Source organism: Streptomyces pseudovenezuelae (genome assembly GCF_029892565.1).
GTDB lineage: Bacteria > Actinomycetota > Actinomycetes > Streptomycetales > Streptomycetaceae > Streptomyces > Streptomyces pseudovenezuelae_A.
Genome location: NZ_JARXVH010000020.1, coordinates 57,672 through 169,753 on the forward strand (window position 1 = coordinate 57,672; position 112,082 = coordinate 169,753).

109 protein-coding genes and 9 pseudogenes (2 of these 118 cut by a window edge) are annotated in these 112,082 nt (G+C 69.5%); 68 read left to right on the forward strand and 50 right to left on the reverse strand.

Going from position 1 to position 112,082, the window contains the following annotated elements; genetic code table 11:
* The 5 genes from M2283_RS41615 to M2283_RS41635 all read right to left on the reverse strand — a co-directional run.
* Positions 1-6, reverse strand: partial view of a CBS domain-containing protein gene (locus M2283_RS41615; RefSeq protein ID WP_280881773.1) — the start only. It extends 711 nt beyond the left edge of the window; the window shows 6 of its 717 coding nt (coding positions 1-6); its start codon is at positions 4-6; its stop codon lies beyond the left edge, outside the window.
* A 12-nt stretch (positions 7-18) separates the two neighbouring features.
* Positions 19-2,712 (reverse strand): bifunctional GNAT family N-acetyltransferase/acetate--CoA ligase family protein, encoded by a 2,694-nt coding sequence (locus M2283_RS41620; protein ID WP_280881774.1) that lies wholly within the window; start codon positions 2,710-2,712, stop codon positions 19-21.
* 423 nt (positions 2,713-3,135) lie between these two features.
* Positions 3,136-3,477 carry a hypothetical protein gene (locus tag M2283_RS52045; RefSeq protein ID WP_432423202.1) on the reverse strand — a complete coding sequence of 114 codons (342 nt, stop codon included), beginning with the start codon at positions 3,475-3,477 and terminating at the stop codon, positions 3,136-3,138.
* Between the two features lie 99 nt (positions 3,478-3,576).
* On the reverse strand, positions 3,577-4,278 hold the full coding sequence (locus M2283_RS41630; RefSeq protein WP_280881775.1) for a response regulator transcription factor: 702 nt from the start codon (positions 4,276-4,278) through the stop codon (positions 3,577-3,579).
* A gap of 647 nt (positions 4,279-4,925) precedes the next feature.
* Positions 4,926-5,390 (reverse strand): Crp/Fnr family transcriptional regulator, encoded by a 465-nt coding sequence (locus tag M2283_RS41635; RefSeq protein WP_280881776.1) that lies wholly within the window; start codon positions 5,388-5,390, stop codon positions 4,926-4,928.
* A gap of 450 nt (positions 5,391-5,840) precedes the next feature.
* On the opposite strand from M2283_RS41635, the gene M2283_RS41640 reads away from it, so the two are divergent.
* The 8 genes from M2283_RS41640 (at position 5,841) to gap (ending at position 14,868) form a co-directional block, all read left to right on the forward strand.
* Positions 5,841-6,764, forward strand: a complete 924-nt coding sequence (locus tag M2283_RS41640) for a carbamate kinase (protein WP_280881777.1) — start codon at positions 5,841-5,843, stop codon at positions 6,762-6,764.
* A gap of 150 nt (positions 6,765-6,914) precedes the next feature.
* Positions 6,915-9,173 carry a formate C-acetyltransferase gene (gene pflB / locus M2283_RS41645; RefSeq protein ID WP_280881778.1) on the forward strand — a complete coding sequence of 753 codons (2,259 nt, stop codon included), beginning with the start codon at positions 6,915-6,917 and terminating at the stop codon, positions 9,171-9,173.
* Positions 9,170-9,916 carry a pyruvate formate-lyase-activating protein gene (gene pflA / locus M2283_RS41650; protein WP_280881780.1) on the forward strand — a complete coding sequence of 249 codons (747 nt, stop codon included), beginning with the start codon at positions 9,170-9,172 and terminating at the stop codon, positions 9,914-9,916. The genes pflB and pflA overlap by 4 nt, the downstream gene beginning before the upstream one ends.
* A 218-nt stretch (positions 9,917-10,134) precedes the next feature.
* Positions 10,135-10,764: a hypothetical protein gene (locus M2283_RS41655; RefSeq protein ID WP_280881781.1), complete on the forward strand. Its 630-nt coding sequence runs from the start codon at positions 10,135-10,137 to the stop codon at positions 10,762-10,764.
* A gap of 153 nt (positions 10,765-10,917) precedes the next feature.
* Positions 10,918-11,823: a universal stress protein gene (locus M2283_RS41660; protein ID WP_280881783.1), complete on the forward strand. Its 906-nt coding sequence runs from the start codon at positions 10,918-10,920 to the stop codon at positions 11,821-11,823.
* A 23-nt stretch (positions 11,824-11,846) separates the two neighbouring features.
* The gene (locus M2283_RS41665; protein WP_280881784.1) at positions 11,847-12,869 is read left to right on the forward strand and encodes a zinc-dependent alcohol dehydrogenase; all 1,023 of its coding nucleotides are present in this window, start codon (positions 11,847-11,849) and stop codon (positions 12,867-12,869) included.
* Positions 12,870-12,874: 5 nt separating this feature from the next.
* Positions 12,875-13,747 carry a universal stress protein gene (locus M2283_RS41670; RefSeq protein ID WP_280881785.1) on the forward strand — a complete coding sequence of 291 codons (873 nt, stop codon included), beginning with the start codon at positions 12,875-12,877 and terminating at the stop codon, positions 13,745-13,747.
* Positions 13,748-13,854: 107 nt separating this feature from the next.
* Positions 13,855-14,868: a type I glyceraldehyde-3-phosphate dehydrogenase gene (gene gap, locus M2283_RS41675; RefSeq protein WP_280881786.1), complete on the forward strand. Its 1,014-nt coding sequence runs from the start codon at positions 13,855-13,857 to the stop codon at positions 14,866-14,868.
* Positions 14,869-15,132: 264 nt separating this feature from the next.
* Here gap and M2283_RS41680 read toward each other — a convergent pair whose 3' ends face one another.
* Complete coding sequence (locus M2283_RS41680) at positions 15,133-15,468, reverse strand: STAS domain-containing protein (protein WP_280881787.1); 336 nt, start codon at positions 15,466-15,468, stop codon at positions 15,133-15,135.
* Between the two features lie 260 nt (positions 15,469-15,728).
* On the opposite strand from M2283_RS41680, the gene M2283_RS41685 reads away from it, so the two are divergent.
* Both M2283_RS41685 and M2283_RS41690 read left to right on the forward strand, forming a co-directional pair.
* On the forward strand, positions 15,729-16,409 hold the full coding sequence (locus M2283_RS41685) for a helix-turn-helix domain-containing protein (protein WP_280881788.1): 681 nt from the start codon (positions 15,729-15,731) through the stop codon (positions 16,407-16,409).
* Between the two features lie 277 nt (positions 16,410-16,686).
* Positions 16,687-17,451 (forward strand): universal stress protein, encoded by a 765-nt coding sequence (locus M2283_RS41690; protein ID WP_280881789.1) that lies wholly within the window; start codon positions 16,687-16,689, stop codon positions 17,449-17,451.
* A gap of 4 nt (positions 17,452-17,455) precedes the next feature.
* On the opposite strand, the pseudogene M2283_RS41695 reads toward M2283_RS41690, so the two are convergent.
* From M2283_RS41695 to M2283_RS41720, 6 genes and pseudogenes are all read right to left on the reverse strand, one after another.
* Positions 17,456-17,709: pseudogene (locus M2283_RS41695) on the reverse strand (pyridoxamine 5'-phosphate oxidase family protein); the annotation flags it as partial.
* Positions 17,710-18,155: 446 nt separating this feature from the next.
* A complete protein-coding gene (locus M2283_RS41700; protein ID WP_280881790.1) occupies positions 18,156-19,217 on the reverse strand; it encodes an ABC transporter permease in 1,062 nt (353 codons plus the stop codon).
* Positions 19,210-20,718, reverse strand: a complete 1,509-nt coding sequence (locus M2283_RS41705; RefSeq protein ID WP_280881791.1) for a sugar ABC transporter ATP-binding protein — start codon at positions 20,716-20,718, stop codon at positions 19,210-19,212. Before M2283_RS41705 ends, M2283_RS41700 begins: the two co-directional genes overlap by 8 nt.
* 20 nt (positions 20,719-20,738) lie before the next feature.
* Complete coding sequence (locus M2283_RS41710) at positions 20,739-21,803, reverse strand: sugar ABC transporter substrate-binding protein (RefSeq protein ID WP_280881792.1); 1,065 nt, start codon at positions 21,801-21,803, stop codon at positions 20,739-20,741.
* A gap of 101 nt (positions 21,804-21,904) precedes the next feature.
* Positions 21,905-22,663, reverse strand: coding sequence for an SDR family NAD(P)-dependent oxidoreductase (locus M2283_RS41715; protein WP_280881793.1), 759 nt, complete (start codon positions 22,661-22,663; stop codon positions 21,905-21,907).
* Positions 22,660-23,967 (reverse strand): enolase C-terminal domain-like protein, encoded by a 1,308-nt coding sequence (locus tag M2283_RS41720; protein WP_280881794.1) that lies wholly within the window; start codon positions 23,965-23,967, stop codon positions 22,660-22,662. Before M2283_RS41720 ends, M2283_RS41715 begins: the two co-directional genes overlap by 4 nt.
* A gap of 304 nt (positions 23,968-24,271) precedes the next feature.
* On the opposite strand from M2283_RS41720, the gene M2283_RS41725 reads away from it, so the two are divergent.
* From M2283_RS41725 to larE, 7 genes are all read left to right on the forward strand, one after another.
* Complete coding sequence (locus M2283_RS41725; protein WP_280881795.1) at positions 24,272-24,985, forward strand: FadR/GntR family transcriptional regulator; 714 nt, start codon at positions 24,272-24,274, stop codon at positions 24,983-24,985.
* Between the two features lie 103 nt (positions 24,986-25,088).
* A complete protein-coding gene (locus tag M2283_RS41730; protein ID WP_280881796.1) occupies positions 25,089-25,940 on the forward strand; it encodes a fumarylacetoacetate hydrolase family protein in 852 nt (283 codons plus the stop codon).
* A 56-nt stretch (positions 25,941-25,996) separates the two neighbouring features.
* Entirely contained in the window at positions 25,997-26,926 is a 930-nt protein-coding gene (locus M2283_RS41735) for an aldo/keto reductase (RefSeq protein ID WP_280881797.1), read from the forward strand.
* A gap of 211 nt (positions 26,927-27,137) precedes the next feature.
* The gene (gene larA / locus M2283_RS41740) at positions 27,138-28,418 is read left to right on the forward strand and encodes a nickel-dependent lactate racemase (RefSeq protein WP_280881798.1); all 1,281 of its coding nucleotides are present in this window, start codon (positions 27,138-27,140) and stop codon (positions 28,416-28,418) included.
* Positions 28,419-28,423: 5 nt separating this feature from the next.
* The gene (gene larB / locus M2283_RS41745; RefSeq protein WP_280881799.1) at positions 28,424-29,104 is read left to right on the forward strand and encodes a nickel pincer cofactor biosynthesis protein LarB; all 681 of its coding nucleotides are present in this window, start codon (positions 28,424-28,426) and stop codon (positions 29,102-29,104) included.
* Positions 29,101-30,282, forward strand: coding sequence for a nickel pincer cofactor biosynthesis protein LarC (gene larC / locus M2283_RS41750; protein WP_280881800.1), 1,182 nt, complete (start codon positions 29,101-29,103; stop codon positions 30,280-30,282). The genes larB and larC overlap by 4 nt, the downstream gene beginning before the upstream one ends.
* Complete coding sequence (gene larE, locus M2283_RS41755; protein WP_280881801.1) at positions 30,272-31,096, forward strand: ATP-dependent sacrificial sulfur transferase LarE; 825 nt, start codon at positions 30,272-30,274, stop codon at positions 31,094-31,096. The genes larC and larE overlap by 11 nt, the downstream gene beginning before the upstream one ends.
* Before the next feature lie 143 nt (positions 31,097-31,239).
* On the opposite strand, the gene M2283_RS51755 is transcribed toward larE, so the two are convergent.
* From M2283_RS51755 to M2283_RS41775, 5 genes are all read right to left on the reverse strand, one after another.
* A complete protein-coding gene (locus M2283_RS51755; RefSeq protein WP_348538960.1) occupies positions 31,240-31,470 on the reverse strand; it encodes a glycoside hydrolase family 95-like protein in 231 nt (76 codons plus the stop codon).
* A 363-nt stretch (positions 31,471-31,833) separates the two neighbouring features.
* On the reverse strand, positions 31,834-32,613 hold the full coding sequence (locus tag M2283_RS41760) for an ATP-binding cassette domain-containing protein (RefSeq protein WP_280881802.1): 780 nt from the start codon (positions 32,611-32,613) through the stop codon (positions 31,834-31,836).
* Positions 32,610-33,659 (reverse strand): ABC transporter permease, encoded by a 1,050-nt coding sequence (locus M2283_RS41765; protein WP_280881803.1) that lies wholly within the window; start codon positions 33,657-33,659, stop codon positions 32,610-32,612. The genes M2283_RS41760 and M2283_RS41765 overlap by 4 nt, the downstream gene beginning before the upstream one ends.
* On the reverse strand, positions 33,656-34,795 hold the full coding sequence (locus M2283_RS41770) for a sugar ABC transporter substrate-binding protein (protein WP_280881804.1): 1,140 nt from the start codon (positions 34,793-34,795) through the stop codon (positions 33,656-33,658). Before M2283_RS41770 ends, M2283_RS41765 begins: the two co-directional genes overlap by 4 nt.
* 186 nt (positions 34,796-34,981) lie before the next feature.
* Entirely contained in the window at positions 34,982-35,878 is an 897-nt protein-coding gene (locus tag M2283_RS41775) for a U32 family peptidase (RefSeq protein WP_280881805.1), read from the reverse strand.
* 561 nt (positions 35,879-36,439) lie between these two features.
* Here M2283_RS41775 and M2283_RS41780 point away from each other — a divergent pair.
* Complete coding sequence (locus tag M2283_RS41780) at positions 36,440-37,357, forward strand: hypothetical protein (protein WP_280881806.1); 918 nt, start codon at positions 36,440-36,442, stop codon at positions 37,355-37,357.
* 466 nt (positions 37,358-37,823) lie between these two features.
* Here M2283_RS41780 and M2283_RS41785 read toward each other — a convergent pair whose 3' ends face one another.
* Complete coding sequence (locus M2283_RS41785; protein WP_280881807.1) at positions 37,824-40,007, reverse strand: MMPL family transporter; 2,184 nt, start codon at positions 40,005-40,007, stop codon at positions 37,824-37,826.
* Between the two features lie 424 nt (positions 40,008-40,431).
* Between M2283_RS41785 and M2283_RS41790 the strand changes: the two genes are divergently transcribed.
* Positions 40,432-41,607, forward strand: a complete 1,176-nt coding sequence (locus M2283_RS41790) for a sensor histidine kinase (RefSeq protein ID WP_280881808.1) — start codon at positions 40,432-40,434, stop codon at positions 41,605-41,607.
* On the forward strand, positions 41,582-42,259 hold the full coding sequence (locus tag M2283_RS41795; protein WP_280881809.1) for a response regulator transcription factor: 678 nt from the start codon (positions 41,582-41,584) through the stop codon (positions 42,257-42,259). Before M2283_RS41790 ends, M2283_RS41795 begins: the two co-directional genes overlap by 26 nt.
* 94 nt (positions 42,260-42,353) lie before the next feature.
* Here M2283_RS41795 and M2283_RS41800 read toward each other — a convergent pair whose 3' ends face one another.
* Entirely contained in the window at positions 42,354-42,548 is a 195-nt protein-coding gene (locus M2283_RS41800; RefSeq protein ID WP_348538959.1) for a zinc ribbon domain-containing protein, read from the reverse strand.
* Positions 42,499-42,942 carry a hypothetical protein gene (locus tag M2283_RS41805; protein ID WP_280881811.1) on the reverse strand — a complete coding sequence of 148 codons (444 nt, stop codon included), beginning with the start codon at positions 42,940-42,942 and terminating at the stop codon, positions 42,499-42,501. Before M2283_RS41805 ends, M2283_RS41800 begins: the two co-directional genes overlap by 50 nt.
* A 44-nt stretch (positions 42,943-42,986) precedes the next feature.
* On the opposite strand from M2283_RS41805, the pseudogene M2283_RS41810 reads away from it, so the two are divergent.
* Positions 42,987-43,315: pseudogene (locus M2283_RS41810) on the forward strand (transposase); the annotation flags it as partial.
* An 18-nt stretch (positions 43,316-43,333) separates the two neighbouring features.
* Here the strand turns inward: M2283_RS41810 and M2283_RS41815 are convergent.
* Complete coding sequence (locus M2283_RS41815) at positions 43,334-44,191, reverse strand: alpha/beta fold hydrolase (RefSeq protein ID WP_280881812.1); 858 nt, start codon at positions 44,189-44,191, stop codon at positions 43,334-43,336.
* 100 nt (positions 44,192-44,291) lie between these two features.
* Between M2283_RS41815 and M2283_RS41820 the strand changes: the two genes are divergently transcribed.
* Complete coding sequence (locus M2283_RS41820) at positions 44,292-44,702, forward strand: winged helix-turn-helix transcriptional regulator (RefSeq protein WP_280881813.1); 411 nt, start codon at positions 44,292-44,294, stop codon at positions 44,700-44,702.
* A gap of 216 nt (positions 44,703-44,918) precedes the next feature.
* On the opposite strand, the gene M2283_RS41825 is transcribed toward M2283_RS41820, so the two are convergent.
* Positions 44,919-45,563 (reverse strand): TetR/AcrR family transcriptional regulator, encoded by a 645-nt coding sequence (locus tag M2283_RS41825; protein ID WP_280881815.1) that lies wholly within the window; start codon positions 45,561-45,563, stop codon positions 44,919-44,921.
* A gap of 84 nt (positions 45,564-45,647) precedes the next feature.
* Here M2283_RS41825 and M2283_RS41830 point away from each other — a divergent pair, with 84 nt between their 5' ends.
* Entirely contained in the window at positions 45,648-46,586 is a 939-nt protein-coding gene (locus M2283_RS41830) for an alpha/beta fold hydrolase (RefSeq protein ID WP_280881816.1), read from the forward strand.
* Between the two features lie 355 nt (positions 46,587-46,941).
* Here M2283_RS41830 and M2283_RS41835 read toward each other — a convergent pair whose 3' ends face one another.
* Positions 46,942-47,670 (reverse strand): TetR/AcrR family transcriptional regulator, encoded by a 729-nt coding sequence (locus M2283_RS41835; RefSeq protein ID WP_280881817.1) that lies wholly within the window; start codon positions 47,668-47,670, stop codon positions 46,942-46,944.
* 89 nt (positions 47,671-47,759) lie between these two features.
* On the opposite strand from M2283_RS41835, the gene M2283_RS41840 reads away from it, so the two are divergent.
* The 4 genes and pseudogenes from M2283_RS41840 to M2283_RS41860 form a co-directional block, all read left to right on the forward strand.
* The gene (locus tag M2283_RS41840; protein WP_280881819.1) at positions 47,760-48,620 is read left to right on the forward strand and encodes an SDR family oxidoreductase; all 861 of its coding nucleotides are present in this window, start codon (positions 47,760-47,762) and stop codon (positions 48,618-48,620) included.
* Positions 48,621-48,898: 278 nt separating this feature from the next.
* The gene (locus tag M2283_RS41850) at positions 48,899-49,096 is read left to right on the forward strand and encodes a hypothetical protein (protein WP_280881820.1); all 198 of its coding nucleotides are present in this window, start codon (positions 48,899-48,901) and stop codon (positions 49,094-49,096) included.
* Between the two features lie 300 nt (positions 49,097-49,396).
* Complete coding sequence (locus tag M2283_RS41855) at positions 49,397-49,969, forward strand: dihydrofolate reductase family protein (RefSeq protein ID WP_280881821.1); 573 nt, start codon at positions 49,397-49,399, stop codon at positions 49,967-49,969.
* Positions 49,965-50,192, forward strand: a pseudogene (locus M2283_RS41860) (transposase family protein); the annotation flags it as partial. The gene M2283_RS41855 and the pseudogene M2283_RS41860, both read left to right, overlap by 5 nt.
* Positions 50,193-50,371: 179 nt before the next feature.
* On the opposite strand, the gene M2283_RS41865 reads toward M2283_RS41860, so the two are convergent.
* From M2283_RS41865 to M2283_RS41880, 4 genes are all read right to left on the reverse strand, one after another.
* Positions 50,372-51,244, reverse strand: a complete 873-nt coding sequence (locus M2283_RS41865) for a helix-turn-helix domain-containing protein (protein ID WP_280881823.1) — start codon at positions 51,242-51,244, stop codon at positions 50,372-50,374.
* Positions 51,245-52,701: 1,457 nt separating this feature from the next.
* The gene (locus tag M2283_RS41870) at positions 52,702-53,175 is read right to left on the reverse strand and encodes a hypothetical protein (RefSeq protein ID WP_280881824.1); all 474 of its coding nucleotides are present in this window, start codon (positions 53,173-53,175) and stop codon (positions 52,702-52,704) included.
* Positions 53,176-53,572: 397 nt separating this feature from the next.
* Positions 53,573-54,142, reverse strand: a complete 570-nt coding sequence (locus M2283_RS41875) for a hypothetical protein (RefSeq protein WP_432423203.1) — start codon at positions 54,140-54,142, stop codon at positions 53,573-53,575.
* Between the two features lie 117 nt (positions 54,143-54,259).
* The gene (locus M2283_RS41880; RefSeq protein ID WP_280881825.1) at positions 54,260-55,162 is read right to left on the reverse strand and encodes an alpha/beta fold hydrolase; all 903 of its coding nucleotides are present in this window, start codon (positions 55,160-55,162) and stop codon (positions 54,260-54,262) included.
* Between the two features lie 176 nt (positions 55,163-55,338).
* Between M2283_RS41880 and M2283_RS41885 the strand changes: the two genes are divergently transcribed.
* The 4 genes from M2283_RS41885 (at position 55,339) to M2283_RS41900 (ending at position 58,637) form a co-directional block, all read left to right on the forward strand.
* Positions 55,339-56,535 carry a sensor histidine kinase gene (locus M2283_RS41885; protein ID WP_280881826.1) on the forward strand — a complete coding sequence of 399 codons (1,197 nt, stop codon included), beginning with the start codon at positions 55,339-55,341 and terminating at the stop codon, positions 56,533-56,535.
* The gene (locus tag M2283_RS41890) at positions 56,532-57,191 is read left to right on the forward strand and encodes a response regulator transcription factor (RefSeq protein ID WP_280881827.1); all 660 of its coding nucleotides are present in this window, start codon (positions 56,532-56,534) and stop codon (positions 57,189-57,191) included. Before M2283_RS41885 ends, M2283_RS41890 begins: the two co-directional genes overlap by 4 nt.
* Before the next feature lie 163 nt (positions 57,192-57,354).
* On the forward strand, positions 57,355-58,305 hold the full coding sequence (locus tag M2283_RS41895) for an IS5 family transposase (RefSeq protein ID WP_280881828.1): 951 nt from the start codon (positions 57,355-57,357) through the stop codon (positions 58,303-58,305).
* On the forward strand, positions 58,302-58,637 hold the full coding sequence (locus M2283_RS41900; protein WP_280881829.1) for a hypothetical protein: 336 nt from the start codon (positions 58,302-58,304) through the stop codon (positions 58,635-58,637). The genes M2283_RS41895 and M2283_RS41900 overlap by 4 nt, the downstream gene beginning before the upstream one ends.
* Positions 58,638-58,746: 109 nt before the next feature.
* Here the strand turns inward: M2283_RS41900 and M2283_RS41905 are convergent, their stop codons facing one another.
* Positions 58,747-59,376, reverse strand: coding sequence for an NAD(P)-dependent oxidoreductase (locus tag M2283_RS41905; protein ID WP_280881830.1), 630 nt, complete (start codon positions 59,374-59,376; stop codon positions 58,747-58,749).
* A 203-nt stretch (positions 59,377-59,579) separates the two neighbouring features.
* On the opposite strand from M2283_RS41905, the gene M2283_RS41910 reads away from it, so the two are divergent.
* Positions 59,580-60,515, forward strand: a complete 936-nt coding sequence (locus tag M2283_RS41910) for a helix-turn-helix domain-containing protein (RefSeq protein ID WP_280881831.1) — start codon at positions 59,580-59,582, stop codon at positions 60,513-60,515.
* A 217-nt stretch (positions 60,516-60,732) separates the two neighbouring features.
* Here the strand turns inward: M2283_RS41910 and M2283_RS41915 are convergent, their stop codons facing one another.
* The 4 genes and pseudogenes from M2283_RS41915 to M2283_RS41930 form a co-directional block, all read right to left on the reverse strand.
* Positions 60,733-62,100: an alkaline phosphatase PhoX gene (locus M2283_RS41915; RefSeq protein WP_280881832.1), complete on the reverse strand. Its 1,368-nt coding sequence runs from the start codon at positions 62,098-62,100 to the stop codon at positions 60,733-60,735.
* A 92-nt stretch (positions 62,101-62,192) separates the two neighbouring features.
* Positions 62,193-62,459 (reverse strand): annotated as a pseudogene (locus M2283_RS41920) (slipin family protein); the annotation flags it as partial.
* Positions 62,460-62,681: 222 nt separating this feature from the next.
* Positions 62,682-63,123: pseudogene (locus M2283_RS41925) on the reverse strand (NUDIX domain-containing protein).
* A 219-nt stretch (positions 63,124-63,342) separates the two neighbouring features.
* Positions 63,343-64,491 carry an MFS transporter gene (locus M2283_RS41930; protein ID WP_280881833.1) on the reverse strand — a complete coding sequence of 383 codons (1,149 nt, stop codon included), beginning with the start codon at positions 64,489-64,491 and terminating at the stop codon, positions 63,343-63,345.
* Positions 64,492-64,680: 189 nt separating this feature from the next.
* On the opposite strand from M2283_RS41930, the gene M2283_RS41935 reads away from it, so the two are divergent.
* From M2283_RS41935 to M2283_RS41945, 3 genes are read left to right on the forward strand one after another with little or no spacing between them, the layout of a single operon-like run.
* Entirely contained in the window at positions 64,681-65,595 is a 915-nt protein-coding gene (locus M2283_RS41935; RefSeq protein ID WP_280881834.1) for a helix-turn-helix domain-containing protein, read from the forward strand.
* Positions 65,596-65,633: 38 nt separating this feature from the next.
* Positions 65,634-65,906 (forward strand): hypothetical protein, encoded by a 273-nt coding sequence (locus tag M2283_RS41940; protein WP_280881835.1) that lies wholly within the window; start codon positions 65,634-65,636, stop codon positions 65,904-65,906.
* Between the two features lie 33 nt (positions 65,907-65,939).
* Complete coding sequence (locus M2283_RS41945; protein ID WP_280881836.1) at positions 65,940-66,347, forward strand: TetR/AcrR family transcriptional regulator; 408 nt, start codon at positions 65,940-65,942, stop codon at positions 66,345-66,347.
* A gap of 346 nt (positions 66,348-66,693) precedes the next feature.
* Here the strand turns inward: M2283_RS41945 and M2283_RS41950 are convergent, their stop codons facing one another.
* Positions 66,694-67,563, reverse strand: coding sequence for a helix-turn-helix domain-containing protein (locus M2283_RS41950; protein ID WP_280881837.1), 870 nt, complete (start codon positions 67,561-67,563; stop codon positions 66,694-66,696).
* A gap of 184 nt (positions 67,564-67,747) precedes the next feature.
* Here M2283_RS41950 and M2283_RS41955 point away from each other — a divergent pair, with 184 nt between their 5' ends.
* The 11 genes from M2283_RS41955 (at position 67,748) to M2283_RS42005 (ending at position 78,821) form a co-directional block, all read left to right on the forward strand.
* Positions 67,748-68,764 (forward strand): zinc-dependent alcohol dehydrogenase family protein, encoded by a 1,017-nt coding sequence (locus tag M2283_RS41955; protein ID WP_280881838.1) that lies wholly within the window; start codon positions 67,748-67,750, stop codon positions 68,762-68,764.
* 84 nt (positions 68,765-68,848) lie between these two features.
* On the forward strand, positions 68,849-69,514 hold the full coding sequence (locus tag M2283_RS41960; RefSeq protein WP_280881839.1) for an SDR family oxidoreductase: 666 nt from the start codon (positions 68,849-68,851) through the stop codon (positions 69,512-69,514).
* A gap of 17 nt (positions 69,515-69,531) precedes the next feature.
* The gene (locus tag M2283_RS41965; protein ID WP_280881840.1) at positions 69,532-70,074 is read left to right on the forward strand and encodes a cyclophilin-like fold protein; all 543 of its coding nucleotides are present in this window, start codon (positions 69,532-69,534) and stop codon (positions 70,072-70,074) included.
* A gap of 182 nt (positions 70,075-70,256) precedes the next feature.
* Complete coding sequence (locus tag M2283_RS41970; protein WP_280881841.1) at positions 70,257-71,513, forward strand: MFS transporter; 1,257 nt, start codon at positions 70,257-70,259, stop codon at positions 71,511-71,513.
* 69 nt (positions 71,514-71,582) lie between these two features.
* Positions 71,583-71,951, forward strand: coding sequence for an SDR family NAD(P)-dependent oxidoreductase (locus M2283_RS41975; protein WP_280881842.1), 369 nt, complete (start codon positions 71,583-71,585; stop codon positions 71,949-71,951).
* Positions 71,952-72,049: 98 nt separating this feature from the next.
* Positions 72,050-72,817 (forward strand): glucose 1-dehydrogenase, encoded by a 768-nt coding sequence (locus M2283_RS41980; protein WP_280881843.1) that lies wholly within the window; start codon positions 72,050-72,052, stop codon positions 72,815-72,817.
* 36 nt (positions 72,818-72,853) lie between these two features.
* The gene (locus M2283_RS41985) at positions 72,854-73,267 is read left to right on the forward strand and encodes a (R)-mandelonitrile lyase (RefSeq protein WP_280881844.1); all 414 of its coding nucleotides are present in this window, start codon (positions 72,854-72,856) and stop codon (positions 73,265-73,267) included.
* A 398-nt stretch (positions 73,268-73,665) separates the two neighbouring features.
* Positions 73,666-74,316 (forward strand): (2Fe-2S)-binding protein, encoded by a 651-nt coding sequence (locus M2283_RS41990; protein ID WP_280881845.1) that lies wholly within the window; start codon positions 73,666-73,668, stop codon positions 74,314-74,316.
* Between the two features lie 13 nt (positions 74,317-74,329).
* Positions 74,330-75,310: an FAD binding domain-containing protein gene (locus tag M2283_RS41995; protein WP_280881846.1), complete on the forward strand. Its 981-nt coding sequence runs from the start codon at positions 74,330-74,332 to the stop codon at positions 75,308-75,310.
* Positions 75,307-77,502 carry a xanthine dehydrogenase family protein molybdopterin-binding subunit gene (locus M2283_RS42000; RefSeq protein ID WP_280881847.1) on the forward strand — a complete coding sequence of 732 codons (2,196 nt, stop codon included), beginning with the start codon at positions 75,307-75,309 and terminating at the stop codon, positions 77,500-77,502. The genes M2283_RS41995 and M2283_RS42000 overlap by 4 nt, the downstream gene beginning before the upstream one ends.
* 188 nt (positions 77,503-77,690) lie before the next feature.
* Positions 77,691-78,821: an XdhC family protein gene (locus M2283_RS42005; RefSeq protein ID WP_280881848.1), complete on the forward strand. Its 1,131-nt coding sequence runs from the start codon at positions 77,691-77,693 to the stop codon at positions 78,819-78,821.
* Between the two features lie 110 nt (positions 78,822-78,931).
* Here M2283_RS42005 and M2283_RS42010 read toward each other — a convergent pair whose 3' ends face one another.
* Positions 78,932-79,414, reverse strand: a complete 483-nt coding sequence (locus M2283_RS42010) for an SDR family NAD(P)-dependent oxidoreductase (RefSeq protein WP_280881849.1) — start codon at positions 79,412-79,414, stop codon at positions 78,932-78,934.
* A gap of 26 nt (positions 79,415-79,440) precedes the next feature.
* On the reverse strand, positions 79,441-79,671 hold the full coding sequence (locus M2283_RS42015) for an SDR family NAD(P)-dependent oxidoreductase (RefSeq protein WP_280881850.1): 231 nt from the start codon (positions 79,669-79,671) through the stop codon (positions 79,441-79,443).
* A 157-nt stretch (positions 79,672-79,828) separates the two neighbouring features.
* On the opposite strand from M2283_RS42015, the gene M2283_RS52050 reads away from it, so the two are divergent.
* Positions 79,829-80,068, forward strand: a complete 240-nt coding sequence (locus M2283_RS52050) for a hypothetical protein (protein WP_432423204.1) — start codon at positions 79,829-79,831, stop codon at positions 80,066-80,068.
* Positions 80,069-80,223: 155 nt separating this feature from the next.
* Here the strand turns inward: M2283_RS52050 and M2283_RS42025 are convergent, their stop codons facing one another.
* On the reverse strand, positions 80,224-80,934 hold the full coding sequence (locus M2283_RS42025) for an SDR family oxidoreductase (protein WP_280881851.1): 711 nt from the start codon (positions 80,932-80,934) through the stop codon (positions 80,224-80,226).
* Between the two features lie 117 nt (positions 80,935-81,051).
* On the opposite strand from M2283_RS42025, the gene M2283_RS42030 reads away from it, so the two are divergent.
* Entirely contained in the window at positions 81,052-81,420 is a 369-nt protein-coding gene (locus M2283_RS42030) for a MerR family transcriptional regulator (protein ID WP_280881852.1), read from the forward strand.
* A gap of 209 nt (positions 81,421-81,629) precedes the next feature.
* On the opposite strand, the gene M2283_RS42035 is transcribed toward M2283_RS42030, so the two are convergent.
* Entirely contained in the window at positions 81,630-82,916 is a 1,287-nt protein-coding gene (locus M2283_RS42035; protein WP_280881853.1) for an MFS transporter, read from the reverse strand.
* Between the two features lie 167 nt (positions 82,917-83,083).
* Between M2283_RS42035 and M2283_RS42040 the strand changes: the two genes are divergently transcribed.
* The gene (locus tag M2283_RS42040; protein WP_280881854.1) at positions 83,084-83,461 is read left to right on the forward strand and encodes a transposase family protein; all 378 of its coding nucleotides are present in this window, start codon (positions 83,084-83,086) and stop codon (positions 83,459-83,461) included.
* Between the two features lie 111 nt (positions 83,462-83,572).
* On the opposite strand, the gene M2283_RS42045 is transcribed toward M2283_RS42040, so the two are convergent.
* From M2283_RS42045 to M2283_RS42055, 3 genes and pseudogenes are all read right to left on the reverse strand, one after another.
* A complete protein-coding gene (locus M2283_RS42045) occupies positions 83,573-84,106 on the reverse strand; it encodes a DinB family protein (protein ID WP_280881855.1) in 534 nt (177 codons plus the stop codon).
* Between the two features lie 389 nt (positions 84,107-84,495).
* Positions 84,496-85,283: pseudogene (gene istB / locus M2283_RS42050) on the reverse strand (IS21-like element helper ATPase IstB).
* A complete protein-coding gene (locus tag M2283_RS42055; RefSeq protein WP_280881856.1) occupies positions 85,280-85,624 on the reverse strand; it encodes a hypothetical protein in 345 nt (114 codons plus the stop codon). Before M2283_RS42055 ends, istB begins: the two are co-directional and overlap by 4 nt.
* A gap of 135 nt (positions 85,625-85,759) precedes the next feature.
* Between M2283_RS42055 and M2283_RS42060 the strand changes: the two genes are divergently transcribed.
* The 3 genes and pseudogenes from M2283_RS42060 to M2283_RS42075 all read left to right on the forward strand — a co-directional run bounded on the left by M2283_RS42060 (position 85,760) and on the right by M2283_RS42075 (position 89,056).
* On the forward strand, positions 85,760-85,984 hold the full coding sequence (locus M2283_RS42060) for a hypothetical protein (protein WP_280881857.1): 225 nt from the start codon (positions 85,760-85,762) through the stop codon (positions 85,982-85,984).
* Between the two features lie 434 nt (positions 85,985-86,418).
* Positions 86,419-87,822: pseudogene (locus M2283_RS42070) on the forward strand (alpha/beta fold hydrolase); the annotation flags it as partial.
* A 298-nt stretch (positions 87,823-88,120) separates the two neighbouring features.
* Positions 88,121-89,056: an alpha/beta fold hydrolase gene (locus M2283_RS42075; protein WP_280881858.1), complete on the forward strand. Its 936-nt coding sequence runs from the start codon at positions 88,121-88,123 to the stop codon at positions 89,054-89,056.
* Positions 89,057-89,261: 205 nt separating this feature from the next.
* Here M2283_RS42075 and M2283_RS42080 read toward each other — a convergent pair whose 3' ends face one another.
* Positions 89,262-89,732: a hypothetical protein gene (locus M2283_RS42080; protein ID WP_280881859.1), complete on the reverse strand. Its 471-nt coding sequence runs from the start codon at positions 89,730-89,732 to the stop codon at positions 89,262-89,264.
* Positions 89,733-89,741: 9 nt separating this feature from the next.
* Between M2283_RS42080 and M2283_RS42085 the strand changes: the two genes are divergently transcribed.
* The 8 genes from M2283_RS42085 (at position 89,742) to M2283_RS42120 (ending at position 96,584) form a co-directional block, all read left to right on the forward strand.
* Positions 89,742-90,122: a hypothetical protein gene (locus tag M2283_RS42085; protein WP_280881860.1), complete on the forward strand. Its 381-nt coding sequence runs from the start codon at positions 89,742-89,744 to the stop codon at positions 90,120-90,122.
* Between the two features lie 43 nt (positions 90,123-90,165).
* A complete protein-coding gene (locus M2283_RS42090; RefSeq protein WP_280881861.1) occupies positions 90,166-90,402 on the forward strand; it encodes a hypothetical protein in 237 nt (78 codons plus the stop codon).
* 143 nt (positions 90,403-90,545) lie between these two features.
* Positions 90,546-91,037 (forward strand): hypothetical protein, encoded by a 492-nt coding sequence (locus M2283_RS42095; protein WP_280881862.1) that lies wholly within the window; start codon positions 90,546-90,548, stop codon positions 91,035-91,037.
* A gap of 1,107 nt (positions 91,038-92,144) precedes the next feature.
* Positions 92,145-93,467 (forward strand): CopD family protein, encoded by a 1,323-nt coding sequence (locus tag M2283_RS42100; RefSeq protein WP_280881863.1) that lies wholly within the window; start codon positions 92,145-92,147, stop codon positions 93,465-93,467.
* A gap of 48 nt (positions 93,468-93,515) precedes the next feature.
* The gene (locus M2283_RS42105) at positions 93,516-94,523 is read left to right on the forward strand and encodes a cupredoxin domain-containing protein (protein ID WP_280881864.1); all 1,008 of its coding nucleotides are present in this window, start codon (positions 93,516-93,518) and stop codon (positions 94,521-94,523) included.
* 109 nt (positions 94,524-94,632) lie between these two features.
* Positions 94,633-95,157: a hypothetical protein gene (locus tag M2283_RS42110; protein WP_280881865.1), complete on the forward strand. Its 525-nt coding sequence runs from the start codon at positions 94,633-94,635 to the stop codon at positions 95,155-95,157.
* Positions 95,145-95,882, forward strand: a complete 738-nt coding sequence (locus M2283_RS42115) for a cupredoxin domain-containing protein (RefSeq protein WP_280881866.1) — start codon at positions 95,145-95,147, stop codon at positions 95,880-95,882. The genes M2283_RS42110 and M2283_RS42115 overlap by 13 nt, the downstream gene beginning before the upstream one ends.
* A gap of 87 nt (positions 95,883-95,969) precedes the next feature.
* A complete protein-coding gene (locus tag M2283_RS42120; protein WP_280881867.1) occupies positions 95,970-96,584 on the forward strand; it encodes a sigma-70 family RNA polymerase sigma factor in 615 nt (204 codons plus the stop codon).
* A 196-nt stretch (positions 96,585-96,780) separates the two neighbouring features.
* Here the strand turns inward: M2283_RS42120 and M2283_RS42125 are convergent, their stop codons facing one another.
* A complete protein-coding gene (locus M2283_RS42125) occupies positions 96,781-97,389 on the reverse strand; it encodes a YdeI/OmpD-associated family protein (RefSeq protein ID WP_280881868.1) in 609 nt (202 codons plus the stop codon).
* A gap of 77 nt (positions 97,390-97,466) precedes the next feature.
* On the opposite strand from M2283_RS42125, the gene M2283_RS51760 reads away from it, so the two are divergent.
* Together M2283_RS51760 and M2283_RS42135 are read left to right on the forward strand one after the other, a co-directional pair.
* Positions 97,467-98,006 carry a YciI family protein gene (locus tag M2283_RS51760; RefSeq protein ID WP_348538961.1) on the forward strand — a complete coding sequence of 180 codons (540 nt, stop codon included), beginning with the start codon at positions 97,467-97,469 and terminating at the stop codon, positions 98,004-98,006.
* A gap of 296 nt (positions 98,007-98,302) precedes the next feature.
* Positions 98,303-98,668 carry a transposase gene (locus M2283_RS42135; RefSeq protein WP_280881870.1) on the forward strand — a complete coding sequence of 122 codons (366 nt, stop codon included), beginning with the start codon at positions 98,303-98,305 and terminating at the stop codon, positions 98,666-98,668.
* Between the two features lie 128 nt (positions 98,669-98,796).
* Here M2283_RS42135 and M2283_RS42140 read toward each other — a convergent pair whose 3' ends face one another.
* Both M2283_RS42140 and M2283_RS42145 read right to left on the reverse strand, forming a co-directional pair.
* Positions 98,797-99,615 (reverse strand): alpha/beta fold hydrolase, encoded by an 819-nt coding sequence (locus tag M2283_RS42140; RefSeq protein ID WP_280881871.1) that lies wholly within the window; start codon positions 99,613-99,615, stop codon positions 98,797-98,799.
* 53 nt (positions 99,616-99,668) lie between these two features.
* Positions 99,669-100,598, reverse strand: coding sequence for an NADP-dependent oxidoreductase (locus tag M2283_RS42145; protein WP_280881872.1), 930 nt, complete (start codon positions 100,596-100,598; stop codon positions 99,669-99,671).
* 390 nt (positions 100,599-100,988) lie between these two features.
* On the opposite strand from M2283_RS42145, the pseudogene M2283_RS52055 reads away from it, so the two are divergent.
* From M2283_RS52055 to M2283_RS42165, 3 genes and pseudogenes are all read left to right on the forward strand, one after another.
* Positions 100,989-102,016: pseudogene (locus M2283_RS52055) on the forward strand (IS630 family transposase).
* A gap of 116 nt (positions 102,017-102,132) precedes the next feature.
* Entirely contained in the window at positions 102,133-104,739 is a 2,607-nt protein-coding gene (locus tag M2283_RS42160; protein ID WP_280881873.1) for a LuxR C-terminal-related transcriptional regulator, read from the forward strand.
* 555 nt (positions 104,740-105,294) lie between these two features.
* Complete coding sequence (locus M2283_RS42165; RefSeq protein ID WP_280881874.1) at positions 105,295-106,143, forward strand: hypothetical protein; 849 nt, start codon at positions 105,295-105,297, stop codon at positions 106,141-106,143.
* A 9-nt stretch (positions 106,144-106,152) separates the two neighbouring features.
* Here the strand turns inward: M2283_RS42165 and M2283_RS42170 are convergent.
* The 4 genes from M2283_RS42170 to M2283_RS42185 form a co-directional block, all read right to left on the reverse strand.
* Positions 106,153-106,952, reverse strand: a protein-coding gene (locus M2283_RS42170; RefSeq protein WP_280881893.1) for an IS5 family transposase whose coding sequence is annotated in 2 segments (ribosomal slippage) — positions 106,153-106,614 and positions 106,617-106,952 — 798 coding nt in all. Because the reading frame shifts where the segments join, the coding sequence is not laid out codon by codon here.
* A 138-nt stretch (positions 106,953-107,090) separates the two neighbouring features.
* Entirely contained in the window at positions 107,091-107,480 is a 390-nt protein-coding gene (locus tag M2283_RS42175; protein ID WP_280881875.1) for a VOC family protein, read from the reverse strand.
* A gap of 269 nt (positions 107,481-107,749) precedes the next feature.
* Positions 107,750-107,980 (reverse strand): hypothetical protein, encoded by a 231-nt coding sequence (locus M2283_RS42180; RefSeq protein WP_280881876.1) that lies wholly within the window; start codon positions 107,978-107,980, stop codon positions 107,750-107,752.
* 476 nt (positions 107,981-108,456) lie between these two features.
* Positions 108,457-108,861, reverse strand: coding sequence for a type II toxin-antitoxin system PemK/MazF family toxin (locus tag M2283_RS42185; protein ID WP_280881877.1), 405 nt, complete (start codon positions 108,859-108,861; stop codon positions 108,457-108,459).
* 165 nt (positions 108,862-109,026) lie between these two features.
* Here M2283_RS42185 and M2283_RS52060 point away from each other — a divergent pair.
* Positions 109,027-109,281, forward strand: a pseudogene (locus tag M2283_RS52060) (transposase); the annotation flags it as partial.
* Between the two features lie 143 nt (positions 109,282-109,424).
* On the opposite strand, the gene M2283_RS42195 reads toward M2283_RS52060, so the two are convergent.
* Positions 109,425-109,727 carry a hypothetical protein gene (locus M2283_RS42195; protein WP_280881878.1) on the reverse strand — a complete coding sequence of 101 codons (303 nt, stop codon included), beginning with the start codon at positions 109,725-109,727 and terminating at the stop codon, positions 109,425-109,427.
* Between the two features lie 315 nt (positions 109,728-110,042).
* A complete protein-coding gene (locus M2283_RS42200; protein ID WP_280881879.1) occupies positions 110,043-110,663 on the reverse strand; it encodes a TetR/AcrR family transcriptional regulator in 621 nt (206 codons plus the stop codon).
* Positions 110,664-110,779: 116 nt separating this feature from the next.
* On the opposite strand from M2283_RS42200, the gene M2283_RS42205 reads away from it, so the two are divergent.
* Both M2283_RS42205 and M2283_RS42210 read left to right on the forward strand, forming a co-directional pair.
* The gene (locus tag M2283_RS42205; protein ID WP_280881880.1) at positions 110,780-111,361 is read left to right on the forward strand and encodes an ester cyclase; all 582 of its coding nucleotides are present in this window, start codon (positions 110,780-110,782) and stop codon (positions 111,359-111,361) included.
* On the forward strand, positions 111,358-112,082 hold the 5' portion of the coding sequence (locus M2283_RS42210) for a helix-turn-helix transcriptional regulator (RefSeq protein WP_280881881.1). Its footprint extends 283 nt past the window's final position; 725 of the gene's 1,008 nt are visible here — the first part of the coding sequence; its start codon is at positions 111,358-111,360; the stop codon falls past the right edge of the window. The genes M2283_RS42205 and M2283_RS42210 overlap by 4 nt, the downstream gene beginning before the upstream one ends.

Sequence of the window (112,082 nt, forward strand, 5' to 3'; positions counted from 1 at the left end):
CTTCATGTCCGTTCCTCCTCAGCGCAGTCGGCGCAGATAGGGGTCCTGAGCCCTGCGCGGCAGCAGGCGGACGCGTGCGTCGAGCACGGTGACCGCGTCAGGCGCCGCGAGGACGGGGTTGAAGTCGGCCTCGGCGAGTTGCGGCAGATCGCCCGCCATGCGGGACAGCCTCAGGAGCAGCTGTTCGAGGTCTTGGAGGTCGACGGGTCCGCTGCCGTGCGCGCCGAACAGGAGCGGTGCGCAGCGCGGGGCGGTGATCAGGTCGTGCACGTCGTGGTCGGTCAGCGGGGCGAGGCGGGCAGCGTGGTCGGCCAGGACCTCGGTCGCGGTGCCGCCGAGTCCGAACAGCACGAGCGGGCCGAAGACCTCGTCCTGGACGACGCCCGCGAACAGTTCGGTGCCGCGCGCGGCCAGCGGCTGGACGACCACCCCGGTCATCAGGCCGGCGAACCGGCTCTCGAAGTCCCGGAAGGCGGCACGGACTTGGGCCTCCCCTTCGAGATCGAGGTGCACGGCGTGCTGCTCGCTCTTGTGCAGCTGACCGGGCCAGTGAGCCTTCATGACCACCCGGCCGTCGGGGCCGCGCAGCCGTTCGGCTGCCAGGACGGCGTCGTCCTCCATCGCCGCCCAGGCCCACGGGAGCTGGGGAATGCCGTAGCAGGTGAGGAGTTCGGCGCAGGTGCGCGGGTCGAGCCAGCCGCCGTCCGGATGGGCGGCAAGGTACGACTCGGCGATCGCGCGGGCCCGGGCCGCGTCGACCTGTGCGAGCTCCGGGATCGTGCCCGCGGGCCGGCTCAGCCAGGCCGCACGGCGAGAGGCGTGGGCCAACGCCCGGGCCGCCGAACCCGGTTCGGCGTACGACGGGATGGTGCCGCCGTCCCGCGCAGGCAGCAGTTTGACCGGCAGGTCCTGCTCCAGGCGTACGACGGCGACCGGATGGGCACGGCGTGCGGGGCCGCTGGTGAGGGCCCGCACGAGGTCGTCGCCGGTCGCGGCCGCGACGGCCGTGGGGACGAGGGCGAGCAGGACGGCGTCGATGCCCGGGTGCTGCATGATCCGGTCCAGGCAGTCGCCGAGCTGCTCCTCCGTGACGGCGGCGGTGACATCGACGGGGTTTGCGACGGTGGACCCGTCGGGCAGTACGGCATACAGGCTTTCGACCACCGCAGGCGGGAGCAGCGGAAGCGACAACCCCGCTTCCGCGCAGGCGTCCGCGGCCAGGACACCCGTGCCGCCCGCATTGGTGACGACGGCCACGCGGGTCCCCGTCGGGAGCGGCTGGGAGCGCAACAGGGCGGCGGTTTCCAGGAGTTCACCCACCGAGTGCGTGGCGGTGATGCCGGCCTGGGTGAACAGCGCCTGCCGGGTCATGGTCGGGGTGGCAGCGGCCGCGGTGTGCGAGGCCGCGGCGCGACGGCCGGCGTCGGTGCGGCCCGCGTCGACCGTGAGCACCGGCATGCGGCGGGTCACACGCCGGGCGGTACGGGAGAAGGCCCGCGGGCTGCCGAAGGACTCCAGGTGCAGCAGAGCGAGTTCGGTGCGCTCGTCGCTCTCCCACCACTGGAGCATGTCGTTGCCGCTGACGTCATACTTGTCGCCGAGCGACGCGAAAGACGAGACACCGACGCCGAGCCGGGACAGCCCGTCGAGCAGGGCGATGCCGACGCCGCCGGACTGGACGGCGACGCCCGCCGTGCCGGGGCGCGGATGATCCGCCGCGAAGGTGGCGTCGAGGGAGAGCGCCGGGTCGGTGTTGGAGATGCCCAGGCAGTTCGGGCCGACCAGGCGCATGCCGTACGCGCGGCACGTGGCCATGAGGGCTTCCGCCTGCCGGCTGTCGAGGCCGGCCGAGACGACGAGCAGTGCCCGTACTCCGGCCTTGCCGCACTCCTCCGCGGCGTCGGGGAGGGCTGCCGCGGGCACCGCGAGGACCGCGAGATCCGGGACCTTGGGCAGCGCGCCGACCGAGGGGTAGGACCGCACGCCGAGGATCGACGTCGCACGGGGGTTCACCGCGAAGAGCCGCCGGGTGAAGCCGCCCTCGTGCAGATGGTGCAGCAGAGCCCGCCCCACCGATCCGGGCCTGCGCCCGGCGCCCACCACGGCGATCGCGTTCGGCCGCAGCAGCGGTTCCAGGCTGGCCACGTCCGCGGCCCGGCCGCGGGCCTCGACGGCGGAGAGATAGGCGTCGTCCTCGTCCAGTTCGATGGCGCAGCGCACCTCCGGACCCTCGAAACGACGTGTGGTGCGCAGACCCAGGTCGGCGAAGAGCCGAAGCACTTCGTGGTTCTCGGAGAGCGCGTCGGCCGTGAACGCGGTGATGCCGTCCGCACGGGCTGCGGAGACCAGATGCTCGATAAGGAGCGTGCCGACGCCGTGGTGGTGCAGCGTGTCGGTCACGGCGATGGACATCTCGGCCGAGGCCGCGTCGTCGCCCACCTCGTATTCGGCCAGGCCGATCACCTGGTCCTTCGACTCGGCCATCAGCGCCCGGTGTCCGGGGCGCGGCGGCGCGGCGGCGCGGTCGGCGGCCATCGCGGCGGAACGCCGGCTCGCCGAGAAGAACCGCAGCCGCAGATTCTCCGCGGACATCTCCTCGTAGAGCCCCTGCAGCTGTTCGTGATCGCCCGGCCGCACGGGACGTATGCACACGGTGGTGCCGTCCGAGAGCAGGGCGTGGACTGTGGGTCGACTGAGCGTGTCATCCGTCATCGTGGGTCTCCTCCAGGCCTTTTGACCTTTCGAGCATCCAGCAGATCGGGCAGTCACCCCATGGGCTGTCCGGGGGCACGTCGGGGGCCGGTCGGCCCTAAAGCCCAGGCCCGGGCGGGGTGACGCCGGCCTGCATCAGCGCCGGGTCGAAGATGCACGACTGTGGCGGTGGGCAGAGCGAACCGCCCCGCAGGCGCCGCCTCGTCCGAGGGCGGGACCTGCGGAACCGGCTGGGCGGCGTCGGGTGCCTCGTTGTTCATGCGGGTACTCGTAGGGGGCTTCCTCGCTGTCTGTTCACATGCGAGTCGGCGGCACCACGACGGGCATTGCACGCTGTGGTCTGCGGACGTTGTGGTTCGGCCCGGGCCGTGGCGGTGGTCCGCCACGGTGACGAGGTTGATCAAACGGTCTTGGTCGCCCCGTTCAGTACGGCGTCCGGGCCGGTCGTGGTGCGGGAGACGGGAGACGGGAGGCGGGCGGCGGCGTCGCGGAGCCTGCGGCCGCGGTCTCGCGGGCAAGGAAGGAGCCGAGCTCACCGATGGTGCTCATCAGCGGGGCGGGGAAGACGACGGTGGTGTTCTTGTCGACACCGATCAGCAGGCACTGTCCCGGTTCCCGCGCCGCAAGGCAAAGGACCGCACCGCCAACCACCAGCGCGCGGTGGAGAAGGTTGCCCAGCTCCACGGCAAGGTGCGGCGCCGGCGCCTGGACCACGCACACCAGACCGCGCTCGGCCTGGTCCGCGCACATGACTTCATCGCTCACGAAGACCTCAAGGTCCGCACCATGAACAAGGCGCCCGCGCCGAAGCCCGACCGTGACCCGCGCGACGTAAAGCAGGCAGCTCAGGACATCAGCCGGCGCTTACTTCGTGGGGCGGCCGCCGGTGTGGGGTTGCTCCAGTTGGGAGGCCAGGACCGCGGCCTGGACGCGGCGTTGGACGCCGAGTTTGGCCAGCAGCCGGGAGATGTGGTTCTTGACGGTCTTCTCCGACAGGTAGAGCTTCTTGCCGATCTGGCGGTTGGTCAGGCCGTCCCCGATCAGGGCGAGGATGTCCCGTTCGCGGGGGGACAGGCTCGCCAGCTCGGGGGAGACGGTGGGCGTTTCGGTGGGGTCGGCGCGCAGCGAGCGCATCAGGCGGGCCGTGGTCGCGGGGTCCAGCATGGACTGGCCCGAGGCGACCGTCCGTACCGCCGAGACCAGGTCGGAACCTCTGATCTGTTTGAGGACGTAGCCCGAGGCCCCTGCCATGATCGCGTCGAGCAGGGCGTCCTCCTCGTCGAACGAGGTCAGCATGAGGCAGGCCAATTCCGGCATCCGGCTGCGCAGTTCCCGGCAGACGGTGATGCCGTCGCCGTCGGGGAGGCGTACGTCGAGCACGGCGACGTCCGGGCGCAGTGCGGGGCAGCGGGCGAGGGCGTGCTCGACGGTGTCCGCGTCGCCGACCACCGAGATGTCCGGTTCGGTGCCGAGGAGGTCGGTGATGCCGCGTCGTACGACCTCGTGGTCGTCCAGCAGGAAGACACGGATCGGGTGCTGCTGCGTGAAGGTGCGTGTCTCGGCCATGACGACCCCTTGTTCCGCGGTGGCGGACGGTCTGCGAGCTGCCCGTAAGGACGATCATTGCTCGCCGGACCCGGATGCACTAGGGCCGACCGGCCCCAGTCGGCTTCGCGATGCACCGTCATCGGCCCAACGGTCATGGCCTGGCGGCCCTTGGCGCCGGTGATCGGCCGGTGAGACCTTTCATGCGGTGCCGAGTGCCCGCTTCTCAACTTCCGGTATGGATTTTTGAGCGGGTCTGGTCTGGTTTGGTGGCTAAGGCTGATGGTTCCGTATGCGGGCGGCGTGTCTGGGGCGCGGTGACCGGCTTACGTCGGCTGACGGGCCGCGGGAGGATGTCGGCTCGGGGGTGCCGCTCCAGGCAGTCCTGACCGCTCACTCAGCGTCATGGAGCTGCGGGCGTCAGCCAGGATCACGCGACACCCCAACATGCGATCTCACCAGTCCCAAGGGCGAACTCGCGCCGCCCTTTGTCGGGTCGGGCAGGCGCGGCAGCTACGTGAGGTGGGTGCCCCGGGTCGAGCGAGGTCGAGACGAGAGAGTCCGGGGTCACAGGAGTGGAATTTCTCCTTGGGCAGCGGATGGGCCTCCGATGCGACGCCGACGACACACTCCCTCACCTTCTGGTTTCGCTTCGGTTCGCGGCTCGCTCAGTCCCGGCTGCCGGCGCCGTACGGGGCGTACAGGTCCAGCAGCCGGGTCCGGGAGGAGCGGAGGCGGTGGGCGAGCACGTCACCGACCCATTGAGCGACGGCGTTGCCCAGGGCCGGGTCTTCCCGGCACATCAGACGGACGGCCGTGGCGTCGAACTCGTACGCCCGCACCGGGGTCGTCGCTTCGGCACCCAGGTGCCAGGCGTGTGGGGAGAACAGCCAGGACCAGCCCACGAGTTCGTTGTGCCGAAGAGTCTCGATGACGGCCGCGCGGCGACCCGGCACATGCATGTCGAGCTGGACCGTGCCGGTGCGGATGATCCAGAACCGGTCGGCCCGGCTGCCCTCCTCGAACAGGCGCGTCCCTTGCGGGAAGGAGACCTCGTGGGCGAAGCCCATGAGCCGCTGCCGGTGCTCGGCCGGCAGCGCGCGCGGCATGCTGGGCGTAGTGGTGGCGATCATGGCGTGCCTCCCGACAAGACGTGGGAACTGTCATGACCAGGGTGTGTCCGACGCCCGGCGGCCGGCCATGGGCCACCCGGTCCACCGGCCGGGCCACTCGGCTCTGAGCAGAGGACTTCCGGCACGCTGTGGCGCCACCGCCCAAGCTGTTTCATAGTGCGTGAGACGCCCCGCCCCCGCTGGGTGGAGGGGCCAGCTGGGGATGCCTCACTCCCTCCCAGCCTCTGACGGTTGTCGGCGGATCGGGCTGCCCCTCCCGTACCAGGTCGGTGGGACGCCGGCCGCCACTGGAGACCCCGACGTCGAGTGCATGCACCGTCTGTCGGCCCCGCCCGAACCGGAGGTCACAGACGGCGTGTTGACCTCACTCGCGCCGATCGTCTCGACCTGTTGGAGAAGGGGCCGCACACCATCAAGGCCGTACGCGTCGCCACCTTGGAGGACTGAGCCATGCGCATCGTCATCGCGCTGGGCGGCAACGCCCTGCTGCGCCGCGGCGAACACCCCGACGCGGTCGTTCAGGAGGCGAACATCGACCGGGTGACCACCGCGATCGCCGCCCTCGCCCACGATCACGAGATCGTCATCACCCACGGCAACGGCCCCCAGATCGGCCTGCTCGCCGTCGAGAGCGCGGCCGACCCGGCCTTGAGCGCCCCCTACCCGCTGGACCTGCTCGGTGCCCAGACCCAGGGCATGATCGGCTCCCTGCTGGTCCGCACCCTGCACGACGCCCTGCCCGGACGCCGGATAGCCGCGCTGGTCACCCACACCCTCGTCCGGGCCGACGACCCGGCCTTCGAGCACCCCACCAAGTTCGTCGGCCAGGTGTACCCCCACGACATCGCGACCGTGCTCGCCCGTAAACGCGGCTGGCACATCGGCGCCGACACCACCGGTTGGCGCCGTGTCGTCCCCTCCCCGGCACCCGAACGCATCCTGGAGAGCGATTCCGTCCACGACCTGCTGGGCAGCGGCACGCTCATCATCTGCGCCGGCGGCGGAGGCGTCCCCGTCATCGCCGACCCCGACACCGGCGCCCTCACCGGGGCAGAGGCCGTCGTCGACAAGGACCTCACGGCGGCGCTGCTCGCCGAGCACCTCAAGGCCGACTTCCTGCTCATCCTCACCGACGTGCCCTGCGTCTACACCGGCTACGGCACTCCCGAGCAGCAGCCTGTCCTCGGCGCCACCCCTGCCGATCTGCGCCGGGGCGGCTTCCCCGAGGGCTCGATGGGTCCCAAGGCCGAGGCCGCCGCCCGGTTCGTGGAACGCACCGGGGGACTGGCCGCGATAGGGGCCCTGGACGCGGCGTACGAGATCGTCCACGGCAGGTCGGGCACGCTCGTGCGCCCGGACCTGCCCGCCGGGTGACGGTCACCGACCGCAGGGCCGTCCGGCCCTGGCCGCAGGGGGCCGGACGGCGAGGTCCACGCCCCTGTCCGGCCCTGCCGACGACGAGCGCGTCGCCCGAGCATGGAGTCAGGGAGACATCCCAGTGCGGAGCAAGGGAGAGAACCGGCGATGACAGCGACAGTGACAGCGGGAACGCTCGCAACCGAGGCATGGCGCGTCTTCGTCGGCACGCCGTGGCGCGAGCGCGTCGACGTGCGCGATTTCATCCAGGCCAACTACACGCCGTACGAAGGGGACGCCACCTTCCTGACCGGCCCCACCGACCGTACGCGGGCCGTGTGGGAGAAGGTCAGCGCCCTGTTCCCGGAGGAGCGGAGCCGGGGCGTCCTCGACGTGGACACCGCCACCCCCTCCACCATCACCTCACACGCGCCCGGATACATCGACCGTGAACGGGAGTTGATCGTCGGCCTGCAGACCGACGCTCCGCTGAAGCGCGCGATCATGCCGAACGGCGGCCTGCGCATGGTCGAGAACAGCCTGAAGGCCTACGGCTATGAGCCCGACCCGTTCGTCACTCGTGTGTTCGGCACCTACCGCAAGACCCACAACGACGGTGTCTTCGACGCCTACACCCCCGAGATGCGGGCGGCCCGCAAGGTCGGCATCATCACCGGACTGCCCGACGCCTACGGGCGCGGCCGGATCATCGGCGACTACCGGCGCGTGGCGCTGTACGGCACGGACCGGCTGATCGAGGTCAAGAAGGCGGAGCGGGCCATGCTCGACGCCTGCGCGTCCGCCGTCGAGGTCATCCGTGACCGGGAGGAACTCTCGGAGCAGATAAGGGCGTTGGGCGAGCTGACGCGGATGGCGGCCACGTACGGCTGTGACGTCTCCCGGCCCGCCGGCACCGCACACGAGGCCGTGCAGTGGCTCTACCTCGGCTACCTGGCCGCCGTGAAGGAGCAGAACGGCGCCGCGATGTCGCTGGGCCGCACCTCGACCTTCCTCGACATCTACCTTCAGCGAGACCTGGCGGACGGTGTCCTCGACGAGACGCGCGCCCAGGAGCTGATCGACGACTTCGTGATCAAGCTGCGGATCGTGCGGTTTCTGCGCACGCCCGAGTACGACGCCCTGTTCTCGGGCGATCCGACCTGGGTGACGGAGTCCATCGGGGGCATGGGTGCCGACGGGCGGACACTGGTCACCCGCACGTCCTTCCGCTTCCTGCAGACTCTCTACAACCTCGGCCCCGCGCCCGAACCGAACCTGACGGTCCTGTGGTCGCCCCAACTGCCCCGCGCCTTCAAGGAGTTCTGTACTCAGGTCTCGATCGACACCAGTGCCGTCCAGTACGAGTCCGACGAGCTGATCCGCCCGTGCACCGGCGACGACACGGCGATCGCCTGCTGTGTGTCGGCGATGCGGGTCGGCAGGCAGATGCAGTTCTTCGGAGCCCGGGTCAACCTCGCGAAGGCGCTGCTGTACGCGGTCAACGGCGGCCGGGACGAGATGACCGGCGAACAAGTCGCACCCGAAACACCTCCGCTGGCCGGCGAGTACCTGGACCACGACGAGCTGTCGGCGGCCTACGACCGCGTCCTGGACTGGCTGGCCAGGACGTACGTCAACACGCTCAACGTCATCCACTACATGCATGACAAGTACGCCTACGAGCGCATCGAGATGGCCCTGCACGACTACCCCGTCCACCGCTTCATGGCGTGCGGCATCGCCGGCCTGTCGGTCACCGCGGACAGTCTGTCCGCCGTCAAGTACGCGCGGGTGAAGGTGTTCCGGGACGCCACCGGCCTCGCCGTCGACTTCCGCACCGAGGGAGACTTCCCGGCGTACGGCAACAACGACGACCGCGCCGACGCCATCGCCGTAGGCCTGGTGGAGTCCTTCATGGCGAAGGTGCGCCACTACCCCACCTACCGCAACGCCGAACACACCCAGTCGGTGCTCACCATCACCTCGAACGTCGTCTACGGCAAGCACACCGGCAACACCCCCGACGGCCGCCGCACCGGACAGCCCTTCGCCCCCGGAGCCAACCCGATGAACGGCCGCGACCGGCACGGGGTCGCCGCCTCGGCGCTCTCGGTGGCCAAGCTGCCATACGAACAGGCCCGCGACGGCATCTCGCTGACGACGAACATCACCCCCGAGGGACTCGGCCACCGCCCCGAGGAACGCGCCGGGCACCTGGTCGGCATCCTTGACGCCTACATGGCCGCGGGCGGCTTCCACATGAACGTGAACGTCCTTGACCGCTCCACGCTGCAAGACGCCATGGAACACCCCGACAAGTACCCGGACTTGACCATCCGGGTCTCCGGATATGCCGTCAACTTCGTCCGCCTGACCCGTGAGCAGCAACTCGACGTGATCAGCCGCACCTTCCACGGATCGCTGTGAGCACCGTCCGAGCCGTGACCACCGGCCGGATCCACTCCTGGGACCTGTCCACCGGCGTGGACGGGCCCGGGACCCGGTTCGTCCTCTTCGTCAGCGGCTGCCCGCTGCGCTGCCTGTACTGCGCCAACCCCGACACCTGGCACATGCGGGACGGGCGGGAGGCGACGGTCGAGGAGGTGATGGCGGAGATCGAGACGTACCGCGCGTTCATCACCATCGCCGGCGGCGGAGTGACCGTCACCGGTGGCGAGCCGCTGCTGCAGTCTGCCTTCACCGGCGAGGTCCTGCGCCGCTGCAAGGAGGCCGGACTGCACACCGCCCTCGACACCTCGGGCTTCCTCGGCGCCCGCGCCTCGGACGAACTCCTCGCCGACACAGACCTGGTGCTCCTGGACATCAAGTCCTTCGACCGCACGGCCTACCGCCACCTGACGGGCGGCGAGCTCGCCCCCACCCTGAACTTCGCCAGCCGCCTCGACCGACTCGGCGTCCGCATGTGGATCAGGTACGTCCTGGTACCCGGCTGGACGGACGACACGGAATCCGTGGACGGTCTGGCCGACTTCGTCGCAGGACTCGGCACGGTCGACCGCGTGGACATCCTGCCGTTCCACAAGCTGGGCGCCGCGAAGTACGAGGCCCTCGGCATCCCGTTCCCGCTGCGTGACATTCCCGTCCCCACTCCCGAACTGGTCGAGCGTGTCCGTGAACAGTTCCGGGCGCACGGTCTGCCGGCCTACTGATCGCGGTTCCGCCGGCAGGCACACGGCCGCGACAGGCGAGGCGTGTCCGGGGCGCCGGGTGCCGGGCACGCACCCCAACAGTCCCTGGGGGCGGGGCCGTTCAGCCCCGCGGCCAGGGACCTTCGGCATCCGGCGCCGGCCGCGCCGCGGGACGAGAGTGAGGAGCGTCAGACACCGAGCGGACGACACTCCCGCTCCTCCCCGAAGGGATCACCACCATGGCCGTTCACGAGCGCCCTCGTCAGAGCCAGGGCTTCCACCTGCCGTCCTTCCGCGGCAATGGGACCGCCCCCGCCTCCCAGTCCGCCGTGTCGGCACACAGCGACACCCACGCCGCCCGGGCCTACGCCTTCGCCTCCCTGCGCCTGCTCACCGGCTTCGTCTTCCTGTGGGCCTTCCTCGACAAGACCTTCGGCCTCGGCTACGCCACCCCCTCCGGCAAGGGCTGGGCCGACGGCGGCTCGCCGACGAAGGGCTTCCTGAGCGGCGTGGCCGCCGGCCCGATGGAGTCCACGTTCCACTCCTGGGCCGGGGATCCCTGGGTGAACTGGCTGTTCATGCTCGGTCTGCTCGGGGTAGGTGTCGCGCTCGTCGCCGGCGTCGCGCTGCGCTTCGCGGCCGTCGCGGGCACTCTGATGATGGCGTTCATGTGGGTGGCGGAGTGGCCGCCGGCCCAGCACCTCTCGGACGGCTCGCCGAGCTTGTCGTCGAACCCGTTCGTGGACTACCACCTCATCTACGCCGTCGCCCTGATCGCCCTGGCCGCTGTCTCCGCCGGCGACACCCTGGGTCTCGGCAGGCTCTGGGCGAGGCTCCCGCTGATCCGCCGTAGCCACTGGCTGCGGTGACCGCGGGCGGTGCCGCGGACCCCGCCGAGGGTCCGCGACGCCGAACACCGACCAGGGCCGGTCGGTCCCTTGAAGGGACCTGCGGCCCCTGCCGGGCGCCTCATCCGAGGACCAGGCTCCAGCCAGGACCCCCCGATTCAGAAGGTGGACATCATGACCCGCACCGTCACCGTCGGCCTGGACGGCTCCGCCGAGAGCCGCGCGGCGGCCGAGTGGGCCGCCCGCGAGGCACGGCTGCTCGGCCTGCCGCTGAAGCTGGTCCAGGTCTGGGAGCCGGTGCCGGCGCCCATGGCGCAGGCACCGATGCTCGGCGCCGAGACGCAGCAGTACTGGACAGAGCGGATTCCCCGCGAGACGGGCGAGGGCATCCGGCTGCGCCATCCCGGCCTCGACGTGACCAATGAACTGCTGTCCGGCCGGCCCGCCGACGTACTCGTGAGCGCCGCCAAGGACGCGGAGCTGCTCGTTCTCGGCTCCCGTGGACTGGGCGGGGTCGGCGGGTTCATGGTCGGTTCGGTCGGGCTGTCCGTCGTGGCACACGCGGACCGCCCGGTCGTGTTGGTCCGCGCCGGGGAGCAGGCCGCCGACGAACACGAGATGGACCCGGTCGGCATCCCGTCCGCGGCGGCTCCGTTCCGGCCCGTCGTCCTCGGCCTCGGCATCGAGAGCCCCGACGACGAACTCATCGGGTTCGCGTTCGCCGCGGCCGCCCGCCGTGACACCTCTCTGCGGGTCGTCCACGGCTGGAACCCGCCCGCCTACTACGCCTACGGCCTGCCCGTGGACCTCGAAGTGCAGGGGGCCCTGGCACTGCGCGAATCCACCGCCCTCACCGAGGTCCTGCGCCCGTGGACCGAGAAGTTCCCGGAGACCGAGGTGACCGAGGAGTGCCCCTATGGCAGCCCCGGGGCCCATCTCGTCGACGCCTCCCGTCAGGCATCTCTGGTCATCGTCGGCCGCCGCGTCCGCCGCGGCCCGCTCGGTGCGCACATCGGCTCCGTCACCCACGCCGTCCTGCACCACTCCATCGCCCCCGTCGCCGTCGTCCCGCACGACTGACCCACACCTGAGGAGCCGCAATCATGAAGGCAGCGGTCGTACGAGCCTTCGGCGAACCCCTGGTCATCGAGGACCGCCCCGACCCCGAGCCCGGCCCCGGCCAGGTTCGCGTGCGCGTCGAAGCGTCCGGACTGTGCCACACCGACATCCACGCCGCCCACGGCGACTGGCCCGTCAAGCCGACCCCGCCCTTCGTTCCCGGCCACGAAGGCGTCGGACTCGTGGACAAGGTCGGCGACGGCGTCACCCACCTGTCCGTCGGGCAGCGGGTGGCCGTGCCGTGGCTCGGCTGGGCCTGCGGGCGGTGCGAGCACTGCCTGTCCGGCTGGGAGACGCTGTGCGAGCAGCAGATCAACACCGGCTACGGCTGCGACGGCGGGTACGCCGAGAAGATGCTGGCCTGGGCCGACTTCGCCCAGCCGGTGCCCGATGGTGTGAACGCCGTGGACGCCGCACCGCTGGCCTGCGCCGGGGTGACCACGTACAAGGCGCTCAAGGTCGCGGGGGTCCGGCCCGCGCAGCTCGTCGCGATCTCCGGTGTCGGCGGGCTGGGGCACCTGGCGGTGCAGTACGCGAAGATCGCCGGAGCCACTGTCGCCGCGATCGACGTCACCGACGAGAAGCTCGAACTCGCCGCCGAACTCGGCGCGGACCTTGTCATCGACGCCCGCAAGGAGGACGTAGGAGAGGTCCTCAAGCGGCACGGCGGTGCGCACGCGGCGATCGCCCTGTCGGTGAACGAGGCCGCGTTCGCCGCGGTCAACTCCGGCCTGCGGCGCGGCGGGAAGCTCGTCATGGTCGCCCTGCCCGCGCACGGCACGATCCAGGTCCCGATCTTCGACACCGTACTGAACGGCACCTCGGTGATCGGCTCGATCGTCGGCACCCGGCAGGACCTCGCCGAGGTCTTCCAACTGCACGCGGCCGGCCGGACCAAGGTGATCAGCGAGACCCGCCCGCTGGCCTCCGTCAACGAGTCCATCGCCGACGTGCTGCGCGGCGACGTCAGGGCCCGGATCGTCTTCGACCTCGGTACGGGACGGTGAGGACGATGGACCTCCCGATCATCGTCGGCGTCGACGGCTCCGAGCCCAGCCTGCGGGCCGTCGATTGGGCGGCCGACGAGGCCGTACTGCGCGGCGCGCCGCTACGGGTGGTGTACGCGTCGCTGTGGGAACGGTACGAGGGCACCTCGCTCGCCGCGGACCTGAACAGGCCGTCGGAGAAGGTGCGGGCCCAGGACATCGTCGATACGGCTGCCCGGCGCGCCCGCCACCGTCAGCCCGACGTGAAGATCTCCACCGATGTACTGCCCGAGGAACCCGAGTACGCACTGGTGCGGGAGAGCAGGACCGCCTCGCTGCTGGTGACGGGCACCCGTGGCCGCAGCGGCCTCGCCGAGGCGCTGCTGGGCTCCGTGAGTCTGATCGTGGCCGGGCACGCGCAGTGCCCGATGGTCGTCGTGGGCGGCACCCACGACAACCAGGCCCGGACCGGAACACACGGCCGTGTCGTCGTGGGCGTCGGAGAGAAGCCGGCGGACTCGGCGGCGGTGCGCTTCGCCTTCGGGGAGGCGCGGCGGCGCGGGGTGGCCCTGGAAGCCGTACGGGCCTGGCGGTGGCCCGCCCGAGAGACCACCGACCATCCGCTGATGTCTGCAGAACCCGCCCGACTGCATGAGCAGCAGGCGGTGGAAGCCCTCGAAACCGCGCTCCAGGACGCCCCGCCCGATGTCGCGTCACACCGCCGCGCGGTCGAGGGCCGCACCCGGATGGTGCTGGTGGACGCCTCGCGGGACGCCGACCTCCTGGTCGTCGGAGCCAAGCGCCGCCCCGGGCACTACGGACTCCAGCTGGGCCGGGTGGCCCATGGGGTCCTGCACCACTCCGCCTGCCCGGTCGTGATCGTGCCCGAGCGGACGTGAGCGCTCGCCACCCGACATGGATCCGCGAGCACCGCACGATCCACCCGAGGCCACGGACCGGCCCTGAGACGCCTGAACCGACCACTCACCAAAAGGAGTTCACCGTCATGACCGTACGCGTCGGCATCAACGGCTTCGGCCGCATCGGCCGCACCTATCTGCGCGCGGCCCTCGACCGTGCCGAGGCGGGCACCCAGGACGTCGAGGTGGTCGCGATCAACGACATCGCCTCGCCCGCCACTCTGGCCCACCTGTTGGAGTACGACTCGACGTTCGGCCGCATCGGCCGCGACGTCCAGCACGACGACAGCTCCATCACGGTCGACGGGCGGCGCATCGCCGTCACCGCCGAACGCGACCCGGCCGCACTGCACTGGTCCGACTACGGCGCCGGCGTCGTCGTCGAGTGCACCGGCCGCTTCCGCGACCGCGACTCCGCGGCCCTGCACCTCAAGGGCGGCGCCCACACCGTGTTGCTGTCGGCGCCGGGCAAGGACGTGGACGCCACCATCGTCCTGGGCGTCAACGACGACACCTACGACCGCCATCGCGACCGGATCGTCTCCGCCGCCTCCTGCACCACCAACTGCGTCGCACCGATGATGAAGGTGCTGCACGACGCCTTCGGTGTCGAGCGCGGCATGATGACCACCATCCACGCCTACACCAACGACCAGTCCCTGCTCGACGGCCCGCACAAGGACCTGCGCCGGGCCCGCTCGGCCGCACTGAACATCATCCCGACCAGCACCGGAGCCGCCCGCGCGGTCGGCCTCGTCGTACCGGAGCTGGCAGGGGCGCTGGACGGCATCGCCGTCCGTGTCCCCGTCGAGGACGGCTCTCTCACCGACCTCGCCGTGGTCCTGAACCGCGAGGCGACCGCGGACGAGATCAACGAGGCGTTCACCGTGGCCGCCGAGGGACCGCTCAACGGCATCCTCCGAGTGTCGAAGGCGCCCATCGTGTCCCGCGACGTCATCGGCGATCCCGCCTCCTGCATCTTCGACCCGGCCCTCACCCAGGCCAACGGCACACTCGTCAAGGTCTTCGGCTGGTACGACAACGAGTGGGGCTACACCAACCGGCTCCTCGACCTCACGGCCCTCGTCGCCGACGACTGACACACCCCGGAGGGGACCGGTGCCTTTGGCCACCGGTCCCCTCCGCACGTCACGGACGACCGGCGGAAGAAGGGGACGGAACCACCGTCTGCGCCAGCCCGGGGAGCCGTTGGACCACGACCTACCGGAAGGGTTCTACGAGGAGATGTCGCCGGAAAACCTGCGGCTCAGGTTCTTCGCGACGAGCCGGCGGCAGGGAGCCCTGGCCGCCGACCGGGCCCCACCCCGGCTACTGCGCCCAGCCGGCCAAGACCCATGACCGCGTCATCGGCCGCGCCGAGTACGACACCGGTGGCGGCGACCGCCGTGGTGCCCCCGCAGGAAGCTGCCGCCGTCGGTGACCAGTCGCAGTCGGCCGTGCCCTGCCCGGACCCGGTTGCGGGCACGGCACAGGACACTGAACCCGGAGCAGTCGATGAAGGACACGGACCTCAGGTCGAGCACCAGATCGGGGTGCGGTCCCGAGGTCAGGGCGTCGAGGCGGGACGCCGGCGGGATCGCCGTCACGAGGTCGATCTCGCCGTGCAACGTCACGACGGTCGCCCCGCCGATGCTGCGGACGGTGCGAGACGGCGCGGACCTCGTGCCGTTTTCGGGCATGGTGAGATCAAAGCCGCAGTGGAACTCCGTGCGGAAGGGCCGATCGGTCCCGGGAGGTGGGGCCCGGTAGGCCCCGGTACCCGCCGCGCCCAGCAGGGCCCGTCCGGTCGGGACGATGGCCCGACCGGCCCAAGCGGTCCGCCTCGCACGCAGGTCACGCTGGATGTGCGGGATGAACCCGGCGCGAGCGGGACGCCGGACTCGTACTGGCAGCCGAGATCCCGCCCCCGACCATCACCGAGCCGAGGGACGTGACGACCATGCCCGAACGGACACAGACCAACACCGATACGCCGGCGGAACGACCCCTGGGCGACCTGGGACGCCGCCTCGCCACCCGGCGCGCACAACTGGGCCTGACCCTCCCGGAGGCAGCCACCCGAGCGGACATGGCGACCAGCTACCTCAAGCACCTGGAGGAGCATCCCGGCGCCGCACCGGGCAGGGGCACACTCCTCCACCTGGCCGACGCCCTGGAGACCACGGTGCCGGAACTCGCCGGCGGAGCCGTCGATCTGCCGCCCGGGCTTGAACAGGCCGCCGGCAGACCCGAGTTCACGAAGCTGAGCACGGACGAGTGCAGGTCCCTGCTCGGCACGCACGGGGTGGGGAGAATCGCGGTGTCAACCGGCTCGGGGCCGGTCGTCGTGCCGGTCAACTACAGCGTCGTCGACGGCGCGATCGTGTTCCGGACTGCCCCCGGTGCGACGCCTTCGCTGGCCGTCGGCCATCGGGTGGCCTTCGAGGTGGACCGCATCGACGACGCGTTCAGCCGGGGCTGGAGTGTGCTCGTGCAGGGGCGTGGGCGGGCGGTGACGGACCCCGACGAGGCACGCCGGCTCGCGGACAGCGCCCACAGCAGGCCGTGGGCGGGAGGCGAGCGCGAACTGTGGGTGCGGATCGACATGCAGGCGGTCACGGGACGCCGGATCACCGTGTGACGGAGACGTCGTCGTCCGGCACAGCCCGGGCGGGCGCTCCTTTCCCTGCCTCGCGTCGCAAGCCGAACGGCCCCATTCCAAAGGGCCGTTCGGCGTTGTGACGGGTACTCATGGCTCCTGCCCTGCGGGCCGGCGGACGACGAGCATCGTCGGTGGAGGCACCCCGGCCCGGATCGTCGGGCGGCGCCCCTGGTCCGCAGCGGACCCGCCTTCGGCGCCTCCTGCCTCAGGCACACGTCCTGGGCACACCTTGAGCGCGCAGAAGGGAAACAGGTCCATGACTCTCCCACACGTGGTCGTCGGAGTGGACGGCTCACTGGTCTCCGTAAGGGCGTTGGACCAGGCCGCGGAGGAAGCGGCGCGGCGCGGCATCGCGCTGCGCGTGGTGTACGCCGTGCCCGACCGCGACGAAGCCGGCCCGGTTCTCGCGTCCGCCGCCTCGCGCGTGCGGCAACGGCACCCCAACGTGCCCGTGGAGACCAGGGCCGTAGCGGACGGCGTCGTGCGGGCGCTGGTCCGCGAGAGCGCGGACGCGGTGCTCACGGTCGTCGGCCCACGGGGACTCGGTGGACTGGCCGGTCTCGTGTGCGGCGCCGTGAGTTCACGCCTCGCCGCGCAGGTGCAGGGACCACTGCTGGTCGTACGCGGGGAATGTCCGCACGACGACCGCCGCGATGTACTGCTCGGCCTGGAGAGCGACACCAGCACGAAGGCGGCCCTCTACGCCCTTGAAGAGGCGGAGTTGCGCGGCGCGCGCCTGCGTGTCCTGCACTCCCGGACGCACCGGCACACCAGTCCCGAACCGCCCTCGCTGATACCGGCGACGAGCCCGGGACAGGAGGGCCGCCCGAGGGTGGCGGTGGAGAGTCGGACGGTCCACACCGCCCCGGCGCACGCCTTGGTGGCGGCCACCCGGGATGCCGTCGTCGTGGTCATCGGATCGCACCGGCCGGAGGGCCGGCACGGCGGACACCTGGGGCCGGCCGCGCGCACCCTCCTGCACCACTCGCACTGCCCGGTGGTCGTCGTCCCCACCAGGTGACTGGGAGGCGGATGCCGGTGACCACATGAGGGCGGACACGGATCGTCTGTTCCATGGTCGTTGCCACCCAGGGCCGCAACATCGCCCGGCAGCGGGCCCCTTCACCGGGATCAGTCACGAGCAGGGCGGGCCCGTCGTGGACGCGGACGACGATGTCCCCGTAGGGCAGAACGTGGTTGACCAGGCGCACGGTCGGCAACGCGTGCCGGGTGAAGACGATCCTCCCCAGCGACACGCTCCCAACAGCCGCGGCGCTATGGCGCTGTCGAGCTCTACTCGGCGGCGAGGGCCTGTGGCGACCGGACGGAACGGGGTGACGGGGCCGGACGGCGTGCTTCAGGGACCCATCCGGTCCTGTCGGAGGTGCGGCGCCGAGGGCGAGTCTTGAGGTCTGGGACGCAAGACCGGAGCCGCCGAGCCCGACGCCGCGAGGTTGCGGATTCGGCAGTACGCGGCTGCCCGTCGGCGAACCGCTGAGCGAGGCGCCCGGGTTCTGAACACTGCGCGAGGGAAAGGGAGAACCGACCTGAGCGGCCCGGTCGTGGTAGGAGTCGATGGCTCGCAGTCGGGTATGGCGGCGGCGGCCGCGGCGCACGAGGCCGACCGAATCCGGGTGGAGGTCCGGTTGGCGCACGCCTTCGAGTGGTCGTCGGCCCATGTGCCGTGGCGGTGGAGGGGGAGCGAAGGCCGGGCGAAGGCGGCGCCTACTCCTGTACCTTGCCTCCGGTGATACGGGACAGCGCCAGGGCGATCAGGATGATCGCGCCGTTGAGGGCGCCGATCCACTGCGCGGGGACTCCTCCGAGGGTGAGAACGTTCTGGATCAGGAAGAGCAGCAGGATGCCGGTGAACGCGCCGAACACGGTGCCCTTGCCGCCGTTGAGGCTGATACCGCCGATGACCGCGGCGGCGAACACGGTGAAGATGTAGCCGTTGCCCTGGGCGGAGGCCACCGAGGCAAGGCGTCCCGAGAGCAGCAGGCCACTCAGCGCGGCTAGGACGCTCGCGGTGACGATGACGATCCACAGAACCCGGTCGGTACGGATACCGGCCGCTTTCGCCGCGTCGACGTTGCCGCCGATGGCGTAGAGGGAGCGACCGAAGCTGGTGAAGCCGAGCACCACGATACCGACGGCGAAAAGGATCAGGCAGACCCACACCGAGGCGGGCATGCCCAGCCACTGGGTGGTGCCGAGGTAGAGCATCGACGGGGGCAGCTGGAAGAAGGTCTGGCCGCCGGAGATGCCCGTCAGGATGCCGCGCAGCACGATGAGCATGCCGAGCGTCACGATGAAGCCGTTGAGTCCGAACCGGATGATGAACAGGGCGTTCACCACACCGATCAGCAGACCGACCGTCAGGGTGAGCGGGACGGACCAGCCGCCCGGCAGTAGTCCGATGCCGTGCCCTGCGCCTGTCGGGATGGTGAGCCAGGCCGCGACTCCGGGGGCGAGTCCGACGGTGGATTCCAGGGAGAGATCCATTTTCTTGACGATCAGCACGAGGGTCTGTGCGAGGACCAGGAGCGCGATCTCGGACATGGTCTGCAGCACGTTGATCAGGTTGTCGGCCTGCAGGAACACCGGATTGACGATCTGGCCGACGATCGCCATGACGATGATCGCGGGAATGAGTGCCAAGTCGCGCAGCCGGGCGAAGGCGATCCTGCGTTCTGCCGTCCTCGCGGCGGCGGGTTGGTCGCTCGCGGTGTCCGGCTGTCCGCCGTCCGGGCTCTTCGCGGCGGCCGCGGTCGCACTGTCAGACATCGAGGTCCACTCCTTCCATCGCGGCCACGAGTTCGTGGTCGTGCCAGTCGCCGGCCTTCTCGGCCACTACACGGCCCTGGAACATCACCAGGACCCGGTCGCACATGCGCAGGTCGTCGAGTTCGTCGGAGGCGATGAGCACCCCGGTGCCGGACTCGGCGATCTCCTCGACCTTGCCGAGGAGGAACTCCTTGGACCGCACGTCGATGCCGGCGGTCGGGTTGATCAGCACCAGCACCCTGGGGTCGTTGGCCATGGCTCGTGCCATGACGACCTTCTGCTGGTTGCCTCCGGAGAGCCCGGAGACGGGCAGTTCGGGCCCCGGTGTCTTGATCGCCAGGTTCTCGATCATGGAACGGGCGAAGGCGTCCCGGCGGCGGCCGTCTATGAGACCGGGCGGACCGAGCCGTTCGGGAATGGTCAGTGTTCCGTTGTCCGCGATGGACATCTCCGGCACGAATCCCTGGCGGTGGCGGTCCTGTGGAACGAAGCCGGCCCCCGCCGTCAGCGCCGCGGGCACACTGCCGGGCCGTGGACGAGCGCCGGCGATCGTCACCGTGCCGGTGTCGGCGGCCCGTAGTCCCACGACCGTCTCCGCCACCTCGATACGGCCGCTGCTCGCCGCGCCGGCCAGACCGACGATCTCCCCGGCGCGGATGCGGACGGACACGTCCTCGTACGCGGCCTGCAGGGTGGCGCCTTCCACCGCGAGTACGTCCGCGGATGTGGTGTCCGCGGGGCGGCGGCGTGCCCGGGAGTTCTCGGCCGGGCCCTCGCCGGTCATGGCGGCGACGAGTTCTGCGCGGGGCAGGGCGGCCACGGGGGCGGTCAGGATGTGCCGGGCGTCGCGGAAGACCGTGACCGTGTCGCAGATCTCGTAGATCTCCTGGAGGTGGTGGCTGATGAACAGGAAGGTGACGCCCTGACGTTGAAGGTCGCGGATTCTTGTGAACAGCCGGTTGATCGCGGCTCCGTCCAGCTGCGCGGTGGGTTCGTCGAGGATGATGAAGCGCGCCCCAAAGGACAATGCCCGGGCGATCTCGACGAACTGCCGCTGTTCGACGTCGAGTTCTGCGGCGGGGGTGCGCACGTCCACATCGACCGACCAGGTCCGCAGCAGCTCGCGTGCCCTGTCGCGCACCGTTCGCCAGCTGATGAGGCCGCCGCGACCGCGGTCGTGCCGGTTGAGGAAGAGGTTCTCGGCGACCGTCAGCCCCGGGATGATGGTGGACTTCTGGTAGACGCAGGCCACACGTTGGCGCCAGGCGTCACGGTCCGCGAGCCGGGGGGCCGGCTCGCCGCCGAAGGTCACCGTTCCCTCGTCCGGTGCGTGCAGCCCGGTGAGGATGGAGACCAGGGTGGACTTTCCCGCACCGTTGCGCCCGACGAGCGCGTGCGTCTGCCCGGGCGCGATCGTGATTCCGGCGTCGCGCAGCGCCACCGTGGACCCGAACCGCTTGGTGATTCCCGCCGCCTGGGCGACGGGCGGAGCCGTAACCATGTCTGCGTATCGCCTTCCGCTCAGCCGAGGTTGTTGCCCCAGAGGGACTTGTCGTCGCTCTTGAGGCTGGGGACCGTGCCGTAGGTGCCGCCGTCCGCCGTCACCAGGGGCGCGGAGAGCTGGTCCTCCAGAAGGCCGTCGCGCACCTTGATGATCGTGCTGTCGTGGTCGGTCTTGCCCGGCTTGAACGTCTTGCCGGCGATCGCCGCCTTCAGGTAGTAGAGGGCGTACTTCGCGTAGAGGTCGGCCGGCTGGGAGACGGTGGCGTCGATCCGGCCCGCCGCGATGTCCTTGAGCTCCTCGGGAATGCCGTCGTTGGAGACGACGAACACGTGCTTGTTGTCGTCGGGACCGACCAGCAGGTTCTTCTGCTTGAGCACCTGGAGCGTGCCGGACAGGGCGAAGCTGGACTGCATGTACACACCCTTGATGTCGGGATGCGCGGTCAGGTCGGTCTGGAGCTTTTGCGCCGCGACCGCTCCGTCCCAGTTGGTGGCTTCACCGAAGACCTTGATGGCGGGGTAGTTCTTCTTCATGCACGCGTTGAACGCCTCGGTACGGTCGCGGCCGTTGACGGAGGCGAGATCGCCCTGGAGCATGACGACCTTCCCCTTGCCTCCCAGCTTCGTGCCGAGATACCGGCAGGCCTTCTCGCCGTACGCCCGGTTGTCCGCGCGGACGACCATGTACACCTTTCCGGTGTCGGGACGGGTGTCCACGGAGACGACCGGGATCTTCTTCGCTTCCAGTTGGGCGAGGGTGGGCGCGATGGCGGCGGTGTCCTGCGGTGCCATCGCGACGCCTTTGACTCCCTGGCTGATGAACGTCTGGACGTTGGCGGTGAGCTTGGCGACGTCGTTTTGCGAGTTGGTGGTCTTCAGGTCGAGTTTGAGTTCTTTCGCGAACCGCGGGGTGTACTTGATGTACGAGTTCCAGAAGTCGGTGTCCGAGCGCGGGTAGTCGACCCCGATCACCCCCGAACCATCGCCCGAAGACGATGCGGATCCGCCGCAGGCGGTGAGCGTTCCTGCGGTCAGGGCGGCGAGGGCGGCGAAGCAGGCGTATCGGGTGGCTTTGAGCTTCATTGCTCGTGCTCCTTGCTGGTGGGTCGCGCGGACGGGCTGCGTGCGGAGCCGGCTGTGTGGGTGCGGTCGCCGGGGTGTGAGCCGAGTGGGACGGACCGGGGTCAGGTGCGCGGGCGGATCCGAAGGCCGTGCATGCCGCCGTCCACGGCGAGGTCGGTGCCGGTGGTCGAGCCGGCCAGCGGGCTCGCCAGGTAGGCGATGGCCGCGGCGACCTCCTCGGCTGCGACGAGACGGCCCATGGGCTGGCGGGCGTCGAGGGCGGCGCGTTCGGCCGCGGGGTCGGCGGCCCGGTCCAGGAGGCGGCTGATCCATGGGGTGTCGGCCGTGCCCGGGTTGACGCAGTTGACGCGGATGCCGGAGTGCACGAGGTCGGCGGCACTCGCCCGGGTGAGCGCGAGCACGGCGCCCTTCGTCGCTGAGTACAGCACCCGGTCGGGCAGTCCCGCGGTGGCGGCGATGGAGCAGGTGTTGACGACGGCCGCGCTGTCGGAGCGGTGCAGATGAGGGAGGGCGGCTCGGGTCACCCGGACCATGCCGAGGACGTTGACGTCGAAGACCCGGTGCCACTCGTCGTCGGTGTTGTCCTCGAGGGTGCCCTGGGCGCCGATCCCGGCGTTGTTGATCAGGATGTCGATGCCGTCGAGCAGGCGTGCGGCCTCCTCGACGGCTGTCCGGACGCCGGCGTCGTCGGTGACGTCCGCGCGGATGCCGATGAGGGGTTTTGGAAGGTCGTCCGGGGTGAGGTCGAGGCAGGCGACGCGGGCGCCGCGGGCGGCCAGCAGGCGTGCGGTAGCCAGCCCGATGCCGGAGGCGCCACCGGTGACGAGGGCCGTCAGTCCCGCGAACTCGGGAGTGCTCATCGACCGGCCTCCCCACTCCACACGGGGCCGTCGGGGTAGCGGTGGTCGGCCAGCGACTGCGGGTGCAGCCGGGCGCTGATGCCGGGGGAGGACGGGGCGAGGTAGCGGCCGTCGCGGATGCGGACGGGGTCGGTGAAGTGCTCGTGCAGGTGGTCGATGTACTCGATCACGCGGTCTTCGGTGGTGCCGCTGACGGCTATGTAGTCGAACATCGCCAGGTGCTGGACCATCTCGCACAGGCCGACCCCGCCGGCGTGCGGGCAGACGGGGACGCCGAACTTGGCGGCCAGCAGCAGGATGGCGACGTTCTCGGTGACACCGGCGGTGCGGCTGGCGTCGAGTTGCAGGATGTCGAGCGCGCCCGCCTGGAGGAGCTGTTTGAACATCACCTGGTTGTGAGTGTGTTCACCCGTGGCCACCTTGATGGGTGCCAGCGCCCGGCGGATGGCGGCGTGGCCCAGGATGTCGTCCGGCGAGGTGGGTTCCTCGATCCAGTAGGGATCGTAGGGCGAGAGCGACGCCATCCATTCGATCGCCTGCTGGACCCCCCACGCCTGGTTGGCGTCGACGGCGATCCTGATGTCGGGGCCGACCGCCTCGCGGGCCAGCCGCATCCGGCGCTCGTCGGCCTCGCGGTCGGCGCCGACCTTCAGCTTGATCTGCCCGAAGCCTTCGGCGACCGCCTCCTTGGACAGCCGTATCAGCTTCTCGTCGTCGTAGCCGAGCCAGCCGGGCGTCGTGGTGTAGGCCGGGTATCCGTCCTTCAGCAGGGCCGTGGTGCGTTGGGCGCGACCGGGCTCGGCGCGGCGCAGGATGTCAAGAGCCTCGTCACGGGTGAGGGCGTCCTGCAGGTAGCGGAAGTCGATCAGATCGACCAGTTGCTCCGGGGAGAGTTCGGCCAGCAGGCGCCAGACCGGCTTTCCGGTGCGACGCCCGTACAGGTCCCAGACGGCGTTGACGATCGCCGCTGCGGCCATGTGGATGGCCCCCTTCTCCGGGCCCAGCCAGCGCAGTTGGCTGTCGCCGGTCAGCCGCCGGGAGAAGCCGCCGAGATCGGCCAGTACCTCCTCGACCGGCAGCCCCATGACCAGCGGGGCCAAGGCCCGTATGGCGGCGACCTCGACGTCGTTGCCGCGTCCCACGGTGAAGGCGAGTCCGTGTCCCGTGTCCCCGGAGCTTGTTCGGATCGTCACGTACGCGGCTGAGTAGTCGGGCTCGGGGTTCATGGCATCGGAGCCGTCCAGGTCCCGTGAAGTCGGAAACCGTACGTCGACGGCCTCGACCGCGCTGATCAGTTCACTCATCGGGCCCGGCACCTTCGGCTCGGAGAATCCGGTGCTGTCTCGGGGCCATGGTGACCACCCATCGTCGTGTGTCAAAGAGATGTCCTGCCTGCTGCGGCAGACACTGGACATGGGATGGATTTATAGGGTCGACCGCCCTGGATGTCCATACCCCGGGAGAAACGCTTATGGCGGGAGCCGGTTCACCTGGTGCTTTGCGTCGGTGACGTATGGGTCACGAAGCTCCAGCCATCCCATCTCTTCCACGGTGATGGGATGTATTGCTACGCTGCCGCAGCCTGAGCAACGAGCAGGGAGCAGTCGCATGTCATTGACCGACAAGGCGATCGGCCGGATCAGGGATCTCATCCAGTCGGGGGAGCTGCCGCCAGGAGCGAAACTGCCGCCCGAGCAGCAGCTGGCCGCGGAGCTGGGTCTGTCGCGCAATCTGATGCGGGAAGCGGTGAAGGCGCTGGTGGTCGCCCGGGTGCTGGAGATTCGCCGGGGCGACGGCACGTATGTCACCAGCCTCGAACCCGAGGTGCTGCTGAGCAGCATCGGGTCGGCGGTGGAACTGCTGCGCGGCGACACCCTGCTGGAGCTGACCGAGGTGCGCCTGCTGTTCGAACCGGTGGCCACAGGACTGGCCGCCACCAGGATCTCGCCCGAGGAACTGGCGGAGGTGGAGCGGCACTTGGACGCCATGCGCGCGGCCCGGGACGACGTGGAGCGGCTCAACAAGCACGACGCCGCGTTCCACCGGGCGGTGATCGCGGCCACGGGCAACGCCACCCTCGCCACCCTGCTGGAAGGGATCTCCAGCCGGACGGTGCGCGCACGCGTCTGGCGCGGTCTGGTCGACGACAACGTCGCAGCCCGCACGGTCGACGAACACGAGGCGATCTACCAGGCGTTGGCCGCCGGCGACGCCCCCCTGGCCCAGGCCGCCGCACTCCTGCACGTCAGCACCACCGAGCGATGGCTGCGCCAGCACCTGGAGCCGAGCGGCGCGGTCTCGAACCACGTCAAGAACGCCTAGCGGTTCCTCACCACACCGCTCATCACCCCGTCATCACCTCCGTGTCCGGCCCCAGGAGGCGCCGGTCACAGGGAGGCACGTTCCCTCAGGGAGGAGCACTCTGATGAGATTCCTGCGCGTGGGCCCTGCGGGCTCCGAGCGTCCCGTCGTCCTCGACGCCGACAGCGTCGCCCACGACCTGACTCCGCTCACCGCCGACATCGACGGAGCCTTCCTGGCCGGCGGCGGCGTGGAGCGCGCTCGCGCGGCACTGGCCGAGGGAGCGCTGCCGCACACCGACCCGGCCGGGCAGCGGATCGGCGCACCGCTGGCGCGCCCGGGCAAGGTCGTGTGCGTCGGGCTGAACTACGTCGATCACGCCGAGGAGACCGCGACCCCGGCCCCGATCGAGCCGGTGGTCTTCATGAAGGCAGCCAACACCGCGGTGGGACCCGACGACACCGTCCTCATCCCGCGCACCAGCACCAAGACGGACTACGAGATCGAACTCGCGGTGATCATCGGCCGGACCGCCCGCTACCTGGACTCACCGGATGCCGCCGCCGAGGTCATCGCGGGCTACGCCATCTCCAACGATGTGAGCGAACGCTCCTTCCAGCACGAACGGGGCGGGCAGTGGGACAAGGGCAAGTCCTGTGAGACGTTCAACCCGCTCGGACCCTGGCTGGTGACCCCGGACGAGACCGGGGACCCCCAGGACTTGGCGTTGCGGCTGCGGGTCAACGGCGAACTGCGCCAGGACGGCCACACCAAGAACATGATCTTCGGGGTGCACCACATCGTCTGGTACCTGAGTCAGTTCATGGTGCTGGACCCCGGCGACGTGATCAACACGGGAACGCCGGCAGGAGTCGCCTTCGGCGCCAACGACTTCCCCTACCTGCGGGCCGGCGACGTGGTCGAGGTGGAGATCGACCGGCTCGGCCGTCAGCGGCACGCACTCGGGCAGGCCTGATGCCCTCCCCGCTTCCCCCCTGGTATGCCCAACGGGTTCCCCTCGGGCGTTCCGGAGTGACCGTCAGCCGCATCGGGCTGGGGACGGCGCCGCTGGGCGGTCTGTTCTCGGCCGTCGGTGGCCGGCAGGCCGCCGACACGCTGGAATCCGCCTGGACGGCCGGGATCCGGTACTTCGACACCGCGCCCCACTACGGTGCCGGCCTCGCCGAGCGGCGGCTCGGCACGTTCCTCTCCGGCACCGGGCGCCGGCGCTCGGAATGCACGGTGTCCACCAAGGTCGGCCGGCTGCTCGCACCCGGCGACTCCCGCCAAGGAGATGAGGCTTTCCACGGCGCACCCGGCCGCCTGCGGGTCCGCGACCACGGTGCCGAAGGCGTCTACCGCTCCCTCGCCGAGAGCCTGGAGCGCTCCGGCCTCGACGCCTTCGACGTCGTCCTCATCCACGACCCGGACGACCATTGGGAGGAAGCCGTCACCGGCGCCTACCCGGCTCTGCACCGGCTGCGCGCCGAGGGAGCCATCCGGGCCATCGGCGCGGGCACGAACCAGATCGCAATGCTCACCCGCTTCGTCACCGAGACCGACCTCGACTGCGTACTCGTCGCGGGCCGTTACTCACTGCTGGACCGCAGCGCGGCCGAGGAGTTGCTGCCCGAATGTGCCGAACGCGAGGTGGGCGTCCTGGCCGACGGCGTGTTCAACAGCGGCATCCTGGCCAACCTGGCCCCGGATGCCACCTACGGCTACGTACCGGCACCCGAAGCCGTGCGGCGCCGTGCCCTCGTCCTCAGTGAGCGCTGCGCCGCGTACGGCGTCGCGCTGGCCGCTGCGGCCCTGCGGTTCCCCCTGCGGCACCCGGCCGTCACCGGTGTCGTCGTCGGGGCACGCAGCGCGCAGGAGATCACCGTGAACGTCGCGCACGCCGGCGCGACGATCCCCGAAGAGCTGTGGGCGGCACTCGACGCACCCGAACGGGACGGATGATGACCACAATCCACACACACCACCACGCTCGGCGGCCGGCATCCTCGCCGGTGTCAGCATCGAGCCCCGGCCCAAGGCGCCGCGCGTACACAAGGCTCGGCGCACCCGACAGGTGCCGGGACCTCACGTGCGGCTCGAACCGGCCGGTGCGCCCGCGACGGGGTGCGAAGGACGGGCAGGAGCCAACCGGTGCGCCTGTGGGGGCAGTTCGGTGAAGGTGCTCCTTGCCTACGGGCAGTCCGGGCTCGACATCGAGGTGGATCCACGCACGGCGACCGTCGTCGAACCCGTCCACCACGAGGCGGCCGTCGACCAGATGGCCGTTGTGCGCGCGGCCCTGCGCGGCCCGGTCGCCGGACCGCCGCTGCGCGAACGGGTGCATCCGGGGCAGACGGTGGCCATCTCGGCGTGCGACGGCACCCGTCCACAGCCCCGGCACCTGATGATCCCGGCTGTCCTCGACGAACTGGACGGCATCGTCCGCCCGGAGGACGTGGTGATCCTCGTCGCGACCGGCACCCACCGCGGCAACGACGAGCAAGAGCTGCGGGCGATGTTCGGCGACGACATCGTGGACGCGGTACGGATCGTCAACCACGACGCCCGCGACGCCCGGCAGTTGACGTGGATGGGCCGGCACGGTGACCGCGTACCGGTGTGGCTCAACCGTGAGTGGGTGGAGGCGGACGTCCGGATCACCACGGGCTTCGTCGAACCCCACTTCTTCGCCGGCTTCTCGGGCGGACCGAAGCTTGTCGCCCCCGGACTCGCCGCCCTGGAGACCGTGCTCGTCCTGCACGATGCGGCCCGCATCGGCGACCCGCGCGCCACCTGGGGCATCACCCACGGAAACCCGGTCCACGACGATGTGCGCGCCATCGCAGAAGCCACCGGTGTCACCTTCGCGCTGGACGTGGTGCTCAACCGGGCCAAGGACGTCGTGGCCGCGTTCGGAGGCGACCTGCTGCCCATGCACGCCGCCGCGACGGCCACCGCCAAGCGGATGGCGATGCGCCCGGTCAAGGCGCCGTTCGACGTCGTCGTCACCACCAACTCCGGCTTCCCGCTGGACCAGAACCTCTATCAGGCGGTCAAGGGGATGTCGGCGGCCTATCAGGTGGTCCGGCCCGGAGGGACGATCGTGTGCGCGGCCGAGTGCCGTGACGGCTTCCCCGACCACGGTTCCTACCGTCGGGTGCTGGCTTCCGCCCCGTCCCCGCAGGCACTGTTCGCCGACATCAGCGCGCGGACCGAGACGATTCCCGACCAGTGGCAGGTGCAGATCCAGGCCCGCATCCAGTCGGGCAGCCAGGTCATCATGCACACCTCCTTCCTCAGCGATGGGGAGCTGGCAACGGCCCATCTGCGGCAGACCCACGACATATCCGCCACCGTCGCGCAGGCGCTGGCCGCCGCGGGCCCGGACGCCCGCGTGTGCGTCCTGCCGGAAGGGCCGCAAACCATTCCCTACGTTGAACGGGGGCTGCCGTGAGGGAGGTGCTGGATCTGGGATACGCGCGGATCGACCTCGGCCGCGAGGCACGGCAGGGACTGCCCGAAGTCGTCTACGGCCCCGGCAAGACCGTCGAGCAGATCACCGGAATCGTCTCCGGGCTCCTGGCACACAACAGCGGGCCCGTCCTCGCCACCCGCGTTGCGCCGGATACGGCGGCGGCAGTCCTTCGGCGGGTGGACGGTGGAACCTACGACGAGGAGGCTCGGCTGCTTGTCTGGCGGCCGGCCGCCACCGGTTGCTTCTCCGTCATGGTGGTGGCCGCCGGCACGTCCGACCGTCCGGTGGCCACCGAAGCCTGCGCCGTAACCTCGGCCGTCGGCCTGGACACGACCGTCGTCCACGACGTGGGCGTCGCAGGACTCGACCGCATCCTGCAGGTGCGCGGCCTGCTGCAGGCCGCCGACGCGGTGGTCGTGGTCGCCGGCATGGAAGGCGCCCTCGCCAGCGTGGTCGGCGGCCTGGTGCGCGCCCCCGTCGTCGCGGTGCCCGTTTCCACCGGATACGGCGCCTCGCTGGAGGGAGTCACCGCGCTGCTCGCCATGCACGCCTCCTGTGCCGCCGGGGTGACCGTCGTCAACATCGACTCCGGTTTCTCGGCGGCCATGGCGGTCCACCGCATCGCCCAAGCTCGGCCGCCGGCAGACCACGGAGGTAGCAAATGATCTGCTGGGTCAACCCGTTCACCGGCCTGGCCGGAGACATGCTGCTGGCCGCCCTCATCGATGCGGGAGCACCACTGGACCGGATCCGGTCCGCTGTCGCAGCTACCGGCCTGACCGGCTGGGACCTGACCGCCGAACGCATCACCGACCACGGACTGAGCGCCACACGGGTCCGTGTGAGGGTCACCGACCCCTGCACCGAACGCCGTGCCGCCGAGGTGCTCGAGATGGCCTCCCGGGCCACTCCCCAGCCCGTCGCGGCCCTCGCCGTCGCTGCCATCACTGCCATCGCCGAGGCGGAAGGGCGGCTGCACAACACCGACCCGGCCACTGTCCACCTCCATGAACTCGGCGGCCACGACACTCTCGTCGACATTGTCGGCAGCGCCGCGGCCCTGCACGCTCTCGATGTCACCGACGTCGTCAGCGCACCCCTGCCGCTCGGCGGGGGCCAGGTCGACTGCGCGCACGGCGTTCTGCCCTGCCCCGCGCCGGCCACCCTCGCCCTCCTGGCCGGAGCGGCCGTCATGGGCAGCGACCTGCCGGGGGAGACAGTGACACCCACCGGTGCCGCCCTGCTGCACGCTGTCGGCGCCCGCTATGGCCCGCCGCCGCCCATGACCCTGGGCCCCACCGGCTACGGAACTGGCACTCGCCGCTTGCCCGACCGGCCCAACGTCGTCTCCGTCACCCTCGGCTCCGCCCTCGCCTCCGCACGGGACGAGGACATCGTCGTTCTGGAGAGCAACCTCGATGACGTCACCGGCGAACTCCTCGGGCACGTCATCACCCGCGCGCTCAAGGCCGGCGCCCTCGACGCCTGGACGACCCCCGCCGTGATGAAGAAGGGCAGACCAGCGCATGTCCTGCACGTCCTGACCACACCACGGCACGAACGACAGCTGCGCGACCTGGTCCTGGCCGAGACCGGCACCCTCGGCATCCGGCGCATCGGCGCAACCCGCACAGTGTTGCCGCGCGCCTTCGAGACCGTCGACGTCGAGGGACACGTCGTCCGGATCAAACACGGTCCGCACGCAGCCAAACCAGAGCACGACGACGTGGTGGCCGCGGCCGCGGCGCTGGGTGTGCCCCTGCGCGCCGTAGCCGCGCGCGCCCTTCATCTGAGCAGCAGCAGTACGACCGTGACACGTCAGGAGGAAGACCGTGCCGAGTGACGACATCCTGGAGCACCGACTACTGGATCGTGTGCGTGCGCTTGGCGGAGCCGTCGCCGTCGCCTACTCGGGCGGTGCCGACTCCGCCCTGGTTCTCGCCGCTGCGGTACGCGCGCTCGGACCCCATCGTGTCCTGGCCGTCACAGCCGTGTCGGAGAGCCTGGCCGACGGCGAACTCTCCCGCGCCCGGCACCTCGCCGACGCACTCGAGGTCACCCATCTCGCGCCACACACCGTCGAGTTGACTCGCCCCGGATACCGGGCCAACGGTCCCGACCGCTGCTACTTCTGCAAGGCCGAGGTGCTGGACACCATCACCGCGCTCGCACACGAGCACGGTTTCGACCTGGTGGCCACCGGCACCAACGCTGACGACGCCGCGGACCGCTTCCGGCCGGGCATCCGTGCCGGACGGGAACGCGGCATCCGAACTCCCCTCCTCGACGCGGGCCTGACGAAGGGGGACGTACGCCGCCTCAGCAGGTACTGGTCGCTGCCCACTTGGAACAAACCGGCAACTCCCTGTCTCGCCAGCCGCCTTCGCCACGGCATCGAGGTCACCCCTTACCGCCTGGCCCGCGTCGACCGGGCGGAGAGGGCCGTACGGGTCCTCTTGGCCGCTGCTGGCGTGCAGGTGACGGACCTTCGGGTCCGCGACCTGGGGGACCGGGCCCGCGTCGAGGTGGATCCACACCTCGTAGCCGGGACTGCGGCATTGCCAGATCTCGCTGAAGCACTGTCCGACGCGGGCTTCGCCGACCTGCCCTACCAGGTCGAGTCATTCCGCTCGGGGCGGCTCAACTTCGAGGTCTGAGCCGCTCTCCACGTAAAGACCAGCATCGCCGTCGTCCGCAGCGCGGGGCAGCTGGCAGGCACCAGGATCCGCCAGTCCGACGCCCCGTCCAATCGCGCCGCCTCGATGATGCCGAAACATCCTTCCTCGTCGCTGCCACCTCATCAGCCCGCACCGGGAGCTGGCGGGATGGGGGCGCCGGTGCCGTGCACGGTGATCGGTACGGCTGTGCGCAGTCGGGCGATGGCGCTCTGGCGTGCTGTCAGGTGGGTGTGGGCCAGAGCACCGTCGCTCCAGGCGCGGTGGACGGTGAGGCCGCCGCGAGCGAGGAGGCCGGTGACCCGGCCCTCGGAGAGTTGCGGCGGCAGGGCGGGCAGCAGGTGGATTTCGCCGATGCGGGAGTCGCCTCACCGATGGATTCTCCGCTCTCTTGCCAGCCGGCGGTGGCGGCACCGTTCTCGCCTCCGCCCGCGACTCCAACGAGGGGTCGGGCAAGGCCTCTTCTTCTCCGATAGCACCCTCTTCCTCTAGCACCCTCTTCCTCGACAGGCAGGGCAAGGCGTGCGGGCCTTGGAGCCGACTACGAGAAGGTCATCGACGAAGTCCTGAAGGCGCCAGTTCCGCAGATGTTCCTCGGGCCCGAGCCTCCATCGATCCCGGAGCGGTTCACCGCGAAAGATGCCGGGTTCCTGGCCCAGCGGCCGTCGGCTCCCCGTCCTCCGGCGCACTCGCCGCGGCGTGGCTCCGCCCGAAGACGCCTATTTGGTACGCGACTTCCGGTACTCCTCGACCACCAGGTCGGTCAGCTCGGCCACCGACGTCTCCGAGGTGCGCTTGTCGAAGGTGATCTCGCCGTGCTGAAGCAGGTTGACCCGGTCGCATACCTCGAAGACCTGGGCGTAGTTGTGGGCGATGATGATGACGGAGACCTCGCCGCGGGCCTTGAGGTCGTTGACCAGGTCGAGAATGAGCGCGCCCTCCTTGGCGCCCATCGCGGCCAGGGGCTCGTCGAGAAGGAGGACCCTGGCCTCCGAATAGACCGAGCGGGCCACCGCGATGGCCTGGCGCTGGCCGCCGGAGAGCTTGGCGACCTCGACATCGACGGACGGGATGTTCACCCCCATCTCGTCCAGGTGCTCCTGGGCGATCTTGCGCATCGCGCGGTTGTTCAGCAGCCGGGTGGGGCCGATCTTCTCCCGGTTCAGGAACATGTTGTGGTAGACCGTCAGCTCGTTGACCAGCGCCAGGTCCTGGTACACCGCGTCGATACCGAGCGAGCGGGCATGGTCGACCGACTTGAGCGTCACCTCCTCGCCGTTGAGGAGGATGCGGCCGGCATCGGGCCGCTGGAAGCCGCAGAGGATCTTCAACAGGGTTGATTTTCCTGCGCCGTTGTCGCCGACAAGGGCGAGTACCTCACCCTTGTTCAGGCGCATGTTCACGTCCCGTAGCGCCGTGACCGCGCCGAAGCCCTTGGACATGTGCTCCACGGACAGCGCCGGCGTTGGTGTCGGTGTCGGCCCGGTCGTCCCGCTCATCGGCGGCCTGCCCTTCGCAGTCCGGCCAGGTACACGTTGAGCACCATGGAGAGGATGATCGCCGCACCGAGGATGATGTTGAACGGGTTGGCGTTGATGCCGATGAAGTTCAAGCCGTTGCGCAGTTCCGCGAGGACGAGCGCGCCGAGCAGCGCTCCGACGACCGTCCCCGAGCCGCCGGCCAGCGCCGTACCGCCGATGACCGAGGCGGAGACGGCGGTGAACATCGGGGACGCGCCATCCGCACCCGCAGAGGTCGGGTCGATCGAGTCGACGCGGAAAGCCTCGAGGATGCCGGCAAAGGCGCCGAGGGCGCTGGTGGCCATGAAGTTGCCGAACTTGATGCGGCCGGTCCTGATGCCGGCCTCGCTCGCGCCGAGCGGGTTGCCGCCAGTGGCGATCGTGTACAGGCCCCAGCGCGAACGGGTGAGCAGCACGTGGAAGTACGCGACGATGATCAGGCACCAGATCAGTTCCGACCAGTCCGACTGCCCGAACCAGCCGCGCACCCCGTGCGCCGCCTCGGGGATCTGTGCCGGGTACGCGTGCGACGTGGTCAGCATGATGCCCAGGATGAAGAAGAGCATGCCCAGCGTGGCGACGAACGACGGTACCTTGAGCACGACCACCACGAAGCCGTTGGCGAGACCGATGACGGCGCCGGCCAGTACCGAGCCGATGATGGCGACGATCGGGTACGTGCCGTAGTAGTCGATCATGTAGTGCATCAGGAACGGCGACAGTGCGAAGACGGCGCCCACCGACAGATCGATCTCCCCGCTGACCAGCAGCAGCACCATGCCCGCCGCGATGATCGCGTACGGCGCCGTCTGCTGGGAGAGGTTGACCAGGTTGCTGCGGGCCAGGAAGTCCGAGTTGTTGGACCAGAAGTACAGCAGCAGGGCCACCGCGATGATGAAGATGGTGGCCTCGCGGCGGATGACGAACGTCTCGAAGGCGAGGCGCAGCGGGCCGCGCCGCCTCACCGGCGGGGTGCCGGCGGTGGTCTTCCCGCCGGTCGCGTCCTGCACGGCCCGCTCGCTCATGCGTGACCTATGGCGCCGGAGCGCTTGATCAGCTGCTGCTTCGTGCTGGAGCCCTCGTACCGGGTCTTGGTCTGCAGATACGGGTCGACGTTGTCCTTGGTCACGAAGAGCAGGCCGGTGTCGGTGACGCTCGGGATCACCAGGCCGCCGGACAGCTTGTACATCCACAGGTACAGCACGGTCAGGAAGCCCTGCAGATAGGGTTGTTGGTCGATGGTGAAGTCGAGGTCACCCGCTTTGATCGCGGTGAGGGTGTTCGGGTTCATGTCGAAGCCGCCCGCGACCACGCCCTTCTTCTTGAGGCCATACTTTTTCACGACCTTTCCGACACTCTCCGTCGAGCCGGCGTCGACCGCGAACAGGCCCTTGAGGCCTTTGTGTCCGCTGGCGTACGCGTCGATGGTCGACAGCTCCTGAGGTAGCTCCGCGCCGCTGGCGACCGACTTGAAGTTGATCGACTTGCCGGATGCCTTGATGGCATCGGTGGCCCCGTCGATGCGCGGCTGGATGTTGAGCGCGCCCGGGGTGGCGATGAACCCGACCGCGTCCCCGCCGGAAGGCATCACCGAGGCGATGCGGCGGCCCAGCTCGACCCCGGACTGGTAGAGATCCTGGCCGATGTAACAGAGTCGGCTCGTCCCCGGATCCCCTTTCGCGCCGTCCGCGTTGTAGGAGACGGTCGGGATTCCGGCGCTCAGGGCTTTGTCGACGGGCGACTTGAATGCGTTCTTGTCGACGACCGCTACCGCGATGCCGTCGGCCTTCGCGGAGACTGCCGAGGACATGGTGCTGACCATTTCCGGGACGCTCGAGTCCTTCGAGCCGGTCCACTGGAACGAGGCGCCCAGGAGCGCGCAGGCGTCCGCCGCGCCGTATTGCGTCGGAGTGAAGAACGGGTTTGTCGTGACGTGATTGACGAAAACGAACCTCCACTTCGGTGTCTGCGGGAAGTCGCCGACACCGCCGCCAGCTTTGTTGTCGTCGCTCTTGTTGTCGGCTGAGCAGGCGGAGAGCAAGGCAGCCGCGGCGGCCGAGGCGCTCACCATTCCGGCACCGCTCAGCAGCCGCCGCCTGGCCAGCCCGTTCAGACCGAGCGTGTCGACGGCCTCTTCCACCTGCGGATCGATCTTCTTCATGATCACTCCGGCGCGCTCGGTCCGTGCTGCCCGATATTTCGAACAGCGTTCGGCACGTTTGGTGGGGGTGAACGTAGGACTGGCCCGATAGGTCGTCAAGGCCCTGCGCGGGCTACGGTTTCGCCAACATTCCTACGTGGATCGTCTGCCCCGCCATGCCCGCGTCGTCGCCAACGCCGCCATCGGTCAGGGGCTGGCTTTGGCCTCCGGATAGTGCCGACGGAGCACGGAAAGACCGATCGCCGCCCGCCGTACGCGCTCGCGTGCGGTCGCCACGGCCGCGTCGGCAAGGTGCGCTCCGGAGGGGTACAGCGACGGCGCGTTTCGTACCGTGAACTTGAGGTGGACAGGAGCCGTCACGCGTACGAGGGCGGGGATCTCGTAGTAGCGGACCACGCCGCCGAAGTCGTCGGCGCCCTCCACATAGACGTCCAGCGGTACGTCGACTGCGCGCCGGATCGCCGCCATCTGGGCGAGAGTGAGATCGATCGGCAGGTTGATCGTGGTGACCCCAAGGTCCTCAAGGACCCGTGCGGCCGCGGGATTGGCCGTCGGCATCGATATCGACGACTTGATCCCCAGGTCTGGCGGCAGGTCGCCGGACTGCCGCATTTTGCCGAGGACCCACAGCTGGCCGATGTCGGCCACGAGCACGCTGCGCACGCCGAGGCCGCAGCCCCGGATGACGTCCTCGACCCCGTACGCGAGCTGATCGGCGCCGCGCAGTACCGCCGCCGTACCGCCACCCGCGGCTGACGTGGCCTGGACGCCGATGTCCCAGCCACCGCGTGGTCCGACGAAGAGACAGACCTCCACGTCGCGTTCGCGGCCCAGTGCCACCATCCGCTCGATCTCCGAGTCGGCCAGGAGCATCATTCCGCTGCCCTGGCTGATGCGGTGGATCCGGATCCCGTGCTGCTCGGCCTCATCCACAACCGCTTGGAACGGCCCTGGGCCTTCGACCGACGGGATCTCCAGCCGGTACTGCGCGCCGTCCGGGAAGCGCTTGTCCGAGTCGGGTAGTTCCCCGAGGTCCCGCTCCGGTAGCCCGAGCGCGGACAGCGACCGCCGTGACTTCTCCATGCCGTCCATTCGACCTTCTTCCGATCGATATTCCGAACCTTGTTCGGTATCGCTGCGCTTGGACGGTAGGCAGCCAACGACGGTCCGTCAACGGCCGGCGAAGGCATCTGCGTGGCGGGCCTTCGGCGACGTCATGTCTCGCGCCCCGGTTGCTCCGATATCGGCTGGACCCTATGGGTCTTCGAGAGTGTGCTCATACCAACTCGGCGGTGCAGTCCGTCAGTTGGGCGGCTCTGCAACGTGGTGAAGCTGCGCGTCAACTGGCCAGTCACCGCCGGGAGATCGGCACACGATTGCGGCGACTGACTGCCGGCCGTCAGGCCCTGCTCGACGGGCCCGGAAGCGCGCCATTGAACGTGGTGCTGCGCGATGTGAAGAGTCTGGGGGCGCTGGCTCTCAACCACGCGACCTCCAGCGACCTGCGCCCCTCGCCACGCCCGATGTCCTGGACCGTATGGAGCACTACCGCGCCAACCCCCTACCCACCAGCTCACAACACGCCCCGGACACCGGCACAGTGACCTGCACAGCCACTTCGCCCCCGGCGACGCCGCCCCAGCCTTGGCGGTCACCGCGACATTCAGCATCCAGCGCGCCAAGAACATCCGCTCCGCAGCCCGGGCCGCGCAGTGGCTGACCGACCGCGTGGCCGCCTCCGGCCGGCCGCTCCACCTTGCCAACGTCGTCACCCTCGGCGGCACCATCTCGCCCGCGCTCGAAGCCGCCCTGCGCTGCAGCCGGGAGACCAGGCTGATGCCGGTGGCGCGCCCGCGCCACCGCACCGCCGCCGAATCCACCCGGCCCCGGGCCAACCACGACGCCAGAGCCAGCGTGCTACCGACCGACCTGTGGCCCGGATGGGCCCTGCAGTTCTCCCCACGAGGCCCAAGCGGCAGGCCCGCTGCCCAACGCGCCGACGAACTCCTCACCGCCGCCTGTCTGCTGGCCGGCAACACCACCTCGATCCGCGCCGCGGTCCGCCTGACCGGCACCACCGTCAGCAGCCACAACGTGTCCACGCCCGTCGCCGGCCTCACCCGCCACCAGGACGGCGCCGACGTCTTGCACACTTTGATCCTGCTCGCCGACCACCGCGACCAACACGGCAGCCCCATCGACTACGCACGCCGCCGAGCCCTGTTCACCACGCGCCGCTGCTTCGTCGACCCGACGGAATGGCAGAACCCGCAACGCCGACCACGGGCGAATCACACGCCCGACATCGCGCACGCCCAACGCTGGATCTTCCACACCCTGTCCGGATCACCCCCGCGTCTGGCGCACCCGGCAATCGCCCCCGCAACGGCCTCACAGCGTCAGCAGTACCTGCGTTTTCGCTGGGCATCCTGCCCGCCGAGGCCGAACTGCTCACCCACCCCGGGCGCACAATCCTCGACGAACATGGCATCGACGCACCCATCCAGTGGACCCACGACTCGACGCCGCCCCTCTGCGCTGCCCCCGCCTTCCGGGCCCTGATCCGGACAGCGTCACCGTCGACCAACTCCACCAGACCGTGCCCGCCGGCGGCTTCGCCGTCGCCCAGGCCGCCCAGGATCTGAACACGACCATGGCGCATGTCATCCATCTGCTGTCCCGTCACCCGGTCGACTGGAGTCCGCCGCGGTTCCGCCGTACCCAGCACACTGCCACCCGCATCGGACGATGGCGTACCTGGTACGCACCAGACCACCTGTCGCTCCAGGACATCGCGGACCGGGAGGGAACGAGCCTGGCCGCGGTCTGCCTCGCGCTGCTCAAGTGTGGCGTCCAACTCCGCCCCGCCGTATCCCAACCGGGCCGCCCGAGACGGAGGTGCGTTTCACCAACCGCGCGCGGGTCACGGCGTGTGCCGTGACCCGCGCCCATGCCATCTCGCCGACACCGCCACGCGCTGCGGAGGTGACGCGGGTTGGTGGTGATCCGAGCTGCGTCGGGCCGCTGGTCAGCTGTGCTCAGGGCGTTCGATGGACACCATGGGCAGTTTCCGGGCCAGCGGTGCGGGCAGCCACCAGGCCCATGTGCCGAGCATCTGCATGACGGCGGGGACGATGAGGCATCGGATGACCACGGCGTCGAGAAGGATGGCGACGGCCAGTCCGAGCCCGAACTGCTGGAGCATGCGGTCGGAGCTGAGGACGAACGCCCCGAAGACGAACGTCATGATGGCCGCGGCGGCGGTGATGACCTTGCCGGTGGAAGCAAGCCCTTCGCGCACGGATTGCGAATGGTCTTTGGTTCGGGTCCATTCTTCGTGGATACGGGAGATGAGGAAGACCTCGTAGTCCATGGACAGCCCGAAGACGATCGCGAAGATCAGCGCTGGGATGAAGGCTTCGATGGGGCCCGGTTGTGCTCCGAACCAGCCGTGCTGGAACACCATGGTGATCACGCCGAGCGCGGCGGAGATGGACAGCAGGTTCAGGATGGCGGCCTTGACGGGGATCCAGATGGACCGGAAGACCAGCAGCAGCAGGAGTGAGGAGACGCCGACGACGACGGCGACGAACAGAGGCAGCCGGTCGGCGAGTGTCTCGGAGACGTCCTGGGAGGCGGCCGTGGCGCCGCCGACCAATACCTCGGCGCCGGTGGTGTGTTCCAGGGGCGGGGCCACGTCGTCACGCAGGTGGTGGACGAGGTCCACGGTCCCCACGTCCTGCGGGGAGGTCGTCGGGTAGACGAAGACGGTGGATAGGGCGCCGTCCGCAGAGGGCATCGCAGGGCTGGCCTCGGCGACGCCGTCGGTGGTGGCGAGCTGTGCCTGGACGGTCTTGCCGGCTTCTTGATCGCCCTTGACCAGGACGATGAGCGGACCGTTGAAGCCGGGGCCGAAGCCCTCGGCGAGCAGGTCGTATGCGTGCCGGGAGGTGGTCTCCTTCGGATCGTTGCCTGAGTCGGCGAAGCCCAGGCGCATGCCCAGTGCCGGTGCGGACAGGGCCAGGAGCGCGATCACGCCGACCAGCAGGGTCGGGATCGGGCGTCGCTGCACGGCGCGTGCCATGGCGCGCCAGCGGTCGCCTTCGGTCTTGCCCTTCTTCGTGGCCTTGGCCTGCTGCTTGAGCACATGGCGCTGGATGCGCTTGGCGAACAGCGCCAGCAGCGCGGGCAGCAGCACCAGGGAGGCGGCCATGGTGATCAGGACGGTGATGGCCACCGCGAGGGCGATGCCCTGCAGCGAGCCGAGCCCGAGGGCGACCAGTCCCAGTAGGGCGACGATGACCGTGCAGCCGGCGAAGAAGACCGTGCGGCCGGCGGAGTCGAGGGCCTTGCGGCCGGCCTCCGCGGGCTGGGCAGCGGCCAGGAGTTCATGGCGGTAGCGGTAGAAGATCAGCAGGGCGTAGTCGACGCCGACCCCGAGGCCGACGAGCATCAAGATGGGCGGGGTGAAGTCGGCGACGGTGAAGATGTGCGAGGCCAGGGCGATCAGGCCGATGGCGCCGCCGACCGCGAACAGTGCGGTGATCAGCGGCAGTGATGCCGCCAGCAACGAGCCGAACAGCAGCACCAGGATGACCAGGGCGGCCACGATCCCGGCGAGTTCGGCGGTCGGGCCCGCCTTGTCCTCCGCGTTGCGCGCGGCCTCGCCGCCCACCTCCACCTGGAGGTGGGCGGCGGCGATGCTCTGTGCGGTGTCGATAATTTTGGCGACGTCCTCCTTGGGGACGTCTTCCGTCTTGCCGTCCAGCGTGACAGAGGCGTAGGCGATTGTGCCGTCCTTGGACACCGCTGAGGCATCGGAGAAGGGGCTGCGCACGTCGGCGACCCCTGCCATGTGCTTCACCTTGGCCAGCATCGGTTCGATGCCGGCCCTGGCGCTCTTGATGCTGGCGGTGTCCTTGAAGACGATCTCGACGCTGTCGCCCGCCTGATCACTGCCGTGCTTCTTGAACAGGTCGGTGGCCGCCTGGGAATCGGTGCCCGGCAGCGAGAAGTCGTTCTTGTATGCGGAGCCGGCAGCGGTGGAGCCCAGCGTGATGGCGGCCACGACAGCCACCCAGAGCACGAGGGCGGCCCAGCGATGACGATGTGCCCAGCCGGCCAGGGCGCCGAACCGTCCGACGGGCACCGACGTGCCGCCCTGTGGCGGGGGCGGGGCGAGGGACGCGGCGGAGCCGCGGGGGGAAGACATGATGCCTACCTCGAATTCGAGCGAGTGTTGCCTGGAGCCACCGCCACGCCCACGACCGCTCCGGCAAATGCGGGTACACCAAGCGCCAGCCCGGCGAACGCACCACTGACCGTGATCGAGAACGCTCCGGCAGCGGTGACCAGCAGAATTCCGGCAGCGGTACCCACGAGTGCGCCGACGAAGGCCGCACTGATCCGTGGGGGAGTGAGAGACGGCGACATGCCCTCGATCGTGCTTGCCCGACCCGGGCCTGGGCGTCGGCCCACGGCTGACACTCGGCCTGCACCAGCAGCGGGGGGCAATGGCCGCGCCGTACACCAGCAGATGTACGTCCCGGGCGCCACGTACATCTCCAGCAGGCACCCTCGACGCAAATGCGGACATACACCCTAAGGCTCAACCGCGCTGCAGGCAGAATGAAGCCATGCCGCACCTCGACGTCACCCGCCTCCGCCTGCCCACGGGGCCGCGTACCGACCTGGCGCTCGCCGGGGTCGTGCTGGTGCTGGCAGGGGTGGCCGAGGGGCAGCGGCTGGGCTCCAACTGGGACGCGCCCGCATCGGTGATCGGCTCCTGGTTCCTGGCGATGGCGGTGTGTGCGGCCCTGCCGATGCGCCGCCACTACCCGGTGGCGGTGGGCTGGTTCACGGTGGTCGGCACGGGCGTCTACCACCTGCTGAGCACGGTCGACGGTCCGCTCGTCGTGATCCCGATCGCCGCGTTGTACACGCTGGCGTCCCAGGGGCGGACCCAGGCCTCGGTCGCCATGGCCGCGGTGATGGTCATCGGGGTGGGCGCCGGGGCTCTGGCCGGCACCGGCGATGTCAACGGCACGGCGGTGTTCATGCTGACCGGCTGGCTGGTGGCTGTGGTGGCGCTGGGCGCGATGCGTCACGGCCGGGTCGCCTACGCCGAGGAGGAGGCAAGGCTGCGCGCCACGCAGGAGCGGCTGCGCATCGCGCGCGAGCTGCACGACGTGATCGGCCACAACATGTCGATGATCCACGTGCAGGCGTCCTCCGCCCTGCACCGGCTGCAAAAGGACCCCGGCCAGGCACAGGAAGCGCTGACCGCCATCAAGCAGGGCAGCAAGGAGGGGCTGCAAGAACTGCGCGCCACCCTCGGCGTACTGCGGCAGGCCGACGAGGAAGCCCCCACCACGCCCTCACCAGGGCTGTCCAGGATCGACGAGCTGGTCTCCTCGGCCGCTCGGGCGGGCCTGGACGTACGCATCGAGCAGAGCGGAGCCCACTCACCGCTGCCGGCTGCGGTGGGCCTCGCCGCCTATCGCATCGTGCAGGAGTCGCTGACCAACGCCGTCAAGCACAGCGGCGCCCGGCACGTTGTCGTCCGGATCCACCACGGGGACCGGGAACTGACGCTCGATGTCAAGGACGACGGGCGGGGTGCGGCCCGCGCCGGTCAGGCGGACGGCAGCGGGATCGCGGGCATGACGGAACGGGCGCGCGCACTGGGCGGAACATTGAGCACCGAGCCCGGCAGTACGGGCGGGTTCGTCGTTCGGGCCCGGCTACCGTTCTCAGACCACCACGAGCCGATCGGCGGAGCAGTTGATGATCAGGATCCTGCTGGCGGATGACCAGCGCCTCGTGCGCGCGGGGATCCGCGCCATCCTCGACGACGAGGACGACCTGCACGTGGTCGCCGAGGCAGCCGACGGACACGCCGCCCTCGCCGCCTGCCGGGAACTGCGACCCGACGTGGTGCTGATGGACATCCGCATGCCCGGCATGGACGGGCTCGAAGCCGCTCGTCGCATCGCCGGCGACGAGCAACTGTCAGCGGTGAAGGTGGTCATGCTGACGACTTTCGACCTCGACGAGTACGTGTACGGGGCCCTGCGCGCCGGCGCCACGGGCTTCCTCATCAAGGACACCGAACCAGCCGAACTCCTGCACGCGGTGCGCGTCGCCGCGCGAGGCGACGCGCTCATCAGCCCCTCCATCACCCGCCGACTCATCGCCGAGTTCGCCGACCGCCCGGACAACACCCGGGAGCCCGACCAGCGCCTCGACGCCCTGACCAGGCGCGAACGGGAAGTCATGCAGCTGATCGCCGCCGGATGCACCAACGACGAGATCGCCACGCAATTGGTGGTCTCGCCTCTGACCGCAAAAACCCACGTCAGCCGCATCATGGCCAAACTCGGTGCCCGGGACAGGTCCCAAGTCGTGGTCATGGCCTATGAGTACCGCATGGTCAGCCCCGGTGGGCTCACGGAGCCAACTTGACCCGGCCCCACAGGACCCGGTCTGGAGGTAGCGCCCACGTGGCTGCTGGGTGGGCTCCTCCGTCCAGACACCTCTATGGGGTGACAGGGACGCGTTACCCACGCCCCGCAGTCCACACAGCCTCGCCCCTGCGGGCGATGTTGCGGGAAGCGTTTCGGTCCGCGTGGGCAACGACCCCACAGTTCCGGCAGACGAAGAGGGCCCGCCGTGCCCGGTTCCTCCTGTCGATGTGGCCGCATTCAAAGCACTGCTGCAAGGTGTGGGCGGGGTCGACGAAGACCACGGGCACGCCGGCCCTGCGGGCTTTGGAGACGATGAGGTCTGCGAGCTGGGCGAAGGACCTTGGTGCCCTTCTTCTGGAGCTTGTGCCGCAGGTCGAGCTGACGCTTGCGGTGCCGGTTCAGGCCGCGCCCGGCGGCCTGGTAGCCGGTGGATGTGGTGGCGATGTTGGCGATGCCGAGATCGACGCCAATGAACTTGTCGGGCTCGTACTGCTCGGCCTCGGGCACGTCGCAGGTTGCGGCCAGGTAGAACACGCCGCCGTGTTCGATCAGATCGGATTCGCCCTTGCGGCGCTCCCGCAGCGTCTTGAGTGCATCCGGGGAGCAGGCGAAACGGACGCTTTTGATGCGTCCGGCGAGGGTCCAGACCGCAACGGTCTGCGCGTCGTAGTGCCAGCTCAAACACCGGTTGTCGTACGGCTGCGCGGCCTGGGGCCGAAAGATGCCTCGGCCCGTTGCCCGGCACCATCACCGTGCACCTGGACGCCGACTACGACTCGGACACCACCCGTGCTCTGCTCAGCGAGCGCGGCCTGCATGGACGCATCGCTCACAAGGGGGAGAAGGCGCCCATTCAGGCCGGTCGCGTTGGCACGTCGAACGCACTCACGCCTGGCAGAACGCCTTTCACCGTCTCACCCGGTGCTACGAGCGTCGCGTCACTGTCGTTGATGCCTTCTTCGACCTCGCCGACACGATCATTGTCGTGCGCAGCCTGATCCGGCGGTCCTGGACAACTCGGCGCTGGGACGGACGCCCGAACCGCCGGCCGTGATCCTTCGGCCCCGCTCGTTCACTTTGGCAGATCGGCGGAGAGGAAGGGAGCAAGGATCGCGAACAATGCGTCGGGGCGGTCGAGGGGGATGATGTGGCCGCAGTCCTGGAGGTGGTGTCCGACCAGGTCATCGGCGATGGGACGGAGTTGGCGTTCGAGCCCGGTGCCGACGGGGTGAGAGCCGACGGCCATGGTGGGCATCGTCAGCCGAGCCGTCGCGACGGCGTCCTGTATCTGCTGCGCGCTGGTGGGCAGGGCCCGGTAATAGGAGAACGCGCAGCGCAGGGCCTCGCTCCCGGTGAACGCGTGGACGAAGGCCGCACGGATGTCGTCGGGTACTCCTCGCCCGAGCGTCCCAGAGTCGAGGAAGAAGTCGATGTACGGGGCCTCGTTGCCGGCCAGGACGGTCTCGGCGAGGCCGGGGACGGCGTGGAAGCCGAACCACCACGGGGCGCCGCCCGCGATGACGTGTTCTGCTCCGGGCAGGCGGCCGAGCAGTGCCTCCATCACGACCAGGCGCCGGACGAGGCCGGGGCGGCGCAGCGCGAGCAGGACGGCGGGGGCGGCGCCCGCGTCGATGCCCACCACTGCTGCCGAGGGCTCGCCGAGTGCGCCGAGTAGCCCTTCGGCGTCGGCGGCGAGGGTGCCTGCGTCGTACCCCTCGACGGCTCGTGTACTGGCACCGAAGCCTCGCAGGTCCGGGGCGATGACCCGGTACTGCCCGGCCAGTTGGCCCATGATGCCGCTCCAGAGTTGCCAGGTGTGCGGGAAGCCGTGCAGCAGGAGAACCGCAGGTCCGTCCCCGGCGATTGCGACGTTGAGTTGGACGCCGTTCGTCGTGATGCGGCGGAGTTGGTGTGCGGTGGTGGCGGGCATGACGGCTCCTCCGACTGGTTACCATTGGTGACCACAGAACGATAGGTAACTGTCCGACCGCTGCCTAGACGGCACTTTCAGGGAAGGTGGTGAGTCACAGGTGACCACCCAAGGAGCCCAGGCCGCCGGTCGCGGGGTGCGCGGCGATCTGTTCGATCCCCGGTGCCCGACGCGGCAGTTGCTGGACCGCATCGGTACGAAGTGGACGTCCATGGCCGTCAAGACGCTCGCCGATGCCGCACCGGACGAGGTGCGCTTCGCGGAGCTGAGACGCCGGATGCCCGGCGTCTCGCAGAAGATGCTGTCCGTGACGCTGCGAAACCTGACCCGCGACGGGCTGGTGTCGCGCCGGGTCGAACCGACCGTGCCGCCGCGGGTCTTCTACCGACTCACCGGACTCGGGCTGTCTCTGGAAGTCGCGCTTGCGGGGCTGCGGACCTGGGCGGAGGAGCACATGGCCGAGATCAACCGCGCCAACGAAGCCGCCGACCAGGAGGTCGATGAGGGATAGGCAGGCCGGTTCCGTGCTCAGCACTGGTGGCTCGGGTACTCGATGTAGCCGGCGTCGCCGCCCTGGTACCACGTAGGAGATGGAGGGGATGTCGCCGGCGCAGTGGCTGGCGACGAAGGAGCTGGTGAAGGACGACGGGGAGAGGGTGTTCGAGGACGGCATCTCCCGGTTCTGCCCGAAGCACTCCAAGATCCTGAAGCCGGCCGTCGAGGGCACCTATCCGCGGTGGTTCTCAACGACTTTGCCGCGGTCCTGGGTGTCCATCGCGCTACTCAAAGTAGTGGATGTGGTCTCCCGGGGGATACGGGCGGCGGCTGCGGCGACGGTTGCCAGGTCGTCGCTCGAGAAGCCGGCGCGGCTCAGCACCGCCAGGGATTTGTTCGTTGCCAGCGTGCACAACGCCAGCTCTGCCGCCTCCTGCTCACCGGCCCCCGCCGCCATCAACGCCTGCTCCAGCATCGCCCGCAAACCGTCGATCATGGCGCGGACCATCGCCTGGCCCTCCGCGTCGAGGGCCGGGAGCTGCGTTGCCGACACCGTGAGCAGGCAGCCGTCCGGGACCGTCGGGTCGGCGATGCGGTTCAGGGTGACCTGCAGGTAGGCGGCCACAACGGCGCTCGGGCTCTGGTGGGGGCCGGACAGTGCTTGGTCGTACAGCGGGTGGTAGGTCTGCGCGTACCGTTGGAGGCTTTTCCGGAAGAGGGCGCTCTTGTCGCCGAAGGTGCCATAGAGCGAGCTCCGGCCCAGGCCCGTGCCCTCGGTCAGGCGGTCGATCGAGGCCTCCGAATAGCCCCAGCGCCAGAAGACGTGCATCGCACGTCGTAGCGCCTCGTCCACGTCGAATTGCTTGCGGCCCGCCATAGTTCGTCAGCCTACACATCTTGCACCGATCGTTTCAAGATGTGTAGGGTCGTCGGCATGACAAGTTGCACCGATCGTTCCATGATGAGTACGGCCGACAGCACGACAAGCTTGAGTTCGCTGCGGCTGCCCGACGGGTTCACCGACGTCTTCACCAGCCGGCTCGTGGAGCTGAACGGGCTGCGGCTGCACGCGGTCACCGGCGGGGACGGCCCACCGCTGCTGCTGGTCGGCGGGTGGCCACAGACCTGGTACGCCTGGCGGGAAGTGATGCCCGCGCTCGCCCGCGAGCACACCGTCGTCGCCGTCGACTCGCGCGGGGCCGGGCTCTCCGACAAGCCCGACGACGGGTACGACGCCGGCACGCTGGCCGCCGATCTGGTCGCGCTGATGGCCGCGCTCGGGCACGACCGGTTCGACGTGGTCGGCCACGACATCGGCATGTGGACCGGATACGCCCTCGCAGCCGATCACCCCCAGCGGGTGGGACGGCTCGCCGTCGTCGACGCCATCATCCCCGGTCTCACACCGACCCCGTCGGTCTTCAGCCCGGCCGCGGTCAACCAGCGGCTCTGGCACTTCGGCTTCAACCGGCTCACCGACCTCAACGAGGAACTGGTCCGGGGGCGGGAGCGGCTCTTCTTCGGCTACCAGTTCGCCAAGAAGGCAGCCACCCCCGACGCGATCCCCGCGTACGCCGTCGACGTCTACGTCGATGCGATCGTCGCGGATCCTCGCGGGCTGCAGGCGAGCTTCGCGTACTACCGGGCGCTGGACGAGACGATCGCGCAGAACGAGCAGCGCAAGAAGACCCGGCTGACGCTGCCGGTCCTCGCCATCGGCGGCGCGCGGTACAGCGGCGCGATGGTCGCCGAGACGATGCGGCTGGCGGCCGACGATGTCACCGGGGTGGTCCTCGACGATTGCGGCCACTACGTGGCCGAGGAGCAGCCGGCGCGCTTTACCGAGATCCTGGAGGACTTCCTCGGCGGCGAACCGGTAGCAGGCGTGCCGCACGGCTGACACATTCGTGGCGGAGTTTCGCCAAGTCTGTCTTCCACCCCCGCTCATTCACATTGCGGCGCCTCCCGCGCGCCAAGAATCGACGGCGATGCGTATGCCGTCGATGGTGCGCGAGAAAGAATGTCGATGTCCCCAGATGGCTGCCGCAGGGTCCCGGCCGCGATGATCGCGGCGTTGCTCTGCGTCGGCACCGCCCTGGCCGGGTCACCCCCGGCCAGGGCGGCGGCCGCCACCCCACCGGGAGGGGCGGCCAGCCGAGTCGCGTGGTCGCCTACTGTCTCATCCCGTGGACGCCGCTTCATCGCACGTTCTCTCCTGGGGAGGTTCAACCTGCAGGAGGGCGCCTGACGCGTGATCAGGCATGTGGCGCGCCACCGTCTGCCGCCAGGCGCGTGAGCCACTCACGCAGCAGATGCTGCTCGGCGTCGCTCAGGACATCGGCGCCGTGGGGGAGGGCGGCGCGCAGGGCGCGGGCCGCCGCGGGGGGACCGGACTCCGAGGCGGGGACCACCGGCTCGGCGCGCGTGACAGCCGCGACCATGGACTCGCGCAGGATGGTCAACAGTGCCGGATTGCGGCGGTCCGCAGGGGTGGAGTGCCAGGTGGTGACCGCGCCCTGGCCGGTTGCCTGGATGATCTGGGCGGCCAGCTCCTCGTCGACCCGCAACCACCCCCCGGCCGCCAGCCGACGCACCCGCCCATGCAGGATCTCCAGGCCCGCGCGGTGTGCTGCGTCCGATCCCCGGCCCATGGCCCGGTTCATCGCCGCGAACAGCTCGGGGCGGGAGACCCCGAACTCGACCACCATGTCCCAGCCGCGGCGCAGCTCCTCCACCGGGTCCTGTGGGGCGGGGTCGAGCTGCGCGCGTTTTCTCTCCAGGAACTGTGAGTAGCCGTGCTCGGCGACGGCCTCAAGAAGCCCCTCCTTGTCGCCGAAGAGGCGGTAGATCGCCGGCGGCTGCATTCCGGCCGCGGCCGCGACCGCGCGGGTGCTGACCGCGTCGGGGCCGCCGTTCTCCAGCAGCTCGACGGCGGCCTCGACGATGCGGCGCCGAGGGCTGTCGGTTGAGTCGCGCGTTGCCATGTACCGATGGTACCGAGAATCTGTTTCCATCGGAATTTCCAGTGTTACCGTTTCTGTGATTCCATCGGAAGCAGTTCACGGAGAACCCAATGATCATCGTTACCGGAGCCACCGGAAAGCTCGGCCGCCGCACCGTCGAGCGCCTCCTGGAGCGCGTCCCCGCCGACCGCGTCGGCATCAGCGTCCGCGACCCCCGCAAGGCCCAGGACCTCGCCGACCGCGGCGTCCGCGTCCGGCAGGGCAACTTCGACGACCCCACCTCGCTCGTGCACTCCTTCGAGGGCGCCGAGCAACTGCTCCTCATCTCCCTCGACCGCATAGGCCAGGAATGCGTCAGCGGCCACCGCGCCGCCATCGACGCCGCCGTGCGGGCCGGCGTCGGCCGCATCCTCTACACCAGCCAGATGGGCGCCGCTCACGACGCCCGCTTCCAGGCATGCCGGGACCACGCCCGGACCGAGGACCTGCTGCACGCCACCGGCCTGCCCTGGACCGCGTTGCGCAACGGCTTCTACACCTCCAGCGCCCTGCAGTTCCTGGAGTCCTCCCGCCACACCGGCGACATCGCCCTCCCCGCCGACGGCCCCGTCGCCTGGACCGGCCACGACGACCTCGCCGAGGCAACTGCGGTGATCCTTGCCGAGGAGGCCCGCTTCGAGGGGCCCACTCCGCCGCTCACAGGCCAGGCGGCGCTCGACTTCGACACCATCGCCGAGATCGCGTCCGAGACCACCGGACGGCCCTTCACCCGCACCGTCGTCCCCGACGACGTCTTCCGAGAGCAGGCCCTGGCGCACGGCGCCCCGGCCTCGATCGCCGACCTGATGCTGAGCATCTTCGCCGCGGCGCGGAATGGCGAGTTCACCGCTGTCGACTCGACGCTGGCCGAGCTGATCGGGCGAAAGCCCGCCACCTTCCGTACCCAACTGGAGCCTGCCTGGGCCGAATAGATCCAGTGGGGCACGCAGACAGCCCGGCCTGACTCGCCGCCCACAAAGGCTCCTCCTCAGTCGCCCGAAGACGTCGATCACCAGATCGGCGGCCTCGGGCGCAAGCCCAGGCTCCGCATCAGATCCCGCACCATCCCAGAGGCTTCCCGCGCTCCATCCCCATACCCGGCTGACCATCCACGGCAGAGGGCTCCTCGTCGACCGGGTCCGCGCCGGCAGGCCCATCGCCCACGTCGCTGCTCGCTGCGGGCCGCCATCGAGGCAACCTCAGCGAGTTCGTGAACGGCCACGGCATGCGCCGGTGCCGCTACCGAAGTGAAGAGAAGGCCCCCGTCCAGTACGTCCTGACCGCCATCGCGGTCAACCTCGAACGCATCAGCACCCACCTGCCGCCGGCACCCGCTCGGCAGCCCCGCAACCCGACCGCCCTCCAGGACTTCCTCGCCTGGCAGCACATTCCCCGGCCCCGGTCCTGACGGGTCGCCACCCACCCCGCAGGCTGAGGTGATCGTTCTCAAGGCGGTGCTCACCGCCTTGAACCAGACCCCGCCGAAGCCGGGCCCCACGAGCGGACCAACCCGCCCATGACCGCAATGAGCATTGTGCATCTTGAAAACGGCAGGTCATCGGGGCTGGTGTCGGTGGGTGGTCGTCTCCTTGGCTGGTCGCGGGCGGGTGCCTGTGGTGAAGCTCGTCTGTCAGGCCGATGAGTAAGGCCGCCACGCCAGGTCTACATGCAGTGAAACCAGTCTGGAGGAAGACCACAGGAGGTCGAAGTGTCTAGATCAGTGCTCGACATGTCGGTGTCAGTCGACGGGTACGTCGCCGACACCGACGATTTCCTCGGCGGCGACGACGGCGAGCGGCTGCATAAGTGGGCCGACGCTGACGGGGAGTCCGGCCAGCCGTCCGGGCCGGCTGCGCAATTCCAGGACGAATGGAATGCGGCCGGTGCGGTGCTCGCGGGACGGCGGACTGCCGAGCTCATGGATCACTGGGGTGGTGATCACGGCGGTCTCCCGATCTTTGTGCCCAGCCACCGCCCGCCCGGCCCGGCCGCCCGCTGGGGCTATCCACTGGTGACGTACGTGAACGATGGGATCGAGAGCGCGATGGCACAGGCCAAGGCCGCAGCCGGAGGCAAAGACGTGCAGGTGCGTGGCGCGTACACGGCGCAGCGGGCGCTCGAGGCCGGGGTGCTGGATGAGGTGCAGATCCATCAGATACCGGTCCTTCTCGGGCGTGGCCATCGGCTGTTCGACGTGTTGCCGTCAGAGATCGAGTTGGAGATCGTCCGGGTGATCGACACGCCGCAGGCCAGCCACATCCGCTACCGCGTCCGTCGCTGACCCTGTGGTGATCACCGGCTATAAGGCCGCCCGGAACCGGCCCCTGACCCGCGGTCAGAAGCTGTCCAACACGGCACTGGCGGCCGTTCGGGCACCCGTCGAGCACGGCTTCGCCCACCTCAAGAACTGGCGCATCCGCGGCAAGGTACGCACCGCCCCCTCCTGGGCGACCGCCCTGGTCCGGGCCCTGCTGGTCCTCACGAACCGCGAAGTCGCCCGATGACCGACGATCTTCACCAAAGTCACCTGCCAGCGACCAGCACGAGCATCCCTATGCCCCCGCACACCAGCCCCGTGACCAGCAACTTCAGCTTGCACACCTCTCAATGGGGGGCACCGTCGTTTCAGCCCAATGCCAAGGCCCCAACGTTCGAATCCGGCCGGGCAAACGCTCACCCGAACTCAGGGGCGGCTCGCCGCCGCGTCGATGTACGTCTTGGTGACCTCGGTGATGAAGTCGCGGGTGCCGGCGGTGTCGAGCGCCTGGGCCTGGAGGTGGTCGTGCAGCACGCTGTAGTGCCCTACGTCGGAGTGTTTCTCCAGGTAGAGGTCGCTGGTGAACCGTTCCAGGTACACCACTGCGCCGGGGGTGTCGGCGAACTTCAGGATGGAGAACTGTCCTGTCAGACCCGGGTGGGCGCCCGCGGTGTAGGGGACGATCTGCACGGTGATGTGCGGCTCGGCGCCGAGGGCGTTGAGGTGTTCCAGTTGCTCACGCATGATGTCGGGACTGCCGACGACGCGGCGCAGTACCGATTCGTCCAGGACGACCCACAGGCGCAGTGGGGAGGCAGGGTTGTAGATCCGGTGCTGGCGGCGCAGCCGCACCTTGAGGCGTGTGGCGGCCTGTTCGGCAGTGAGCTGGGGGATCGTTTCCTCGATGACCGCGTGGGCGTAGGCGGGAGTCTGCAGCAGAGCGGGGATCACCATGGGCTCGTAGGTGTGGAGGGAGGCGGCGTCCGTCTCCAGGGCGATATACACGCTCTGGGGGACGTCGCCGTAGACGTGCCACCAGCCCTGCTGCCCGGATTCCCTGGCCATCTGCATCAGAGTGTCGATGACCTGCTGGTCCGTCACTCCGTACAGCGCGCACAGGTCGCGCACGTCACGGGGGCTGATGGCGCGGTTGCCGTTCTCCAGGTGACTGATCTTCGGTTGGGAGACCATCAGCCGCTTGGCCACTGCCGTGCTCTTCAGCCCGCTGTCCAGGCGAAGCCGGCGGAGCTCGGCTCCCAGGCGGCGCCTTCTGACGGTGGGGTTGCTGTTCGCCGCCACGAGCGGGGTACCTCCGGCTCCAAGTCATTGCTTGGTCCGCAGATTGCCATGGAGCACGGGCTGTTGGCCGCGTGCCATGCCTCGTGTTCGCGGGGCAGCCAAAACGGACTGTGACTTTGTAATGTGCCTCACGGCAGGACCGCCAGGCGTGATCGCCAACCTCGACTTTCAAGATCCACGACAGCGTCAGGCACTAACCGGATCTGGGAGGTGAGGTGGCAGGTGGGGCAGGCCTTGGGGCTGCGGGGGCCGTAGCGGTGGATGGGGGTGGCACAGAGCATGCACGGCCCGATTTCCCAGGGCGGGCACTTCGTGTCGGCGGCGACTGTCAGGCGCTCGCGCGGGGTGAGGTGCAAAGCGATGGGCCTACTGGGCTGGAGCAGGGTGTGGTCGGGGGCGTGGTCGAAGGTGTGCAGACCGGTCGTGGAGCTCAGGTCCCGGTGTGGGCGTGGGCCGCGGGCGTGGGGGCCTTCTTCTCCGTAGCGACAGGAACTGTCGAGTTCCCGTTCGGTGCAGGTGACCGGCTCGTTGTCGGGCGTGCCGGACTCGGGCGGGACATTGGTTTCGCCGGTGATCTCGCGCCAGCGCCGGACGTCACGGGCCAGGGCCCACAAGTAGGAGGCGCGCCGGGAATGGTGCCGGTTGCGGGAGCGTACCGGCAGGTGTTCCCCGTCGGCGCTGGTGACGATGAGTTCGTCCAGCGGCGTGGCGCGTTCCTGGGGCAGGCACAGGGCGGGCAGGAACCAGCCGCTGTGCCACTTCGCGCTGGCGCTGCCGGTCTCAGGGCAGGGACGCTCGCTGCTGGGAGTGCATTTCCAGATCTGCAGGTGCCGGACCCGCCGCGGATGATGAGAGTGAGTGGGGTGACCATGCGCTGCCAGGGCACGTCGTCGACGCGGGTCCAGGGGGCACGGTCTATCAGGGCGGACGTGTCATCCGCTGTGACCCACAGGGGCGCGATGTTGCGTTCGCGGGCTTTGGCGGAGCGCCTGCGTACGGTGTTGGCGGTAATGGGGGAGTACTGGGCCTCCAACCCGATGCGTGCGGAGTAATCGTCAATATCTGTGGATGAGTTCTGACTTCAGCTTCGCGTTGGGGTGAGCCTGGCGAGTCCTTCGATGCCTGCGAGTCGGTCTTGGAGGGCGGGGTCCGGCCCCGGGACGGTGACCAGGAGGAGCACCGGCAGGTCGGGGTACTGCTCGTCGCAGAGGTCGTTGTCGCCGTCGTCGCAGGGTATGGCGTTCGGCTGGACCTGGAGGCGAGTGGCGTTGTTGAGGGTGGCGAGCAGGTAGGTGCCCAGGTAGTGGCTGTCCGGTTCGACGAAGACTGTGCCAGCGGCGGCAGCGCACCCATCGACCGCTCCGCCCCCCTTTCGTCACAGGGTGGTCGCCGCCGCGACCGTCAACCGCCAACGAGCGGGGAACGGTGGCCGGTTGTCGCATGCCTGAGGCAGTCGGTCAGATGCCCATGGAAGCCAGCTCGATCGCCGTTCGGTAGTTCACCGCCGCGGTCACCACGCAGGCGCGGTAGGTCCGGTTGTCCTTCACGACGAGGAAGTAGTCCTTGAGGTTCTTCCAGTAGCTGAGCAGATAGCCGACACCGGGCAGGAAACCGGGCGGCCGGGGCACCAACGCGAATGCCTCGGAGCATTGGAGGATCTGGCCGGTCGCCTGGGAGAGGACATCGGCGACATCCGAGTTCATCTCCCACCCGGCGGCCAGGTCCGCGTTCCAGATGGAGGCGGCCACCTCACGCAGGTGCGCCTCCTCCTCCGGCGAGTAGCTGCTCTGGCCGAACGTACGCCCCTCCCCCTGGGGCACCGCAGCCCCGACCGGACCAGTGGCCGCCGAGGCCGCCGTGCCCGAGACGCTCAGCAGGAGCGCGGCCGTCATAGCCACCGCGACCGTGTACGTGACCCGTCTGCCGCTCATGATGATCAGTCCCCTCTGCGGACATGCCCGCGCTTGCCGCGCGGACATGTTGACGCTGTCACGTGCCGCACGTAGGGACAACGGCGACGATCTGCCAACTGCCGCTTGGTGGAACCCTGTTGAGGATCCGGCGAACGTATCGACGACCGGGGCCGGCTCCGTACGTCCGGCACCCCGTGGCCAGGATCGCGAGAGTCCGTCCGCGGTGCCCTTCACGGGCCGGCCCCGCGAGGGGCTCCCGAGGTCGCGGTCCCCGTCGGCCGCTGTCAGCGGTGCGACCACGAGGGGCCGCAGAGGCACGTCATCGGCGTTGCCCGCACCACTGCCGCGGCGTCCACCCCGTACTTCGAGTTGGGGCCTTACGGATCGAGCCGGGGTACTCGGTCCACCGCGTCATCTACTGCTTCGCTGCTGCGGGGCTGGCGCCACGGTAGAGGCGTACGGCGGAGATGAGGAAGAAGACGCCGCCGAGGGTGGCGTACCCGGCGAGATGTCCCAGGGTGGGGTCGGACTTGGAGGCGCTCGCGAGGAACGAGGCGCCGGCCAGGACCGAGATGCCGCCGCTGAGGATCATGGCCCACTGGCCGCCCATCGACCGGCGCAGGAGGGCCACGACGAGTTGGACCAGGCCCGAGACGATGGCCCAGGTTCCCCAGACGCGAAGGACGTCGGCTGTACCGGAGGTGCCGGCGACAGCCAGGCCGATCGCGGCGGCAGTGCTGATGGCCATGTTGGCGTAGAGACCCATGGCCGAGCGGGTGGCCCGTGAGGACCTGGCGTCGACGACGGCCGCGGCAACGTCGAACGCGGGGTAGAGGAAGAGCAGGACCTTCACCCCGATGGTGAGGTCGGAACCGAAGACCAGGAGGAGTGCCGCCCAAACGACGGCGAAAAGGAAGCGGACCATGTACAACTGGCGCAGGGCGGGCGCCGAAGCGTCCTGGTGGGAAGTGGCTGTGAGGGTCACGGTGGGTTCTCCGTACGGTTGCTGTGTCGGGCCGGGGATTGCGAGGAGGGAAGGCAACGGCGGGCGAGGGCCTGGCCCGGGCGTGTGCTCGCCCGGACCGGGAGGTTCGTGCGCCGGTCAGCGAGTGCCGCGGTCGGCCTGCTCGATCAGGTCCTTGACCGCTGCGGGGTGGCTCACCGTGGCCGCGTGGGACGAGTTGATCTCGGTCACGTGCGCATGGGCGCGAGCCGCCATGAAGCGTTCGAGGTCGGGAGAGATGGCGTGGTCCTGCTTGGCCACCAGGTACCAGGACGGGGTCGTGTGCCAGGCCGCTTCCGGGGTGATGCCGGCAATGGCGGTGGCGTCGATCGGCCGTTGCCCGGCGGCCATCCGCACTGCGGTCCGTGCCGGGACGTCTGCCGCGAACGCTGCCCGGAACTTCGCCGGGTCGAGGTAGAGGTCCAGACCGGAACCGCCGCCCGGGAGGGTGTACGGGACTGGCTGTACGGGCAACGGCGGCACCGGATGGGCAACCGGTCGGGCGGACAGGTCAGCGAGGTCCTCGCCGGAGTCCGGAGCGAAGGCTGCCACGTAGACCAACGCCTTCACCTGCTTCTCGCCGACGGCGGCGTTGGTGATCACCGCGCCGCCGTACGAATGACCGACCAGCACGACCGGGCCCGGGATGGTCTTGAGGAAGCTATGGATGTAGGCGCTGTCGGAGGCAAGCCCGCGCAGCGGGTCGGGGAGCGCGCGGACAGGGTAGCCGTCGCGGGTCAGCCGGGTGATGACGCCGTCCCAACCGGAGGCGTCCGCGAACGCGCCGTGCACCAGCACGACCGTCGGCTTCGGGCGGTCGGAGGCCGTGGCTTGCGTTGCACGGGTGCTCGTGGTTGTCGCCGTTGAGCCGGTGTCCACGGCATGTGCGGCGATCGTGATGGTGGCGAGGGCCAGTGCCGACAGTCCGACGACTGCGGTGCGCCGGAAGGGTCGGCGCCTGGAAGGGGTCGTCGTGGCCGAACGTGCGGTGGTCCGAGTCATGGCCTGTCCCTGCTTGATGGTGTGAGGCGGTTGCCTCGCCGAGGAGTCTCGGGGTCCTCGGGCGGAGCCGCGTACTTCGAACGAAGTAGTTCTCCCGCCTTCACCGGTCGAGGCGGGTTCGGCGTCTACATCGTTCGAAGTACGCGACCGGGGCGCGGGCGGGCGAGAATCAGGTCATGGTCAAGGCACAGAACGATCAGGACGGGCCCGCGACGCCTCTGTGGATCCGGCGCCCCGAGGTGCTGCACCTCGTCGCCTACTCCCTGGCCGCGCTGGTGTTCGCCGGTCAGATCGTGGCAGTGATACTGCGGGGATCTGATTGGCCGACAGTCCTGTCCGTACTGCTCGCCGGTGGCGGTGTCGCGCTGTCATGGTGGAAGCCGTGGGCCGGACTGGTGGTGTCGAGCGCGGCGTCCTTCGCCGTCACAGCGGTGGGCCAGGACCCCCTGTCGGTGTGGATGATGGCGGTCTTCGTGCTGTTCTCCATCACCTTCAGGGGAAAGCAGCCGCTGGCCGGAACAGTCATCGTGGCGGCGTCCTTCCTGGGGGCCTACATGACGTTGGGAGGATTTCGTGGTGGCGCGGTGGTGGGAGCCGCCGCCCTCTTCTCGGCCATAGCGGGAGGTACGTCAGGGGTGGCGCTCCGCATCCATCGAGACCACTGGTGGATTCTGCAGGAACGGGCCGAGAGCGCCATAGCCACCCGCGAGATCGAAGCCACCCGACGAGTGACCGAAGAACGATTCCGCATCGCCCGAGACCTCCACGACGTCATCGGCCATCAAGTCGCGATGCTGAGCCTGCATCTCGGTGTTGCGGAGATCGGGCTTCCCGAAGGCTCCGAATCCTCCCGGCAGGCCCTCGTCTCAGCCAGGTCAAGCGCCCGTACCGTCGTCGTCGAGACGCAACGGATCCTCGCGCTCCTCCGCCGCGAGGACGACATCTCCGACGACGAGGCGCTCCGGCCGATCCCGTCACTGAGCGGCCTGGAAGGGCTTATCGCCTCGTTCGAGAGCATCGGCCTCGACGTCCGACCCGGCATCGACATCATCGCCGTCCCGGTGGAGCCCAGCGTCGGCGTAACCGTCTACCGGATCGTCCAAGAAGCACTCACGAACGCCTACCGGCACGGAGAGGGGACGGCGACAGTGGAAGTGCGCGAGCGCGACGACAGGATCTGCGTCACCGTGGAGAACCGCGTCAGTCATTCCGTGCATGGCCCCGGCCCCGGTTCGGGTTCGGGCAGCGGACTCGGACTCGTGGGTATGCGCGAACGCGTCGAGTCCTCCGGTGGGCGGCTGATGATCGACAGTGACGGCGGGCAGTTCCGGGTCCGTGCGGAGTTCAGTCCCATGGGAGTCGTTGTCCGATGACGCGGATTCTGATCGTCGACGACCAGGACGACATAAGGGCCGGCATCCAAGCGATGCTTGCGCTCGATCCGGGTCTCGTTGTGGCGGGTGATCTCTCCGATGGACTTCAGGCCGTCCCCTTCCTCCGAGTTCACCCCGTCGACCTGGTTCTGATGGACATTCGGATGCCCGGCATCGACGGGGTCGAAGCCACCCGCCGGATCCGCAAAGAGCACCCACCCGAAAAACTGAGGGTGATCATGCTGACCACTTTCGACCACGACGACATCGTTCTCGCCGCCCTTCGCGCGGGCGCCAACGGTTACCTGAGCAAGACCGTGAGCCCTGCCGAACTCGTCGCGGGTATCACCGAGGTCGTCGGCGGTGGAGGTACGCTGTCCGCCGCCGCGACGGCCGCGCTCATCGGCCACATGACCGACAGTCCGCCCCCAGTGATCGACCGGGAGCTGCTGCGCCGCTTCGACGCTCTGACCCCCAGGGAGCGGGACGTGATCGTTCTCGTCGCAAGCGGTCTCGGCAACGACGACATCGCGGCCCAGTTGCACGTTTCGCCGTTCACCGTGAAGACGCACGCCGTGCGGGCCATGACGAAGGTCGGCGCACGGGATCGAGCACAACTCGTCTCGTTCACCTTCCGGGCCGGCCTCTACCCGTAAGCCTGCCGAGAGGGTGTGGGCGCGGACGCGGCAACCAGCGACCTGAGCGGGCGTCAACTCCGATCTTCCTCGGTTCGTGATCGCTCGTTCGTGGTACTGACCGCCGTACAGGCCAGCCGTTCGCCATGCTCATGCGGGGATGCGGGGATGCGGGGATGCGGGCATGGTGCGAAGGCTGTATCCGAGCGACTTGTCGGACGAGCAATGGCCGTTGATCGAGCTGATGATCACGGCCTGGAAGCAGGACCGGGCGGGCCGTTCGGCGACGGGAGGCCCTGGGACCTGTGATCTCCGGGAGGTCGTGAACGCGATCTTCTACCAGAACCGGACGGGCTGTCAGTGGCGCTACCTGCCCCACGATCTGCCCGCCTGGTCGGCGGTGTTCTACTACTTCACGCTGTGGCGCCAGGACGGGCTCGACCAGCGGACCCAGGAGCTCCTGCGCTGCCAGGTGCGGGAGAAGGCCCGCCGATTAGAGGACCCGTCCCTCGTGATCATCGACCCCCAGTCCGTGCCCGCGGCCGCGGGGGTTCCGAAGACCACGACAGGACTGGACGCGAACAAGAGGACCCCTGGGCGCAAGCGGGGACTGGCCGGCGATGTGCTGAGCCTGATCATCGGCGTCGACGTCCTGGCCGCATCCGCCCACAACAACGCCGCCGGCACCGCCCTGCCCGACCAGACGGCCGAACGGTGCGGGATGCGTCTGGAGAACGCCCTGGTGGACCAGGGCCTCAAGGACGAAGTCATCATCCACGGCGCTTTGTTGGACATCACCGTCGCGGTCGGCCGCCGCAACCCGGCCGATCAGGGCAAGGGCTTCGTTCCGCAGCCGAAGCGGCGGGTGGTCGAGCAGGTCAACGGCACGCTGATGCCGGACCGGCGCCTGGCGCGCGAGTACGACCACCGGCCCGACACCTCCGCCTCCCGCGTCTACTGGGCCTCCACCGCGAACATGACCCGCCGCCTCACTCACACCCACTCCCACCTGGCACGACACCCTCCGGGCGACCGCGTGAACACCACCGAGTTCCTGACCGATCTCCAGGCCCGCCACGACAAAGCCACGGCCCGTGCCGGGCCGGTGAACTTCGCAGCCAGATCGAGGACTTGACCGCCCAGCTCGCCGAGACCGAAGCACGCCTCGCCGACCTGGCCACCACCCGAAAGGCCATCGCCGAACTCACGCCGACCGGAGGCGGGGACGAGGCCGATCCGCTCGCGTCGACCACTGCCTACCAGGCCATCGTGAACGCCTTCAACCAGCACCCCGACCAGACATTCAGGGTCCGTGAACTGCACGAACTCCTCGGCATGCCCACCGACGACCCGCGCATGAACGTCACCCGCAGCCGCCTCGGACGCCTCACCCGACAGGGATTCCTCACCCAACCCGGACGAGGCCGCTACCAGAAACGGACTGAACAACCTCTGAGACGTCCGTGAACCCGACCCGATCGCTCAGGGATTAGCCGCTGGTGCACGCTTTCGTTCCCCGGCCTCGTTGCGCCGCGTTTGCATCGGTCGGGCCGCCGGGGCTGCTTGGGACCGCGGGTCAATAGCCGACGGTGAAACGTCGGTTGAGGTGGCGCGGGGTTTCGATCTCGTCGACGAGGGCGGCGGCGTAGTCCTCGTAGGAGATGCGGGCCTGGCCGTCGTCGCCGACGACGGGGCGGTCCAGGCCGGTGCGGTAGTGGCCGGTGCGCTCACCTGGGGCGAAGTGGACCGGGGGCGGGGACAGGTAGGTCCAGGTGACACTGTTGTCGAGGGCGAGGTAGGCGTCGAACGCGCGGATCTGCCCGATGGCGTAGGGCTTGAACTCCTCGGGGAAGTCCGGGGCGTCGAAGAAGCGCACGCCGTCATTGTTCAGGAGGCTGGCGCCGCCGCCCATGTGGACGATCCGCGGGCCGGCCGGACCCAGGCCGCGAAGGGCTGTCACGGTGGCGGCGACGGCGTCGGTGTAGAGGACCGTGTCAGGGCCGCCGATGGTCAGCACGAGGACATCAGCGTCCTTGGCGAGGACAGCGACCGTCTGCGGGTCGGTGACGTCCCCGGTGACCGGGCGGACCCCGTCGGGAAGCGTGGCCAGAGCATCGAGGCTTCGGGCGACGGCGGTGACTTGGTGACCGCGGGCGGCGGCCTCGGCGACGACGCGCGTGCCGGCCTTTCCGGCGGCGCCGAACACGACGATCCTGCTCGGGGTGTGATCCCTTGCGCTTGCGGTTGCGGGTACGGGGCTCGAGGTCAGGCGGTTCAGGCGCTCTGGGCGTTCCGGGTGCCGAAGAGGTGCTCGTTGCCGAGTTGCTGGTGAGGTGAGACGAGGCCTCTGTGCTGCCTCTTCTTCTAGTGTCCCAACAAAGTTGCAGGCCAGCGAGGTACGGTGGAGACATGTCATGGTCAAAAGCGGACAATGCCCCAGATGAGGGTGCCACCCCGGGATTCGGGTTCAACCCGCCGGGCGCACCCGTCCCCGGCATTGAGATCACCGACCTGGCCATGCTGCACCGCCGAGTCTCGGACGGCAGCCTGCAACGGGTCCACCGTGCCGGCTTCCACTCCCTCACCCTGATCACCCGGGGCAGCGCCGAGCACACCGTCGACTTCGTCGCCTGCCCCTGCCGCCCCGGCACACTGCTGTGGGTCCGCCCCGGCCAGGTACAGCGCTTCGCCGCGCCCGGCCGGATGAACGGCACGCACCTGCTGTTCACCCCCGCTTTCCCCGAACCCACCGCAGCCGCCAACCGTCTCGCCGACGACTGGTCCGCCCCCAGCTGCTGGCAGCTCGGCACCGGCCCCGACTGCACCGCCGCCTCTGCCCTGCTCGCCCGCCTGCATGCCGAATACCATCGCCCCGGCGGCGCGTCCCGCGAGATCCTGCGCCTTCTGCTGGCCGCACTGCTGCTGCACATCGACCGCCTGCCCCGCCACGGCGCACACACCAACCCCCACGCCGGCGGCGAGGTCTATGCCCGCTTCCACGCCGAACTGGAACGCTCCTACGCCACCACCCGGCGCGCCGAGGACTACGCCGACCGCCTGGGCCACACCGTCAAGACCCTGACCCGCGCCTGCCAGGCCGCCACCGGCCAGTCCGTCAAACAGGTCATCGACGCCCGCGTCGCCCTCCAGGCCCAGCGGCTCCTCGCCCACACCGACGAGCCCATCGCCTTCATCGCCCGCCGCCTCGGCTTCTCCGAACCCACCAACTTCGGCAAGTTCTTCACCCGCCACACCGGCAGCACCCCCGGCGACTTCCGCCGCGACCAGCAGAGTACGACCGTGCCCGCGCCCATGGGCGCCGCACTGCCGGGCAAAGGCAGCTGACGGCACAGCACCAGACCGCGGACGATAGGAGTCTCGGCTCGCGCAGAATGCTCTCTACCTTCGCCCTGCGCGACACACTCACTTGGGCCTGACGGCGCGAAACGGGATGCGGCGGATCGCTGCGCTCACTCACCGAGCAGCGGATGGCACTCCTGCTCGTCCTGCTCCGTCGGGTGGGCGGGGCCGCCGCGGTCGCGCCGGCCCCGCGCGTGTGGCGCTATCTGCGCCAGGGGCCCGTGACGGCGAACGTGGTGCCCGGCGTGTAGCAGTTCACGTACATCGTGTCGCCGTCGGGCGAGAACGTGACGCCCGCGAACTCGCCCCACTCCGGGGCCTGGGGCGTGCCGATGTTCTGCCGCCCGCGGGCCATGGCGTACACCTCCCCGCGGCGCGTGACGCCGAAGACGTGCTGGGCGCCGTTGCCATCCTCGCAGACCATCAGGCCGCCGCTGGGGGCGAGACAGATGTTGTCAGGGGACTCGCCCGGCAGCTGGACGTCGGTGTCCGGGCCGAAGACGATCACCAGGGTCAGCCGGCGCGCGGCGGGGTCGTAGCGCCAGATCTGACCGAAGTGGTCGGCCGCCGAGCCCTCCGCGCTGTGCGCGAACGACGAGACGAAGTACACGCACCGCCCGCCCCAGTAACAGCCCTCCAGCTTCTGTGCGTGGGTGATGCCCTTCGGTCCGAAGTCCTGGAGCCGGATCGGCGTCTGCGCCGCCAGCGGGTCCGGTACGTCGGCCCACTCGATGCCGTGGAAGGTGGTGCCGGTCTCCTGGACGGCGGACAGGTCGGCCACGCCCGGCACGCGCATCGCCTGCAGCCGGCCGCCCGCGCGCAGCGAACCGGTGCCACCCTGCGGTCTGTGCGGCAGGAACCGGTAGAAGAGGCCGAAGGGCTTGAGGAAGGCGTCCTCGGTCTCGTAGACCGTGCCGCTCCTCGGGTCGATCGCGACGGCCTCGTGCTGGAAGCGGCCCATGGCGGTCAGCGGCACGGCGCCGGTGCGGTGCGGGTCGGCGGGGTCGACCTCGAAGATGAAGCCGTGGTCCTTGGTGTAGCCGTTGGTGCCGGCGGTGTCCTCGGTCTCCTCGCAGGTGAGCCAGGTGCCCCAAGGGGTGTGCCCGCCCGCGCAGTTGACGGCGGTGCCGGCGATGGCGACCCGCTCCGACAGGACGTTGTTGTGGCCGTCGAGCGTCAGGGCCGTGCAGCCGCCCTTGCCCGCCGGGTCGTAGGTGAGGCCCGCGACCGTGGGGACGGCGAACTGCGCGGTGGGACGGTTCTCGTGGTTGCGGACCAGGTGGACCCGGCCGTGCCGGCCGGGCAGCGCGGTCATGCCGTCGTGGTTGGACGGGACCGTGCCCTCGCCGGAGCGCAACCGGTCGCCCTCACGGGAGAGGACCTTGTAGCGGAAGCCCTTCGGGAGGTCGAGCAGGCCGTCCGGGTCGGGGACCAGGGGACCGTAGCCGGTGTGACCGATGCCCTGTGCGGCAGCGGTACCGGCGAAGAGTTCGGACAGTGCTCCACTGAACGCGATGCCTGCTCCCAGGGCACCGGAGCGGGCGAGGATCTGACGGCGTGTCGCAGACATACGGGACAACCCTCCTGCTGGCGGACAGGAACTGTGACCACGCTGTGTCTATCACCCGGCACGCGCCTGAGGAACCACGCGCGCAGCACGTGTCACGTCCCCGGACCCAGGGGCGGCGGTCCCTCCGGCGGGTGTTCCTGCGCCTTCTCCAGGAAGCGCAGCAGCTCCACGGGGAAGGGCAGGACCAGCGTGGAGTTCCTCTCGGCGGCCACGGCGAGGACCATCTGCCGCTGCCGCAGCTGGAGCCGCAGCTGGAGCGCGGCGGGCTGTTCGGACATCTCCTTCGCCGCCTCCGCTAGCCTCTTCGAGGCCTCCAGCTCGGCGTCGGAGTCGATGATGCGGGCGCGGCGCTCGCGGTCACAGCGCCGGTGAACCGGCCACGGCCCCAGCCGGACGCAATCGTCATCCCGGCGGACAGATCCAAGACGACATGACGGCCCGGGCTCAGCAGCCCGCCGTAGAGCACACGGCGGTCCGGGATCACGAGGTCCCCGGCGGTGATGGGAGGAGTCACGAGGCAGTGGCCAGGCCTGCGATCGGTCGGGGGTGCCGGGATGTTCAGGGTGTTCTTGGTGGTTTGGTCACCAGCCGTCGAGGGTGACGTCTGGGCCTGCTGAGAGGTAGTGGTGGAGGGCGTTTGCAGTGGTGTTCACGAAGTGTGCGGGGAGGGTGTTGGTGTCGACCCACTTGACCTGGGCGTGTTTGCGGGGTTCGCAGTTTTCGGGTTCACCGGTCCATTCGTGGGCGGCGAAAACGACGGTGAGGAAGCCGCCTGGGGGCTTCGAGGCCCCAGGCGCCGTGGATGATGTGGGCGACCTTGAGGGACTCCGGCTTGACGGTGAGTCCAGTTTCCTCGTACAGCTCGCGCACCGCGGTCTCGGTGATGGGTTCGCCGGGTTCGCTTTTGCCGACGGGGAGATCCCACATGCCCTGGGCGAACTTGGCGTTCTGGCTGCGCTGGAGAAGGAGGACACGGTTGGTGGTCTTGTCGTGGACGATGACGGCGGCGACCAGCAGGGTCATGGATTTGAGGGCGGGCGGTAGGGCTGTGGGCTGGTCGTTGGTTGTCTGCTGAGCCACGGCTGGTGTCCCTTCGTCGGCCGGTTGGTGGGCAGCTTGGGTCGGTGCTTGGCGTGCGCGGCGGGTGAGTTCAGCGAACGCCAGGCAGGAAGCTCTTTCTGCGGTGAGCGTTCTCCGTAGCTTTGGTTGATCTGCGTGAGATGTGCGAGTCGCAGTGGAGCGTCAGGCGAGCGACAGGGTCCGCCGCGCGGCCGCCCAGACGAGCAGCGCGATGGCGAACAGGAGGGCGGCGCCGGTCATCACCAGGGTCCATCCGCCGCTCTGCCACAGAGCGGACGCCAGCGCGGAGCCGATGGTGCCGCCGATGAAGTTGCCGGTGACGAAGGCGGTGTTCAGCCGGCTGCGGCTTTGCGGGTCCACACTCATCAGCCGGGTCTGGTTGAGGACGTTGACCGACTGGATCGCGGTGTTCAGCAGCCACACCACGACCAGAACGACGACGATCGACGTGCCGCCGGTGGCACCGAGTACGACGGAGGCCAGGGCCAGTAGCAGTCCCGCGCCGGTGGCCGGCACCGACCAGCCGCGGTCGTGCAGGTGACCAGCCTGCTGGGCGGCCAGCGCACCGGCCAGGCCGACCAGAGATACCAGGCCGATCCGGGTGGCCGAGTAGTGGAACGGGGCGGCGCTGAGCAGGAAGGTCAGGGCGGTCCAGAACAGGGTGAACACCATCATCGTGATCGCACCCAAAACCAGCGTGACCTGCACCGCCCGGTGACGGCGCACGGTGGTGAGCACCGACTTCAGCAGTGCCGGATAGCTGGCGGAGGCGGAAGGGGGAAGCGTCGGCAGGACGCGCGCCAGGACGGCGGTGAGGGCCACCATGAGCGCTGCCGCCCCCCAGTAGACCGTGCGCCAGCCGAAGGCGTCGGCGACGATCCCGCTGATCGCCCGCGACACGAGGATTCCGATGAGGATCCCGGAGGCGACGGTGCCGACGGCACGGCCGCGCTGGTCCTCGCGGGCCAGGTCGCCCGCCAGCGGAACCAGCAGCTGCCCGGCCACCGTGGTCACCCCCACCAGGGCGAGCGCGACCAGCAGCACCGTGAAGCCCGGGGCGGCGGCGCTGCCCGCCAGGGCGAGGGCCGAGGCGAACATGATCACAGGGATGAGCCGGCGCCGGTTGAGCCGGTCGCCCAGCGGCACCACCAAGAACGCCCCGAGCGCGTAGCCGATCTGCGTCAGGGTCACCAGCAGCCCGGCCGAGCCGGAGCTGATGTGCAGCGAGCCGGCGATCGTGTTCAGCAGCGGCTGCGCCCAGTACAGGTTGCCGACCGCGGCTCCGCCGGCGAGGGCGAACAGGAGCGTCATCGCGCGGCTCATGCCGCGCCCGACAGGAACAGGTACGGAAGCCGCAGACACCCGTGTGGCGTCCGCAGGCGTGGTCGTATTGGTCATGTCCTCAAGAAGACCAACATCACCGCGCATGCGGCAGGACCCGTTGAAGGGGGTACTGGCAAGTCCTCCATAATCGTCCCGCCCGTGCCTACCGTGGAGGGCATGGACCCGCGCCCCCAGATTCAGGAGTTCCTCGTCTCCCGCCGGGCGAAGATCAGCCCCCAGTCGGTGGGGCTGCCCGTGGCCGGACGCAAGCGGCGCGTGCCCGGACTGCGCCGCGAGGAGGTCGCCGCCCTGGCCGGGCTCAGCGTCGACTACTACATCCGACTGGAGCGCGGCGCGCTCACCAACGCCTCCGACAGCGTCCTGAACGCCATCGCCCGCGCTCTGCAGCTCGACGCCACCGAACAGGCCCATCTGATCGACCTCGCCCGCGCCGGCAAGCCGTCCGCCGCCCCCGCCCGCTCTCGCCGCACCCCGCCCGCGGCGATGGCCCCGCAGCTGCAGACCATCCTCGACGCCCTCGTCGGGGTCCCCGCCCTGGTGCGCAGCCCCACCCTCGATATCGTCGCCGCCAACCTGCTCGCCCGCGCCCTGTACAGCCCGGTCTACACCGACACGGACACAGCGCCGAACCTTGCCCGATTCACCTTCCTCAACCCCGACGCTTCACGGTTCTGGCGCGACTGGGACCGAGTCGCCGACGACCTCACCGCCCACCTTCGAACCGCCGCCGGCGCCACCCCCTACGACCGCGCCCTCACCGACCTCGTGGGCGAGCTGTCCACCCGCAGCGACGCCTTCCGCCAGCTGTGGGCCCGCCACGACGTACGCGCCTACGGCCGGGGCACCAAGCACTTCCACCACCCCGTCGTCGGCGAACTCGACCTGCGCTACGACCTCCTCCAGCCCGCCGCCGAGCCGGGCCTGACGATGATCACCTACACCGCTGAACCGGGCACGGCCTCACACGACAACTTGTCCCTGCTCGCCTCCTGGGCGGCCAGCCAGGGCAGCACCGCCCCGGACCGGGCCTCTTCGACGCGGCACGTCACACCGCCCACCCGCCAGGAATGACGTCAACGTCGAGCGGCATCCCCTTGACGCGGCACCCAGTGGACACCGTTTGGGGCATTCAGGGCGTCGCCGGTGCTCCGGCTGCGTTCGCTCAGGGAGCCCAGCGCGCTGACGTGGGGGCCGCGCCGCGGTACGGGCAGGTCCTCGGCTGGGACAAGACCTTTCCCAAGAGCAGCCGCGTCGATCACCAGAAGGTCTCTTTCTACAACCGTCTGGGCATCAACCTGATCGCGGACCGCTACGTGCCCAAGGGCATCAAACGCTCGCGCAGGCTTCCCGCCCTTGTGGTGGGCATCCGTTCGGCGGTGTGAAGGAAACAGGCCTCCGACCTGTACGCCCAGACGATGGCCGAGCGCGGCTGCGGCTCCATCACACTCGTCACGCACTTCTTTCCGACGCGCCCGGAGCTGATGCGCGCCGTCGTCGCCGAGATGATCGAGAACTACGACACCGAACTCGCGACCCTTGAGGAGAGCGCGGACGCGTCGGCGCGCCTGCGGATCCTCATGCGCTGGATGCTCCCGCTGGCCGAGGACGAGTGGGCGGCGGAGGAGGGGCGCGTCGTCCTCATCGCCCAACGTGACCAGGAGCCGAGCATCGGGGAGTTCTTCACGACCATGGACGCGCGCATACGGGAACTGCTGCGCCGGCACGTCGAACCGCTGGGTGCCCGCCGAGCGGGTCGACGCGACCGTCGACCTGCTGCGGGTGCTGGCCAACGGGCTGGTCCTGACAGCGGTGGAGCACCATAACGCCTGGCCGCCGGAGCGTCAGCTGGAGGTGCTGGACGCGGCGCTCGCGGCGTACGGTCCGTAAAACCGAACGAACCGTCACGGCCGCCGCATCCTCGGCGCTGTTGTACCGCGAGCCATCGAGGACTGGGGCTCTCAGGAGCCCGTGTCCCTTCGCTCGGCGTCTGTTACGCCATGCGGGCGGTGTCCCCTGTCCGGCCGGACAGGGGACACCGCCTTGCTGCGACTGGCGACGGGGACCATGCCCAGGTTCACGTAGATTTCGGCGAATCGCGCGGCGGGTGTGGCGATGCGCACGTCACAGGCGAGGCCGAAGCCGAGTCCCTCGGCCGGGCGGCTCGCGGGGTCAGGCAGGCGTTTGTGACGCGGACAGGTGCTGGTCGGCGGCCCAGGAGGCTAGGATGCGCAGCCGTTCGTGGGTGGGGGAGTCGGGAGCGGCCGTCCAGACGGTCAGGTGCTGGTCGGGGTCGGTGTTGGCGGTGAGGGTGTCCCAGTCCAGGACGAGTTCGCCGACGACCGGATGATCGAGGGTCTTGGTGCCCACGGTGCGGGCGGCGACTTGGTGGTCACCCCACCACTGTGCGAAGTGCTTGTCCCGCATCGACAGTTCGCCGACCAGCTCGATCAGGCGGGGGTCCTCGGGATACTTGGCGGCTTCCAGGCGCAGCTGGGTGACGGCGATGTGGGCGGAGGTCTCCCAGTCGGCGTACAGGGTGCGCATGGCCGGATCGGTGAAGATGATCCGGGGGTAGTTGCGGTGTTTTTCCGGGATGCGGGAGAAGTCGGTGACCAGAGCGGCGGCCAGTGCGTTCCAGGCCAGGATGTCCCCGCGCCGGCCCTGCACGATGGCCGGGGTGGCGGTGAGGTCGTCCAGGACCCGCTGCAGTTGCGGCTGGACCTTCTGCTGGCCGCGGCGCCTCGTGCGGGTGGTGGCCTTGCCGGCGAGCTGGAAGAGGTAGCCGCGCTCGTCGTCGTCCAGGTGGAGTACGCGGGCGAGGACGTCCAGCACGGGCGCGGATGCCTGCATGCGGCCCTGTTCGAGGCGGGTGTAGTAGTCGGTGCTGATGCTGGCGAGCTGGGCGACCTCCTCGCGGCGCAGCCCGGCCACCCGGCGGGGCCTGTCGGTCTCGGGCAGTCCGACCGTGCGTGGACTCAGCTCCGAGCGACGCTTCTTGAGGAATTCTCCCAGCTCATTGAGGGGGACGTTGGCGCTCATGCTGCCCAGCATGACACCGGTCGCACCGGGGGAAGGGGGGAGAATTTACTCCCAGGATGTTTTCCTCCCGGGATGGATTTCTCCGCTTTTCGCGCACGCCCTCGCGTGTGAGGCTCAATGGCGAGCAGCCGGTCACGACCACTGGCTGTGGCACACCGACCCTCGCACCGAAGGAAGCACCCCCATGCGCGGAGCAGTCATTCACGCCCCCGGCGACGTGCGCTTCGAGACTCTCGACGACCCGAAGATCCTCCAGCCCACTGACGCGGTCATCCGCACGGTCGCCACTTGCGTGTGTGGCTCGGACCTGTGGTCCTACCGCGGCGCGGAACCCATCGGTGAGCCGCACCCGATGGGGCACGAGTACGTCGGCATCGTCGAGGAGGTCGGCAGCGAGGTCACCAACGTGAAGCCGGGCCAGTTCGTGGTCGGCTCCTTCGCCACCTCGGACAACACCTGCGTGAACTGCCGTAACGGCTGGCAGTCCAACTGCCTGCACCGCGAGTTCATGAGTACCTGCCAGGCCGACTACGTCCGCATCCCCAACGCGCACGGAACCCTGGTCGCCACCGACGAGCACCCGGACGACGAGGTGGTGCCCGGCCTGCTCGCCGTCTCCGACGTGATGGGCACCGGCTGGTACGCCGCCCTCGCCGCCGAAGTGCAGCCCGGCTCCACCGCTGTCGTGGTCGGCGACGGAGCGGTCGGCCTGTGCGGCGTCATCGCCGCCAAGGAACTCGGGGCCGAGCGGATCATCGCCATGAGCCGCCACGACTCCCGGCAGAAGCTTGCCCTCGAATTCGGCGCCACCGACATCGTCGCAGAGCGTGGCGACGAAGGCATCGCCCGCGTGAAGGAGCTGACGAACGGCATCGGCGCCGACTCGGTCCTGGAGTGCGTCGGCACCCCCGAGGCCATGCGGCAGGCCCTGAACTCCACCCGCCCCGGCGGCAACGTCGGCTTCGTCGGCGTTCCGCACGACGTGGCCATCGACGGGCAGGAGCTGTTCTTCTCCCACGTCGGCCTGCGCGGCGGCCCCGCCCCCGTGCGCCGTTACCTGCCCGACCTGATCGACCGGGTCCTTTCCGGCCGGATCAACCCGGGCAAGGTCTTCGACCTCACCCTGTCCCTGGACCAGGTCGCCGAGGGCTACAAGGCGATGGACGAGCGCCGCGCCATCAAGGCCCTCCTCAAGCCCTGACCATGCACGCCTCCACACCCGGGGCCGTACCCAGGCGGCGCGACCCCGGGCCGGAAACCACCCCCGCTCACGCAAGGACTGACCATGACGACCTTCGCCCTCGTCGGCGCCGGCACCGGCCTCGGGCTCGCGACAGCCCGGCGTTTCGGCGTCGCCGGCCACGCCGTCGCCCTCATCGCACGCAACCCCGAGCGCCTGGAGGAGATGACCGCCGAGCTGGCCCGCGACGAGATCCAGGCTTGCGGCTTCCCCGCCGACGTGCTCGACATCGAGTCCCTGACCACGGCCCTGCACGCGGCGGAGACCACCCTGGGACCCATCGAGATCCTCCAGTACAGCCCGGTGCCCCGCGCCGACTTCATGAAGCCGGTCCTCGACACGAGCGCCGACGACCTCGACGCCCCGCTCTCCTTCTCCGTCAAGGGCCCCGTCACCGCCGTGCACGCCGTCCTGCCCGGAATGCGCGAACTCGGCCGCGGCACCCTGCTGTTCGTCAACGGCTCCAGCGCCGTACGCCCCAACCCCAACGTCGCCGGCACCTCGATCGCCTTCGCCGCGGAGAGCGCGTACGCCAGCATGCTCCACGACGCCCTCACAGCCGAGAACATTCACGTCGCGCAGCTGATCGTCCCCGGAGCCATCCGGCCCGATTCCGCACACAGCAGCCCCGACGTACTGGCACAGCGCCTGTTCGACATCCACCAGCAGCGGGACGGATTCCGCCACTACGCCGAGCCCCTGCCCGACTGATCCCCGGGACGACACCCATGAACTCGGCCACCCTCCGTCCCCTCGCCCGCACCGCCACGGCCACCGTCCTCCTGCTGACCGTGGCGGCCTGCACCGACACCTCGCCGGCCTCCCCGCGTGCGTCATCCTCCGCCCCACTGCAGACACCGACGGCCGAGGCACCCACCACACCCTCCGACAGGAACACCACACCCTCCGACAGGAACACCGCCATGGACATCCGGGTCTCCCTCGACGGCCGGCCCGTCGACGCCACCTTGAACGACAGCCCTGCCGCCCGTGACTTCGCCGGGCTGCTCCCGCTCACTCTGGACCTGGAGGACTTCCACCAGACGGAGCGGATCGCCGACCTGCCGCGCAGGCTGACCATCTCCGGCGCTCCCGAGCCGGCCGCGCCCAAGGCGGGCGACCTGACCTACTACGCACCCTGGGGCAACCTGGCCCTCTTCTACCGCGACGGCCCCTCCGCCTCCGCCGACCTGCTCATCCTCGGCCACATCGACGCTGACGCCGACCGGCTTGCCGGGGCCGACCGCATCACCGTCGAAGCCGCGCCCTGACCCGCCTGACTGCTCGCCCCTCAGGGGAAGCCCTCACGAGTAGGGGGGAGAAGATCCTCCCCTTTTCGATTAGTTCGCTCCATGGAACCGTGAAAGACGTGGCCGCGCCGTCTACTGTCCGCCGCGACGGTCTCAGCCGCCACTACGATCCGCCGATTTCCACGCAAGGAGAGACCACACGTATGCCTTCCGCATCCGGGACCACCCCCGGCAAGCTTCCCTTCGTCGTCTGGGTTCTCGCCGCCGGCACGTTCCTGATGGGGACCACCGAGTTCGTCGTCGCCGGCCTGCTGCCGGAACTGGCCGGTGACCTCGGAGTCAGCGTCTCCCAGGCCGGCCTGCTGATCACCGCCTTCGCCATCGGCATGATCGTCGGCGCGCCTACCATGGCCATGGCCACCTTGCGCCTGCCCCAGCGCCGGACACTGATCCTGGCTCTGTCCGTGTTCTGCCTCGGACATCTCGTCGCCGCCCTCAGCACGTCCTTCACGGTCGTCCTCCTCGCGCGCCTCGTCACGGCTCTGGCCACTGGAGCGTTCTGGTCCGTCGGCTTCGTGGTCGCCACCACCGCCGCGGGCCCGCGCAACGCCACCCGCGCCACGGGCGTCATGATCGGGGGCCTGACCCTGGCCAACGTCGTCGGCGTGCCGATCGGCTCCTTCGCAGGCCAGTTCACCGGCTGGCGCGGCCCCTTCTGGGCCCTGGCCGTCCTCTCCGGGCTTGCCGCCGCGTTCATCGGCCGCTTCATCCCGGCCCAGGAGCAGCGCGCCGAGGTGTCCCTCCGCGCCGAGGTCAGGGCTCTGCGGCAGGGCCGGCTGTGGCTGGCGCTCGGCGCCGCAATACTGATCATGGGCGGTGTGCTGGCGACGTACACCTATGTCACCCCGCTGCTGACCGACCGCGCCGGCATCCCCGCAGGCGCCGTACCCCTCGTCCTCATCGCCTTCGGCGTCGGCGCCCTGGGCGGCACCACCACCGGCGGCCGGCTGGGCGACCGCCGGCCGATGGCCACCACCATCACGGCCGCCACGGCCACCGCCCTGGTCCTGCTCCTGATGATCCCGCTGTCCACCAACCCGGTGACGGCCACCCTCCTCGTCTTCCTCATGGGGCTGACCGGCTTCACGGTCAACCCCGTCGTCACCGCCCTCGCCATGCGCTTCGCGGGCGACGCCCCCACGCTCACCTCGGCGCTGACCACCTCCGCCTTCAACGTCGGCGTCGCCGCCGGATCGGCGATCGCCGGTACGGCCCTGGACTCCTCCCTCGGCCTGTCCGGACCGCCCCTGGTCGGCACCGTCATCGCCGCTCTCACCCTGCTGCCCCTGATCGCCCTCGCTGTCTCCGGCCCTTCGCACAAGGGGCGGATCGTGGCCCGGAGCAGTGCTCACACCCACGCGCGACGCGACGAACCCGGGCAGGTGCCGTCGCAGCACTGACTCGACCCCGGCTCCGCGTCCTGCCGATACGAACCCCATGACGTACCAGCAAGCGAGAGGACTCCGCCCATGACCGTGAGCAACGCGGCCTTCACCGGCAAGGTGGCCTTTGTGACCGGAGCCGGCTCCGGCATCGGCCGCGCCACCGCCGTCGCCTTCGCCCGCGCAGGCGCCCGCGTCGCCCTCGCCGACCGATCGCCGGACGGCCTGCGGGAGACCGCACGGCTCATCGAGAACGCGGGCGGAAAGGCTCTAGCTCTCACCTGCGACGTCACCAGCGAAGACGACGTACGGTCCGCGCTGGACGACACCGTGCAGGTGTTCGGACGACTGGACGCTGCCTTCAACAACGCCGGCGTCGAGCAGCCGGTCAAGCCGACCGCGGACATCGCGAAGGACGAGTGGGACCGGGTCATCGACGGCGGCCAAACCGTCTGACGGCGGCGCGGCAAGGCGTCGTGCTGCCGCAGCCCAACGCGGCAGCCCAGAGGCCACGCGCGCCGTCACATTTCTGCACTCGAACGGAGACCCACGACGTGAACCCCATGTACGACTTCACCGGCCAGGTCGCCCTCGTTACCGGGGCCGGCGTCGGTATGGGCCTGGCGACCGCCCGCGCGTTCGCCGCATCCGGAGCCGCCGTCGCCCTGACCGACATCGACGAAGCGGCCCTGAACACGGCCGCGAAGGAACTCACCGACGCCGGACACCACGTCCTCGCTCTCACCTGCGACGTCAGTGACGAGGACGAGGTCGCCGCCGCGGTCGACCGCACCGTGGAGACCTTCGGCCGCCTGGACATGGCCTACAACAACGCCGGCATCCAGATCCCGCCCAGCGACGCCGCCGAGGAACCCGCCGAGCGGTTTGACCGCGTCAACGCCATCAACCTGCGCGGCGTGTGGGCCTGCATGAAGCACGAGCTGCGGCACATGCGTGAACAGGGCAGCGGCGCCATCGTCAACTGTTCCTCCCTCGGCGGCCTGGTCGGCCTCCCCGGTCGCGCCTCGTACCACGCCTCCAAGCACGGAGTGATCGGCCTCACCACCAGCGCTGCCCTCGAATACGCCCCACGCGGCATCCGTATCAACGCGATCTGCCCCGGCACCATCGACACACCAATGGTCAGCGACATGATCGCCAAGGGAGAACTCGACCGCACCGAGGCCGAGGCCACCCAGCCCATCAACCGGCTCGGCACCGCCGAGGAAATCGCACAGGCCGTCCTGTGGCTGTGCAGCCCCGGAGCGGGCTTCGTCATCGGCGTCGCCCTTCCCGTGGACGGCGGCTACGTCGCCCGCTAGCGACGACCCACGCATCGACAACCCTGGAGAGCCACCATGGAATTCATCAAGCAGCAGCCCAGCAGCAAAGCCCCGGCGGACTGGTTCACCGGCGACGTCTGGTGGGACGTCATCGTGGCCGGCCAGGCTTCGTCCAGGATGCGCGCCAACCTGGTGCGCTTTTCACCGGGCGCCCGCACCAACTGGCATTCCCACGCCCTGGGCCAGACCCTGCACATCGTTTCCGGCACCGCCCTGATCGGCACTCGGGACGGCACCGTCTTCGAGGCCCGCCCCGGCGAGACCGTCGCCTGCCCGCCGAACGAGGAACACTGGCACGGCGCCGCCCCCGACCGGTTCATGGAGCACATCGCCATGTGGGAGGGCACAGGCGACGGTGCCCCCGAGCCCGCCTGGGCCGAGCCGGTCACCGACCAGCAGTACAACGGCCCCCGCACCCGCGACCACTAGCCCCGGCCCTCGATCACGCAACCCGGGCTCGCTCAGGTCGTCACAGCGTCTCGGGGGAGGGCCGTGCCGGCGACCTGCTCGGAGAGGACGATCGGTGCGCCACGCACAACGACGTGGTGTCGACGCGGACGCACCCACAGGCGGGGCGGCGACGTGGCTCTGTCCTGCCACGCCCCGCGCGAAAGTGCTTCCCTCGATGACGTCGGCTATTCGCTCCTGACGGAGTGTAAAGGGGGAGGAAAGTCTCCCTGCCACGAGCGTTGCCGGTGGTGCAAGACTTCCCGCGAGACCAGCCCCCTGTCGAGGTGAGCGGTCACCGAAGCCCGTGGTGGCGACGATCCCGCCTGCTGTCCCTCTGTCGTGCACGACGGATCCGTCCGTGATGCGAAGGCGTACGTATGTCAACTGAGCTCCCTGAGTCTGCCGTTCCACCCCCCACCGGGGCCGGCGAGTCCTCCCCGGCGCCCACTCGGCGCACGTTCATCGCCACCAGCACCGCGGTCGGTGGTGCCGTCGTCGCGGGCGGCGTGATCGGAGGGACCTCCTTCATCGGCCCGGAGGAGGCGACGGCCGCCGATGGGCCGCCCTCCAGCCGCGTTTCCCTGACGGTCAACGGCACCCGCAGGACCGTGACGGCCGACAACCGCACCTCGCTGCTGGACCTGCTCCGCGAGCACTTCGGCCTCACCGGCTCGAAGAAGGGCTGCAACGCCGGGGCCTGCGGGGCGTGCACTGTGCTGGTCGACGGCCACCGGGTCAACGCCTGTCTGACGCTGGCCGTACGGCTGGAGGGCACCGAGGTCACCACCATCGAGGGCCTGGCCACCCGCGGCGAACTCCATCCGTTGCAGCAGGCGTTCATCGACGAGGACGCCTTTCAGTGCGGCTACTGCACTCCCGGCCAGATCCTCTCAGGGGTGGGCTGCATCCAGGAGGGCCACACCGATTCGCCGGAGGAGATCCGGGAGTGGATGAGCGGCAACATCTGCCGCTGCGGCTGCTACGTCAAGATCGTGCGCGCGGTCGAATCGACCGCGGGCCGGAAGTAAGGAGCGGCCCACCGTGCATCCCTTCTCCTACACCCGCGCCTCCGACACCCGGGAAGCCCTCAACGCCGGTCGTCGCGGCGGGCGTTACATCGCCGGAGGCACCACGCTGGTCGACCTGATGCGCGAAACCGTCGAACGCCCCGACAGCCTGGTCGACATCACCGGTCTGCCCTTGAGCGAGGTCACAGAGACCGAGCGCGGGGGCTTGCGCATCGGCGCCCTGGTGACCATGTCGAAGGCCGCCGCCCACGCCAAGGTGCGCACCCTGTATCCCGTCGTCTCCGAGGCGCTGGAGCTGAGTGCCTCGGCTCAGCTGCGGAACATGGCCACCATCGGCGGCAACATCATGCAGCGCACCCGCTGCACGTACTTCCGGGACGTGACCGCCGACTGCAACAAGCGTGAGCCCGGCTCCGGTTGTGCCGCACTGCACGGTGTCAACCGGACCCATGCCATCCTCGGGACCTCCGACGCCTGCGTGGCCACACACCCGTCCGATGTCGCCGTGGCCTTCGCCGCCCTGGAGGCCCGGGTGCACCTGCTGGGCCCGGACGGGGCACGCCACATCCCCTTCGCCGAATTCCTGTTGCGGCCCGGCAGTACCCCACAACGCGAACACGCCCTGCGCAAAGGTGAGTTGATTACCGCAGTGGAGATCCCCGCTCTTCCGCGCCCGCTCAGGTCCGGCTATCTGAAGGTGCGTGACCGGCAGTCCTACGAGTTCGCTCTGACCTCGGCGGCCGTCGCGCTGCACGTACGCGGCGGGGTGATCCGAGAGGCCAGGGTCGCCGCCGGGGGCGTAGGCACCGTGCCCTGGAAACTGCCCGCCGTCGAGCAGCACCTCGTTGGCGAACGCCCCTCGGGGGCCCTCTGGTCGGCCGCTGCCGCCAAGGCAGCCGACGGCGCCCGTCCCCTTCAGCACAACCGGTTCAAGGCCGAGCTGCTCAAGCGCACCGTTGAACGCCAGCTGCGCGTCGTAGGAGGTACGAAGTGAGCCCCCAGCCGCAGGCAGCCGTGGGTGCGCCGCTGTCCCGGGTGGACGGCCGGCTCAAGGTCACCGGCAAGGCGGTGTACGCCGCCGAGCACGACGTCGACGGAGCCGTACACGCCGTCATCGTGGACGCGAGCATCGGCCGCGGCCGTATCACCTCTGTCGACACAGGTGACGCCGAGAAGCATCCGGGTGTGCTGCGGGTGATCAGTCATCGCAACGCGCCGAAGCTTCCCTATCGCGACAACGCCGGGTCCAACAACCCTCCCGGCCGCAGACTGCGGGTCTTCCAGGACGACCGGGTGCTCTTCCACGGCCAGCCGGTCGCCGTCGTCGTGGCCACGACCCTGGAGGCCGCGCAGCACGGGGCGAGTCTGGTCAAGGTCCGCTACGACGCGGAGAAGTCCTCGACCGACCTGCACGAGGCCGAGCCGGGCAGGCCGACGGACTACGCGCGCGGCGACGCCGAAGCGGGCCTGCGTTCCTCGGCCGTGCGGCTGGACCTGACCTACCAGCTGGCGCGCAACCACCACAACCCGATGGAGCCGCACGCCACCATCGCCCGCTGGGACGGCGACAAGCTGACCGTGTGGGACAAGACCCAGTGGGTGATGGGCACGCATGACGAACTCGCCGCCGTGTTCGACCTGCCGGCGGAGTCGGTGCGGGTCATCAACCCGTTCGTCGGCGGCGGCTTCGGCAGCGGGCTGCGCTGCTGGCCGCACACCGTGGTCGCCGCGCTGGCCGCGCGGGAGACGAAGCGGCCGGTCAAGCTGGTGCTGAGCCGCAAGCAGATGTACTTCGGTGCCGGTTTCCGGCCGTCGTACGAGTACCGGCTGCGCCTGGGCAGCGACCGGCGCGGCCGGCTGGCCGCCGCGGTCCACGATATCGACGCCGAGACGTCGTCGTACGAGACGTTCACCGAGGCCGTCATGGGCGCGGGGCAGATGCTCTACAGCATGCCCAACGTCAGCCAGGCGTACCGGCAGGTGCCGCTGGATGTGAATACCCCGATCTGGATGCGCGGTCCCGGCTTCGCGTCGGCGTCCTTCGTGATCGAGTCGGCCATGGACGAACTCGCGCACGAACTCGGTATCGACCCGATCGAGCTGCGTCGGCGCAACGAGCCCCGCGAGGACGAGTCGAGCAACCTGCCCTTCTCCACCCGGCAGCTGCGCGAGTGCTACACCGTGGGTGCCCGGGAGTTCGGCTGGCAAGCCCGCTCGTCCCGGCCGCGTGCGCGGCGCGAGGGTGACTGGCTGATCGGCCTGGGCATGGCCGCCGGCGTGTATGACTGCGGGCGTTTTCCCGCGGAAGCCAGGGCCCGTCTGGACGCCGACGGCACCGCGGTGGTCGAGGCGGCCACCAGTGACATGGGGCCGGGCACCTACACCTCCCAGACCCAGGTCGCCGCCGACGCCCTCGGGCTGAGCATGCGCACGGTCACCTTCCGGCTCGGCGACTCGCTGTATCCGCCGACCTCGCCACATGGCGGCTCGGCGACCATGGCCAGCGTCGGCTCGGCCGTCGTCGACGCATGCGACCAGGTGCGGCAGCAGGCGATCAAGCTGGCCGTCGAGGACCGCGAGTCGCCGCTGTACCGGGTGGACGCCGGCGATGTGGTGGTGCGCGGCGGCCGGCTGCACGTGCAGGGCAACCCGGCGCGCGGTGAGACCTACCGCAGCCTGCTCGCCCGCAACGACCGCTCCCACCTGGAAGCACGCGGTAACTACGCGGGGGCGCCCAGTCCCGCGCGGCGCTCCTACTTCGCCTACAACGCGACCTTCGCGGAGGTCGCCGTGGATGCGGCCCTGGGCCTGGTACGGGTGCGGCGGATGCTCGGGGTGTACGACGCGGGCCGCATCATCAGCCCCAAGCTCGCCGACAGCCAGGCCCTCGGCGGCATCGTGGGCGGCATCGGCACGGCCCTGCTGGAGCACACGGTCACCGATCACCGCGACGGGCGGATCGTGAACGCCAACCTGGCCGACTACCTCGTACCGGTGAACGCCGATGTCCCCGAGGTCAGGGCGATCTACCTGGACGGCGAGGACAACGACGGCAACGCGCTCGGTGTCAAGGGGCTCGGCGAGGTCGTCCAGGTGGGTGTGGCGGCCGCGATCGGCAACGCGGTGTTCAACGCCACCGGCCGACGGGTCCGCGAACTGCCGATCACCGCCGAGGCGTTGCTCTGACGAGAACACCCCCGGCCGACCGGGGCCGACTCCGGCTTCGGTTCCGCGAAGTGCACACCGCACGTCCGGCAGCCTGCCCCGTCTGGCTGCCGGACTTCCCAGGGCCGCCGCCGCGTGACGTTTCCCCGGCGTCGTGGCGGCGGCCCGCTGACCTTCCGACCGACCTGGTCCTGCCGTGGAGAACTGCCATGCTGAACATCGCGGACACACTGCACCTCTGGTGCCGCGAGGCACGCCCCTTCGTCCTGGCCACCGTCGTCGGTGTGCACGGCAGCGCACCGCTGCCGGTCGGTACGTCGGTCGCGGTGGACGAGGACGGCGAGGCCGTCGGCAGCATTTCCGGCGGCTGCGTCGAAGCGGCGGTCTACGAACTGTGCCGACAGGTGCTCCGTGACCGGAGTGCTCCGCAGCGCGCCTGGTTCGGCTACTCCGACGAAGACGCCTTCGCCGTCGGCCTGACCTGCGGCGGCGAACTCGACGTCCTCGTCCAGCGCATCGACCCCGCGGCCCAGCCGCACCTGTGCACGGCTCTCTCCGAGATCGATCGAGGACGTCCGGTCGCCGTGGCACAGGTCGTGGACGGCCCGGAGCGCCTCCTCGGCTCCACGTTGAGCGTGCTCGGCGGTGACCATGCCGCCCACGGGCGCGTGGACGGCGGCTCGGCGAACCGGGCGGTGGCCGACCAGGCCAGGGCCCTGCTGCGGGCCGGCCGCACCGCCCGCGTCGACATCGGCGGGGAGGCAGACGGATACCCCGAGCACCTGTCCGTTCTCGTCCACGTCCATGCGTCCCGGCCGCGCCTGCTGGTCTTCGGCGCGGTCGACTTCGCCGCCGCCCTGAGCCAGGCCGGGCGCTTCCTCGGCTACCGGGTCACCGTCTGCGACGCCCGCCCCGTCTTCGCCACGACCGCACGCTTCCCCCACGCGGACGAGGTGGTGGTCGACTGGCCCCACCGCTACCTGGAACGCGCCGAGGTGGACGAGCGCACTGCCGTCTGCGTCCTCACCCACGACGTCAAGTTCGACATCCCCCTGCTGCGCCTGGCCCTCGACCTGCCCGTCGCCTACGTGGGCGCCATGGGCTCCCGGCGCACGCACGAAGAGCGCCTGCGGCTCCTGCGCGAGGAGGGCGTCACAGAAGACGGGTTGGCCCGGCTGCGTTCCCCGATCGGCCTCGACCTCGGAGCCCGCACGCCCGAGGAGACGGCCGTCTCCATCACCGCGGAGATCATCGCCCAGGCCAACCAGGGCTCGGGCCGGCCCCTGACCCAGGTCACCGGGCCGATCCACCGGCCCCCGAGGCTGACGAGCTACCGGTAGGCCGGCCTCATGAACTCTGCATTCGTTTCACATCGAGCCTTGGTTCTGCCTCAACATCCCTTGGAAGGCTGTCGACTTCGTCAGTCCGTCCGGCAAGCACCGGGTGCCGCTCAGCGGTAGTCGCTGAGCATGGCCAGGACGTCGTCGTAGGTACCGTTCGCCGTCGCGTCGCGAAAGAACCTGGCGCGCTCGCCGACGATCTCCCACGTGTCGGGCCTGTCTCGCAACAGGTCCACGGTCTCGGTGAGGTAGTCCTCCAGCGGCATGGACCTCTCGTCGTTCTGCTGGCCTAGGAGGGTGGTCCGCACGCCCGGCCGGATCACCTCGATCACCTGGACGCCGCTGCCTGTGAGCTGCACGCGCAGGATCTCGGGGAAGAAGTGCAGCGCGGCCTTGGTCGCGCTGTAGGTCGGGGTGCCCGCCAGTGGCACGAACGCCAGCGACGAGGTGACGTTCATGAGGACCGCGTCGCCCTTGCCGACCAGCAGCGGCAGGAAGGCGTACGTCATCCGGATCGTGCCGAGCAGATTGATCGCGACGTGGTCCTCGGCGACCGGGAGGAAGGCCCGGTCGAGGAGGTTCTCCCACAGCATGACGCCGGCGCTGTTGACCAGGACGTTCAGGTCGGATGAACGGCCGCCACCGTCTCGGCGGCGCGGGCGATCGATGCGGGGTCGGCGACGTCCAGGACGAGCGTAGCGATGCCGGGGTGTTTGGTCGTGATCTCGTCCAGGAGTTCCTTGCGGCGGCCGGCGACGATCACCTTGTTGCCGGCCTCGTGCAGACGCAGTGCCAGGCCGAGCCCGATTCCCGAGGTGCCACCGGTGATCAGGATCGTGTTGCCCGTCATCTTCGTGGGGTCTCTCCTTTGCTGGCGGCGGGCCGGTTGATGCCGAGCCCGCAGCCCCCGACCGTAGGAGCGCCGGCGCGGAGGCGGGAGGGGAGGGTTTTATCCATAGATCGGCGGTCTCTGGCTGGGCCGCCGCGAAACGGCGACCACGGGGGACATGGGCAAGGGCATGGACAAGAAGGAACTGGCGGAGTTCCTGCGCCGGCGGCGCGAGCTGCTGCGCCCCGCTGAAGTTGGACTGGTCGAGGGCCGACGCCGGCGCACCCAGGGGCTGCGCCACGAGGAGGCCGCCCAGCTCGCCGGCATGTCCACCGACCACTACGCCCTGGACAACGCGCTCATGGAATCCCAGATCGGCCTCTACAAAACGGAGTTGATTAAGAGAGCCCGGCGGTAGGCGTCACTTGAGTCTTCTGGTGGTGGGTAGGTGTCCCAGCAGTAGCGCGGCGGACGCGTGTGCGGAGCGTGACGAGTACGCATGGCCGCGCCCGGCTGATCCCTAGATCCTCGAACGTCGGCTGAAGCCTGGCCGGGCGGGCGGCTGCGGAAGGGTCAGGCGGCGGGAACCGCCTGCGGATAGAGCACGCTCGGGTCGGCGGACAGGGCCGCCTTGAGCTGCACGGAGTTGTTGTCGGCGAGGATCTCCATCTTCCCGGCCTCGATACCGTCGAGGGCGGCGCGCACGACATCGGCGGGGTCGTTCTTCTCCACGTCCCACCCGGCCATCATGTCGGTGTCGGTGCTGGCCAGGTGCAGGCCCGTCACCGCGGTTCCCTGGCCCGCGAGTTCGAGGCGGATGCCGTTGGTGAGGCTCCACGCCGCCGCCTTCGCCGCGCTGTAGGCGTTGGCCCCGTCGTAGGCGAGCCAGGACATCGCCGACAGGACGTTGAGGATGGCCCCGCCGCCGTTGGCGGCCAGGACGGGGGTGAACGCCCGGACCACGTTGAGGGTGCCGAAGTAGTTGGTGTCCATCTCCAGCCGGATCTTCTCGGGGTCGCCGGTGACGAGGTTCTGCTGGGTGAAGACGCCGGCATTGTTGATCAAGAGGGTGACGTCCGAGGCCGCGCCCGCCGCGGCGGCGACCGAAGCCGGATCGGTGATGTCGAGCCGCAGCACTTCCGCACCGGGGAGGTCGACGAGGTGGGGGGTGCGCGCGGTCGCGTAGACCTTGGTGGCGCCCCGGTGCAGGAGTTGTTGGGCGAAGTGCCTGCCGATGCCGCGGTTGGCGCCGGTGACGAGGGCGACGGAACCGGTGATCTTCATGGGGAGTCTCCTGGCAGTGGTGAGGTGATTCCTGTCCGGGCTGTTCGCGGGCAACGCTAAAACCTGACGTTGACGTCAGAGGCAAGAAATGTGATCCAGGCCATAGAGGGGGCGTTGATGCGCATCGGTGACCTGGCCTCAAGGGTGGGCGTGAGCGTGCGGGCACTGCGCTACTACGAAGAGCAGTACCTGCTGGCTTCGGTGCGCAGCCCCAGCGGCCAGCGGCAGTACCCTGACAGCGTGGTCGACCGCGTCCAGCTGATTCAGCAGCTGTACTCCGCAGGGCTGTCGAGCAGGGCGATCGTGGAGTTGCTGCCGTGTGTCGAGACCGGTGACGTGACCCCCGCGCTGCTCGACCGGCTGTCGGCCGAGCGGGGCCGCATCGATGCCCAGGTCAGCACCCTGGTGAAAACCCGGGACCGGCTCGACGCCATCATCACCACGGCTGCCCCAGCCAGGAGCGCGGGCCGACCCTGCCCTCGTTGAGCAGCGCGCCTTCCCCAGGCGTGCGGCAGTGCTTGTCCGCCCGACGCAGACGGACGCCCGTCAGCAGGCGTCGCGCCCTTGCCTCCCGGCGCTCGGAGGGACCCGGCCGTAAGGGCAGGGCCTCGGCGTAGTTGGGTGATGTCTGGTTCGTGCCGATCCGCCAACTCGGGCCCGTGGGAAGCTGACCGCCCGCCGAGGTCGCGGTGGCGTTACGGCTTTCCGCCGACGGGTGCGGGCTCGGGCTTTCCGAGAGGGATGTCGCGCATGCCACGCAATGGTGAGAAGAACAGCCACAGTCCCGCGCAGCAGCCGCCGACGACGGCGATCCACAAGGTGGTCTGGACGCCGAGGGCGGTGGCGAGCGCGCCGCCGACCACGCCGCCCAGCGGCAGTGTGCCCCAGGTGATCCAGCGTGCGGCGGCACTGACCCGGCCGAGCATGTCCGGCGGGCAGGCGGCCTGGCGGTAAGTGGTCAGCGAGACACCTGCGACGGTGGAGGCGAAGGTCCACGAGATCCAGCCGAAGCCGAACAGCAGCACCCACCAACCGTGTCCGGCCAGCGGGATCAGCAGGCCGGGCAGGGACAGCACGGTCATCGAGATCCAGCTGATCCTCGCCGAGCCGACCTTCCGGGCGAGATACCGTGCCGCCACGCCGCCGGCTACCCCGCCGACGGCCCCCAGCGCCAGCAGCAGCCCAACCAGGGCAGGACGCAGATGCAGCGTGCGGATCAGGAACACCGGCCCGAGGGTCTCCACCATGATGACGAAGAAGTTGGCTGTGCCGTTGAAGGCCACCGAGTTCCGCAGGATGGGGTCACGGGTGACATAGGCGAGCCCCTCACGGATCTGCGCCCACAGCCCGGGCCGCCGGTCGGCTTCGGCCGAGGGCCCGCGTCGCTCGCGGGTACGGATAGCCGTCAGCGAGCCCGCCGACAACGCGAAGGAGAGGGCGTCGGCGGCCATCGCCCCCGCGGCGCCGATCAGCGCCACCAGCCCCGCGCCCAGACTGGGCCCGGCAATTTGCGCGACCGACCGAGACACGGCGACCTTGCCATTGCCGTCCATGAGCTGGTTACGGTCGAGCAGCACCGGCAGATAGGCCTGGTAGGCCACGGAGAAGAACACGGAGAAGACGCTGGAGACCAGCGCGACGGCGTAGAGCTGGTCGAGCGTCAGCGCCCCGACTGCCCGCGCCAGCGGCACCGAGCCGATCACCAGGAACAGCGCGAGGTTGCACCAGATCATCAGCCGGAGCTTGGGGACCCGGTCCACTATGGCCCCGGCCGGGAGTGCCACCAGCAGATACGCACTCGTCTCCGCAGCCGACAACAGGCCTACCTGGAATGCGGAGGCCTCCAACAGCACGACGGCGACCAACGGCAGGGCGAGGACGGTAACTTGCGACCCCATCTCGCTGACCGTCTGCCCACTCCATAACAGCAGGAAGTCGCGATGATGCCAGATCGAGGGATGTTTTCCTTTGTCATCAGGCATCCGCCCGATAGTGGCATCAGCCACAACCCATGTCCATGCCAGGCCTCGGCGTAGGCGTGTGATGTCTGGCTCGTTGCCGATCCGCCAGCTCGGGCCTCTGGAACGCAACAGGCAGGGGCTTCCAAGATCATGGAGTTCTCCACGCCCCATGACCCCAGTGGAAGACCATGCCTGCCGACGCATCACCCCCGATCCCGCCTGCTCTTGACCAGCTCCGCCATCAGCCCCAGGTTGCATTGGAGGAAGTCCCGGACCTGCTGGAACGGCTGTGCCAGGTGTCGGACCCGCGTGACCCGCGCGGGGTGCGCCACGCGCTGGCCGTCGTACTTGCGCTCACCGCCTGTGCCGTGCTGGCAGGGGCTACCTCGCTGCCGGCGGTCGGTGAGTGGATCGCTGATGCTCCCGCGCATGTCCTCCACCGGCTCGGCGTCGGCTCCCACCCACTCCAGCCCCGGCGAACCCTGCCGTTGGCTAGGGCGGTGTTCAGCGGACCCACCCAGAGGACTCCAACTGGAGCCATTTTGTGGGCAAGTGATGAAGATTAGGCGTCTCGAGGTGGCTCCGGAGGGCGGTTTGCCCTGGGACCATCGAGGTTGTGGAGATGCGCAAATTGGTGACGTGTCCCGGTATTGCGCCAGCAGTTTCTGGCGGGTGGGCTACTCGCCTGTCTCTCCGTCGATCAGTTCGCGGGCGACGTCGAGGTGGCCGACGTGGCGTGCGTATTCCTGGAGCAGGTGGAACAGGATCCGTCCGAGGGAGGGGGCCTGGTCTGACGTCGGGAAACGGCCCCCGAGGCGGGCCCGGTCGGTCAGGGCAGCGCCCGCTGCGAGGGAGTTCGTCGTGCTCACCTCCTCGCGGTAGGCGGCCATGACCTCTTCGATGGGCTTGTCCTGGGGGATGGTCCATTCGGTTTGGTCGTCGGCGGCCGGGTAGGCGACAACGTCTTCGGCGGCGAACCCCCAACGCATCCACCGGCGTTCGACCCAGCCCAGGTGCTGGACCAGGCCGAGCGGCGACCAGCCCAGCGGCTCGACCGGCGTGCGCAGCTGCTCGTCGGACAGGCCAGAGATCTTCCGCAGCAGCGCCTCGCGGTACCACTCCAGGTAGCCAAGGAGGAGTTCGCGGGCGTCGGAGGCGTCGACTCCCGGGCCGTCGAGAAGTGCGGGCACCGGTTCCGGAGACCTATGCATTCCTCGAACGTAGCGACGCGGGTGAACACGATCAATCGGCCGTTGAGGGGGAAGGTAATCTGCCTGCCAGCAGTATCCGGGCAGGACGTAGGGTTTCGGTGATCTGATGGCGGAAGGCGATCATGCAGCAGAGTCAACATCGCCGATTCGGCAAGGACTTGTGCGGCCGCCGTCACGCTCGCACCCAAGTTGAATGCCTGCTCCCCGATACGCATTACCCGCGCCCGCATCATGCCCTGGACGGGACAACCTGGCACGACGGCCTGTGCCCCGAGTGCCATGGCAGCGGAGACAGGGACGGGGCGGTCTGCGGTAACTGCCAAGGCGGCGGGTTCTCCCTGCTTGAGCTCGATGAGGACTGACACCCCGTGGCGGCTGCCGGGCCTGGGCTATTTCGTGCCATGGCTCTTGTTCGCTTTGGTGTGGGCCAGGCGGTAGGACTCCGTGCCGGTCTCGATCAACGTGGCGTTGAAGGTGAGCCGGTCCACGATCGCCGCGCAGAGTCGCGGATCGGTGAAGGTCTTGCTCCAGCCCGTGAACGCCTCGTTAGAAGCGATGACGATGCGGCTCTTCTCCTCACGCTCAGTAAGAACCTGGAAGAGCATCTCGGCGTCGCGGCGGTCGAGTTCGAGGTAGCCGAGTTCGTCGATTTCGAGGAGGTCGACGCGCCCGTAGCGGGCGATGGTCTTGCCGAGCTGCTTGTCGTCGGCGGCTTCGACCAGCTCGTTCACCAAAGCGGCGGCGGCGGTGTAGCGGACGCGTTAGCCGGCCATGGCGGCCGCCATGCCCAGGCCGATCAGCAGGTGGGACTTGCCAGTGCCGGAATCCTCGATCAGACACAGCGGGTAGTCCTTGGTGATCCACTCGCAGGTGGCGAGGCTGTGGATGACCGCCGGGTCGACGTTGGGATTCGCGCTGTAGTCGAAGTCGCGCAGGGACTTCTCCCGGGGGAGTGGGCGGCCCGGATGCGGCGTTCGGCCCGGCGGCGGTCGCGGTCCTCGCACTCGGCCAGCAGCAGTTCGGCGAGGAATCCGGCGTAGGAGAGCCCTTCGCGTTCGGCGCGGGCGATGGTGTCGGTGGCCTGGGCCCGCATAGTGGGCAGCCTCATCATGCGGCAGGCGGTGTCGATTGCGGCGTCGGATGCCTGTGCGGTGAGCGCGTGATGGGCGGCGGTCATGGCGACTCCTTGCGGTGAAGGTGGAGCAGTTCGTCCCACTGCTCCAGGCGGGGCAGGGGGCGGGCGTCCTCGGGCAGGGTCCAGGCCAGACGGCGCGAGGTGAGGTGGCTGACCTGCGGCAGCTCCGGGTCCGGCCGTTCCGTCCGGTACGGGGACGGCGCCGCAGCGGTGACGGTGGGCGCCCGGCCGGCCGCCTGGGCGGTCTTGCGGGCCTCCAGCGCGACCACGTCCTCGCTGCAGGTGCCCAGCGCGACGGCGGCGCCGAATCCCCGCGAGCACGTCGGCGTGCTGCTGATGGCGGTGCAGCAGCAGGATCCTGACCAGGGCTGCCGTGCCGTCACTCTCGCCGAGCTGTTGCTTGGCCATGGCCCAGAACGCCTCATGGGCGGCGGTGAAGGTGCCCTCGGAGCGGGCCTGGTGCAGGGCTCCTACGACCTGAACACGGGCGACGACCGACGACGACCGCCTGGGTAGTCATGCTCCTGCTCGGCGACGTCGCCCTTCTGGAAGGCGTCGTCGAGCGCAACAGCGGCCGACCCGCTTCCGTCGAATTTGACGACCATCTCTGCGGCCCCCACCCGCAGCTCGTCGAGCTGGTCGCAACCCACTGGAAGGCGCTGCAACAACCGTGCGGCAACCGGCTGCTCGAACGCCTGGCCGGACGGCTTAGTGGTCGGCTCCGGAAATCCTACGGGGGTTGACTCTGGGGACATTGAGGCGCGGCATATTGCCGATCCACGCCGTCGACCGACGCACCCCAGTTGAGCTGCCGGCAGAGGCGCGGCGCGAGGTCCTGGAACTCGTCGAGCTGGTGCGCGCGGCCCCGCGTGCGTGGCCGGACGTGCGGGATTCTGGCAGTGTCGAGGAGATCCACGAGGCATTCGGACGCCGCTGCGGAAGGACCTGATCCTCCGTCGCAAGCGAGCGGAGGAGGAGCAGTGGCTCAGTGAGATCGAGGGCATCGATCTCACCCTGACCTTCGTCCGTACCAATCAGGCCGACGCGGCCCGCCTTTCGCACCGAGCCCCTGTCGCCGTCGGCATCTCAACCGCCCCATCCCCGAACGGATAACGACCGGGACATCGGCGGTGACACTCCCGACAGATGATGGCCACAGCGTGAGTGAATAGGGGGCATGCTCTTCGACTTCACGCACGACCACGCCGGTGAACGGCTCAGCGGTGTATATGGCGGTGATCCTTCCGGGGTCACCGCTGTGGTGCTGCATGGCGCGGGCGCCAGCAGCACGGAGCGACTGCTGCCGCTGGTACGGGAGTTCGTGGCCCACGGCTGTCGCGGGATCGCCTTCGACTTCACCGGGCACGGCGAAAGTACGGGAAAGCTCGCCGAGTTGAGCCTGCGGCGGCGGTTCGAGCAGGCCGTCGCGGTGATCGACGCATACGCAGGGGCCGACAGGCCCCTGACCCTTGTGGGATTCAGCATGAGCGGCCAGACGGTGGCCGATCTCGCCCGACACTACGGGGATCGCGTGGCGGCGCTGGGACTGTGCGCGCCCGCCGTGTACACGGCCGAGGCGTGGGACGTGCCCTTCGGGGACGGGAACGGTCGGTTCAGCGAGATCATCCGGCAGCCGGACAGCTGGCGGGAGGCGCCCGCGCTTGAGGTGCTGCGGGCGTACGAGGGCCGGGCGGTGCTCGCCGTGCCGGGCACCGACGCGGTGATTCCGCCTGCGGTGATCGAGTCCGTACAGGACGCGCTGGCCGCGCGCGCCCAGTACACGCGGTTCGAACTTCCGGACGCGCAGCACCAGGTGGGAATGTGGTTCCGCGAACACGGCGACGACCGGCGGGAGTTCGTGGAGGCGGTGCTGACCGGCCTCCACGACCGTGGCTGGACGGCCACGCGGGCATAGGCGGCCAAGCAGCTCGGCGACGGCCACGCGGTCACCGACGCGCGCCTTCTGTACGGTGGTTGGAGTTCCCAGATGCGCCGGCTGTCGCTCGACGACGGCACGGCCCTGGTGCAACGGACCTTCGTGAAGCCGTTCTTCCGCCATTACGGGCCCGGACTGCTGGCCCGCGAGGCGTCCGTCCTGGCGCTGCTCGCCGAACAGGAAGGCATCCCGGCTCCCGGATTGGCCGCTGTGGACGCCACGGCCGAACACTGCGACCACCCCACCCTTTTGATGTCCGCGCTGCCGGGCCGGGTCCGCGTGGACGGGGACGACCTCGACCGGCGCCTGGATCTGCTCGCGGCCCAACTCGTCCGCGTCCACGAGGTGGTACCAGACGAAAGACCGCGTACGTACCAGGCGTGGACCTCCGCGGAGCGCGTCCGCACCCCGGACGGCGCCCTGTGGGAGCGAGCCGTGGACGTGATCCGCCGCGACCCGCCGCCGTACGACGGCCGCTTTCTGTACCGCGACTTCCACCCCGGGAACGTGCTCTTCACGGGAGCCGGGCCAGGGCTGCGGATCACCGGTGTCGTGGACTGGGTCGAGACCTCGTGGGGCCCCGCCGATCTCGACGTGGCACACTGCTCGACCGCGCTCGCCCTGCTGCACGGACCGGAGCAGGGAGGCCGCGCCGCAGCCGAACTTGAGGTTGCGGTGGGTCGCGTATAACGGTGCCGCCTCCCCTCGGTCACTGCCAGGAGAGCCGTCCACCTGCCCAGCCTCCTGGACGCGCGCGTGAGCCCGGTGACCAGCAGGTCCACATAATTCACAGTCTCAGCGGCCGCTCCCGGGGGGATAACCCCAACCCACTCACTGGTCTCAGCGCCACCACCAACAGACATGCCAGCCGGATCGTGCGAGCTGCCGCGATCTCGAATGATTGGACAGACACGGCGTACCCTCTGCTCTCGAAGGATCACTCATGTCCCGCACCCCCCGCAGGCACCGGTCCATGTACCGCGTGCTGTCGTCTCTCGCCGTGCTGACCCTGGCTGCCGGCGCCGCCACGGCGTGCAGCAGCAACGATTCCTCGTCCAGCTCCTCGGCCTCTACGTCCGCGATCCCGTCCGCTTCTGCGGGGACCGGCAAGGCGGCCGAGGCGAAGCTGCACATGGTCGACAACGACGGTCACCGCCTGGCCTTCTACGCCATACAAGGCAGCGGTTCCACCATCGTCCTGGACTCGGGCGGCGGTGAGGACTCCTCGCAGTGGAAGGACATCGCCCCCAAGGTTCACGCGGCCACCGGCGCCACCGTCATCACCTACGACCGGGCCGGCCTCGGCAAGAGCGACGTGGTGCCCGGCGCGTGGAAAGTCCAGAGCGCCGTCAGTGACCTCAAGGCGGGCCTCAAGCAGTTGGGCATCACCAAGGACGTCACCCTGGTGGCCCACTCCCAGGCCGGCGAGATCGCGAACAACCTCGTCCAGGACGATCCGGAGATGCTCTCCGGCGCGGTGCTGGTCGACGCCAACCTCCCTCAGTTCTTCACCGACGAGGAAATCCCCCGCCTCGTCGCCGCGACCGAGCCGGACGTCGACGCAGCGAAGAAGGACCCCGAGAAGCCGGCTAACCGCCAGCTCATCTCCACCGCGGAGGGCTTCGCCGAAGCGCACCAGGCCTTCCACAAGGTGGTGTGGCCCACCTCAGTGCCCGCAACGGTCATGGTCTCGGAGAAGACTCCGTTCGCAGGCTCTCCCCCGGACGCCCAACGCTGGCGTGATGCGGCCGCCTCATTCGTCAAGGAAGCGCCCAACCGGACGCTCGTCACGGCCAAGGGCACCTCCCACGAGGTGCCGACGGAACGCCCCGACCTCGTACTCAAGGCGATCGAAGACGGGTTCGCCGCACAGCACTGACCCCAAGGACGCCGGCGGTCTTGCAGACCAGGTGCGGACCACCCGGTACCAAGCAAGTAAGTAAGTGGTCGGTTGGACGGCATGCACGCCGTCCAACCGGCCACCCTCGTTCTGCAGCGGTCACAGTGCGCCGGCGGTGAGGTTGTGGCGGCCGAGCAAGGTTCGGGTTGTCCCTGGCCCTGTCCGGAGGTTCTCGCACCGCCACTTACACGACGCAGTACGGCCGTGGGTGTCCGCCGACCGCCTCGGTCATGTCCGCGGCCTTGTCGAGCATCTGCTGGACCCGCTTGCGGCTGAAGGAGACCAGGAGGAGGGCGAGGGTGTAGACGGCCACGGTGTGGATGCGGTCGCGGACCTCCAGTGACCCGCCGATCAGTTCCCGCATCGTCACCTCGCCCCGGGCCAGGCGGCGGGCGGTCGTGGTGACCGTGAACTCGTGCTCCGTCGGTGCGAAGCGGGCCACCGCGTCGACCTCCCGCACGAGGGAGGCCAGGATCCACGGGCGGCCGGTGTCCCGGAGCATCGACAGGGTGTCGTCGTAGAAGTTCGCGGACACGCCCCTGGCGAACTCCAGCTGGTCGTCCTCCAGATGCGCGAGATGCTCGATAATCGCGGCGCGGTCGCGTGCGGGATAGGCCCGGAGCAGGTCATGGGCCCGCCAGGACGCTTCGTTCATCCGGGGGAGGTGCAGCATCTCCTGGCGCTGATCGAGGCCGGCACGGTGGAAGGCGCGCATGTCGAAGTCGTCGAGCTGGACACGCGGGCGGCTGCCGGCAGCAGTGACGAGTTCGGCCGGGGCTGGTTCGGTGCCGTCCAGGCGGCGGCGAGCTGGCTCACCCACATCACCGACCGCACGGTGCGTCAGGCCCGCGCGGCCGCTGCGGCGAAACCGCTGCCAGCTGTTTCGAGCGTGCCATCGCGCCGCTCGTCCACGGCGGTCGACGCGGTGGGGGAGGAGCAGGTGCACCGGGTAGTGGAGGCGGCCGATCGGCTCTTCGTGTCCTTGACCGGCTACACCGGCTTCAACCGTGCCCTGCCCGAGGAGATCCTCGCTGTCGTTCTGTAGTACGTCAGCGCCGAGCAGCAGAACGGCTGGCTGCGTACGGCAGTTGGAAGCCTTCGCCGAGGCCAAGCGGGAGCGCCTGGCGAAGTTGTACGCCCGGTACGGGCCGGGCGGGACCCTCGCGGACGAAAGCCGCTGCTACCTGACGCACCAGCTGGAGAGCGTCGTGGTCTGCGAGCGTCTCGACACCGTCCCTATGTGGCTCGACGGGGTGTGGACCGACGAGATCGACGCCGAGCTGGTTCTGGAGCGCTTCACCACGTACTGGCGATTTGACCTGTGAAGGCCAGTGGCGGCTCGATGCACCGTCACCAGCCGGATGGGGACCTCACGGAGAGGACGTGCTTGCGGTGGGCGCCACCGGACGATCCGGGGACTGACTGGGAGGCGTATCTCCCGTCTGCCGCCTCGTCTCGGAACGGCCACGTGAAGCTGAGCACCCTCGATCCCCAGTCATTCCCGCCCATCGCGTACGCGTTCCCTGCCGGATCGCTCCTGCCCGACCTGCGGACTTTCCCGCGTGTCCACGACGACCGTATGGACCGGCCTGCCGGCGGCCTCTGGTGCTCACCGATCGCCGCGCGGGATGACACCGGCGCTCCCACGGGCACGGCCTGGACCGACTGGTGCCTGCAGAGCGACGACTTCCGTGAGAAGGGGTACCTCCACCCCGACAGGTCGCCCTACGACCGGATCGTCACCCTCGGACCGCTGTCCGGGGCCCGCATCTACCGGATCAGCACCCGAGCAAACCTTGACCAACTCGTCCGGGAGTACCCGCTACCGGAGGTCACGTTCCCGCTCCTGCATCGCTCCGCTCCGGACGGGGAGGCCCTTGCCGGGGACGGCTGTGACGCGGTGTACGCCTCCCCGAGGGGATCACGGCCCTCGCCGCGCTCCTCGCGGCCGCCGCCCTGATCACCCACCACAGCGACGCCTACCACCTCCAGCAGCACCGCTGGCGAGCCCTGCATCAGACCCGGGCCACCGACAACCGGCGCGGCGACCTCCTGCCCACCCGCCTATGCCCCTGGCGACAACTCGAGCAGAACCGATCACAACCTCAAGGTCTGTGGCTTGTAGTACTCGGCGCACGCCGAGTCCAATTCGCGGGGAGCGTAGATGTGCTCGCGCCCGGCATCCGGGTCTTTCGAATTCCCCGAAATATTCATTCGAGCAAGTTTGGTGAAGAAAGGGTGGCGAGAGTGTTCGAATTCACTCTTCCTCCATAAGGGGTAATGCGTGTATTCGGGCCGAGGTGGCCCGTTCTCACAGAGGTGGGTGGTGCAGAAATGAGGCAACGAAACGGCTCATTAACTGACGTGTATTCGTAGGGAATCCTTGCGTCGGTGCACTCCTTGACGTCGCAGTCCATACGTAGTTGTCAGGAGGGGTCATGTCCTTCTTCGCCGGGGCGTCCTGGCCAGGAGATCACCGGGACGAATTCGTCGCGGGTGCGCTCGCCGCGGCGGTGATCGTCGTCCTCGGCTACGCCTCGGGCATCGGTGCTCCGGCTCCTCAGGCGCTGGACAGCGCGGCCCCGCCGGCTGCCCAGGCCCCGACAGTGCCGTCCGCACGGAGCAGCTCCGGCCCCGCCGAGTCCGCCATTCCCCCCGGTGGCACAGGGGCCGGGGCGTCGGACAGTTCGGGTGTACTGCCGGTGGCTGACGTGCCCACCGGAAACGGCGGAGCCGACACCGGCCTGCCTGGTGGAATCGGCGGAAGCGGCGGCAACGGGGGTGAAGCCGGCCCCGGCGGCGGGTCGTCCCCATCTCCTTCCCCCTCCTCTCCAGGCTCGCCGGCGCCGTCTCCCAGCCCCACCAAGCCGTGTGAGGACGGTCAAGTTCATCTCGTGCAGCCGTTGTTGAGCGGGGTGGTCGGTTCGGTGACTGGACTGCTGGATGGACTTCTGGCCGGTGGTTCTCCGTCGCCTTCTCCTTCGCCGTCCGCTTCGTCACCGGGCGACTCCGGCGCCGTATGCGTCGGTGTGGCCCCCTCGCCATCCCTTCTTGCGGGGGTGAATCCGTGAGAACTCGCGCTTTGTGCACGGGGCTTCTCGTCCTGCTGGCGCTGCTGTTCGGTGCCCCCACGGCGTTCGCTCACACCGAGCTGGACTCGTCCTCGCCCAAGGACGGCGCTTATCTGAAACAGGCCCCGCGCAGTGTGACCCTCGTCTTCAGCGAAGCCGTGGACCTCGCTGATGTACACGTCACATCAGGTGGGAAGCAGTTGGCTGTGGCGCGCGCGGACCGTGGGGGGCGCGGTGCCGTGACCGTTCGTCCTCCGGCGGCCGACCAGGGGCGGCTGGTGCTGGATTGGCATGTGCTTGACATGGAGGACGGCCACCCGACGTCCGGCGCGCTGTCCTTCCGTATCGGCGCCGGTGACACCGGAGCGTCCGCTGCGCATGCCGATGCTGGCGCCGGGATGGCCGTACCCTCCGAGACCGTGCGCGGCGTGTGGGCCGTCTCCCGCTGGGTGGGCTATCTCGCGCTCTCGCTTTTCGTGGGCGGGCTCGGTTTCCTCGCGATGCTGTGGCCGCAGGGGAGCGAGGACCGAAGGAGCCGTCGGATCCTGGCTGGCTCCTGGGTGTGCGGGCTCCTCGCGACCGTGGTGGGTGCTGGCTTGCAGGGCGCGTATGGGGCCATGGGTTCGCTCGGTGACGTGGTTCATCTGTCCACGTACACGGACCTGTTGGGCAGCGAGGTCGGGATTGTGCTGGCCTCCCGGGCGCTGCTGTGGGTGCTGGCGGCCGTCGTGCTGGCCGCGCTGCTGCAGGGCGGCGAGCGGGCCGCGCGGTCGCCGGGCTGGCGGGTCGGCGCGGGCGTGGTGTGCCTGGGACTGCTACGGACGACCGGTATGGCGGGCCACAACGCCGAGGGCACTCATCCGGGCTGGGGCGCGGTCGCCGATCTGGTGCATCTGCTCGGCGTCTCTCTGTGGCTGGGCGGACTCACCTTCCTGCTGCTCGGCGTGCTGCCGCGGCGCCGTCCGGCGGAGCTGTCGGCAGCGGTCACCGGTTACTCCGCCCTCGCGGGGGTGTCCGTCGCGGCGATCGCGGTGGCCGGAGCGGTCCTGGCCTGGCAGGTGGTCGGCTCCTTCGGTGCCCTCTTCTCCACTGACTACGGGCAGTTGCTGCTGGTCAAACTCGCGCTGCTGGCCGGGGTGTTGGTCATCGCGCAGCGCAGTCGGAGCTGGGTGCGTACCCGGCTCGACATCGCCGTACTGCTGCGCGGTGACCGCGCCACCGTACGGCCCTTCGTCTACTCGGTCGCGGCCGAGACGGGGCTCGTCCTCGTCGTCCTCGCCGCGACGAGTGTGCTGGTCACGGCCGCCCCCGGGCGCTGACCCGCAATCCGTCCCACCCCTCTCATCTCACAACGGAGACGTATCACTATGCGCACTGACGACACCCCCGCGGCCCCGCCGCAGGACCACCCGCGTTCCCGGGTGGGCAACCGTGCACTGCTGGCCACCGGTGTGGGCGCCGGTATCGCCGCGGTCGCTTGCCTCAGCCTGCTGCAGGCGTCCGCCGGAGCCGCGGCTCCGCAGACGGCCGCGCCGGCGGCGGACGCCCACTCCATGACCATGGCGCAGCCCGCCGCGGCCAAGGCGGCCGACTACACGATCAAGATCACGGGCTACAAGTTCGCGACGCCGAAGCTGACCGTGAAGGTCGGCCAGACCGTGAAGTGGATCAACGAGGACACCGCTCCGCACACGGTCACCACCACCAGCGGTCCTGCGAAGTTCGACTCGGGAAACCTGCAGAAGGGCGACAGCTGGTCGTACACCTTCACCAAGGCCGGGACGTACCAGTACTACTGCGCCGTGCACCCTGACATGACGGCGTCGATCACCGTGGTGGATGACGGCTCCGGGGGCAGCACGGGCGGTTCGACCGGTGGCAGTACCGGCGGCTCCACGGGCGGCTCCACGGGCGGTTCGACCGGTGGCAGTACCGGCGGCTCCACCGGTGGCTCGACGGGCGGCTCCAGCGGCGGCACGGGCTCGGGCGGTTCCACCGGCGGTGACGGCGGCGGCACCGACCAGTGCCGCAGCGTCCAGCAGGTCCTGCTGCCGATCCTGCAGCACATCAACTCCGCCCACCTGGAGGAGTCCCCGGGCCAGCAGGTCCAGGATGCACTGAACCTCGACAGCTACATCAAGATGCACACCGTGTGGATCGAGTCGATCCTCACCCCGGCCGTCAACGGCGGCGGCGCGACCCTCGACGACACCCTCACCGTCCTGCTGCAGCACATCAACTCCGCCCACCTGGAGGAGTCGCTAGGCCAGCAGGTCTCCGACCTCCTCAACCCCGACGCCTACGTCAAGATGCACACCGTCTGGGCCGAGCACCTTCTCGCCCCGACCACGAACTACCTCACCACGTCCTGCTGAGCGGGATCCCGAAAGGCGGTGGCCGGGCCGGCCGAGTCGCAGTCGGCCGGCCCGGCCACCGTCGTGATTGTCCCCGCCCCGTCCCCCCTCGTGCACCGAGGTACGCGCCATGACCACCGAAACACGTCCCACCGCCGTCCTCCCGCCCGTGCCCGAGGGGCCTGCGTGGCTCCCGCGCTCCGGCACCTACACGGCCGCCGTCGACCGCTGCATCGTCGAACTCACCGCCCGGTTCGGCCCGTTGGTCACCCTGCGCCGCCGCCTTACCGCGGACGACGCCACGCTGACCGTCGCGCAGGCTGCCGATGACTGCGCCCTGGGCCTGAAACTCACCGGCGACGCACTGGGCGGTGACGAACTCACCTTCGTCAGCACCACCCTCGAACCCGAAGCCGGAGGCTCGCGCCTGCGCGTCACGGGCGAACTCGCCACCGGCGACCCGACCGTCCCCTCCGTCCCAGCCACCCTGACCCTGCGGGTCGTCGAACGCACCGACGACCTGCTCCTCGTCCTCGGCACCCTCCACGTGCCCTACGGCCCATTGCGCCGCACCACGGGCTTCACCCTGTCCCGCATCCGCCCCGCAGACCGCCTCCGTCTGCTCGTCGCCGCGGAGTTCACATGCCCCGCCTGACCGCCCTGCGCGCCCTCCTGAGCGGCCTGCTCCTGACCGCCGCCGCCCTCGTCCTGCCCGCCGCCACGGCACAAGCGGCCACCACGCACCAAGTCGTCATGTCCGGCTACGCGTTCAGCCCCCGCTCCCTGACCATCACTGCTGGCGACACCGTCACGTGGGTCAACGAGGACCAGGCCCCGCACAACGTCAAGACCACCTCCGGCCCCGCCTCCGTCCAGTCCGCGATGCTGAACAAGGGCGCCACCTTCAGCCACACGTTCACCACACCGGGGACATACGGCTACGAGTGCACGGTGCACCCCGGCATGACCGCCGTGCTCGTCGTCAAGGCGGCGGCCGCCCCCACCCCCACCCCCACCCCCACCCCCACCCCCACCGTCCACCCGACCCAGCACCAGCCCGCCGCATCGGCCCCCGCAGCCGCACAACCCGCCACCCCGTCTGCCCGCACCACCGCGGCGGCCGGCCACGCCGACCACACCCACGAGGCCGCCGCCCCCGCGACGACGCACGCCGCGTCCCCCTCCTCCGCGGCCCCGGCGCAGCAGCCCGTCACCGCCACGCAGGAGACCACCTCCAGCACCCGCCCCCTCGATCCGCTCCTCCTGCTCGCCGGCGTGGTCGCGGGCGTCGCGGTGCTGTGCCTGCTGCTCGTCGGCTCCCGCTCCGCGCACTCTTCAGCCATTTCCACAGCGGATGACGGCAACGCGGACAAGACCTGATCAGCGCGTGCGGCTGCACCCACATCCGCCGGACCCTCCCGCGCGCGCTCAGGTCCAGATCCCGGATCACACGGAGAAGGACATCAGGTGATCACTCCCGCCCTGCCCGCCTCGCACGACGAGTCGACAACGGCCTGGACACTCGCCGCCCGCGGCGGTGACCCGAGGGCTGTCGAACATTTCGTTCGCGCTCTGCAGCGCGACGTCCGCCGCTACGTCACCTACCTCGGCGCGGACCCTCAGGTGGCCGAGGATCTGACCCAGGACACGTTCCTGCGTGCGCTGGGCAGCTTGCACCGTTTCGAGGGACGGTCGTCGGCCCGCAGCTGGCTGCTGTCCATCGCACGGCGCGTGGTGGCCGACAGCCTGCGCCAGCGCGCTTCACGGTATCGGCTGTCGGACACCGGCGACTGGCAGCGCGCCGTCGAACGCGCCCAGCCGCGCGGGCTGCCCGGTTTCGACGACGGAGTCGCTCTCACCGATCTGCTGGCCGGCCTCCCCGACGAACGCCGCGAGGCGTTCGTCCTCACCCAGCTGCTGGGACTCTCCTACGCCGAGGCGGCGCTTGTGAGCGGCTGCCCCGTGGGCACGGTCCGCTCACGGGTGGCTCGCGCACGCAGCGCCCTGATCTGCCTGCTGCACGACGCCGAGAGTCCCGAACCCGCGGGCGCCGTGGGGAGTGCCCTGCCCGATCGGCGATGAGGAGATCAGCAAGGCCAAGGACCGCAGACACGGCAAGGCCCGGATGGACCAGCGAGGGTCTTCGATCTTGAGCGGTGTGCCTGCTCAGGGCTTCTGACGTTTCGTTACGCTCAGCGACGGCAGTTGGTGGCTGCCGCCGGGGCCGCAGGCGCGCCGGGAGCACAAGGCAGCACACGGCCGCGGTCCCTCTCCGTGACTACGGGTGCAGCTTCTCGCCCTTCGCAAGCATCGCTACGTACTTTTCGATCCGGCGCGCCCGGGTCTCGGCCTTCTTGGCGTCCTGGATCCGGTACAGGATCGCGTAGCGGTTCTGCCGGTCCAGTGTCTCGAAGAACTCCGCCGCGGCCGGGTCGGCGGTCAGGGCCGCCGTGAGGTCGTCCGGCACCGTGGCGGTCTTCGCGCCGTCGTAGGCCGCTTCCCAGCGGCCGTCTGCCTTGGCGCGGTCGACCTCGGCCTGTCCCGGCGGATGCATACGGCCCTGCTCGATCAGGGCGGCCACCTTGTCCCGGTTGGCCTTGGACCACTTGCTGAGCGGCTTGCGCGGGGTGAACCGCTGGAGCCACCACTGGTCGTCGAGCTTTGCCTTCTGGCCGTCGATCCAGCCGTAGCAGAGTGCCGCGTCGAGCGCCTGGGTGTAGTCCAGCGCGGCGATTCCGGGGCCCTTCTTGCGAAGCTTGAGCCAGATGCCGGGCGAGACGGCGTGGTTCTCGCCGAGCCAGGCCTGGAATGCCTCGGCGGATTCGAATGCGACGATCTCCACGTCCTGAGTCACCCCAGCAGCGAACCACACCCGGCCGATTGCCATGAGGCATTCGGCACGGCCCCGGATGCGGGATGCCCGTGGGCCTGCGTGATCATCTCTGTTCTCGACGCAGAACGATCATGCAGGAGCCACGGGCTTGGTCAACGATACGACGCTGCTCGACCTCGACGGGGTGTCCGTCGCGCGGGTTGAGCGGCTGGCCGACGGGGGACGCAGGGCCCACCTGGTCACGGCCGACGAGAGGGCCAGGGCCTGCCCGACCCCACGGCGGACCCGCGCACCCTCGAAGAGCTCATGCAGAACCTGAGCGGTACACAGTTTTACATGATCCAAATCACCATGCCGCACCCGGTGGACTCATCAATGGCTACCTGGCCCCGCACCTCCGGGAACACCTCCTCTGGCTCGCGGCCCAGGAAAAGAACGGTGTCTTGTTCCTCTCGGGCGCCAACATCGACGGCGACCAGATCGACCAGTGGGACGGCAGCGGCACCGCCATCATCAGGGCACCGTCCATGGCCGCGGCAACCGCCATCGCCGAGGCAGAACCGTGCCATCGCGAGGGCCTCCGCATCAACAAGGTGCACGGCTGGATGCTGAACGAAGGAACCGTCCGACTCACCCTCAGCCTGTTCACCGGTAAAGCCACCCTTGGGTGATCGACCGCCAACCCGCCGCAGCCGCACTCGGAAGATCAACCGGCTGCGCGCCGGATTACCGACGCCTTTCCGGGCTGGAGTCCTGGACCTGGACAACGCTGGTCCGTGGGTGTCGCTGCCCGGCTATCAGACCCCGGCAGCGATCCGCCGCATCGGCCGGGCCCGGCTGCGGACCTGGCTGGCCAACCGGAAGGTGCGCGGCGCCGAAGCGCTGGCCGATGACGTCTGGCAGGTCGCGGCCAACCAGAACACCGGCATCCCGGCGAACCGGTCATCGCGCGCAAACGATCCATGTGATGGCCGACGAACTTGTCGCCCTCAACCAGCAGATCGCCGTGAGAGACGAGCTCATCGCGGCCCGGTTTTGCGACCACGAACTGGCAGACTTGATCGCCAGCCTGCCCGTTGTCGGACCGCTGCTCGGCGCGGAGTTCCTGGCCGCCGGCGCCAGCGACATGACCCGGTTCGGTGGTGCCGACCGGCTGGCCAGCTATGCCGGCCTCGCGCGGGTTCCTCGAGGCTCCGGCACCATCAGCGGCAACCTGCACCGCCCTCGGCGCTGTCGCCGTGGGTTCCAACGCGTTCTCCACCTCGGCGCTTATCAGCATCCGCAACTGCGAGGAGTCTCGCCGCTGCTGCGAGGGCACACGGGCCGAAGGTGAACGGCACACTCAGCTCAGGCCGTGCTCGCTCTGGCCCGCCGATGCGTCAGCGTCCTGCGGACTCTCATTCGTGACGGAAATCGCTCTCAGCGTGGACTCCCGGGAGCGAGTACGGCTTGACAAGGACATCATGCGGTGAGGAAGTCCAGGAGATGCCGGTTGACCTCATCGGGGGCTTCCCACTGCGGCCAGTGGCCTGGTCCGTTGAGCCGTTCGTAGCGCCAGGGAGCGGCGATGAACTCGCGGGAGGCGGTCATTCGTTCGTCGCCGGCGTTGAAGTCGGCTGAACCCCATATCCCCATCGTGGGCACGGTGATCTTGGGCAGCTCGGGGGGCGACTGGATGAGGACCCTGGGGTGGAAGTTGGCCCGGTACCAGTTGATGGCCGGGGTGAGGGACTCGCTGGCTTCCAGATCGGCGATCACGGCGTCGGCGTCGGGGTGTTGGAACAAGTTTCGGAAGTTCGTCCATTCGTTGTCGGACAGCCAGCGCTCAGCGATCTCCTCGAACGCGAAGAGCAGCATGTACCAGGTCCTCTGCCGCTCCAGGATGTCGCCGGGCCGGCGCACCGAGGGGTGGCCGACGGAAAGCACTGCCAGCCGGTCAACGCGCTGCGGGGCGAACGTGGCCATGCTCCACGCCACGTTCGCGCCCCAGTCGTGCCCGACGACCGCCGCCTTCTCCAGGCCCAGCTGGTCGAGGATGGCGACCGGGTCGGCGGCGAGAGTGGCAATCTTGTACGCCTCGATGTCGCTGGGCTTGTCCGAACGGCCGTAGCCTCGCTGGTCAGGGACGATCAGTCGGAGGCCTGCCTCGGTGAGTGGCGCTATCTGCTTGGACCACACGCGGCCGGTGTCCGGGAAACCGTGCAACAGCAAGACCGGTTTCCCTTCTTCTGGCCCGTAGAGTTCGACGTTCAGCTTGATGCCACCGCTGTCGACCTGCATGGTTTTTCCTTCGTGGTGTGCGCTGACTGCGGAATGGGGAGTTCTGCGGGCGGTCAGGGAACCAGGACGATCTTGCCGCGGACGTGGCCGCCCTCAAGGTGATCGAAGGCCTTGCGGACCTCGTCCAGCGGGTAGGTCGCGGTGATCGGGATCTCCAGGTCGCCGGCGGTGATCAGGCCGGCCAGCTCCGCGAGCACCGCAGCGCCGGAGCTGACGCCGGCCTCGTACCCCTCGAACTTGACGCCGTGCGTCTGCACCGCGTCGAACCGTACGATCGTGTTGAACCGCCCGGGTGCGACGCCCAGGTCGTCGAGCGCAATCTCGACGTAGTCCGCGCCCTGAGTGTCGATGAAGGCGTCGACCCTGCCGTACGCCGCCGCTGCCCGGATCCGGTCGGCCACGCCCGGTCCGTAGCTCACCGGGGTCACGCCGTGCGCGGTCAGCCAGTCGTGGTTGTGCTCGCTCGCCAGGCCGATCACCCTCGCCCCGGCCCGTACGGCGAGCTGGACCGCGATCGAGCCGACTCCGCCGGCCGCCCCCGCCACGATCACGGTGTCCCCTGGGGCCGGCTCCACGGCACGGACGGCCGCCCAAGCGGTGAACCCCGCGGACGCGAGCGCGCCTGCGGCTTCCCACGTCACGCCGGCGGGCTTCGGGATCAGGTGGTCCGCCTCCGCGACCACGTACTGCGCCTGGCTCGACAGCGGATCCACCCAGCCGATCACCTCATCGCCGGCGGCGACCTCGGTGACGCCCTCGCCCACCGACACCACTATCCCGGCCAGGTCGTGGCCCTGCCCCGTCGGGAACGTCACGGAATACACCGCCTGCATGTGGCCTTCCCGGGTGTGAGCCTCGCCGGGGTTGAGGCCTGCCGTCTTGACTCGCACCAGCGCCTGGCCGGTGCCGGGTGACGGGGACGGGACGTCCTCTACCTGCAGGACGTCAACGCCGCCGTACTGGTTGTACTGCACTGCCTTCATATTCGTGGTCTCCTCACGTTTTTGCCTACGACCGAACGCTAGAGACCAGCCGTGTGAGCGGGTGTCACCTGATTGGTGTGATTGATCGTGCCCGGCACAAGCTGAGCGGGGCAATCAGCCAGCCGCGCCGCGAAGCCACCGGCGCGACCGGCTTGACCCCGGGCCTGCCCGCTGCGGGAATCACATCGGCTTGCCCGGGCGGTGGCGACAGTGGTGCGGCTCGTTGCTGACCGTGCCGGCGATGCTGAAGGCAGCGATCCAGACTGGCGGGTGCCGCTGCTGGGCGGGCAGGGATCGTCTGTTACTGACCTCTTCGGTTTGATGTCGGGGTGGTGACGGGTGGTGACTCTGCGGTAGGCCGGTGGTGTTCGGTACGCGCAGGATGGCGGACTGACCGCCGAGAGGCGGCGATTACGCGAACGGATCAGGTAGGAGGCAGGCGAGCGGTTCGCTTGTCGTGAGAGAACCGCGGTGTTCGCGAAGGCTCGGGTGAGTGAGCGGTCGGTTGAACGCTGGCGTCGTGCCTGGCGGGAGGGGGCGCGCTCGCCTCCGCGGGGCCACCGAAACTGCCCAGTCTGTCCGAGGAGCGGTTCGCCGAATTGGAGAAGGAACTGGCGCTGGGGCTGGCCGTGCATGGCTGGTAGGACCAGCGGTGGACTCTGGTCCGGATCAGAGAGCTGATCGCCCGGACGTTCCGACTGGACTGCTCGTCGTCGGGGGTGTGGCGGCTGCTGCGGCACGGCTGGTCCTGGCCGTGTCCCGCCCCTCGGGCGCAACGAGCAGGCGGTGGGCCTGTGGAAGAAGGACGTGTGGCCGCACCTGGAATGACTGCGGCGGCGCTGGGCCTATATCGCCTTCGAGGACGAGGCCGAGTTCTCGATGACGCCGCCGTGCGCCCGCACCTGGGGCCGGCGTGGCCACACGCCGGTGGTGCGGGTGCGGGGCCGCTCCTGGCGCTGCTGGTCGATCGCGGTGATGCGCTGTTACCGGCCCGGCGAGACCTCCCGGTTGATCTACCGGCCGCGCCGCCGCCGCAAGCATCGGGGTAAAGGACGTAACACCTTCGCCTGGAGCGACAACCGAGACTTGGTCGTCCGCGCCCACATCCAGCTCCAAGCTCCCATCGTGCTGGTCTGGGATAATCTCAACACCGACCGGGCGGTCGGGGTGCGTGAGTACGCGGCCGCGTCCAACTGCCCTCTTGTGCACCGGACGTGAACCCGGCGGAGCGCGTCTGGCCGTTGTTACGGCGCGGTCCGCTGGCCAACGTCGCCTTCACCGACGACGAACATCTCGAACGCGCCCTCCGCCGGGGCCTGCGTCATATCCAGCTCCGCCCCGACCTCATCGACGGCCGCCTCACTGGCACCGGACTCATGCTCACCCACCAGCCGGCAACAACCCGAAGAGCTCAGTAGGTGTGAATGCGTCGCCGGCCTGACCAAGGCGCCGTGGGATGATTCCGGGTGTGGGAACTGGCGAGGGAGCAGATGCCGGGCCGGTGCGGGCCGCCCGTCTTGGTGCGGGAGGGGTTGTGGCCCGTCCAGAGCTGTTGGGGCGGCTGAGCGGGCCGGCCCGGGTGACGCTGGTGTCGGCGCCGCCTGGCAGCGGCAAGACCGTGTTGCTGCGTTCCTGGATGAGCCAGACGGGCCTGGAGGAGTGCGCTGCGTGGGTGGCAGCGGGGCGGGATGAGCGGGATCCGCAGGGATTCTGGCTGTCCGTGCTCGGCGCGCTTCGCCAAACACGCCCAGGGGCGGCGCTGGTGCGGGCGTTGACGGCGGCGCCGGACCTGGACGGGTGGGCGATCACGGAGCGGCTGCTGAAGGATCTGGCGTCGCTGGAGGAGCAGTTGTGGCTGGTGGTTGATGACGTGCATGAGCTGGCTCCGGACACGCTGCGGCAACTGGAGCTGCTGATCATGCGCGCCCCGCACAGGCTGCGGTTCGTCCTGGCCGCGCGGCATGACGTGCGGCTGGGGCTGCACCGGCTGCGGCTGGAGGGGGACCTGGCCGAGATCCGGGCGGGTGATCTGCGCTTCAGCCTGAACGAGACGCAGGAACTGCTCGCCGCGGCCGGGGTTGAGCTGCCCGGGCCGGCGGTGGCGGTGTTGCACGAGCGGACCGAAGGGTGGGTGGCGGGGCTGCGGCTGGCCGCGTTGGCGGCGGCCGGGCACCCCGATCCGTCGCGGTTCGCGGCGGAGTTCTCCGGCACCGACCGGACGGTGGCGGAGTACCTGATGGCCGAGGTGCTGGATCGGCAGCCCGACCCGGTGCGGTGGCTGCTGCTACGGACTTCCATCCTGGAGCGAGTCAACGGGGAGCTGGCCGACCTGCTGGCCGGGGGCGAGGGCGGGGAGCGGGTGCTGCAGGATCTGGAACAGGCGAACGTGTTCGTCGTGTCACTGGACGCTGCGCGTTCGGAGTTCCGCTATCACCAGATGTTCGCCGGGCTGTTGCAGATGGAGTTGCGGCGCGCCGCGCCGGGCGAGGTCCCCGATCTGCACCGGGCCGCCGCCGGATGGCTTGCCGGGCACGGATACCCGGCGGAGGCGGTCCGGCATGCCCAGGCGGCGCGGGACTGGTCCCTGGCCGCCCGGCTGCTTGCCGAGCACTGGTCCAGCCTCTACCTGGACGGACGGGCCAGTGCCGTGCACGAACTGCTCGCCGGGTTCCCGACCGGCCTGCTTACGACGGATGCCGGGCTGGCGGCGGCGGCCGCAGGTGATGAGCTGGCCCGGGGGTCGCTGGAGGCGGCCGAGCGGTTGCTGCGCCTGGCCGAGCGGGGTACGCAGACGCTGCTGGAGCCTGAGCGCGGCCAGCTGGAGCTCTTGTCAGGGGTCGTCGGGCTGCTGGCAGCCCGCCAGCGCGGGAACCCGCCGGCTGAGGCCGAGGCGGCGCAGCGGCTGCAGGCCATGGCCGAAGCCTTGGGGGCGGCGCAGCCTTACTTGGGTGAGGACTTGCGCGCGCTGGCGCTCATCAGCCTTGGCTATGCCCAGGGCTGGACCGGCCACCACAACCAGGCAGAGTACCTGGCGGAGGGGATCGCGCTGGCGCGCCGGATCGGTCGGCCATTTCTTGAGTTCACAGGCCTGGCCCACCAGGCGGCGATCGAGCCTTCACGGTCGTTGGCGCGGGCGGCCGAGTTCAGCAGGCAGGCGATCGAGCTGGCCGATCGGCACGGCTGGTCGGAGGAGTCGGCGGCAGGTATCGCGTGCATGATCCTCGGCGCAGTGCTCGCCTGGCAGGGAAGGCCCGGGGAGGCTGAGCCCTGGGTCCAGCGCGCCGAACACATCGTCAGCGCGGAGGCCGATCCCGCGGCCGGGCTGGGGGTCCGTTACGCCCGCGGGTTCTTGGAGCTGGTACGAGGTCAGGACGGCGACGCACTGACCGCTTTGCGGGACGCCGAACGGCTAGCTGGGCTTCTGGCCGCGCCGCACCTGCTGGCTCCGCGGGCGCGGGCATTGCTGCTGCTCACCCTGGTGCGCCTCGGCGAAACCCAGCGCGCCGAGAAGACCCTGGCCGACCTCGAGGAACGAGAGCGAGAGCACGGGGAGGTGCGCATCGCGACAGCCGAACTGCGGCTCGCCCAGGCCGACCCGCACGGGGCGACCGTCGCGCTCGCACCGGTCCTGAACGGCTCCGCCCGCGTGAACCCAGTCCAGGGCTTCCTCGCCCTGGCCTTCACGCTGGAGGCGGCAGCCCGGGACGCTCTCGGCGACCCGGATGCCGCCGGCCGCGCACTGGAGCGGGCGCTCGATCTCGCCGAGCCCGACACTGCGCTCTCAGCCTTCGTGCTGCATCCGGTTCCCGCCCTCCTGGAGCGCCATGCCCGGCGCGGCACCACGCATGCGGCCCTGATCGGCGAGATCCGGGGCCTGCTCGCCGGGCACGCCCCCGCGCCGCTGTCTGGAGGGAGCCCAACGCCGCTCGAGCCGCTGAGCGACAGCGAACTGCGCGTGCTGCGCTATCTGCCGACCAACCTGACCGCGCCGGAAATCGCGGGCGAATTGCATGTCTCGGTTAACACTGTCAAGACTCACATGCGCAACCTGTACGCCAAACTCGCCACCCACCGCCGGGCCGAGACAGTCACCCGCGCTCGCGACCTGGGCCTGCTCGCACCTCACGCCTTGCGGTCCTAGCCTCGGACATCTCCGTTGCGGCACCGAGCCCGATCACTGGGCCGAGGAAGGTGCCGGCCGTCAGCTCCTCCGCCGCGCCCCGGTCGCCGATCCGGCGGCGCAGGAAGGCGGACACCCGTGGGTGGTCCCGGACATACAGGGCCGTGAACCGCGCGGCGCGTTCACGGTCGGTCGCGGTCTGAATGTTCTCCATTCCTCATCGATGTCATGAGCCCGGCACTCCCTTACGCCGCACAGACACCTTTTCTCCGAACCGGCTCGGGAACCGACTCTCACGGCGACCCGCGCGCCATCGGCCAAGGCATCTACGCCGGCAACAGGCCGGTGGTCACCCCGTCATGCGATTCAGCGCGGCAACAACGCAGTGGGCTGCCCCCCAACCCCCTCAGCCGGTACCCATCGCATCGAAGCGAGCGACGGGCACCCGCCGGGAAAGACACACTATTTACCCAAAGGATCTTCACTGATTCCGAACCGAGTCCATATGATGCGGAGATCAACAGGCTTGGCCAAGGGGGGACTTGGGCAGGCCTCCCAAATTCCCGTGGGGGATTCATGCGTATACGCGTTGCGGCCACCGTCATCTCCGGCGCCGTCGTTTTGTCCGCACTCGCTCTTCCGGTGACCGCCCAGGCGGCGGAGTGGACGGGTGCGGCGGCGAAGCTCGGTTCCTTCGCCTCGAAGTCCGTTCAGCCGAGAGACTCGTTGGGCAACACCAAGTTCTCGCACGCGGTCATCAACGGTAGCAAGGACATCGTCCTCGGCACCACGGGCACGAAGTCCGTCACCGTCACGTACACCGCCACGGACCAGAACGGCGTCGCCCTCACCGAGGCCTTCCTGTGGCAGGGCACCGACAGTTCGACCACGGACGGCATCACCGGCGGCCTGGGGACGGACGACGACCCCGTTTGCACGGAAACGGCGACCCAGGGCACCTACACCTGCAAGGCCGTCTTCAACATCCACCCCGCCACCGACATGAAGGACAACGGCGTGGCCGGGACCTGGAAGCTGTTCCTGGGCGCCTGGGACCTGTACGCGAACGCCAGCTACAACGACGACGTCGCCACCGTCGCGATCAAGAAGACCTCCACACTGACCGCCAACGCCACGCCCGAGCCGGTCAAGAAGGGCAAGACCATCACGGTCACGGGCAAACTCGCCCGCGCGAACTGGTCGACGGGCAAGTACGCCGGCTATGCATCCCAGCCCGCGAAGCTACAGTTCCGCAAGAAGGGCAGCAACACCTACACCACGCTCAAGACCGTCAAGACCAACAGCACCGGCGCCCTGAAGACCACCACCAAGGCCACCGTCGACGGGTACTACCGCTACGTCTTCGCGGGCACCCCCACCACCGCCGCAGCGACGGCGCCCGGCGACTTCGTCGACGTCAGGTAAGAAGTCATCTCATTTGGTGAGTCTGCGGTAGCAGATGAGGGTGCAGGCGATGCTGGTGAAGGCCAGGAAGTGGTCGGCTTTGCGTTGGTAGCGGCGGTGCAGGCGTCGGCATCCGGCGAGCCAGGACATGGCGCGTTCCATGGTCCAGCGGTGGCGGCCGAGCCGTTGCGAGGTCTCGAGGCCCCTGCGGGCGATGCGGTGCCGGATGCCTCGGCTGGATAACCATCGCCGCAGGTGGTTGGAGTCATAGCCCTTGGCGGCGTGGAGCTTGTGGGGCCTGCGCCGCCGGGGTCCCCGGCGGGAGCGGATCGGCGGTATGCCCTTCACCAGGGGGATCAGTGCCTGGCTGTCGTGCGTGTTGGCGCCCGAGATGCCGATGGACAGGGGCAGGCCGGTCCGCTCCGTGATCAAGTGGATCTTTGACCCGTACTTATCCCGGTCCACAGGATTCGGACCTGTCAGCTCCCCCTTTTCAGGGCCTGCATGTTCACCGAGTCGATCGCGCACCGCGACCAGTCCAACTCGCCACGGGATCCGAGTTCGTCGAGCACCAGGCGGTGGAGTCTGGCCCACACCCGGGCCTTCGACCACTCGGTGAAACGCCGGTGAGCCGTCGCGCCGGACGGCCCGAACGACGCGGTCGGCAACTGCTGCCACGTGCAGCCCGAGGTCGCCACGAAGACGATCGCGGCCAGCACTTCGCGGTCGCCATGCCGACGCCGGCCCCCACCTTGAGGCCGCGACGGCGCCTCCGGTACCACCCGCTGGAACAGCTCCCACAACTCATCCGGCACCAGCCGCTCAACGATCCTCGCCACGACTGGCAGCTTACCCAGCCAAATGAGATGACGTCCAAGAGGCCCTGTACTCATGCCCGCAGCCGGCGGCAACCACCCGATCGAGACTCCCGTTCGACACACCCTCAAGATCGGACCGACAACAGCCACTCAGCTGCGTTCCTGCACGAACTTCACGCGATGACCCTCAGGATCGCGCAGCCAGGCATATCGAAGACGTCCGTCCGGCGAGTCGGTCGGACCCGTCAGTGGCTCGCCCCCTGCATCGAGCGCCATCTGATGCAGACCGTCAACGTCGTTGCACCACAACACGACCTCAGTGTTTTCCCCGGGCGTCGTGGCGATGCCGAAAAGCTCGCTGCCCACACGGGCCGAGCTGAACCCGATCCGGACGCCAGCAGCCTCCACCTCGACCTGGTGCGGCTCGTCGTCGGACGGGAAGCGAAATTTCTCCGGCATCCCGAGGCTACGGAAGAACGCTGCGCATCGTTCCACGTCATCGCACCACAGGTTCACCTGAACAGCCTCGAACGCCGCCATGCGCACACACGCTACCCATCCAGTCAGCTGTTCGAACAGCACGGCCAGCAGCTCGGTACGACAACAGGTACTGAGCTGGCCGATGTGCGGCCCTCCTCGACCTCTGCGCTCAGATGGCCCCGGCGGTTGTCCAACGCCTCCTCGGCGTCAGCTCTTTCGCGGCCGAACGATCGGCCGTAGGAGCCGTCAGGAGCCGACTACGCAGCAGAGATCGCTCGGCGAACCTGACCCATGCCCCATTCAGGACCTGCACTCGTTCCCCGACAAGTTCAGCCATCGCCGGTCTCGACGCCTCCTCGCAGTCCCCACTGATCAAGGCCGGAGTAGATCAACGCGATGCGACCTCTTGGGAAGTCGAGTGACATGGCTTCCCCCGTATAGAGCGCCACCAGCGAGTCGGGCCCACTCCACCAGGTGTCGGCCAGGCCCATCACCTCGCTGACCGGCTCGTATCCGTCCAACTCGATGCCATCTACGTCATCGCCGACGAGTTTGGTCACCTGCTTTGCCCCAATGGATGCGTGGGGGCCAGTGCCAGCGATTCCACCCAGCCCTCGACGGTCGCATGGAGAGGAGCCCACCTGTCTGCGTGAATGCCAAACTCGCCAGACGGACTGATCATCAACGAGTAGGGGACTGCGGTCCGCTGTATCCCTGCTTCGAACCACCACCCTGCAGAGTCTGATTCGGGTGAGTCCGGAGCGAGGTACTTCGGGCCTCCGTCGTACTGCGTGGCTGTGACGTTGTTCAGCGGCCCCGGCAGGACGCCTTGCAGCGGCCCCAGTTGGTGAAAATCCTTTGTCTCTTGGACGTTTTCAAGTGGCCCCGGGGATCGGCCCGCGCCGGTACCACTTGAGCGGGGCGTTTTGTACTCCAGCCGTAGATCGTGATCTCGATGGTGAGGGGCGCCGAGGCCGGCGTGGATCATCTCGCCCGAGATCGCCCACGCCGTCGCGGGCGTCGGCTCCTTCTTCGTCTACCCGAGTTCACCGAGACGGAGGGCGTCCCGTATCTCGCTGAGCTTCGCGGTCGTTGCCGGGGTACGCTCGTGCGCTTGTTCAGCGAGTCGGAGGGCGTCGTCGATCTCGCTGAGCTTCGCGGAGGACAGGACGGCCTCCCGCTCTATCAGGTCGTCCCGGGACACAGTGGTCAGCCACGTGCATGGGGTGAAGCCTGGACGCGGGAACGCGAGCCGCAGCACGCCTTCGAACGGCAGTCCTTCACCGGTGCCCACCATCACTTCGATGCCAAGACCACTGATGTCGACGCCCGCCGGAGCAACGACCTGCATCACCCGGATCCCGGACGTGTCCTCTCCCGACAGCAGTACGACCAACCTCCGCTCGTCGAACTGAACCCACCAGACTTCGCCACGTTGCACAAGTCCTCCAAATACAGGACGGCAGGCAGACGCCGCGCGACCTGACGCGCTGTGGAGACGGGCGCGGCCACCGTTGATCATCGGTGTGTGAAGACAAACGATCATGCGGTGGCCGCAGGTCACAGCGTAGACCCTGCCCGCCGGCAGGAAGCGTTCGAGGGCCCGATGAGCCGGATAGCGGGACGGTTCACGCGGGTGGAATCCCGGCGCCGGGCCCGGAAGTTGGTACTCGGCCTGCTGTCCGACCTGCCGCGCAAGAACTGCTGGACCATCGCCGAGTGGGCCGGGGACAAAACCCCGGACGGCATGCAGCACCTGCTCGGGCGGGCCAAGTGGGACGCCGACCAGGTCCGCGACGACGTGCGCGCCTACAAACGATCGAGCTCGTCGGGTCAGGCCACCGGGTACGTCGTGGATGAGGTGAACATTCACCGGAGGGCGCTACCCAGTCGCCATCGGGAGAGCATGCCGCGGGCCAGTCCGCACCTTCGCCCCGGTCTATGGCCGCCCTATTCCGCACACGTGAATATCGGAACGTGCCGATACGCTGAAGTCAAGGGAAGTCAGAGGTAGCCGGCGGCGGTCGTGCCGATCGACGGAGCCGTTGCGAGTAGCTGGCACAGGGCTTCTGATGCCAGCAGGCTGGCACGCAGTTTCTCGGGTATCTGGGCGTTGGCGAGCACCGTGTGCAGGGCTTCGCGGCGTGCTGACCAACTGGCGTCCTCGGGCAGTTCGGCAAGGGGCGCCTCGAGTAGCGCGAGGACGGTGTCGCGTTCGGTCGGGCCGATCTGTCGGCCCAGGGCAGCGCGTAGATGTGGCCATCGCACGGCGAGCACCGCGAGTTTGGCGATTTGAGATTTGAACACGCCGCCGCCCGCGGCGAACCCACGGTCGATGTCATCGGCTACTTCGAGGGCATCGTCGGCCCCCTTCTACGGCTGGGCCCTGATAGTTCCCTCCCGCGTCCGCAGACGTGCACCGGCCCTGGTCGAGAACTTCCTCGCCGGCCTGGAGAACCATCGGCCCGAGCCCCCGGACGAGTCCACCGGCTCCCGATCGGGGCCTGCAGACGGATGATGGAATTAGAACGGCGGACTGTGCACGCGACTGCGGATGGCGCCTCACGGCGGCCTCGGCGGGACTCGTCCTTGGCCGGGCGGCGTCCCCCCGCAGGCCCGAGGTCAGCAGTCGCCGTAGAGCGCCGCGATGGCCGTCTCGCGGATCGCGGTTTCGGCGCTGTCCCAGGACCACCCGGCGTCGGCGACGAGGGTGCGCCAGCCGTGCGGGCCGAACCAGAGCCAGAGCAGGTCGGCGGTCTCCGCCGCCGCGTAGCGCGGGCGCGGTGTGAGGGTGTGCAGGTGGTGTGCCGTGTCGCTCATCGCCGCACGGGAGCTGCGGGTGGCCCGCTCCCACAGTGCCGCGCCGTCCTCGTGCACGGGCAGCGCCAGCCGGATCGCCTCGTGCACCGTGAACTGTGATTCGCTGCCGAAGCGGGTGCCCGTCGCCAGCGCCGCGAGGACGTCGCGCGGTGTACGCAGTTGCCGCAACTGCTCCATCGCCTCGTCGCAGCGACCCGCGATCACGCCCGCGTCGATGATGTGGTCCATGATCTCGCGCTTGCTGCCGACGCTCGCGAACACGGTCTTCGGCGAGACGCCCGCCGCGGCGGCGATGTCCGCGACCGTCACCAGCGCGTAGCCGCGTTGCCCGAACAACTCCGTCGCGGCCCGCAGGATCACCTCCCGCGTCTGCGCCGCCGCCTTCTCCCGCAGTGGGGAGGCGTAGGCGCGCTTGGTCGGCATGGCCGTCACTATACCTGCCGGACTTCATGGATATACTATCGTCCTATTCAATAGGCTCTTGCTGGAGCTAATTCGGCGAGGCATCTCGTCCACCGACCCACAACCGCGGAGTTCCCATGGGCAGCAACGCCACCGACAGCGCGCATTCCCTCTTCAGGGTCATAGAGACCGGTGACCCGGCGCTCGCCGCGGACGTCGTCCACGCCGACTTCCACAACCGGGAGGCAGTCAACTCTCCCGCCGCCTGCGCGATCCCCGGACCGGCCGGGGTGCTCGCCTCAAGTGCCTGGATGCGTTCGGCGTTCACCGACCTGCGCTTCCCCGTTCTCGACACGGGCGTCGACGACGAGCGCGGACAGGTGTTCGTCCGGGTGCGCATGCAGGGGCGGCACACCGGGCCGTTCGTGCTCTTCCGCGACGGGACGCTGGAGAGGGTCATGCCGCCGACCGGCCGCGAGTTGGACTATGAGCAGATCCACGTACTGACCGTGCGCGACGGGAAGGTGATCAGGCACGAGGCCGTCCGCGACGACATGACCATGCTCGGCCAGCTCGGCACCTTCCCGCCGACCCCTGCCCTCATCGCGCGGCTCGCCGGCTGGAAGCTCACCGGCCGCGACCGGCGCGCGGCGGCAGCCGTCTCAACGCGTGCGGCAGAGGCCGCGCAGTATGCGGAAGGCACGGGGACGGCGCGGTGAACCACTTCGGCATGACGCTGCGCGGCTGGCGCGAGCGCATGTCGCCGCAGGACAGCGGGCTGGAGGCCGGCGGGGAGCGGCGCATCCCTGGACTGCGCCGCGAAGAACTGGCCCGTCTGGCAGGTGTATCGGTCGACTACCTGGTGCTGCTGGAACAGGGCCGCGCACGCAATCCCTCGGCCCAAGTGGTCACCGCCCTGGCACGCGCACTGCGTCTCGACCCGTCCGAGCGTGACCATTTGTTTCGCTGCGCCAACCTCGAACCGCCCTCCGCCGGGAACGTCTCCAGGCGCATACCCATGAGCGTGCAGCGACTGGTACACCGGTTGGGAGCGGTCCCCGCCGGGGTCTTCGCCGCTGACTGGACCATCATCGGCTGGAACAGGATGTGGACGGCCACGGTCGGCGATCCCCGCACGTACGGCTGGGAAGCGGACAATCTCGTCGCAGGGATGTTCCAGACGAGAGCCAGCCGAGACCGGGACCCGAATGCGGCATGGCCCGTTCGGACATGGAGAGGCAGTGATTCCGAGGTGGAGGACCTCGTCGCCGACCTGCGCGTGACAGCGGCCGCCCATCCCCGCGATGCACGACTCTCCTCACTCGTCGAAGGCCTGCTTCGACGGGAACCGGCGTTCGCCCGACTGTGGTTCAACGGCACGGCCGGCCCCTGGACCGGCGACCGCAAGACCATCGAACATCCAACGTTGGGTGCCATCAC

Excerpts from the sequence above, each read along its gene's own strand:
- M2283_RS41620 (WP_280881774.1), bottom strand. The coding sequence starts at position 2,712 with ATGACGGATGACACGCTCAGTCGACCCACAGTCCACGCCCTGCTCTCG.
- M2283_RS41630 (WP_280881775.1), bottom strand. The coding sequence starts at position 4,278 with ATGGCCGAGACACGCACCTTCACGCAGCAGCACCCGATCCGTGTCTTC.
- M2283_RS41635 (WP_280881776.1), bottom strand. The coding sequence starts at position 5,390 with ATGATCGCCACCACTACGCCCAGCATGCCGCGCGCGCTGCCGGCCGAG.
- M2283_RS41640 (WP_280881777.1), top strand. The coding sequence starts at position 5,841 with ATGCGCATCGTCATCGCGCTGGGCGGCAACGCCCTGCTGCGCCGCGGC.
- pflB (WP_280881778.1), top strand. The coding sequence starts at position 6,915 with ATGACAGCGACAGTGACAGCGGGAACGCTCGCAACCGAGGCATGGCGC.
- M2283_RS41655 (WP_280881781.1), top strand. The coding sequence starts at position 10,135 with ATGGCCGTTCACGAGCGCCCTCGTCAGAGCCAGGGCTTCCACCTGCCG.
- M2283_RS41660 (WP_280881783.1), top strand. The coding sequence starts at position 10,918 with ATGACCCGCACCGTCACCGTCGGCCTGGACGGCTCCGCCGAGAGCCGC.
- M2283_RS41665 (WP_280881784.1), top strand. The coding sequence starts at position 11,847 with ATGAAGGCAGCGGTCGTACGAGCCTTCGGCGAACCCCTGGTCATCGAG.
- M2283_RS41670 (WP_280881785.1), top strand. The coding sequence starts at position 12,875 with ATGGACCTCCCGATCATCGTCGGCGTCGACGGCTCCGAGCCCAGCCTG.
- gap (WP_280881786.1), top strand. The coding sequence starts at position 13,855 with ATGACCGTACGCGTCGGCATCAACGGCTTCGGCCGCATCGGCCGCACC.
- M2283_RS41680 (WP_280881787.1), bottom strand. The coding sequence starts at position 15,468 with ATGCCCGAAAACGGCACGAGGTCCGCGCCGTCTCGCACCGTCCGCAGC.
- M2283_RS41685 (WP_280881788.1), top strand. The coding sequence starts at position 15,729 with ATGCCCGAACGGACACAGACCAACACCGATACGCCGGCGGAACGACCC.
- M2283_RS41690 (WP_280881789.1), top strand. The coding sequence starts at position 16,687 with ATGACTCTCCCACACGTGGTCGTCGGAGTGGACGGCTCACTGGTCTCC.
- M2283_RS41700 (WP_280881790.1), bottom strand. The coding sequence starts at position 19,217 with ATGTCTGACAGTGCGACCGCGGCCGCCGCGAAGAGCCCGGACGGCGGA.
- M2283_RS41705 (WP_280881791.1), bottom strand. The coding sequence starts at position 20,718 with ATGGTTACGGCTCCGCCCGTCGCCCAGGCGGCGGGAATCACCAAGCGG.
- M2283_RS41710 (WP_280881792.1), bottom strand. The coding sequence starts at position 21,803 with ATGAAGCTCAAAGCCACCCGATACGCCTGCTTCGCCGCCCTCGCCGCC.
- M2283_RS41715 (WP_280881793.1), bottom strand. The coding sequence starts at position 22,663 with ATGAGCACTCCCGAGTTCGCGGGACTGACGGCCCTCGTCACCGGTGGC.
- M2283_RS41720 (WP_280881794.1), bottom strand. The coding sequence starts at position 23,967 with ATGAGTGAACTGATCAGCGCGGTCGAGGCCGTCGACGTACGGTTTCCG.
- M2283_RS41725 (WP_280881795.1), top strand. The coding sequence starts at position 24,272 with ATGTCATTGACCGACAAGGCGATCGGCCGGATCAGGGATCTCATCCAG.
- M2283_RS41730 (WP_280881796.1), top strand. The coding sequence starts at position 25,089 with ATGAGATTCCTGCGCGTGGGCCCTGCGGGCTCCGAGCGTCCCGTCGTC.
- larC (WP_280881800.1), top strand. The coding sequence starts at position 29,101 with ATGATCTGCTGGGTCAACCCGTTCACCGGCCTGGCCGGAGACATGCTG.
- M2283_RS41760 (WP_280881802.1), bottom strand. The coding sequence starts at position 32,613 with ATGAGCGGGACGACCGGGCCGACACCGACACCAACGCCGGCGCTGTCC.
- M2283_RS41765 (WP_280881803.1), bottom strand. The coding sequence starts at position 33,659 with ATGAGCGAGCGGGCCGTGCAGGACGCGACCGGCGGGAAGACCACCGCC.
- M2283_RS41770 (WP_280881804.1), bottom strand. The coding sequence starts at position 34,795 with ATGAAGAAGATCGATCCGCAGGTGGAAGAGGCCGTCGACACGCTCGGT.
- M2283_RS41775 (WP_280881805.1), bottom strand. The coding sequence starts at position 35,878 with ATGGAGAAGTCACGGCGGTCGCTGTCCGCGCTCGGGCTACCGGAGCGG.
- M2283_RS41785 (WP_280881807.1), bottom strand. The coding sequence starts at position 40,007 with ATGTCTTCCCCCCGCGGCTCCGCCGCGTCCCTCGCCCCGCCCCCGCCA.
- M2283_RS41790 (WP_280881808.1), top strand. The coding sequence starts at position 40,432 with ATGCCGCACCTCGACGTCACCCGCCTCCGCCTGCCCACGGGGCCGCGT.
- M2283_RS41795 (WP_280881809.1), top strand. The coding sequence starts at position 41,582 with ATGATCAGGATCCTGCTGGCGGATGACCAGCGCCTCGTGCGCGCGGGG.
- M2283_RS41815 (WP_280881812.1), bottom strand. The coding sequence starts at position 44,191 with ATGCCCGCCACCACCGCACACCAACTCCGCCGCATCACGACGAACGGC.
- M2283_RS41825 (WP_280881815.1), bottom strand. The coding sequence starts at position 45,563 with ATGGCGGGCCGCAAGCAATTCGACGTGGACGAGGCGCTACGACGTGCG.
- M2283_RS41830 (WP_280881816.1), top strand. The coding sequence starts at position 45,648 with ATGAGTACGGCCGACAGCACGACAAGCTTGAGTTCGCTGCGGCTGCCC.
- M2283_RS41835 (WP_280881817.1), bottom strand. The coding sequence starts at position 47,670 with ATGGCAACGCGCGACTCAACCGACAGCCCTCGGCGCCGCATCGTCGAG.
- M2283_RS41840 (WP_280881819.1), top strand. The coding sequence starts at position 47,760 with ATGATCATCGTTACCGGAGCCACCGGAAAGCTCGGCCGCCGCACCGTC.
- M2283_RS41870 (WP_280881824.1), bottom strand. The coding sequence starts at position 53,175 with ATGAGCGGCAGACGGGTCACGTACACGGTCGCGGTGGCTATGACGGCC.
- M2283_RS41880 (WP_280881825.1), bottom strand. The coding sequence starts at position 55,162 with ATGACTCGGACCACCGCACGTTCGGCCACGACGACCCCTTCCAGGCGC.
- M2283_RS41885 (WP_280881826.1), top strand. The coding sequence starts at position 55,339 with ATGGTCAAGGCACAGAACGATCAGGACGGGCCCGCGACGCCTCTGTGG.
- M2283_RS41890 (WP_280881827.1), top strand. The coding sequence starts at position 56,532 with ATGACGCGGATTCTGATCGTCGACGACCAGGACGACATAAGGGCCGGC.
- M2283_RS41895 (WP_280881828.1), top strand. The coding sequence starts at position 57,355 with ATGGTGCGAAGGCTGTATCCGAGCGACTTGTCGGACGAGCAATGGCCG.
- M2283_RS41910 (WP_280881831.1), top strand. The coding sequence starts at position 59,580 with ATGTCATGGTCAAAAGCGGACAATGCCCCAGATGAGGGTGCCACCCCG.
- M2283_RS41915 (WP_280881832.1), bottom strand. The coding sequence starts at position 62,100 with ATGTCTGCGACACGCCGTCAGATCCTCGCCCGCTCCGGTGCCCTGGGA.
- M2283_RS41930 (WP_280881833.1), bottom strand. The coding sequence starts at position 64,491 with ATGACGCTCCTGTTCGCCCTCGCCGGCGGAGCCGCGGTCGGCAACCTG.
- M2283_RS41935 (WP_280881834.1), top strand. The coding sequence starts at position 64,681 with ATGGACCCGCGCCCCCAGATTCAGGAGTTCCTCGTCTCCCGCCGGGCG.
- M2283_RS41945 (WP_280881836.1), top strand. The coding sequence starts at position 65,940 with ATGGCCGAGCGCGGCTGCGGCTCCATCACACTCGTCACGCACTTCTTT.
- M2283_RS41950 (WP_280881837.1), bottom strand. The coding sequence starts at position 67,563 with ATGAGCGCCAACGTCCCCCTCAATGAGCTGGGAGAATTCCTCAAGAAG.
- M2283_RS41955 (WP_280881838.1), top strand. The coding sequence starts at position 67,748 with ATGCGCGGAGCAGTCATTCACGCCCCCGGCGACGTGCGCTTCGAGACT.
- M2283_RS41960 (WP_280881839.1), top strand. The coding sequence starts at position 68,849 with ATGACGACCTTCGCCCTCGTCGGCGCCGGCACCGGCCTCGGGCTCGCG.
- M2283_RS41965 (WP_280881840.1), top strand. The coding sequence starts at position 69,532 with ATGAACTCGGCCACCCTCCGTCCCCTCGCCCGCACCGCCACGGCCACC.
- M2283_RS41970 (WP_280881841.1), top strand. The coding sequence starts at position 70,257 with ATGCCTTCCGCATCCGGGACCACCCCCGGCAAGCTTCCCTTCGTCGTC.
- M2283_RS41975 (WP_280881842.1), top strand. The coding sequence starts at position 71,583 with ATGACCGTGAGCAACGCGGCCTTCACCGGCAAGGTGGCCTTTGTGACC.
- M2283_RS41985 (WP_280881844.1), top strand. The coding sequence starts at position 72,854 with ATGGAATTCATCAAGCAGCAGCCCAGCAGCAAAGCCCCGGCGGACTGG.
- M2283_RS41990 (WP_280881845.1), top strand. The coding sequence starts at position 73,666 with ATGTCAACTGAGCTCCCTGAGTCTGCCGTTCCACCCCCCACCGGGGCC.
- M2283_RS42005 (WP_280881848.1), top strand. The coding sequence starts at position 77,691 with ATGCTGAACATCGCGGACACACTGCACCTCTGGTGCCGCGAGGCACGC.
- M2283_RS42010 (WP_280881849.1), bottom strand. The coding sequence starts at position 79,414 with ATGCTGTGGGAGAACCTCCTCGACCGGGCCTTCCTCCCGGTCGCCGAG.
- M2283_RS42015 (WP_280881850.1), bottom strand. The coding sequence starts at position 79,671 with ATGACGGGCAACACGATCCTGATCACCGGTGGCACCTCGGGAATCGGG.
- M2283_RS52050 (WP_432423204.1), top strand. The coding sequence starts at position 79,829 with ATGGGCAAGGGCATGGACAAGAAGGAACTGGCGGAGTTCCTGCGCCGG.
- M2283_RS42025 (WP_280881851.1), bottom strand. The coding sequence starts at position 80,934 with ATGAAGATCACCGGTTCCGTCGCCCTCGTCACCGGCGCCAACCGCGGC.
- M2283_RS42030 (WP_280881852.1), top strand. The coding sequence starts at position 81,052 with ATGCGCATCGGTGACCTGGCCTCAAGGGTGGGCGTGAGCGTGCGGGCA.
- M2283_RS42035 (WP_280881853.1), bottom strand. The coding sequence starts at position 82,916 with ATGCCTGATGACAAAGGAAAACATCCCTCGATCTGGCATCATCGCGAC.
- M2283_RS42040 (WP_280881854.1), top strand. The coding sequence starts at position 83,084 with ATGCCTGCCGACGCATCACCCCCGATCCCGCCTGCTCTTGACCAGCTC.
- M2283_RS42045 (WP_280881855.1), bottom strand. The coding sequence starts at position 84,106 with ATGCATAGGTCTCCGGAACCGGTGCCCGCACTTCTCGACGGCCCGGGA.
- M2283_RS42060 (WP_280881857.1), top strand. The coding sequence starts at position 85,760 with ATGCTCCTGCTCGGCGACGTCGCCCTTCTGGAAGGCGTCGTCGAGCGC.
- M2283_RS42075 (WP_280881858.1), top strand. The coding sequence starts at position 88,121 with ATGTCCCGCACCCCCCGCAGGCACCGGTCCATGTACCGCGTGCTGTCG.
- M2283_RS42080 (WP_280881859.1), bottom strand. The coding sequence starts at position 89,732 with ATGAACGAAGCGTCCTGGCGGGCCCATGACCTGCTCCGGGCCTATCCC.
- M2283_RS42105 (WP_280881864.1), top strand. The coding sequence starts at position 93,516 with ATGCGCACTGACGACACCCCCGCGGCCCCGCCGCAGGACCACCCGCGT.
- M2283_RS42110 (WP_280881865.1), top strand. The coding sequence starts at position 94,633 with ATGACCACCGAAACACGTCCCACCGCCGTCCTCCCGCCCGTGCCCGAG.
- M2283_RS42115 (WP_280881866.1), top strand. The coding sequence starts at position 95,145 with ATGCCCCGCCTGACCGCCCTGCGCGCCCTCCTGAGCGGCCTGCTCCTG.
- M2283_RS42125 (WP_280881868.1), bottom strand. The coding sequence starts at position 97,389 with ATGGCAATCGGCCGGGTGTGGTTCGCTGCTGGGGTGACTCAGGACGTG.
- M2283_RS51760 (WP_348538961.1), top strand. The coding sequence starts at position 97,467 with ATGCAGGAGCCACGGGCTTGGTCAACGATACGACGCTGCTCGACCTCG.
- M2283_RS42135 (WP_280881870.1), top strand. The coding sequence starts at position 98,303 with ATGGCCGACGAACTTGTCGCCCTCAACCAGCAGATCGCCGTGAGAGAC.
- M2283_RS42140 (WP_280881871.1), bottom strand. The coding sequence starts at position 99,615 with ATGCAGGTCGACAGCGGTGGCATCAAGCTGAACGTCGAACTCTACGGG.
- M2283_RS42145 (WP_280881872.1), bottom strand. The coding sequence starts at position 100,598 with ATGAAGGCAGTGCAGTACAACCAGTACGGCGGCGTTGACGTCCTGCAG.
- M2283_RS42165 (WP_280881874.1), top strand. The coding sequence starts at position 105,295 with ATGCGTATACGCGTTGCGGCCACCGTCATCTCCGGCGCCGTCGTTTTG.
- M2283_RS42175 (WP_280881875.1), bottom strand. The coding sequence starts at position 107,480 with ATGGCGGCGTTCGAGGCTGTTCAGGTGAACCTGTGGTGCGATGACGTG.
- M2283_RS42200 (WP_280881879.1), bottom strand. The coding sequence starts at position 110,663 with ATGCCGACCAAGCGCGCCTACGCCTCCCCACTGCGGGAGAAGGCGGCG.
- M2283_RS42205 (WP_280881880.1), top strand. The coding sequence starts at position 110,780 with ATGGGCAGCAACGCCACCGACAGCGCGCATTCCCTCTTCAGGGTCATA.